We start from the raw sequence: 88,370 nt of genomic DNA on the forward strand, positions 1-88,370 counted from the left end.
TTACTAAGCGCCTTTTTGTTTATTTAGTTCTTTTATTTAGTCTTCGTGTTTGCTTTGCGTGCTCACTAAGCTCAGTTAAACCTAATTGGTCGTAACTTTTTTCCATCATTTCAAGCGCGGGATCTAAGTAACTGCTTTGTGAGTAGTGTTCAACAACAAACTTACCTCTATTAGCAGCAGCTAAATAAGCTTCACGCTCATAATAGTAAGTGGCTACTTTTAATTCATAACGTGCCATACGGTTTAAAAGCCATACTAAACGACGCTTAGCTTCAGGCGCGTAATCACTTTTCGGAAAGCGTTTTACTAGTGTCGATAAATCGGTAAATGCAACACGTGTACGGTTAGCATCACGGTCGGCTCTATCTACACCAAAGTACTCTTGGAACGCATTTTTATCTGCTTTAATGTTTACTAAACCACGCATGTAATACATGTAATCTAGGTCTTTATGGTTTGGATTTAAGCGGATAAAGCGGTCAATGGTTGCAAGTGCTTGTTCAGTATTACCTGATTGGTAATGTGCATACACTAAGTCCATTTGTACTTGTTTAGAGAATGGGCCAAACGGGTAGCGAGAATCTATTGCACTCAAAAGTTCAATTGCGCGAGCATATAAACCAGAATCTAGTGTTTCTTTTGCATCTTCATATAAAGCGTGTGCAGATTTATTCGGTACACGTTGAATGTCTTCTTGGTCTGGAGCAGACGAACAAGCGCCTAAACTAAGTACAGAAACTGAAAAAACAATGGCAAATGCACGTTTCCCTATTTTATTTATCATTTTATTTGTTACCTTCGATGTCTTCGGCTAGGCCAAGTCGGTAAAACCGAGTAAACTATGCGTATTATATTATGCTTTTATTAAAAGCGATTCTAACCCAGTCGAGCAAAGCTTGCACTGGTAAATTGGGTAAAGTTACTAATGTCAGAGCAAATTTCTCTTCAAGCCGACGTTCCAACCGAATTAGGTGGTAAACGTCTAGACCAAGTATTAGCACAATTGTTCCCTGATTATTCACGTTCTCGTATAAAAACGTGGATATTGGATGATAAAATCACCGTAGACGGTGAAATTTTCAACACTCCACGCGAAAAGCTACTAGGTGGTGAAGTTGTAAGTGTTGAAACAACAATTGAAGCACCACGCGAATACGAAGCACAAGATATCAAATTAAACATTGTTTATGAAGACGATGATATTTTGGTAATTAATAAACCAATGGGCCTAGTGGTTCACCCTGGTGCGGGTAATCCTAATGGAACAGTGCTAAACGCATTACTACATTACTACCCTGAAATAATTAACGTACCACGCGCGGGTATTGTGCATCGTTTAGATAAAGACACGACCGGTTTAATGGTTGTAGCTAAAACGATTCCAGCACAAACGCATTTAGTAACAGCGCTACAAAAGCGTGAAAACTTCACGCGTGAATATGAAGCACTGTGTAATGGTACTATGACCGCAGGTGGTATGGTTGAAAAAGCAATTGGCCGCCATCCGACTCAGCGTACGCATATGGCAGTACATGAACTGGGTAAACCGGCAATTACACATTACCGTGTTGCTGAGAAATTCCGTGCTCATACTCGTTTACGTTTGCGCTTAGAAACAGGTCGTACTCACCAGATTCGTGTGCATATGGCACATTTAAATCACCCGCTAATTGGCGATCAATCTTATGGCGGCCGTCCGCGTCCACCTAAAGGCGCAACACCTGAGTTGTTTGAGTTACTTCGTAGCTTTAGACGCCAAGCACTACATGCTGTAAAATTGAGTATTGCGCACCCAATCACGGGTGAAATGATGACATGGCAAGCACCTATCCCAGATGATATGGTTGCTATGACACTCGCATTACGTGAAGATACCAAAGCTAATCCTGATATCGATAGATAATGCACTTATTGTCAGCGACATGGCAAAACCTTCATAAAGTGGGAACGTTAAGTACTACTTGTGGAGGTGGTGTTTCAAAAATCCCATTTAAAAGTTTTAATTTGGGATTCCATGTTGGTGATAATCAAAATCATGTATCAAAAAATCGCTCATTATTAACAAATCTCCTACCTAAACCTGCCGTGTGGCTAAATCAAGTTCATAGCTCTAATGTTGTTATTGTTGATGAACATTTTGATTTTGATGAGTTACACGATGCTGATGCGCTTTATACTCAGTTATTAAATCAGCCTTTGGCTATAATGACCGCCGATTGTTTACCTATTTTATTAGTCAGTGATGATGAAAAAGAAGTTGCAGCTATACATGGTGGCTGGCGAGGGCTTGAGCAGGGAATTATTAAAAATACCTTGGAATGTTTTAGCTCAAAGTGTGAAAATATAAATGCGTGGCTAGGGCCTGCAATTGGGCCAACTCGATTTGAGGTTGGGGCTGAAGTGTTTGAGTTATTTCAAAAAAGGTCCCCTTTATTTATTCACGCATTTACACCACAAGCTAATGGTAAATATCTTGCTGATATCTATGGTATTGCGCGTACTTTACTTACCCAGCAAGGCGTTAAAAATATTACGGGTGGCGACTACTGCACAGTCTCTCAAAGTGACTTATTTTTTTCTTATCGACGAGATGGACAAACTGGACGCATGGCTAGTTTGATCTGGCGCAAGTAATTCACATCTTTAATCATTATATTTCCCCCCTACACCTTGAACAAACACCTAAACATACCCATTAATTAAGCAATTAGATTATTTAATAGGTAACACCATGCGTTTAGATAGATTTACAAGTAAATTTCAATCTGCGCTTTCTGATGCGCAATCGCTAGCCCTTGGTCGCGATCATCAATTTATTGAACCCGTACATTTAATGTATTCATTGCTAAAGCAAAGTGGCTCTAGTGTACGTGCATTATTTGCACAAACGGGTGTCAGCGCTGACGAACTCAACACCAAGCTTTCACAAGAAATAGAAAAATTATTTAAAGTAGAAGGTGTAGGTGGCGACGTCCAGCTATCAAACAATATGGCATCACTTATTAATCTATGTGATAAGTACGCGCAAAAACGCAAAGACAAATATATTTCAAGTGAATTATTTGTACTGGCGGCATGCGATGATAAAGGTCCACTTGGCGATATATTTAGGTCGTTAAATATTACCTCGACTAAAATTGAAACTGCAATTAAAGCGATTCGCGGCGGTCAAAAAGTTGATGACCCAAATGCCGAAGAAACACGTCAAGCGCTTGAAAAATTCACGATTGATCTAACTGAGCGAGCAGAGCAAGGTAAGCTTGACCCCGTTATTGGTCGCGATGACGAAATTCGCCGCACGATTCAGGTACTACAACGTCGTACTAAAAATAATCCTGTATTAATCGGTGAACCAGGTGTTGGTAAAACAGCAATCGCTGAGGGGTTAGCACAGCGTATTATTAATGGTGAAGTACCCGAAGGATTAAAAAATAAGCGCGTACTATCGCTTGATTTAGGGGCGTTAGTTGCGGGTGCTAAATACCGTGGCGAATTTGAAGAACGTTTAAAATCAGTATTAAACGAATTGGCTAAAGAAGAAGGCCAGGTCATTTTATTTATTGATGAAATACATACTATTGTGGGTGCGGGCAAAAGTGACGGCGCCATGGATGCAGGCAATATGTTAAAGCCAGCATTAGCACGCGGTGAATTACACTGCGTTGGCGCAACCACGCTTGATGAATATCGTAAATACATAGAAAAAGACGCAGCTCTTGAGCGTCGATTCCAAAAGGTACTTATTGAAGAGCCATCTGTTGAAGATACCATTGCAATATTGCGTGGTTTAAAAGAGCGATATGAGTTACATCATTCAGTAGAAATTACTGACCCCGCGATTGTTGCTGCGGCGCAGTTATCTCATCGTTATATTAGTGACCGTCAATTACCTGATAAAGCGATTGATTTAATAGACGAAGCAGGCTCTTCAATTCGATTACAAATTGATTCAAAACCAGAATCGTTAGATAAGCTTGAACGCCGTATTATTCAATTAAAACTTGAAGATAACGCGCTAGCGAAAGAAAAAGACGAAGCAAGTCAAAAACGCCGAGCTGAAATGCAAGAGTTGATCACCGATCTTGATGGGCAATACCGTGAGCTAGACGAGATATGGAATGCCGAAAAAGCATCACTTCAAGGCACGCAAGTAATTAAAGCCGAGCTTGAACAGGCAAGATTAGATTTAGATGTAGCGCGAAGAGCAAGTGATTTACAGCGTATGTCAGAGCTGCAATATGGACGAATTCCTGAGCTTGAGCGCAAGCTCGATTTAGCCTCACAAGCCGAAATGCAAGAAATGACCCTGCTTAAAAACCAAGTAGGTGAGGATGAAATTGCTGAAATACTGTCTCGTTGGACAGGTATTCCTGTGGCAAGAATGCTACAAGGTGAGCGTGAAAAGCTACTGCAAATGGAAGATAAGTTACACAGTAAAGTAATAGGGCAAGATGAGGCGGTTGTTGCTGTTTCTAACGCAATACGACGCTCACGTGCAGGGCTTGCAGATCCTAATCGTCCTATTGGTTCTTTCTTATTTTTAGGCCCAACAGGTGTGGGTAAAACAGAGCTGACAAAAGCACTGGCTGGTTTTATGTTTGATACCGAAGATGCCATGGTGCGTATCGACATGTCTGAGTTTATGGAAAAACATTCAGTTGCACGTTTAGTAGGGGCTCCTCCAGGTTACGTGGGTTACGAAGAGGGCGGTTATTTAACTGAGGCAGTACGCCGTAAACCTTACTCAGTGATATTGCTTGATGAAATAGAAAAGGCACATCCTGATGTGTTTAATATTTTACTGCAAGTATTAGATGATGGCCGATTAACTGACGGGCAAGGTAGAACCGTTGATTTTAAAAATACCGTTATTATCATGACCTCAAATTTAGGCTCAGATATTATCCAAGAGCAAGCGGGTAATAATGACTATACGACCCTTAAAGCTAAAGTAATGGAAGTATTAATTAATGAGTTTAGGCCTGAATTTATTAACCGTATAGACGAGACTGTCGTGTTCCACCCTTTAGCAAACGAGCATATAAAAGAAATAGCTGATATTCAGTTAATGAAATTACGTGAGCGTTTAACAGAGATGGGGTATCTGCTTGAAATAAGCGATGCTGCTCTTGAGCGAATTGCAGCAAGTGGGTTTGATCCTGTGTACGGTGCACGTCCGCTTAAGCGTGCTATTCAACAAACGATTGAAAACCCGCTGGCACAAAAGTTACTCAATGGAGACTACTTACCAGGTTGCGTGATCGTTATTGATGCAAATGACGACTCTCTGGTATTTTCCAAGCGTTAATTGTAAATAATTAAACTCAAAAGCCGCTAAAATAGCGGCTTTTTAACGTTTTTTTAACGTTTTTAAACTTTTAAACTTTTAAACTTTTAAACTTTAAAAGTTAGTAATAAATCGTTCACCCTACGTGAACCTTCAACAAGTTCAGCTGCTCCTTTTGCCACATTAAAGCTTAAGCTTAAGTTGTTATCTCCAAAGTCTTTAATTTGCGAAACATTATTACTAATATCATTACTAACCATTTGTTGCTCTTCTGCAGCAGATGATATTTGTATTGCTAAATGAGATATTTCACTGATTTGGATAAAAATCCCCTCTAATTCAACTTGGGTTTTATCGGTTGTCAGCACACAATTATCGGCTTGTGCTTTAGTGCTTTGCATTACTTTAGACCAGCTAAATAAAGTATCTTGTATTTCTTTAATAGAACTGTGGATTTGTGTTGTAGCATTTTGAGTACGTGACGAAAGGGTCCTTACCTCGTCGGCGACTACAGCAAAGCCTCGACCATGTTCTCCTGCTCTAGCTGCTTCAATCGCTGCATTAAGGGCAAGTAAGTTAGTTTGATCGGCAATTCCCTCTATTTCACTCATTACCTTACCAATCTTATCTGCTTCAGAGGCTAAGCTGGTGGCTGTGGTTGCAGCCTTTTCTACTTGAAAAGCTAAATCAGATACCATTTTACTATTATCTGCAATATGGTCTTTTATTTCAGAGCAACTTTGGTGGGTGTTATTCACTTTATCAGCTGTTTGAGCGGTATTTACTGATATTTCACCAATGGTAGAACTCATTTGAGTCATCGCTGATGCAATTTGTTCTAAACGCTCACCTTGCGAAGAAATGCCTTTTTCAGTAAGCGTTGATTGTTTATCTAGATCAGTCGCGATGCCATTAAAGCTTAATGTAGAGTCTTTCATACGGCCAAGAACCGTGCGCAATTTTGCGCTTAGCATTTGCTCTCTATAATCACTTACGCTATGCGGTGTGTGGCCGCTGTAAATATAGCGAGAGATTGAATCGGCTTTTGCTTTTTGTTCGCGCAATATTTTAGGGGTAACAATCAGTTCGTCATAATTTAGCGTAATAACTAAGGCGCACATCAATAGGCTAATTACAGCTAAAGAGATTGATCCCGTAACAGCAATAAAAATCAGCCAAAGTAATAGGCATATAAAAGTAATGCCTTGTCTTATTGTGGTGTGTTCTCGCAGATTAAATGATGACTTATTGGTATTTATTTTGTTGTAAAGAGCGTGTGCACGTTGCTTAAGTTGAGAGCTTGCTTTGGTTCTTACTGATTGATAACCAACAAGTCGGCTATGCTCAAAAATAGGGGTTACAAAGGCATCTACCCAATAATAACGGCCATCTTTACAACGGTTTTTAACCATACCGCGCCACGAGTGTTCTTGTTTTAATGTTGCCCACATTTCTTTAAAGGCCGCTTTTGGCATATCAGGGTGACGAACAATATTATGATGCTGACCGATAAGCTCTTGTGCGCTATAACCTGCTACAGAGCAAAACTCTTGATTGACGTATGTTATTACACCTTTGAGGTCGGTAGTAGAAACAAGCTCTTGTGACTCATCAAAGTATACTTCTTCATTTTTTAAGCTTTTATCATTGTGCATTATGTTTATTATCATCCTTTATTGTTGCTGTCATTATATTGGTTACACACTACAAAGCAAAAAATAGCGTCTTTCCTTTTATGCTCATAAGACAAATAATTGTTTTTATTGATCTAGATCAAATTTAAATATCGAGTAGCTAAATTGAACTCATTTTAAATAAGTTCCGGTCTATTATTTTGGGCTTATATTTTGCGTATTTAATTTATACTTAAATACGCATTTAAAGCATTTGTATAATGCCCAGAGCAATGGCAATATTACGACTTAATATAATGATGTTGGTCATATTAAGCGCATGTATAGAGTGGGTAAATAATTATTAACTTAGAGAAATTATATTGTTCTTAGCAATTTATACCAGTTGCATTAAATAAGTGATCTATTATAGCGCTAAGAAAATAGCACAATAACAAGGCAAAAATTATGACATGTAGTTGTTCTATATGAATAATTTTTAACGCAGTGAGTGCGCTATTTAATGCGATAGAATGATCATATTTTCAATAAAATTGGTATTAATCTTGAGTCTAAGTAATTAGCCCCCATAACCTTATGATTAAGCCACGTGGCCCGAGGAAAGATTTTTTGACAACACATGATTTAGCTAACGCACTTGAAGCGTTATCAGTAAATGAGCACCAACATGCAGTTAAAGGCATTAAACGTGGCATAGAGCGAGAGTCGCTAAGAATACAAGATAATGGTGTTATATCACCTCAAGGTCACCCAAAAGGTGTGGGCAGTGCGTTAACTAACGGCCATATTACAACTGATTTTTCTGAGTCTTTACTTGAATTTATTACTCCAGTTAGTGAATCGTCAACGCAAACGCTTAAGCAATTAAAAGACCTTCAAAAGTTCACTCTAGAAAAAATGGGCGATGAACTACTTTGGCCCATTAGTATGCCGTGTTTTATTGAGCACCAAGACGATATAGTGCTAGCTCAATTTGGTAGTTCAAATACTGGTCAAATGAAAACACTATACCGTGAAGGATTAAAAAATCGCTACGGTAGTATGATGCAAGCAATTGCGGGTGTTCACTTTAATATTTCATTCCCAGATACGCTTTGGCAGTCACTTCATTCGTTACAACAAAGTAATGCAAGCCTTCAAGATTTTATTTCAGAAGGTTACTTATCCCTTATTCGTAACTTTAAACGCGAACTATGGCTAATAAGTTACATGTTTGGCGCATCGCCAGCATTGTGTAACTCATTTTTGCAAGGTCGAAAAACCGACTTACCATTTAAAAAACTAGGTAAAGGCACGCTTTACTTAGAAGTTGGTACAGCACTGCGTTTAGGTAATTTAGGTTATACAAATAGCGCTCAGTCGTCACTACGCGTAATGTATAACTCGTTAGATGAATATGTAGCGGGCCTTAAAAAAGCAATCAACACACCATCAGAAATTTATGGTGATCTTGATGACTACAAGAGTGAAAACCCCAAGCAGTTAAATAAAAATATTCTGCAGATTGAAAACGAATTTTACTCGCCAATTCGTCCTAAGCGTAATGCGAAAAGTGGCGAAACGCCAACGGATGCATTGCTTCGAGCAGGTATTGAATACGTAGAAATTCGCGCATTAGACGTTAACCCGTTTAGCGAAGTTGGTATTGATATTGAGCAAATTCACTTTTTAGATGTGTTTTTAACGTATTGTTTATTAAAAGATTCAGCTCCAATGGATTGGAAAGAACAAGCACGTAGTACTGAAAATCTCGACACAGTAGTAAACCAAGGTCGAGAAGAAGGGCTAATGCTTAACTTTAATAACACACAGCGTAGCCTTCAGTCGTGGGGCGATGAAATATTTACCCAGCTTACTGATGTCGCTAAATGGATGGATAATGCTTATGGTGTTAACTATTACTCAGATACTATAAAGCGCATGGCAACGTGGATACATAATCCAGAGCTTACTTACTCTGGACGTTACGTGTCACAATTGAAAGAGTCTGGTTTAGACAACGGCCACTTTGCACTAGCATTGGCTAGTAAATATAAGCAAAGCCACGCAGACACTGACTACAGCGAGTTTTTAAAGCCTTGGCTGGAACAACAAGTTGTAGAGTCTAACGAAGCACAAGCTGCAATTGAGCAAGCAGATACCCAGTCATTTACCGCGTTTTTAGATGCGTATTTTGACGGTAAATAACCTTGGTATTTAGCAAAATTTAAGCAAAAAAACGCAGCCTAAGTTGGCTGCGTAAATATATTCAGGGATGAATTAATGCTGTACTGCTGCATTCATTGAGTCAGACCCACACTTTTTAAAAAAGTTCTGTGAGATCTTAGAAAAATGAAAACAAATGCAATTATCCTATCTCTCGCCATTACTTTAGCCGGTTGTGCTACAGCGCCTCCAAAGCAACCTAACGATTTATGTAAAATTTTTGAAGAAAAGCCAGATTGGTATTTCGACGCAAAAGATGCACAAGAAAAATGGGGTTCTCCCAAGCATGTACTCATGAGTATGATGTACCAAGAAAGCTCATTTAAGCATGATGCCGCTCCGCCTATGGAGTACTTCTTATGGATAATTCCTACCGGTCGCGCAAGTGATGCCTATGGTTACTCGCAAGCTAAAACACCAACATGGTCTGATTATATTCGTGAAACAGGCAACAACGGTGCTGATAGAGACGACTTTGACGATGCAATCGACTTTATGGCGTGGTTTGTTTATAAAACCCATAAAGTAAATAAAATATCTAAATGGGATGCTTACGCACAATACCTTAATTATCATGAAGGCTGGGGTGGTTATAAGCGTGGCACGTACAAAAAGAAAAAGTGGCTAATGGGTGTTGCGAACAAAGTTAAGCACAGAGCGAGCCGCTATGGCGCTCAATTAAAACACTGCGAAGAAGAGCTTGATAAAGGTTGGTTTGAACGTCTTATATTTGGCTAGATAGTTATTAATGGATATAAAAAAGGAGCCAATTGGCTCCTTTTTTATTTAGCGAGAACGCTTATTCGGCAGTATCTTCACTTGTTTTATCATATTTTCTTTTACTTCGAGTACTTCAATAGGATATCCCGCGATACGCAAACTAATATTTGCATCAGGAATATTCTCCAAGTATTCAACAATTAAACCACTCAGAGTTTTAGGTCCATCGAGCGGAAAATCCCAACCCATTTCTTTATTTAAATCGCGTACGTTAGCGCCGCCATCCACAATACATGAGCCATCAGTTTGTGTTTCTACTTCTTCGCTCGGCGTACGAGTTTGCGTAGTTGTAAAATCGCCAACAACTTCTTCTAAAATATCTTCTAGGGTCACTAGGCCTTGGATGTCGCCATACTCATCTACCACTAAGCCTATGCGTTCTTTAGATTGCTGAAACTTTAATAGCTGAGTATTTAGTGATGTTCCTTCAGGGATAAAGTAAATTTCACGTACAGCTCGTAGCAAAGATGGTTTATCAAATTGCTCTTTTGTAAGTAAACGAAGCGCATCACGTGAGTGAATAAAACCTACTGCATCATCTATATTATCGCGATACAACAACACACGAGTATGTTGTGCATGGGTAAGCTGGCGACTAATTAGTTTCCAATCGTCATTTATATCAATGGCCACAATTTCGTTTCGTGGGATCATAATATCTTCAACGGTTACTTGTTCTAAATCTAAAATTGAAGTCAGCATACTTTGATGACGAGCAGGAATAAGTGCGCCTGACTCATTGAGTACTGTTTTTAATTCTTCTTTACTCATGCTGTGTTCGTCGATTTGAGCAGCACTAATACCAAATAACCGCAGTATACCGTTTGTCATCCAGTTAATAACCACGACAAAAGGAAACATTATTTTAAGTAGCCCTTTTAAAATAATAGAGCTTGGAAAGGCAACTTTTTCAGGATAAAGAGCAGCAAGGGTTTTAGGGGTTACTTCAGCAAATATAAGCACGACTAAAGTTAACACACCTGTAGCTATTGCAATACCGAGGTCACCATAAAGACGAATACCTATAATGGTTGCAACTTGGGCTGCTGCAATATTAACAAGGTTATTACCGATTAAGATTAAACCGATGAGCCTATCTGGACGGCTAAGTAATTTACTGACTCGTTTAGCTGCACGATGATCCTCTTTAGCGAGGTGTCGCAGGCGTATACGATTGATTGACATAATTCCGGTTTCTGAACCAGAAAAATAAGCAGAAAAAAGCACCAAAAAACCTAAAATGATAAATAGGGTACTTGTCGATATGTCGTCCAACGATGGATCCTTTTCTTATAAATCAATGCGTATTAAGCTAGAGTGAGCAAGCAGAGTCAAGTTAAAACTTATTTAGTATCACTTCTTGTATGAAACGGCTGCCAAAATAAGCGAGTGTGAGGACAAATGCAGCGACCATGATTGTAATAACCACCGGTTTACCGCGCCAACCCTTTTTCATATGCCCGATAGCTACAACGGTAAAAATAGCCCACGCAACTAACGATAATATTGTTTTATGAATGAACTCTTTAGCGAACATTCCATCAAGAAATACAAACCCTGAAAGTAATGCAAATGTGAGTAATATAGTGCCTAAATTAAGAAGTTGGTAAAGCTGGCGCTCCACAACCATTAAAGGCGGAAGATGGCTATGCACAATTGCTAAATCTTTACGTTTTAAACGTTTATCAATAAAGTAAAACTGTACACCATATAAAGTGGCGATAATTAAAATACAGTAGGCTAACAAAGATAAAGAGATGTGCGTTACTAAACCCACCTCAATATTAATACTTTGCAATAAAATATGATGAGGAATAAATAAACTGGCAATGGTTAGTAAGGCACCAAAACCATAAACAACGGGCAACAATAAAGTTGCAGGGAATTTTAGCGAGACAGCCGTCACCGAGACCACAATCACCCAGCACGTCAAAAGAGCGACGTTTACGATACTTAAATCTTGACCGTCGGCTCTAAAAACAGAGTTAACTAATAGCAGCATGTGCGCCACTATAGCAACCGTGCTTAAAATAACGGTTACTTTTTGGCTAGGGCCTTGTTGATGAAACAGCCGTGAAAGCACGTGAGACGTTGCTAACACATAAAATAAACTGGCAATAATAGTTAAACTAATAATCAGCATTGTGCTTGGGCCACTTAATTTGAGACAAAATAATCCTTGTTGTTATACAGCCATTGTATTTTATAGCAAAGCAAATGCATAGACCTTAAAAAAAGAAACTCATCAAGGTGCACTTGAACACTATATTGTAAGACGCCATATACGGTATACTACTTTTAATTGAAACTTAATAAGTCAATCTAGGTTAATTGAAAAATCAAATTAATCATAAATATAAATGGATTGATATAAACGTCTTATCGGAACCGTTACATGTTTGAGAACCTCCAAGAACGATTAGGTAAAACCTTAAAAAATATCAGTGGCCGTGGCCGTCTGACGGAAGACAACATAAAAGACACACTTCGCGAAGTGCGTATGGCATTTTTAGAAGCCGATGTGGCATTGCCTGTTGTTCGCGACTTTGTAAAACAAGTTAAAGAACGCGCAGTTGGGGTTGAAGTTACAAAAAGCTTAAGCCCAGGCCAAGTATTTATAAAAATAGTGCGTGAAGAACTAGAAAAAGCAATGGGCGAGGCTAATGAAGAGCTAAGTCTAAATGCGCAACCGCCAGCCGTTGTAATGGTAGCGGGTCTACAAGGTGCGGGTAAAACCACCAGTGTAGCTAAACTTGCTAAGTTTTTAAAAGAGCGAAAAAAGAAATCAGTACTTGTAGTAAGTGCCGATGTTTATCGCCCTGCGGCGATTAAACAGCTAGAAACGCTTGCAGCAGAAGTTGATGTTGATTTCTTCCCAAGTGATATTTCGCAAAAGCCAGTTGATATTGCAACCGCTGCAATTTCTCATGCTAAAAAGAAATTTATAGATGTAGTACTTGTTGATACTGCAGGTCGTCTACATGTTGATAGCAACATGATGGATGAAATTAAAGATCTTCACAAAGCAATCAATCCAATTGAAACCTTGTTCGTTGTTGATGCAATGACAGGTCAAGATGCGGCGAATACAGCTAAAGCATTCGACGAAGCATTACCACTTACCGGTGTTATATTAACAAAAACTGATGGTGATGCGCGTGGTGGTGCTGCTTTATCTATTCGTCACATCACTGGCAAGCCTATTAAGTTTATGGGTGTGGGTGAGCGCACTGACGCACTTGAACCTTTCCACCCAGACCGTATAGCGTCGCGTATTTTAGGCATGGGTGACGTACTTTCATTAATCGAAGAAGTCGAGATGAAAGTAGATAAAGAGCAAGCTGCTAGAGTTGCTGAAAAAGTATTTAAAGGCGCAGGTTTTACTCTTGATGATTTTGCTGACCAATTAAAGCAAATGAAAAGCATGGGTGGCATGATGTCAATGCTTGATAAGCTCCCTGGTATGTCTAACTTACCAGATGCTGTTAAAGGTCAAATGGGTGATAAAACATTTATTCAAATGGAAGCTATTATTAGCTCTATGACTAAAAAAGAGCGTGCACGCCCAGAAATCATTAAAGGTTCGCGTAAAAAACGCATAGCAGCTGGCTCTGGTACACAAGTACAAGAGATTAATAAGTTGCTTAAGCAGTTTACGCAAATGCAAAAAATGATGAAAAAAATGAAAGGTAAAGGCGGTATGACTAAAATGATGCGCGGTATGAAAGGCATGTTACCACCTGGAATGATGGGCGGCGGCGGTCCTAAATTTTAAAAAGTACCATTAAGTTACTTTTTAAAATAATAGCGAATCATATTTAAAGGAGCAAATAGCTCCTTTTTTGTTGAATAAATTATGCATGTAATACACCTTTAACTCTTATTTGTCGTTGAGATCACGGTTTAACCTACTAAACTGCCTTTTTGGTTCACTTCTTACTTGCGTTATTGCCAAAAACTCGTACAATTCCCCAGCTCCCCATTCTGGGGAGTAAATCTTATTAATGAAAACAGTCAATCTTTATAGAGGACGGTATGGTAACTATTCGTTTGCAACGTGGTGGCGCTAAAAAACGCCCTTTCTATCAAATTGTGGTTGCGGATAGCCGTTTCTCGCGTGACGGTCGCTTCATCGAGAAAGTAGGCTTTTTTAACCCAATTGCTTCAGGTCAAGAAGAAAAAATTCGTTTAGATTTACCACGTGTTGAACACTGGGTAGGTCAGGGCGCATCTCTTTCAGATCGCGTAGCTAAGTTAGTAAAAGACGCTCGTAAAGCGGCTTAATAGGCGTAAGTGTAACCATGAGTCAAGAGAACACCTCATCAATAATTGTCGTAGGAAAGCTCGGTGCCCCATATGGTATAAAGGGCTGGCTTAAGGTACATTCATTTACTGATGATCCCGTAGGGATCTTCGATTTCAGCCCGTGGTTGATAGGGCAGCAAGGTAAATGGCAGTCCTTAGAAGTGGTCGACTGGCGTCGCCACAACAAAGGCTTTATCGCTAAATTTGCGCAGGTAAACGACCGAGACGAAGCAATGGCTTATACCCATGCTGAAATCTCAATGGATGCAGCGCATTTACCAGAACTCCCGCAAGGTGAGTTCTATTGGCGAGATCTCATTGGCATGTCTGTTGTAACCGATAAAGGTTATAGCTTAGGCATTGTTGATGACCTGATGGAGACAGGATCAAATGACGTACTGGTTGTTAAAGCAAACAGTAAAGACGCATTTGGTCAAGCTGAGCGTTTGATTCCTTTTTTAACTGATTCAGTTATTAAAGAAGTTAAATACGATGCAAGAGAAATTACCGTAGACTGGGATCCTGGTTTTTAATGACGCAAACTAGTTCATTATGGGTAGGGGTGATAAGCCTTTTTCCAGACATGTTTGACGCTATTACAGACCAAGGTGTTACCGGTCGCGCAGTAAAAAATGGCTTAATTGATTTTAACTGCTGGAATCCGCGAGACTACGCTTTAGATAAGCATAGAACCGTAGATGACCGTCCTTACGGGGGCGGACCTGGTATGTTAATGATGGTTGAGCCATTAAAAAAAGCGATTGCCGAAGCTAAAAAAGCAGCTGGTGATGGTGCTAAAGTAATTTATATGTCCCCGCAAGGGCGCAAACTTGATCAGCAAGGTGCTAGCGAACTCGCTAACTCTAAAAAACTGATTTTGATTGCCGGTCGCTATGAAGGTATAGATGAGAGAATAATAGAATCATATGTTGACGAAGAATGGTCAATTGGTGATTTTATTTTGAGTGGTGGTGAACTACCTGCCATGACATTAATTGACGCAGTAGCGCGATTAGTGCCAGGTGTGTTAGGTCATAACCAGTCAGCAGAACAAGATTCGTTTTCGGATGGCTTGTTAGATTGTCCACACTATACACGACCAGAAACATTGGACGACAAACAGGTTCCTGCTGTATTACTCAGTGGTAACCACCAAGAGATAGCAAAATGGCGGCTTATGCAGTCATTAGGCAGAACTTGGTTACGACGTCCTGACTTGTTGCATAACCTAGCTCTGACTGAGGAGCAAGCGGTATTACTCGCGAAATTTCAGCAAGAGTACCAAAAAGCTTGTGGCTAGAAGACAGTTACACCTAGGAAAGTGAGAAACATAATGGCAAAAGTAAACCAAAATATTATTAAAGCGCTTGAAGATGAGCAGCTTAAAACAGACGTACCTGCATTTGGCCCTGGTGATACAGTGGTTGTACAGGTAAAAGTAAAAGAAGGTGCTAAAGAGCGTCTACAGGCCTTTGAAGGTGTTGTAATCGCTAAGCGTAATCGTGGTCTTCACTCAGCATTCACAGTTCGTAAAATCTCGAACGGTGAAGGCGTTGAGCGTGTATTCCAAACGCACAGCCCTCTTATTGATAGCGTAACAGTTAAGCGTCGCGGTGCAGTTCGCCGTGCTAAGCTTTACTATCTACGTGAGCGTTCTGGTAAATCTGCACGTATTAGAGAAAAACTTAACTAATACGCGCTGTTTATCAACGCAAAAAAACGGGTTGCATCCTTCGGGTTGCAACCCGTTTTGGTTTTAGAATATTATTTCTCAATTCTCAATTCTCAATTCTCAATTCCTCATTAGTAAAATTTCCGCTTTAGCCTTTTCTCAGTTAGCTGATCCTGTTAGTATTTATCGTATTGATTAGTTTACTTTTATGTAAATTTATATTTACGTTATTTGGTTTTTTAAGGTGGGACGAACGTGGCTGACATAAGTGATTTAGCACAGCTAAGAGAAGGTATAGATGAATGCGATGCACAACTTGTTGCCTTACTCGCTAAACGTAATGGTATTACGCAAAAAATTGGTGAGATAAAACAACAAACAGGCGCACCTTTACATGCACCTGCCCGTGAAGCAGAGCTATTAGCGGCAAGACGACAAGAAGCAATAAATCAAAATGTAAGCCCAGATCTCGTTGAAGATATACTTAGACGCATGATGCGAGAAGCCTATCAAAACCAACAAGCAAAACTTGCATGCGCAGCGCCAGAGCTTTCGCCAATTGTAATTGTGGGTGGTCAAGGCGCCATGGGCCAGTTATTTGCACAGCAGTTTATTCGCTCAGGTTACGAAGTTAAAATTTTAGATAAAGATCAGCAAAACGATGCGAAAAGTATTTTAAAAGGTGCCAAGCTGGTAATGATTAGCGTACCTATTAATGCATTGGACGTTGTCGTTGCTAAGTTACCTAAACTAGATGATGACTGTTTACTTGTAGATATTACATCGGTAAAGCAATCGCCTATTAAAGCACTAAAAGCTGCGCATAGTGGCCCTGTGGTTGGTTTACATCCTATGTTTGGGCCTGATATATCACACTGGGTAAAACAAACAGTCGTTGTATGTGAAGGACGAGAGCACCAAGCGGCAAAAGGCTTGCTACAACAGTTACAAGTATGGGGTTGTCAGCTTGTTGAGCTTGATGCTAAAAAGCATGATGAAGCAATGCAAATTATTCAGGTAATGCGCCATTTAACGACATTTGTGTACGGACAATTTCTAGCAAAACAAAGTCATACACTAGAAGAATTACGTAGCTGCTCGTCACCTATATATCAATTAGAACTGATGATGGTAGGGCGTTTATTTGCACAGTCGCCTGAGCTGTACTCAGATATTATGCTAGCACAATTCGATGATGTAGAAACCTTACTTGCACAGTACCAAGATACCTTTGCAAGTACATTAGCAAAATTAAAAGCGGGAGATAAAGCCGCGCTTATTGATTCTTTTGCTGAGGCGAAAGTTTACTTTTCTGACTCGACAGAACACTTTTTAACGCAAAGCCGAAGCTTATTAAATAAAGCGAATGATTCAAAAGTTTTAGATTAATATTTGTTATACCGTTTGCTTAAGTGGGGATTTAATTCGTTAAATTGCTAAAATATTTATGCAGACTGGTACTAGTTAACGAAAAAGGGCCGATATCGGCCCTTTTTGATTTGTAAAATTGCTTATTAAGTATTAACGCTTACTGCCTGTAGTGACTCGCTTTGGTAGCATCCTAAAATACGTACATATTGGGTGTGCTCTTTAAGTTCTTCTAGCGCTTCTTTTACTTGGCTTTCAGCTAAGTTTGCTTCTAGGTCAACATAAAAAACTTCTTCCCACGGATTGCCCGGAGTAGGGCGAGATTCAAGTTTTACTAAATTAATCTTATGCTGCTTAAAAATCATTAACGCATCGGCTAGTGAGCCCGCTTGTTGTTTTGTCGACATGATCAAACTAGTTTTAGTTGGAATTTGGTTAGACACTTGTAGAGGCTTACGTGCAACAACAATAAAGCGGCTATGGTTTTCGCTTTGATTAGCTAGGTTTGATTTAATAACCTCAAGCCCTACGTTTTTCCCCGCTTGTGCAGAGCCAATTGCAGCACTGTATGGAGTGTTCAGAGCTGATTGTAGCGCGCTTGATGTTGAGTCACATGTTTCGTGTTGTAAATCACCTAAGCCCTGTAAAAAACGGCTGCACTGCGCAAATGGTTGTGGGTGTGCAAATATTTTTGTTAGTTGACTAAGTTCAGTATCAGGGTTGGCGAGTAAGCAATGCTCTACACTGTGAGTTACTTCTCCAACAATAGACACTTGCGCGTGCTGTAATAAGTCAAACACCTCGTTAATACTGCCAGAGCTTGTGTTTTCAATGGGTAATAAACCAAAATCAGCTTGTCCGTTTTCTACTTTACCTGTTATTTCGTCAAACGATGTACAGCCAATTTCAACTAATTTCCCCGGGCGGCGGCTAAAATATTTATGGCATGCTAGTTGGCTATAAGAACCCTGACCACCTAAGTAAGTTACACGGTGTGTTTCACTAAGGGCATCTGGATTCAGGTTTTTTTGTAGCATTGCTTGTTGGTGTAAAACTGAGTCTTCCAAAATAGTTTGAAAAACATTATTCACGTAGTAAGCATCCAAACCTAGTGATTTACCATAACCAATCAGTTTCTCTAAAAGTGCGAGTTCACGTGCTTCATCGCGAATTGGCTTGTTGTTAGCAATTTTATACTCAACCACACCGTGGCTAATACGACGACGTTTAGCTAATAACACGAGTAAATCGGAGTCTATTTCATTTATATCGTGTCTTAGTGCATTTAATACATCATTTGTCATTTTGGTATCCTCATTCCAAAAGTAGGCTGTTATTACACAGCAAAAACAAAAAAGCCTCCCGGTTGGGAGGCTTTACTATTCGATTGATTTTATCTCACAAACAGGGAAGCCTCTTCTATATAAAGAAGCTAAAAAACGAAAAAAAAGTGCGAGAGATAAATATGTTCATGCAGTTAATGTATGGAGAGTTGCTACCAATGTCAATAAAGATCTAAATAAGCTTAGAGTACTATTTATTTCCCTATATTAGTTTTTATAGAAAGTTTACAAATAATTTATAAATATGAATGCGGATCTGGTATATTTCGTTAACTGGTTCAAATAATAACAATTATTAATAATTAAGGTTGACCCGTGGTTTACAGACGCCCTCCATCGCGTTTTGGATTGAATTCTTTAAGTGTAAAACTATCGCTACTCATATCTGCTATTTGCTTAATAGCTGGGGTATGTGCGGCTGCCTTAATGCTTAAATCTGAAGAGAAACAACTCGTTTTTGAAGAACACGAAGTTTTAAAAAGCTCGACAGATTTATTAGTGAAGCAATTTAATGAGCGCATTAAAACAAAAGTAAATATTGCTCAGCAAGCTAATAACGTAGTAACACAACAACTTTTTCAACCCAATTCACCAATTAATTTAAGCAATAAATCACAGTTACAATTTAATAGTGACGGTACGATTCGAAGTGCCTCTGCTGATGGTTTATCAGCAGCATTTTTACCACAGCAAAATTACTCTCCTTTTTATAAACGCCTATTTAATGATTCTGAGATGCTGTGGCGTATAATTTCTCCTACACTGGTACACGACTTTTTTAACTTTTATCTAATAACAGATGATGATTTTATTCGTGTTTCTCCCCCTAATTGGGCATTAAACGCACCTGCCGACTTTAGAGCAACGAATGGCTCAACTTATAAATCGATTAAAAGTACGCTTGAAACAGTAAGAGAACCAGCATGGTCAAAAGTCTATTACGATACAGTATGGCGCAAATGGGTTATTAGCTTACTAGTGCCAGTTTATGTCGATAATGAGTTTTTAGGTGTGACGGGGAGCGATATTTCCCTCAACAAACTTATTTCGTTTTTACCTGTTGGTGATAAAGAAAAACACCTACTTGTGTTTGATAGTAAAGGGCAATTGTTAGCACACCCAGACTTAAATCCGACCTTACTAGCCGACTATGGTAGTGATAATAAAGCACTCGCTACTAATGAATTTGTAAACCCAGCACTGCAGTCGATTATTGATGATGTAATTGCGGTGAAATTACCTGAATACGCAAATTCGTTTGAAAAAAATGACGAAGCTCATATTATCAATATTCGTAAGATTGATGACTTAGATTGGTACATAGGGGTATATAAAAAGCGTTCATCGACGTTATCTGCATTACAAGATTTAAAACTGAAGTTTTTTGGCCTCTTTATTTTATACGCAATATTAGTTGCCTTATTGCTGCATCAAGCGCTTTATCAACTAGTCCTTCGCCGTTTACATACTTTGGTTTATGCAGTTACAAGTTTTGGCAAAGGTCAATTAACTACAGAATTTCCACCAGAAAACAAAGATGAAATTGGCACGCTTAATGGCTCATTTAGAGACATGACGGTAGAAATTCGCAAACTTATCGATGGCTTAAACCAGAGAATTACAGAAAAAGAAATTGCTGAAAAAGCAGCTAACCGTTTATCTAAAGCGGTAGCATTCTCGGGCACTGGCGTTGTGATCACCGATGAGAATTTTGTAATTGAATACGTAAATCCAAAAATGCTCGAAATGACAGGCTACCCAGAAAGTCATTTTAATAGAGCACCATTACTTAATATTATTGCCTCAGAAATGTCTATTTTAGTTGAAGATATAGACATAGATTTACGCAGCCGTAATTACTGGCGCGGTGATACATTAATTCAAGGCTTGAATAAAGAGCCAATTTGGGTGTCTTTAAGTGTTTCGCCAATTCGTGAAGAGGGCGGTGAAATAACCAGCTATGTAGCATCTGCACAAGACATTTCTTTTGTAAAAGAAAGCCAGCGTAAAATGGAGCAGCTTGCTTACTTTGACACCCTTACTGGCCTTGCCAACAGAACGTTTTTTAGAATGCAATTGCGTAAATCAATGGCATTAGCAGAACGCGGGCATTATGCATTTGCTTTGTTTTACTTTGATTTAGACGAATTTAAACGTATTAACGATACATTAGGCCACGATGCCGGCGATCAATTATTAATTGAAGTGGCAAACAGACTTAAAAAACGTTTACGAGCCGAGGACACCATAGCGCGCTTAGGTGGTGATGAATTTGCAGTATTACTCAGTGGTATAGAAAGCCAAGCTCACGCGACTGATGTTGCCAATACAATTCAAAAAACACTGAATGTGCCTATAAAACTAGGTAGTAATGAAGTTATTGTGAGCGCGAGTATTGGTATTACAATGGCTCCGTACGATAGCCTAGAAGAAGATCAGTTATTAAAACATGCTGACTTAGCAATGTATGAGGCAAAAGCAAAAGGGCGTAATACATTCCATTTTTATAGCCAAGAATTGAACGCAGCTGCTAATGAGCGTTTATTTATTGAAAATGAGCTACGTATAGGACTAAAAGAAAAACAGTTTGTAGTTTACTACCAACCTCAAGTTGATAGTCGTACTCATCAGGTCATTGGCTATGAAGCGTTATTAAGATGGTTCCACCCAACTGAAGGCGCAATCCCTCCAGATAAATTTATTCCTATTGCAGAAGCGACAGGCCTTATAGTTGAATTAGGCGAATGGGTGCTTCAAGAGTCTTGTGATTTTGCCGTAAGATTAACAAAGCAAGGCTTAGAAAATAATATATCGATAAACTTATCGGCTCGCCAGTTCAAAGACTCAAGCTTAGTCTCAACACTGAGTAAAATGATAATTAGGACGGGTGTTTCGGCTAAGCGCCTTCACTTAGAGCTGACTGAAAGTATGCTAATGGGAAATGTAGAAGCTGCAATTACACAACTCCACGAGCTTAAAGCCTTAGGTATATCTATTTCTATTGATGATTTTGGTACTGGCTATTCGTCACTCAGTTACTTAAAACGATTCCCGGTTGATATATTGAAAATTGACCGTTCATTTGTAAAAGATATCCCTGAGGATACAAATGATATGGAAATCACTGCCGCTATTATTGCCATGGCGCAAAAGTTAAAGCTAGACGTGGTCGCAGAAGGGGTTGAGACAATAGAGCAGATGCAGTTTTTACAAAATAATAATTGCTTCATTGTACAAGGCTATTATTTTAGTAAACCAATTGCTGAGCACGAACTGCCAAAATTGTATGAAAGGTTAAATGAACTCTCAAATAGCGAAGTAAGTAGTTAATAAAATTGCGGGTTAACCACCCGCAATTTTAACTTTAAATTTTAACGCTTCTAAAATGGCTTTTAGTTTATCGCGGTCATCACCTTGCACTTCAATAATGCCTTCTTTTACTGCGCCGCCTTGGCCCATTTTGCTTTTTATAGTTTTAGCTAACTTTTTTAAATCATGATCTTTTGGATCAATGCCTACAACTAACATTACGCCTTTGCCTTTACGTCCTTTTGTTTGACGCTCAATGCGAATAAAACCATCTTTAAAAAGCTTAGCTTCTAACTCTTTTTCTGGTTTTGGCTGGTCAATGCGACCCGTACTTGTTGAATATACTAAGTGACTATCACTCATACCTTACCTTTATGGATAAAAATTAATTAAATATTGGCGTAAATGATAGCAAATTTGAAGTTGTGTGTTTTTCTTTTTGCTAAATACTTTTAACAGGTTATATTTAGTTCAAAGGAAATATTATTGGAGTTTAATATGAGTTTAACTAAGAATGAATCAGTCGATGGCACTACATTAACAATACAAATCAAAGGTAAATTTGACTTTAATTTAGTGCAATCTTTTCGCCAAGCTTATGCTCAAATGAGCGAAAAAACAGTAAAGGTTATTATCGATTTAAGAGAGACTGACTACATGGATAGCTCAGCACTTGGCATGTTACTTAACATGAAAAAAACAATTGATAGCCAAGTGAAAACTATTGAAATAAGCAATTGCCAACCTCAGCTTAGAAAAATTCTACAAATTTCACGTTTTGATAAAAAGTTTGATATTAGCTAATGATACATGTGTTAATTGTGGATGATCAGGCGCTCAATCGCATTTTACTAAGTAAAATGCTTGAGCAAGAGGGTTATAAAATATCAGTGGCTTATAACGGGCTAGATGCACTTAATGTACTTAAAAGAGAGCAAATAGACGTTGTTTTACTTGATGTTTTAATGCCTGTAATGGATGGTTTTGAAGCTGCTGAAAAAATAAAGCAGCAGTATAGTGAAGTTTACTTACCGATTATTTTTATAACCTCCTTAGAAGATCAAGCAAGTTTTGAGCGCTGCCTCGAAGTGGGTGGCGATGACTTTATTCATAAACCATTTGAAAAAGTTATTCTGCATGCAAAAATTAAAGCACATATTCGCACCAGAGAGCTGAGTAAAAAAGCAAACCAACAAAAGAAACTACTTGAATATCATCATAATCAAATTGAACGTGAACACGAAATAATTGAGCATATTTTTAATAACTCATTAGAAAACCAAGGTAAGTTTAAAGAGTATTTAGATTTTAATTTATCACCGGCCTCTATGTTTAACGGCGATATGTTTTTAGTAGCGCAAAGCCCAATCGGTAATTTGTATTGCATGTTGGGAGATTTTACGGGCCATGGCCTTGCTGCAGCTATTGGTGCATTACCAACTTCTCGTGTGTTTTATACTATGGTACAAAAAGGCATGGCGGTTAACGATATTGCCTGTGAGCTAAATACACTACTGTACAACCTACTACCTGGGCATATGTTTTGTGCTGCAACCATTATAGAGCTTAGTGCATCAGGTAAAAGTGTTTCTGCATGGATGGGCGGCTTACCCGATGCCTACCTAATAGATAAAGACGGTAATGTAAAACAAACATTAGAATCGCAGCATATGGCGCTGGGGATTTTAGATGAACAAGAATTTGAATATGAAGTTATTCATTTTGAAACAAATAGTAATACACGCCTAGTATTAGCAACCGACGGTATTATAGAAACGGCAAACAAAGAGGATATATTTTTTGGGGAAGAGCGTTTTTTACAAACCTTAAAAAGTAAATCGATGATTAGTAGTGAAGACATAGTTGCTAATGTTACTAAGTTTGCAGATGGTACTAAGCAGCAAGACGATTTAAGCATTGTTTTACTAAACTGCCTGCCTTTAATTCCTGAGGAACAAGAGCTAGAAGCATTTTCTACTTTAGCTTTTAATTTGTCTTTGAGCTTAAACTCAGAGCAAATAAAAAAAACAGACCCCGTTTACGACGTCGTTAATATTTTAAGCAGTGTTGAGGGGCTAAATACTCATCGTTCTAATATATTTTTACTGTTGTCTGAGGCTTACAACAATGCGCTTGATCATGGTGTATTAGGCCTTAACTCAGAAATTAAAAAACAAGAGGACGGCTTTTTTCGATATTACGAGTTGAGAGAGGCAGCCCTTGCTAAACTTACAGATGCCATGATTATTATTGATATGCGCTATTGCCCCGACACGCTCAGTTTATATTTTATTATTTGTGATTCAGGTCGAGGGTTTAGTAGTAAGCACGATGAGTTGGCAAAGGCTAATAACGAATTTGGCAGAGGGGTGTCTTTATTAGAAGAAATAGCCGAAAAAGTCACTTATAACGCCAGTGGTAACCAAGTTGAAATGTGCTACAAGTTGAGCTAGCTCTGTAAAAATATCCATGCTATTATTCTCGAAACTTTAGATGTATGGATGGCCAAATGATTTCTTCTTACTTAAAACAAGCACAACTTAGTGCTAATCCAGCTTTGATTTCAACAGAGCTTGAAAAGCTTGATCTACATTTAGCAAACACTGCTTTGCCTGATGTGTGTTGGGAGTATCAAATACCAGAGCTTGGCGAGGGCGGTGCATGTAGTTTATTTGGTTACTTACAAGATGAGCCATTCAAATTAACTGACTATATTAAAAATGATGAGCAAACACAGTTTAAGCTGGCTACTTTACAAAGTATTGTAAGCTACATTGAGCAGCAAACAGGCGTTGATTGGTATGGTATTTATCAATCAACTAATACCCCCGAAGGTAATCAACTATTAAAATTGGCTTATCATGGTGCGCCTAGTCGTCCGTTGTTTCCTTTAACGCAAGCATTTGCGGCTGGCAGTAACAACGTACAGGTTGCGCTATCTCACAAGGGCCGCATTATTAATAACGTTGAGGCGTATTTATCACAAGGTGGTGAATACTACACATGCGATCCTAAAGTTAAATCAGAAACCTGCCTACCTTTATTTAATGCACAAAATGAATGTGTTGGTATTGTAGATGCAGAAGCCTTTAAAAATGATTTTTTTGATGAAAAGACGCTTGCCGTTTTAATTGCATGTTGTATTAAAATTCCTCACTTTCTAGTGTAAATAACGCTAGTCAATATGATGTGCTTTTATGTTAAGCTTAGCTTAACAGCTAACCCCTAAATAACGATAAGAGATAGCCAATGTTCTCAGTATTAAAACCATTACCAACAGATCCTATTCTTGGCCTTATGGCGGCCTATAAACAAGATACAAACCCTAATAAAATTGATTTAGGTGTAGGTGTCTACAAAGATGAGCAAGGCAATACACCGGTTCTTAAAGCGGTTAAAAAAGCTGAAGCGTTTCGTCTTGAAAACGAAATGAGCAAATCTTACATTGGTTTAGCGGGTAATTTAGATTACTGCCAAAAAATGGAGCAGTTACTATTAGGTGAGCATCAAGTATTACTAGCTAACCGCGTACGTACCGCGCAAGCTCCTGGTGGTACGGGTGCACTTCGTGTTGCAGCTGAATTTATTAAACGTTGTAATACAGACGCGACTGTTTGGGTAACTAACCCAACATGGGCTAACCATATTAGCTTGTTTGAAGCTGCAGGCTTAACAGTAAAAGAATACCCATATTACGATTACGAAAATAAAGATTTATTGTTTGATGAAATGATCAACACACTTAAACAAGTGCCTAAAGGTGATGTGGTTTTACTGCATGCATGTTGTCATAACCCAAGCGGTATGGATTTAAACGAAACACAGTGGAACACGGTTGCCGAACTGGCAAAAGAAGTTGGCTTTACACCACTTGTTGATATTGCGTACCAAGGCTTTGGTGCCTCACTTGAAGACGATGCACGTGGCTTACGTATTTTAGCCGATGCAGTGGAAGAGCTAATTATTTGTTCTTCATGTTCTAAAAACTTTGGCTTATACCGCGAGCGTATTGGTGCATGTTCACTAATTGCAAAAGACAGCGCAACAGCAGATATTTCAAACTCTGTAATGCTAAGCGTTGTACGTAGTATTTACTCAATGCCGCCAGCGCATGGTGCTGACATTGTTAATACTATTTTAAGCAGTACAGAGCTTACACAATTGTGGCACTCTGAGCTTGATGAAATGCGTAGTCGTATAAATGGCTTACGTAGCTTAATTAAAGAAAGCTTAGCAACTAAAGATATTGCTCAAGACTTCTCATTTATTGAACGCCAAAACGGTATGTTTTCTTTCTTAGGTATTAATAAAGAGCAAATTGCTCGCCTACAAAAAGAATACGGCATTTACATTGTTGGCTCTAGCCGCGTAAATGTTGCAGGTGTTAGTCATTCAAATATTGAATACTTTTCAAATGCTGTAGCTGACGTTTGTAAATAAACGTATTTAATATAAAAAACCGCACATCATTACTAATGATGTGCGGTTTTTTATTATCTAAATTTAAACAATTAGCAGCAACCTTTAACCGATAGCAGGAATAAGCCCCGCCATTTGCATAAACTGCGCAGCAATAATCGTTATGCCACATATAGCTGCTATACCAAGCCCAACATTCCCACTTTTAACTTGGTAACCTGTTTTATTTGATGTTGTACGCTGTTTATAAACCATTGCTACAGGCAAGAATATTGCCAGTACAACAAGTGCTATTGCTGCGTAACCTAAGGCCATAATAAAGCCTTGAGGATAAAACAATGCAAAGCCAAGCGGCGGAATAAACGTAATTAAAGCCGTTTTAATTCGGTCTGTTTTATTGTCACCCTTTTTAAATGCATCAGCAAAAAAATCAAATAACCCTAAACTCACCCCTAAAAATGATGTCGCAAGTGCTAAATCAGCAAATAACTTAACGGCCGTTGCCACACTTGGGTTATGCGCAATACTTGCCACGCTAGATACAAACCCATTAAGACCTTGGCTGTTGAGTAAATCAGCTTGGCTCATAATACCTTGGCTAAGTAGTTGCCAAAAAATATAAATAACTAAAGGTAGGGCGGCTCCAGCAATCATTACTTTGCGCAGTACTTTTATTTCAACACCAACATATTTAACAATAGAGGGGATAGAACCATGAAAGCCAAACGAAGTAAATATAACCGGTATAGCTGAAAGGATTAATCCTTGCTCTACAGGCATCTCTAATAAGTGCTTACCCTGCACATAAGGGGTAAGCATGTAAAACAAGCTAGCTAATACAATAATTTTTATTGTAAATAACACTCTATTTAGTTTATCTACCTTGCTAGTACCTAGCGTTACCACACTTGCAATAATAACAGCGAGGATTACAGAGCCAAACTGTGGGGCTATATCTACATCAAAGCCTATATTTATACGCGCTTGGAGTTGTGCACCACCACCTGCAATATAAGCAGCGCATAAAGCGTAAAATAAAAAAACCATCGAAAAATTTGCGATGTATTGTCCGCGCTTTCCAAGCCATAATTTAGCCAATGTATTTAACGTTGCATCGCGTGGTGCGTATTGGTGTAGCTCTAACATGAGTAGTGCGGTGTAGGTCATTAGTAACCAGCTAGCAATTATTAATGCAAGTGCAGTACTAAACCCAAGCCCGGCAGATGCAATTGGCAATGCCAACATACCTGCACCAATAGTGGTGCCTGCAACAATTAACATGCTTCCAGTTGTTTTATTTTTAAGCACTTAATTACCTTAATTATTATTAATATTGATGCACCATATAACTAGTTGCTCAAATCTCAAATAGTTTTGTAATAAAAGAGCGGTATTAAAATGTAACTTACAATTTACAACTGTATTTATTAAGGACTTTAGTGTTTAAAAAGTACTAAAACACAGTAGTGAGCGTATAATTTATTCTTTGTTTTATTGATTCATATAAAGCGTAGGGATGGCACGTGCCAGTTAAAGTATCTTATTTTTTAATGGTTCTTATATGGTCCACTACACCACTGGGTATAGTGTGGAGTAGTGAAACTGTATCGCCAACACTTGCAGTGTTAATGCGAATGCTGGTGGGGCTATTGTTAGGCGGCTTAATTGTTGCCATTACAAATATTAGAGTGCCTTGGAGCAAAAATGCATGCTTACTTTATTTTTATTCGAGTATAGGTATTTTTGGCGGTATGTTGTTGAGCTATATGGCAGCTAAAACAGTCCCTTCTGGTATTATTTCGCTTATGTTTGGCCTTGCACCTATTTTGTCGGGGTTGCTTGCTCAGCAATTATTAAATGAACCTAAATTTAGCCCGATTAAATTAGTTGCGTTAGCGTGCGCCTTAATTGGCTTATATTTTGTTAGTTATAACCAAGTACAAAACTCGCAAACTCAAGGGCTTGGGTTGCTTTATGTGTTTATGGCTGTCTGCTTTTTTAGTTTAAGTGGTGTGATGATCAAGCGTGTACAGATTGCGATTCACCCTATGGCAACAACATTTGGTGCCTTAGTTTTTGTAACCCCACTCTTTTTTATTGCTTGGTGGTTATTAGATGGTGAGTTGCATATACAAAACTGGAGTGCAAAATCATTGTGGGCTATTGGTTATCTAGGAATATTTGGATCTTTAGTAGGGGCTTTGGCGTATTTTCATGTGCTGCAAAACCTAAATGCAAGCACGGTATCACTTACTACACTTATAACTCCTAGCTTTGCGTTAGGTTTGGGAGCTTGGCTAAATAATGAGTCATTAAGCCAAGAACTAATAATTGGTGCGGTTATTATTTTAATTAGTCTAGGTTTTTTCCAATTTGGTGATAAGTTTTTAAAGCGAAAGAAAGTAAACACAAATTAGCTTTACTACATTTTTTCAATTTAGTGATAAGTTTTAAAGCGAAAGAAAGTAAGCGCAAATTAGCTTTACTACATTTTTTCAATTTGAATAATTAAACGACGGTTTTTGTCTCGGCTTAAAATGTTATCGTTATTATCAACAAAGCGTTTTTCGCCTAAACCGGTGGTTTGTACTTTTGTTTCATCAACACCCAAGCTCACCATATAATCTTTTATAGTTTTGGCGCGCTTGCGCGATAAATCTAAGTTATTCCAGCGTCCGCCATAACTATCGGTGTATGAGTCAATACTAATGGACTCTATGCTTGCATCATTTTTTAAATACTCAGCAATCTTATCAAGACGTTGTTGCGAGGATTTAGTTAATTTACTGCTGTTAGATTGATAGTTCATTACAGTAAACGAAATATCTTCAAAGCTGTAAGGGAGTAGCTCATCACGGCATTGTAAAAAAGCCCAGTAAGCTTGTTTAAAGTTTACGCTCGATATACCAACGGCAATTTTATCGGCACTGTTTTGCCAGTCTTGATAATAAAAAGTAGGGTAGTAGCCTTTTTCAAGCTCGGTAAGCATTTCCCATGCGGTTTTATTGCCTAGCTCGCCATCAAACTTTTTAAGTAATTTCATATTTGCAATATCACGAGCGGGCAATCCTGCACGCCATGTAGGTGGCACTGCTTTTAAACCTGCAATTGCGTAGTTATCTGGGCGTACAACCATATCTAAATTAAATGTTAAGTTTTTATTTTTACTTGCTGAAGCTTTAAATATAGCTTCACCGTAATAAGGAACCTCATGATTTAATTGGCATTGTAAGCGCGTTGTTTTAACGACTTCCCAGTTGGAGTTGTCTTGGGTTGCTGTGTATTGGCGCATAGCAGCTTGCGAGTGAGTACTGCAAAGCACTGCACTTATACTAAGGCTAATAAATAACAACTTATACTTCATGGTGCTCTCCAGCTATCCGGGAATGCCAATAATTTGGCAAATTAACGACTGCAATGATTAGTTTGTTCTCTATATAACTAACTTATAAGTTAAAGCAAGTTATGTGCCTACAATTTTAAAGCAATAAATACTTAAATCCCCTAGCCTAGGGGGCATCAATTTTGACATAATAGTCAGCTTACACGTATAAACAAAGAAGACTATGGCAAATACTGAGCAAACACCTTTCGCAAAACGCTTTCGTGGATTTTTTCCTGTTGTTATTGATGTTGAAACTGCAGGTTTTAACAAAGAAACAGATGCCTTGTTAGAAATAGCAGCCTCTGTTTTAAAAATGGATGACGAAGGACTGCTCAGCATAGATCATACTGTTCATTTTCATGTTCAGCCATTCGAAGGCGCTAATATAGAACAAGCAGCCATCGACTTTAACGGTATAGACCCGTTTTCACCATTACGTGGCGCAGTACCTGAAGATGAAGTCATTAAAGAAATATGTAAAGTAGTACGCAAAGCGCAAAAGGCTGCTGGGTGCCAACGCTCAGTTATTGTGGCGCATAATGCCGCATTCGATCATGGCTTTTTAAATGCAGCAATAGAGCGTAATAACATTAAGCGTACGCCATTTCACCCGTTCGTAAGCTTTGATACAACATCTTTAGCGGGTTTAGCGTTAGGGCAAACTGTATTAGCAAAAGCATGTAGAGCGGCTGGTATAGAGTTTGATAACAGCCAAGCGCACTCAGCACTTTACGACACAGAACGTACAGCCGAGCTTTATTGTTTAATAGTAAACCGCTGGCAGCAATTAGGTGGTTGGCCATTAGCGCCAACCGACGATTGTGACGCTGACGCTGAAGTTGAAACTGAAAATGACGAAGAAACTAAAACGTCTGAGTAATTTTACCCTCAGTTAGCTTAACTAGGTGGGGCGGGTAAATACGCGAAAATTGTTTAGAATCTTTCGCTATTTTAAGCTCCACACCAGGGTGCATTAATTCATTTACTTTTAAACGACTACTGGCAAGTAATTGCACTATTTTTTGCTTAATAAGTAGTTTTTGACGATGAATATGCGCAGAGCGTATTTTTATATGCTTTTCATTTTCAGTTATCTTATTCATGAATTGCTGACGCTGAGCAGCCCCCGCAATTTTACTCGCTTTTTCACGAGCCTGTTGTAAAGCGGTTACTTTAGTCGCAAGTACTTTTTCAAAATCGGTTATTTGTGTTTGCTTTTGGCGAAGCTCAAACCAGAGTTGTGCTAAAAATACGCGTGTTTTAGTACCGGCTGGCGCGCCTAGCTCACCCGTTTCAATGCGCATAGCATCTAAAATATTACCGCCAATAATTTTACCTCGCGGATCATTTGCTTTGCCTACACGTATTAATCGCCTAGCACTTAAATCACAATGTAGAGCTTGGCGTTCAATAAATAAATCTTGTTCGGATTTAATGTTGCAGTACTGGGCATAACCAATCAAAATAGTTCGCTGAGCGGTTATACAGCACGTAAATGCTTCCTCGCCTTCACGTTTTCGGCCAATTGCGCCAAGCATAATGGTTACCGCACTTTTACTTTCAACAGTTCCTGATTCCACAAAACCAAGTACCGTAATATCACCGTTGGCTTTTACACGCATGCCGTCTTTAATATCGCCAGTAATAATTACGCTACCATCAAAATCAACATGGCCTGTACTTACATCTACGTTATCAAAGCATAAAACATCATCTACACGCATACCACGGGGTAGGGCAACGGGCACACCTTTGCAGTCGGCAATAAGCATATTAGGATTATTAGGATCTACTTTTGTACCTTCGAAAGGCTGGAGTTGGTGATCTTTACCTGGTTTTGCACTAATTGAATCGCCAAATACCGTATAGCCTTCTTCTCCAGGTGTAGCTGCAATACGCTGCATTAAGGGAGTGCCAGGTTTTACGGTGATAATAGCGCCAAGGTTTTTCATATCAACCTTACCGCCTTCTTTAGCTTGTGGGCTGAGTACTCGGTCTTGAGCTGTTGAGCATAAACGCACAAATTTAGCATCGCTGCCTTCTTTTGGATTGCGCCCATGTGCAATTATGGCACTGTAAGAGCTTCCTGCTGGTTGCTCAAACTGTTGGCCCAAAAAGGTATCAAGCGCACGAGGACTTATTCCTTTTTTAACAGCTGCATCAGCAAGTGCTTTTTGCGCGCCTTCCATAGACAAAAGTGCGCCACCTTTAGCGGTAGTTAATGTTGCTTCTGCGACCATATTTTTTTCATCAATATTAATGACAAGCGACGCATCTACAGCTTTAGCAACGACAAGCGATACTTCCTGATAATTTTTAGTTGGTGCAAAAAGCTTTCCAATATTGGCAATGACAGCTTCGTACTCACTAAACTCAGATTGCTCTAGCATTTGCGTTAACTGAGTACTTGTAACAGGAAAACCACTATCAATAGGGTGACTTTCTAAAGAGACAAACCCTGTACTTTTATCAAATGAAAAAACCGACATTTATTAATTCCCTACTCTATGCCTGTTATTATTTTTATTTTTTACAACTAAAGGTTTAGAAATAGCAAAAACCTTAACTCCTCATTTGAACACAGGTTAAACACATTGTTAAGTAAATGTTTATATAGGCTTGCATAAACTAAATTTTGGTTACTTAACACGCGATTGGCACATACAATTAAAATAAAGCGTTACTAGGCCTTGAGTATCAGTACTTTACTCAGTTATACTGTTTGCACGCTCTGAATTGAGTTACTAATTCAGGGGCTGATTAGGATTCGACGGAATTCAAGAAGCCCAAGGTGCATGTCGAGGTGCGGTTTGCCTCGTTAAACAGCCGCAACCTAAAGTAATCGCAAACGACGATAACTACTCTCTAGCAGCTTAGGCTGGCTAGCGCTCCTTCCATGTATTCTTGTGGACTGGATTTTGGAGTGTCACCCTAACACCTGATCGCGACGGAAACCCTGGCCGGGGTTGAAGCGCTAAAACTAAGCGGCCTCGCCTTTATTTACCGTGTTTGTCCGGGACTTAAAGGTTAATTAAATGACAATACTAAACATGTAGTACCGACGGTCGAGGCTTTTCGGACGGGGGTTCAAATCCCCCCAGCTCCACCAATAAAGGTTTTTGAACTCGTTATTCGAAAACCATAAGAAACCCGCAAATTTGTTAATCCAAATTTGCGGGTTTTTTTATGGAATTTATAAAGTGAAAATAAAGTTTAAGAAATTCTAATTGCACGTAGCTTCATTTTTATTGCAATTACAAGCAGGCTAAATAATGACAGCATACTTATTAACAACGTTAGGTTAAGTATAGGGTTACTTGGCTCATAGGTAGCGACAGGAGAGTTGTTTATAGTTTGCGAGTTTTGATGTTGCCTAATATAGCTTTGGCTGATCCAATCTACCGCGTTTATCCATTGTACTTTGGCGGGGTCAGTATTGTTTAGCATCCCTATTGCGTGCTTATCGTTATCTAAGCTTTTTGAAAGTTGTATCAGTTGCTGCCAAAATTCATTTTTAGGGCCTAGGTCGTCTATCTCTTGCAGGTGCTGTTGTAATTTGTCACCCCCCATCGTTTTTATATCAGCTTGCCCGGTAGTTTGCGCGTAGCTATTTATTAGCGATGAAAAGCGTCTAAAGTACTCATTACTTTTTTGCTGTGTAGGATTAGCTGTTCGCTCGTTTGTTACTTTTTGTGCTGGTTGATTTAGGCTATTTTGATCAATCAAATATTGTTTATAATTTTGGTAACTTAAGTTGTTTGTAGTTGTGTTATTTGTAGTTGTGTTATTTAGAATGCCAAAGTTGTTTTTCAGTGCATTAACACTGATCACTACGCCTATTAAGGTAATAATACAAAGTGCGCTATAGCAAAAGTACAATGCGCTTTTTAAAGTGTTACGCAGTAGTTTATATTTATTATAACTTTGCTTAATAGCTGCAGCTGTATTTGGGGCTTTGCCCGTATCTAGGCGTTCACTTTGTATTGAGATACTTTTGCCTTCAGTACTTTCACTAATGTGTTTATCTGTATTTTTACTGTGCTCAGTGAGTGCTATTTGATTATTTTGAGATTGAGAGATTACAGTAATTAGTTGAGGTTCTACTTTAGTAATCAAACCTAGCTTTTTAAGTGAGGATTCTGTTTTAACAGCATCAATACTCGATAAGTCTTTTTTTAAAGCGTAAGCTTTTCCATCAAATAACTGAACAACAATATTATGAGGAATATTAAGAAGTTGGCTGAGTTGTTCTTGGGCAGAGGTAAGGTCAGTATTTTGATATAACTGACCATTAAAAACAATTTTAAATGTGGCGCTCACGTTGGTACCTTGCTTGTGTAATTCCATTTTTGGAATTTTATTTTTATTATTTGATACACAAAGTTAATTTAACAGATAAAGGTGATGCTTTCTAATAATTTGTAATTAAAAAAGCCTTAACAAACAGCGTTAAGGCTTTGGCGTGTAGCTGTTATTTTACTTTATAGTTTAGCGAGTGATTTAACTGATTGCTTTTGAGCACTTGCTGGTTGGGTTGCTTTGTCTATTAATGTTTCAAGTGGCTTATTTCGAACGCACATAAGTACTTTGTTCATCGCTTGGCATGTGCCTGTCGCTTTTTTATCATGGCTTGTGTAGCTGCAATCTTCATTAATGGCTTTTGCTTCACATGCTTCCCAAGGCGCATTTGAACCGTGGCCTGCATGACTTAGGGCTGAGCATGAAGTAGCAAGTAAAAAGCCAGTTGTTAGTGCTTTTATTACGTTAAATATTTTCATTAGTATCTCAGTTAATTATTTAGCCAGAATGCGACTTATCTTGCGGTAGCACCTTTAAAGCAACCAATAAACATGTTTTCAGATACATCGGCTGCGTGGTAGTGGTAACCGCGTGTATCGTCGGTGTGGCCTCTACATTCGTCTAAATCAGTGGGTTCTAATCCATCTTCGTTTAGCATGCCAAATATACCAAATCCATCGAGTGCATAACCCATCATGGCGGCATGACCGTCTGATTGAATTTGTGTTTGGCTACAACCTGCTTCACCGTGGTAGTGATAGCCTGCTACTAAGTTAATATGGCCAGCGCAATCATCAAAGGCTGCAATAGTGTATGCGCCTAAAATAGCCTCAACAGGCGCGGGTGCAGCAAGTACAACACCATTGAGAGCAACACCTACATTGGCGTTACCAATACTGCTATTTTGAGTGGTTGCAACAGGCGTTATTGGAATTAAAAATGATTCTGATATACCGCCATCAACATAATCAATAGAGCATTCTACGCAGTGGTTTTGGTATTGTTCTTCTACGTTTGGACGTGCAGCGCCATCACACGATTCTTGTGTGTCGGTTACATTTACAAGGCCTGTACCTTCGTCGTATAGCTGCCAATGACTATCGTTATATAATGTAGGTAGATTTAAAATAAAGTCTCCGGTTATATCGTAAACCTCACCGGTGCCATCAAACCAAATACCGGCTTCGTCAGCTGTTGAGGTGATATTTTGAGGGCAAAATACACCAATCTCGTAATTTGAAGGCGCACCGGCAATATCAATTTTGTAGCATGAGGCTTCATCGCCATTACTTAGCGTACATGTTTGAGTGGTAATTGATGAAATGAGCGCATCGCTTTCAAAGTTAAAAGGGTCGACTTCTACAACAAAATCGGTTGAAGTATCTGTTGTAGTTCCCTCATCGGTGGTTGTTTCAGTTACAACTGTACTTTCAGCATCGCTACCGTTACAGGCAGCTAAACCCAGTGCAAGTATACACACTGCAAGCGGTGTCAAAATTGGTGTGTTAAATCTTCTCATCAAAAATATCCGGTAATGAAGTTGAATGTATAATATTTGTTAAATGTGCAAACAAAGTGCAAAAACAACGCAACATAGTACATAGCACGAGATAGAAGCTGATAAAGTTGCTATAAATGTGTTTAGTACCTTTTTTACTATTTAAATACTGCGACTTAAAAGTACTTAAATAGGCAGTGGAGTTTTATGGATTTTTTATTTCCCGACAGCATGTCTTTATTTTTGTTTTTATTGTTAATGATCACCGCTGGCTTTACTTCTTTTATATCTGCTGCATTTGGTGCTGGTGGCGGATTAATGCTGCTTGTTGTTATGGCGTCGTTTATGCCAATGGCAGTTGTTGTGCCTGTGCATGGTTTAGTACAGCTTGGCTCTAATGCAAATAGGTTTTTACTCAGCTTTAAGCATATTGATAAAAGCATGTTTGTATATTTTGCGTTAGGCGGCTTAGTAGGGGCGGGGTTATCAAGTTTTGTTATTGATGATATATCGCTTGATGCTATGAAGTTAGTGGTCGCTATTTTTGTTATTTATTTACTGTGGGGTAAAACGCCACCTATAAAATTAACCTCTAAGGTGTGGCGTATGGTCGCCGGTGGAATAACTACTTTTATTTCTATGTTTGTGGGGGCAAGTGGTCCATTAGTTGGTAGCTGTTTATATATAAATAATTACGAAAAGTTAAAATTTACGGCAACGTTTTCGAGCATTATGAGTGTGCAGCATTTATTAAAAGCGATAATTTATGGCGCTGTTGGTTTTAGTTTTTGGCAATGGATACCGCTTGTAATTGCCATGGTAATAAGTGGCGCTGTAGGAACTTGGTTCGGAATTAAATTACTTAAAAAGATGTCTGGGGATAAATTTAAGCATATTTTTAGGATAGTTTTAACGTTATTAACGCTACAACTTGGTTGGCAAGGTATAAAAATATTACTCCACTAATTTGCTTAGTGGAGTAAATTTAATTTTATTAAACATAAATTATTTAAGAGGATTAAATAATTCATTGCGCCAAAAAGTTACGGATATAGAGCGACTACACTGTAATTTTTTGCCTTATCGATGAATTACATATTCTTTGTAATAATTGTTCATACGTTTAATTAAATTGGTATTAAAGCTTATTTAACAGCGGCTTTAATTGGCTTGTCGCCATCAAACAACTTAAAAATGCGGTTACTAATAAATGAGTTGGTCGCAATATGTAATAATGCATTAGCTACGTTTTCGCGGCTAATTTTAGCTTCTGAACGATCACTTGGTTGCTGCGTCGTTACTTGCATTGAAGCACTATCGTCAGTCAATGTACCAGGGCGAACAATGGTATAATTTAAACCACTGTTTATTAGGTGCTCGTCAGCCATGTGCTTAGCAACCAAGTAAGGTTTTAAATCACCTTGAATCGAATCTGGATCGTCAGCACCAATTGAACTGACCATAATAAAGTGGTTAACACCGTGCTCTTTAGCGAATGTAGCTGCTTTTGTTGCAGCCCATAAATCAATGAGTACAGTTTTATCATCGCCTGTACTTCCACCAGAACCAGCAGCAAAAATCACTTGGTCACAGCCTTTCATTGCATCACCAAAATCGCCTTCAAGATCTTGCTCAACAATAGTTAAAAAAGAGCTGTTTAAATCGCTTAACTTATTTTTGTCACGCACTAATGCCACAACATTTTGCTCATTTTCTAAAAGTAGCTCAGTTGTCATTTTACCTATTTGTCCGCTTGCGCCAATAATTAGGGTCTTACTCATAATTAACTCCTTCCAATAAATAGTAAAAGTAATGTGCTTACAAACAGACCTTGGGGTAGGGGATTATTTTTAAAGGGTAAAAAAGAGTTTAAATGAGCTAATTTCAAAAAATACTTTAATTAAAATTCAATACTTAACTGAGCATTAAAATTAGCTGCTTTTGGCGTGTTTTTTAGAACTTTTTATTCAACCATTATACTCACTTCGGTCACATAACTACGGCGGTATAGACTAATACGGACTTTATGTTCTTGGTAATTATAAAACAAAGTGCGATATGTACTATTGCCATTTGTTTTTGAAGGTACCCCTAATTTTTGCTGATAAAAGCGAGTGATATCAGAAATTGAATCGGTTAAATAACCAGTACGTACCATTGGGTATTCGCTTGCTACGTCCATCGTTGTAACAAACTCTTCAGGAAGTGGGATTTCAGTGACGTTTTGGCTGAGTACGTTAAACGATAGAGTGCATAGCAACACTATTAAAAATGCTAAAGTTTTCATTAGAGTCCTTTGAGTAATAAATTCCTTTTATTGGTACTTATTTTACCTCAATAAGCACCAATGTCATTTAAATTTTATTACGAATTAAGTCTCGCACTATAAACCGGGCAGGGTGAATAGCTTGGCTTACACGTTCGCTTAATGGACGGGGTTCGTTATTTAAACAACTTACGAGGTGGTCTGCACTTAGCGGTGCGCTGCATAAAGCGCGTGCACCAAAACCGGTAAAAATATGCAGGCCTTGTTGTGGTTTATTAAGTTGCTCATATTGGTAGCGTTTACCTAAGCGTAGATTAGCAAAGGCCATTATGTAATCACTTTGTTCGCACCATTGCCCTGCCATTGGTAGGTGATCTATAAATGTGCAGCGAACAGCCGCTTTTGCCGAGGTTATATTGCCAAGGGTAGAGGCAAATTCACTTTGTTGGTAAAAGCTAAGTAGTTGCTCTTGGTTTAATTGGTTGTCGAGCGCTGTAACTTGGCGGCTTTTAGTGTTTTTTTCAAATGTGGCACCCATACAGTGATGATCTAAATAAGCCGGGGTAAAATACCCTTTATGGCATAGCACTGTTTTAAGTTTGCGTGATTGCTCACTTGCCTCAATATGTGAAACCTGACCACGCACGCCTACTATAGGTAGCGCTTTTGTTTGTTCAAATGCATCGCTGTGCTCGCCTGCACAAATAATTACATCGCTAAAAGGGCCTAGCTGCTCATCATTCGTTAATAAAAACCAACCGCTATCAGTTTTTTTAAGCTGCTTTATATTGCAGTTAAATAGGCTTTTAAATGGGTTTATGCTATTTGCAGCGCTTAGCATAGCGTTTACTAATTGCGGCGGGTTAACCCAGCCGCCTTGTTCAAAAAACACGCCTGAATAACCTGTCGTTACGCCGGCTATTTCATTACCTTGCTCTGCGGTTACGTTACGCATTAGCTGGGTTGGCCACAGTTGCTTTTGTGCTAAGTTTTCGTGCTTATCAGCTAGAGGTTTTTTCACTGCGTGTTGTAATACGCCGCACCAATCGTAATCAAAATTAAAACCACTGCTAAGTAAGTTGTTATATAGGCGTTTTGCGTATAAAAAGCTATGTGCAAACAATTCACTGTGTGGCGAGTTTTTAGCTTGTAGGTGAGGGTAAATAGCACCTTGCACATTGTGCGATGCCCCCATTGCAGGCTTTTCATCTTGGCAGAATAATTGGCTGGTTATGCCTCGTTTAGCCAAGCTGTATAAAATACAGCTACTGGCAATACCACCGCCAATGACCGCTACATTTTTTAAAGTACTGCTATCTTGATTAAAATAAGCGGGGGTTGATTGAGCGTTATTAACATGTTTAAGTTGGCCAGTAAGCATATCTTCTTTTTGATTAAAATTTTTGGCTTTTTTAGTGCTAAAGCCAGCCTCTATTAATCCTCGTTGAACAAAGTCAGCGGCAGTAAAAGTCGATAAGGTTGCATTAGCTCTTGATATATCAGCCATGGAGTTAAATAAACTTTGCTGCCACATATCAGGATTTTTACTTGGCTCAGGCCCATTTAAATACCAAGCATCAACAATTCCTGTTTGCGGGTAGCTCATTGCTTGTATTGATTCAAGCGCATCACCAAAGTATAAATCGAGAACAACATTGCCATTATTAAATTCGAGCCGGTGGCATCCTTCTAAATTAATTGGGTAGTTTACTGTTAATTGCTCACTAAAATAACTTAAGGTAGGCCAAGCGGTTAATGCTTGTTTTAAGTCTGTTAATGTTAAGGGATTCTTTTCAAACGAAATATAGTGTAGGCGTTTTACGCTTTTTTCACATTCATTTTGAACTTGCATCCGCTCAAGGTGGTCTTTAAAGCGTTGCCACGTATTTAAAAAGTTTAAACCGGTGCCAAAACCGGTTTCGGCAATAACAAAATGTGATTGGTCATGATTTTGTAATCGTACATCTATATTATTTTGCTCATAGTACACATAATGCGATTGAGCTAAGCCATCGTCATTAGAAAAATAAATATCACCGGAGTCATTAGTCAAAGGTGTACCTAAATTATTAATGTGACTATGTGCGTTCTTAATCATAATTTTTTAAATTTATAGATATATTTTTAATTATTTTACGGGTTTTCTTTGTAATAGTCTGGCGTTATTTATAAGCTAGCAGTTCAGAGTACAAGTGTACGCTAGAAAGCTGACCACTTAGGTGATTAAATTCGCGTAAAATAGAATGCAATTAAGTATTAAGCTAAGGGAATTACCCATGAGAAGAGCTGTAATTACAGGTATCGGTGTTGTATCAAGCATTGGTAACAACAAAGAAGAAGTATTAGAATCGTTAAAAACGGGCAAAAGCGGCATCGCTTTTAACCAAGAATTTGCCGATTATAAGTTACGTAGTAACGTATCGGGTAAAATTGATATTGACGTTAAAGCACATGTTGACCGCAAAGCAATGCGCTTTATGGGGGATGCTGCTGCATATTCTTATATTTCGATGACTCAAGCAATTGAAGACTCAGGTTTGTCTGACGACCAAGTATCAAATGAGCGCACGGGTATTATTGTTGGCTCTGGCGGTGGTTCGTCTAAATGGCAGGTAGAAGCTGCTGATATTTTACGTGAAAAAGGCGTAAAACGTGTAGGGCCTTATATGGTTCCACGTACTATGGCGAGCACTACATCTGCTTGTTTAGCAACACCCTTTAAAATTAAAGGTGTTAACTATTCAATTAGCTCTGCATGTGCAACATCTGCGCATTGTATTGGTAATGCAGTAGAACAAATTCAATTAGGTAAGCAAGATGTTGTTTTTGCTGGTGGCGGTGAAGAACTACACTGGACATTGGCAATGGAATTTGACGCTATGGGCGCACTTTCTACTAAGTACAACGAAACACCAGAAAAAGCGTCTCGTACATACGATGCAAACCGCGATGGTTTTGTTATATCTGGCGGCGGCGGTATTGTTGTAGTTGAAGAACTTGAACATGCACTTGCACGTGGCGCGCACATTTACGCTGAAATTGTTGGTTACGGTGCAACATCAGATGGCTACGACATGGTTGCTCCATCTGGCGAAGGTGCAGCACGTTGTATGCGCCAAGCTATGCAAGATGTAGACAGTATTGATTACCTAAACACGCATGGTACATCTACACCTGTAGGCGACGTTAAAGAGCTTGGTGCGATTCAAGAAGTGTTTGGTGGTAAGTCACCAATGATCAGCGCAACTAAAGCAATGACGGGTCATGCCCTCGGTGCTGCAGGTGTTCACGAAGCTATCTTCTCATTATTGATGCTAGAGCACAGCTTTGTAGCGCCTTCAATTAATATTGATGAGCTAGATGAGCAAGCGGCAGGTTTAGATATTATTACTGAACGTCGTGATGTTGAGTTAAATACTGTAATGTCTAATAGCTTTGGCTTTGGTGGCACAAACGCGACTTTAGTTATGAGTAAGTACAAAGGTTAATTTGAGCTTATAAGCCCTAAATATGTAAACACATGTCAGGGCTAAACTGCTTAAAACAAAAAAGGAAAGCCGAGGCTTTCCTTTTTTATTATCGAAAGTTAAATTAACCTTCGTTATGTTCTTTACGCGCTTGCTCAATTTCGTCAGCAATTTCTTGCGCTTTCTGCTTAGTTTTTTCAGTTAACTCGCCAGCAGCTTCTTTGCTTTTAATCCATGCATCAACCGCAATCTCTTTGCCGTCGTCGTACATGTCTAAGCCCATTGTTTTACTTTGCTCTAATAGCTCGTTTAAAGACTCATCATTTTTAAGATCGTTAGTTGTCTCTTTAACGTCGTTCCATGCATCACCAAGCTTTTCTTGCATTTGTGCGCTTTTATCTTTTGCATCTTCTTTTACTTCGTTGGCATCTTCACAACCAGTTAATGTAATTAAAGTGCCTAATAAAGCTAAACCTGCTAATTTATTCATGTGCTATCTCCTTTAGAGACTGATAATTAATTCGAGGCAGACTATACAACAATGAAAATGAACGCCCCCGTAACAAAACGATTAAATTTTAAATTAATGAGTAAGCACGATTGGCCTCAATTATTTGAACTCGACCAAGACCCCGCCGTAATGCAGTATTTAACGCGAGGTGTACCTACCTCTTTAGAGCAAATAAAAAATGAGGGAGTGCCTCGTATGCTCGCATATCGAAATGATCTAAAAGGCTGGGGGCTGTGGAGTATCACTATAAAGCAAACCAATACATTTATAGGTTGGGTATTAATAAGGCCTATGGGCTTTTTTACTGATGCACCAAACTACAGTGATATTGAAATAGGCTGGCGCTTTAAGCAAGCAAGTTGGGGGCATGGTTATGCAACCGAGGCGGCTTTAGCATTATGTGATGAACTCATTAAGCAAGATGACGTTAAGGCGATAAGCGCAACTGCACTAAAAGATAATACGGCCTCTATAACAATAATGAAAAAGTTAGGCCTGCAATTTATAAAAAATTATAAACATACAGATGAGCAAGGCGACTTACCCGCGGTACTTTATTCAAAAAACGTTTGAAGATGATTAAATATCAACAGCATAAAGATTGACCTGCCCTTAAATGACGTGCATTAATATGGGCAACAAAAATAATAAATTAAGGATGTTGTATGGGATTGTTTTTTTCACCACGTAAATTAATCGTCAAAAGTGTACTGGTTTTACAGTTCACTACTTTTAGTGTTTTGGCGCAGCCTTTAGCGCAAAGCGCGGTCGCAATGCCTGACTCGTTCAGTGCCGATGCTGCTAAAAGTATATTAGAGCAAGGCGGTAATGCTGTTGATGCGGCTATTACGGCACAATTTGTACTTGCAGTGACGCTTCCTGAAGCCGGAAATATTGGCGGCGGGGGATTTATGCTTATTCAAAAAGATGGCAAAGGCGATTTTATAGATTATCGCGAAACAGCGCCAACAGCGGCTCATCGTGATATGTATTTAGATGAGCAAGGTAATGTTATTGCAAACAAATCAATATATGGCATTCACGCAAGCGGTGTACCTGGCAGTGTAGCGGGTATGTGGCTTGCCCATCAAAAGCATGGCACTTTAAAGTGGGAAGCACTAGTACAGCCTGCTGTAACGTTGGCTGAGCAAGGGTTTGTAGTTCCGCCTAAGTTAGCAATAGGTGTTAGCCATTATATAGCCCATCTAAAAGAGCAAAAAATAAATGTAAACTTTGAAAAATATTTTGCTGATGTAAAAGCCAATAAAGTCTTTAAGCAACCAGAGTTAGCGGCAACGCTAAAGCGTATTCGTGATAACGGCCAAGATGGATTTTATAAAGGCGAAACTGCAAATATTATTGCTAAATTTATGCATCTGCATGGTGGTATTATTAATCAAGATGATTTAAAAAATTATACCGCTAAATCACGTACACCCATTAAAGCAAGTTGGAATGGTTATGAAGTACTTACTTCGCCACCGCCGAGTTCAGGTGGTATTGCTATTTTACAGTGGCTCAAAATGTATGAGTTACAAAAACCAGATGCAGGCTTAGCGCATAACTCGACTCAGTATGTGCACTTACTTTCTGAAATAGGTAAACGTGTATTTGCAGATAGAGCAGAGTATTTAGGCGACCCTGATTTTTTTGATGTTCCAGTAAACGCGTTAACTAATATTAACTACCTCAAAGAGCGCAGTAATGGCATTTCGTTAACCGCTATCTCGACTACCGAAAATATTAAACCGGGCCTTAAAGAAAGTGAGCAAACTACGCACTTTTCAATCGTTGATAAAATGGGTAACGCTGTCGCAAATACCACCACAATAAACTTAGGGTTTGGTAGCGGTGTCGTTGTTGAAGGTGCAGGGTTTATTTTAAATGATGAAATGGACGACTTTAGTGCCAAACCAGGCGTTATGAATGTGTTTGGTGCAATAGGCGGTAAAGCTAACGAAATACAGCCGCACAAGCGTATGCTTAGCTCTATGACGCCTACAATACTCCTTAAAGACAACACCGTTAAAATGGTGACAGGCTCGCCTGGTGGCACAACCATTATTAGCTCTGTGTACGAATCTATTTTAAATGCGGTAGAGTTTGATATGACTGCAGAGCAGGTTGTAAATAGCCCTCGTTTTCATCATCAATTGTGGCCTAAAAATATAATTAGAACACACATAGGTTTAACCGATAGCGTAAAAGCAGAGCTTACAAAAATGGGTTACACCATAGACGAGAGACACTTTGGTGACTTACACGTTATTATTAATAAAAATGGTCAATTAGATGCCGCTTCTGAAGCATCAGGGCGCGGTAAATCAATTGTTTTTTAAATAAAAAAACACCGCGCTAAAAAGCGCGGTGTTTAAAATAATAAAAGCTTATTGAGTATCAATTAAATCTTCAACACCCACTATTAGCCATGGAGCATCGTCTGAAATTAGACGCTCTAAGTGCCAAATTTCTAAAATAGGCTGTTCTTTTTTATCGCCTAAATCACGGTACTTACCTTTAAAGCGAACGCTAGCCTGCCACGATTGCGCGTTTGTATCTGCGCGCACAAGTTCGGCATCAATAAACATCACTTCTGTTTCTACGCTTTGTATAGCTTCACGTTCAGCTTTAAATTCGGCAACAAGTGCAGGGCTTAAGTATTCAGCCATTGTGGTGTAATCGGCATTATTCCATGCAGTTTGTAGCGTATGGTAATGACTACGGGCACCTTGCAAAAAGCCATTAACGTCAAAGTTAGGTGGTAAATTAAAAGGCACACTTTCACCTTGTGGCGCGCTGTTAGCAAAGCCTGTACTCATTGGCTGCTCGATTGGTGCTTGCTTAAAAGCATTTTGCTGAGCACTTGTACTTGCACTGGCAAGTTGTGGGGCACGATTAGCACGTAAAAAGCCTGTTACTAGCTTAAATAAAATAAATAGTCCGCCAGCTAATAAAATCATTTCTAATAGCTGAAAACCTTCAAACTCGTCGCCTAACATTGCTGCAATTAAGCCACCAGCTAAAAGACCACCCAAAACGCCAGCCATAATGCCTTTTTTATTTGATGTGGCTTTAGGTGCTGCTGTTGGGGTTGTTGTATCTGCTTGTTGTTTTTGCGCTGTTTGTTGTGTTGCAGGTGTTTGTCCACGTTTACTACTGCCAAACTTTTTACGTGCGTGTGCATCAAAACTGGCAGTACATAATAATGCCAATAATGAAAAAATAACGATGATGTTCTTCATGAAATTCCCTAATTAAAATCGAGCCGCGATTATAATTTACTTTCTTAAGGAGTTTAATTAATTACTTTAAAAATCAGAGGTTTTGAGTATAAAAGAAAAGGTTTATTGGTGGGTACATAATCAAAAAACCGCTTAGTAGGGACTAAGCGGTAAATTTGTTTATTTTAAAGCCAACGAATAGCGCCAGTAACGCGTTCGTTATAAGTATTTAGAGGTGCTCCAACACTTGCCACTAAAATAGTATCTGCTTGTGAGCCTCGGTTAATATGACCTTCAAAGCGCTCATCGCGGAAATTATCATCGCCAAAACCAAATGATTTATTTTCAGAAGGTACTATAAATACCGTCATAGGACCAAAGTCAGACTCAAATATCAAATGTAGCCCTTTTTCGCCTTTAAAATCACAAAACATAGCGTAAGTTACATCACCAGGAAGCTCATCAAGATGACCACCTAATACTGCAAGCTTGTCGTTAACGCTTTGTAGGCTAATGGGCTCTTTTTTATCAAGCGCACTAATTTCGTAGTACACATGGGCAAGCGCATGCTCACCCGCTTCGTGTGCAATATTTTGCTCTGTACTAAAAAAGAAGGCACTAATAGCCACTACAAAAGATGCAGCTAATGCAAGATGCACGCGGTCAAGCTTAAAACGCGAGCGGGCGTCAACTACATTTTTTCCTGTTGCTTGCTCTTCTTGTAGTGCTTTTTCTTTTAACGATGTGTTTAAAAGAATGCGGTCTGCAAGATTTTCAGGCACAGGTATATCTAAAGAGTCTTGAATAAATTTATCAAAATCTTTCATATCATTAATAAAACTTTGTCGCTCTGGGTTATTGTTAGCAAACTCCATGAGCTCCTTGTCAATGTCGTTTGGCTGCGCAATAGTGCGGCGACGAAACTCAAGTTCATCCATTATTTTGATGCCCCTTTAAGTTGTTCATCATCACGGCTTAAAGCCTCTTTAAGTTGATTTCGGGCACGGTATAAACGAGTCATTACCGTGTTTTTATTTAAATTAAGTATGCCAGCGATCTCTTCACCAGAGCAGCCCATTACAACTTGTAGTAATAATGGCTCTCGGTATTCATCAGATAGCAGGGCAATCTGGCGTTGGATAACCGTTTGCTCCATTTCATCATCTAATGGGTGGCTGGTTTCATCAACAAGCGTATCGTTTTCTACGTCGCTGTAATCAAACTGTTTACGTTCAAATCGGCGCGCATTTTCTCTTCGTAATATAGTAAGCAGCCAAGGTTTAGCTGCCTTTTGATCAAGTAAAGAGTCGAGAGAACGCCACGCGCGTAAAAACGTTTCTTGTACTAAATCATCTGCTATGTGCGGATCACGGCATAACCAATAAGCAAAGCGATAAAGCTCTTTATTGTAAACGTGGACCAAGGCTTCATAACGCTTTTGTTTCTCTGCCATATCGATTAAGACCTGATTGTTTGATTTTTTCTTTCCAAGCATAAGCACTTTTTTAATTAAAAATTATTATTTATTGCAAAAAAAGACCTGAGTATCGTAGTTATTAATCATAAAGGTCTTTTAATACAGCTTGTTGCGACTTTGATGATTGAGTTTGATAGTTCTCAAGAATTTTAATAATAGCATTAAGATCCGTGTTTGCGCCTTTATTACTATAAAGTTGTGCCTGCAATTGGCTAATGAGGCCATTAAGCTCGCTGCTCTTTACGCTATAGCAAAGCTCATCAATAGCGCCAACATTTTTGTGAGTCACCTTTACAGAAAAACTATTTAATGCGGTGTAAAAAGCTTTCACATCGTGTGTTTTAGCGAGCGTTTTAAGCTCATTTAAGCTCGGCTGAGAAATATCCCGGTTGTTTGGTTGTAATTTCTCAGTCGTATTTTTAGTAGAACGGGTCATTAAGTAAAAAATTACAGTACCAATCCATAAAATATACCCTAAAGCGGCAACAACTATTAACCAAAGAGGAGTATCACTTTTAGTTTCAATACGTTGTGTGCCTGCCGCTTCATTCGAAATATTTTCAATAGCAGGTAAATTGTTTGGGTTTGATTGTGGGTTTGCCACGGCGGTATTAGGTGCGGTACTACTTGGCGTTACCGTTATAGTGCGCTTTGGCAATGTAGCTACGCTAATACGGTTCATTTTAGTATTAAACCAAGGCAGCTGTATTTCAGGTAAAGTGTAAGTACCTGGTTTTTGCGGCAGTAATGCATACGATGCAGTTTGCTGCGATACAACGCGTCCGTCACGTACTGCATTGTTATTTTCTTTTTTATCAGGGTAGCTGCGTATGCCATCAATGGTAGGCATAGAGATTTCAGGTAATTGCTCTTTTGTAACACCAAGCGCGGTAAGTGTAATAGTACGTGTTATAGGCGTACCTACTTCTACGGTGTTGTCGTTAGGTTGCCATTCTTCATCAAGACTAACTAGCTCGCTTGGTAACCACGCACCTTTATAGTCACTCGGAATTGGTTTGATTTCTACTTGCTGATCGTCGCCAAGAGCTGATACTTCTAATTGACGATAATTTTGTTGTACTCGTCCTTGAAAAGCGGGGCCTGCAATAGTGTACGCACCGCTTTTTTGTGGCTGAATCAAATACTCGCGAGTAATAACAAGGTAGCGTTTACCATCAACAAGCTCATAGCTTTCAGTTTGTTTACCCAATTGGGTTAGCTGAGCATCTTCCATATTTGGTGTGCTTAAGCTGCCATCAAGCAGCTCTTTCGCAAGGTAGAGCTTAATAGTGTAAACACCGGCTTCTTGCACAAATAATGAATTACTTGAGAGCGACGTTTTTAAAAATATTTCGTTATTTTTATCTGCATCAACTGAGCGTTTTGCCACTTTTAATTTAATAGGCTGTGAGGTTAACCCTGCAACGCTAAATGCAGGAATAGTGTAATCGCCCTCTGAACGGGTCATTAATTTAACTGACCACGTGGTTTGTTTATTAATGCTGCCATTAATAATGTTGGTACGAGAGCTTAAGCTTGTTGGGCCTACCACAAAGTCTTTTAACAGCGATGAGGTGTCTGGTTGCTCGCCTTTAACTGTATCGTCTACGGATATATTAAGCATAAAAAATTCACCCGCTAAAACAGGGTTTTTATCTACGCTGGCTTCTAATTTGGTGGCAGCCCACGAAGGCATCGCACTTAATAGCAATAAACAGCAAAATAATCGCATTACCATGATTTTTCGACTCCTGTAGGGCGACGTTTATATTGTCTTTTTTGGGCTTCTAATTGCATTTTATTCCGTAATAAAATAGCCGGATCGTCCGGGACTTTTCTAAGTAGTTGATTAAGCTGTTGTGCTTTTTCTTTTTCTTCATTAGTGAGCTCACTTGCTTGGGCTTGCATAGCTTGTTGTTGAGCATTTTGTTTTTGCTCATCAGTAGCAGGTTGCTCACTCATTGTTTGTGGCTTACTTTGTTGCTGCTCGTCTTGAGGCTGGTCAGCGTCTTTATTTTGCCCTTGCTCACTTTGTGGCTGAGCTTGCATATCAGGTTCATTTTGCTTGTCTGATTGCTCGCCAGGCTCACCTTGTTGATCTTTTGATGGTTCAGACTCTTTATCTGATTCTTTATCAGATTTTTCATCGCTGGGGCTTTGACTTTCGTTTTCGCCTTTTTCAGAATCGCTTTTATCACCATTTTGTTGCTTATCCTGTTTTGACTCATCAGAATTTTGCCCTTGGTTTTGCTCATCTTTTTTCTGGCTATCATCTTGGTCTTGAGAGTCGTCGCCGTCGCTTTGCTGATCTTGCTGATCTTGTTGCTCTTGTTGATTGAGTAATTGTTCAACTAAAGCTTGGTTGTCAGTTGCTTGTGTAAAGTCGTCTTGTAAGGTTTGGGCTTGTTTGTAGGCTTCAATGGCGTCCTCAAGCTTGCCAGCTTTGGCAAGGGCATTACCGTAGTTGTATAAACCGGTAGCCGACTTATCATTACTAAACTCATTAAGTGCAGCATCAAAATTACCTTGCTGGTAAAGCGCCGCGCCTTTTAACTCACTCGATTGCGCCTGTGTTGCTGCATCGTATTCTTTATTTTTGTAAGCCTCTAATGCACGTTGATCTGCATTTTGCAAAAGAGTAGGAAGCTCTACGGCATACGCATTTTGCTGCGGTAAAAAGCTAAAGGCTAAAAAAGCCCCCAGCAAGGCAGCGCGTCTAAATAAATACAAGCCAAATGGCAGTAATAACAAGAGTCCGTATATACCTGCATCTATTCGCCAAAGTGCGTGGCTTTGTTTTTCGTCTTTCAATAATTCACTCTGTGCATTTGGGGCAAACGTATTTATGTCGTTATTACTAGGCTGGTAACTAGCAAATTTACCACCACTGCTCGATGCTAAATTTTTAAGCTGACTGGCATTGAGAGTAGGTACTACAATTTGGCCGTATCTGTCTTTCAAAAAACCACCTTCAGGTAACTTAATTGGAGCGCCTTGAGCGGTACCCACGCCATATATATTTAATCTATATTGGGTGTTACTGGTAAAGCTACTCACGTCGCTTTGTTCTTGCTGGTCAATACCGTCGGTCACTAAAATAATGTCGCCATCAATATAACCCGCTTGCGTTAATAGCTCTTTGGCCATATCAAGACCGGCTAAAACGTTTGAGCCTTTGTCTGGCATTATTTCAGGGCTTAAGCTTGGAATTAAATTACTAAGTGTTGTGGCGTCGTTTGTTAGTGGCGATATTATATAGGCCGTGCCTGCGTAAGCTACAAGCGCGGTATCACCTTCTTTAAATAGCTCAATCATATCAAGCGCTTTAAAGCGTGATTGCATTAAACGATTTGGTAAAATATCAGTGCTGTACATTGAGTACGACATATCCATAACAATTACACGGGCACTTTTACTTTGAAATACAGGAACTTGTTTTTTCTCAAAGCTAGGCCCAGCACTAAATAAAATGCCAAGGCTGCAAAACAAAGCAACTAACCAAAGTGGCTGGCTGGCTTTAGTGTTTGCTTCGCTCATTATAAATTGTGCTAAATGCGGTGCAATTAGCTGCTCACTAGTCGTTTTTTTATGCTTAATTAAGGCAACAAAAAATAATGCCACAGCAGGTATGAGTAACCATAAAAGAGCAGGGCGAATAAATTCAAAATCCATTAGTTTGGCTCCTTTAATGCACGCAGTGTACTAAGCATTACTTTTAAGCTAATAAGTAAAATGGCAATAAGTAACGGGTAGTAAAATAATGAGCTTTGTGGGCGAAATGTTTGTTCATCAGCGCTAATAGGTTCAAGTTTATCAAGCTCTGCGTAAATTTGTTGAAGGCCTGCTACATCTTTGGCTCTAAAGTATAATCCGCCAGTTTGCTCGGCAATCTTTTTGAGTAAGCTTTCATCTAAATTACTGCCACTAGAGCTACCCATATTAAAGAGGCTAAAGCCGCGCGGATTATCTGAGCCAACGCCAATGGTGTACACTTTAATACCTTCTTCGCGGGCTAGCAGTAGTGCATCTTCTGGGTTTAAATTACCAGCGGTATTTTGTCCGTCGGTTAATAGCACCACAATACGGTTACTTTCATCTTTATTGGCAAAGCGTTTTACCGAAAGACCCAATGCATCACCAATGGCTGTTGCGCGTCCCACTAAACCAATTTGCGCTTCACTGAGCATTTTACTTACTGTTTTAACGTCGCGCGTGAGGGGGGTTTGTAAAAACGCGGTATCGCCAAATAATATCAGCCCAAGCCTGTCGCCTTGACGCTGCTCTATAAAATCACTGAGTACGGCTTTTACCATGGTAAGGCGGTCAACATATTGGCCATTGTAAGCCATGTCTTGTTCGGTCATCGAGCCTGATAAGTCGACTGCTAACATTATATCGCGCCCTTCATTTGGTAATGAGATTGGCTCATCTAACCATGTTGGATTGGCAGCGGCAGTAACAAGTAATAACCAAATTATCCATTCGAAAGGATTTAAACGTCGTGCGTGTGGCTCAATGCTTTGGCTGGTTAAATTGTGCTTTGCAAAACTGGGTATACGTAAACGCGTACTGGCATTACTTGCCGCGGGTTTTAATAGTAAAAGTAATAAAGGCAAGGGCAGTAATAAAAATAACCATGGCCAGCTAAATTCAAACATTTACTGACTCCTTTATTTTAAATTGCTTAATACCTTGGCGAAATTTTTCGCACAGTGTTGTATCTTTTTGGCTGGGGTTATACAAGCTTAGTATTTCTTGTTCTGTAAAGCTCAAACCGGTAAGCGTATTAAGTGTTGTGCACCATTTAGAGGTAGATTGCGCAGCAAGGCGCTTGTCGTAATATTCAATCACTAAACGTTTTAAAATAATATGCAGTTGCTGAGGATTTTGCTCACTTTGGCTTAATTGTATTGCGTAGCGTTTAGGCTTTTTAAATTTATGTTTTTTGTAAAATATATAAATAGCTGCGCACAGTGCTAAAAACAGTAGTGCAATAATAACCCACCAAGCAGGGGCGAGTGGCCACCAATTAACTTGGCTTGGCGCTATTATATCGTGCAGGCCATCGAGTGGATTGGTTTGCATGGTTATTTTCTCACTAATTGCAGCTCAAGCGGTGTTGCTGCATTGAATGATATTAAATTAAGACCCGATTTAGTTAAGCGATTAAAGCGCGTACTAAATGCTTGCTCAGCATTTTTAGCAAAGCGTTCTCTAAAGCTGTTATCCATTAATGGTAGGGCAAAGTCTTGACCATTTGCATTAACAGTAACGGCTTGCTTAAACGCAGGTAACTGATGCTCAAATGGATCGCTTATATGGCAACCAATCAGCTCGCAGTGGCGGCTTAATATTTCGAGTTGCTTAAAGCTAGCATCATCCAGAGCATTAAAATCAGACACCAAATACACTAAGCTGCCTGGTTTTGCTAAATGATTAAGGCGCTTTAGGTTATCGCTAAAGTTGTTAGGGGCTGTTTTATCAATATTGTTGAGCGCTTGCTGGTGGTTGTCGCATAAATTATGACAAAGCTTAAGGACTGCTTTTTCACGGGCGCTGGGCTTTAGCTCCAAATGCGAGTGCTGATTAAACACAATACCGCCAATTCTATCGCCGCGCTGACACGCCGACCATGCAACAAGAGCGCTTATATGCGCAGCTTGCACCGACTTTAATAGTAACTTTGAACCAAACAGCATTGAGTTAGAAAAATCAGTAAATACAAACACAGGGCGCTCTTTTTCTTCTTGAAAGAGCTTTGTGTGAGTCTCGCCGGTACGCGCAGTAACTCGCCAATCAATAGAGCGAATATCGTCACCTTGCTGATAATGTCGCACTTCGGCAAATTCCATTCCTCGGCCTTTGTGCGGTGCAAGGTATTGCCCTGTTAAGGTATTTTTTATTTTTACCTTAGGGGCAAGTTCAAGCAATTGCGCTTTGGCTTTGTAATACATCAGCTCTTTGAGTGCTAAATTAACACCGTGGCTATGGCTCTGTTTGAGCCATGCTTGGGATTCTAATTGTTTTTGCATAACTTATGGTACGGCTACAAGTTCAACTATACGGCTTATTACTTGATCTTTAGTAATGCCATCGGCTTGGGCTTCGTAACTTAAAATAATGCGATGACGCAGTACGTTATGCACAACAGCTTGAATGTCATCAGGTGCTACAAAGTCACGGCCTTGAAGCCATGCATGAGCACGAGCACATTTATCAAGTGCTATTGTTGCACGCGGACTTGCACCAAATTCAATCCAGCTACCTAGTTGCGCATCTAATTTAGCGCCTTCACGGGTGGCAATAATAAGTTGTACTAAATATTGCTCAAGCGGCTCTGCTAAATAAAGGCCTAATATTTCTTTACGAGCTGCAAATAAATCGCTTTGACTAATTTTTTGCATTACTGGTTGTTGCTCGTTAAGCGCTTCGCCACGTGTTAAACGTAGTATATCAAGCTCATGCTCTGCGCCAGGGTAGCCAATACTTAGGTGCAGTAAAAAGCGATCCAGCTGGGCTTCTGGTAACGGGTAAGTCCCTTCTTGCTCTAGCGGGTTTTGTGTTGCCATAACTAAAAATAGTTCGCTAAGCGGATAAGTGTTTTTACCAACGGTCACTTGGCGCTCTGCCATGGCTTCTAATAGTGCTGATTGCACTTTGGCTGGTGCACGGTTAATTTCGTCAGCTAAAATTAGGTTGTGAAAAAGAGGGCCTTTTTCAAATACAAACTCGCTAGTTTGTTGGCGGTAAATATCGGTACCTGTTACATCAGCCGGTAATAAGTCTGGCGTAAACTGTACGCGCTGAAACGATCCTTCAATACCTTTAGCAAGTGCATTAACTGCACGTGTTTTTGCAAGCCCAGGAGGGCCTTCTACTAATAAGTGACCATCAGCTAAAATAGCAATAAGTAGCGCTTGTGTAAGCTCTGGCTGGCCAATGATTTGTGTATCTAAGTACGTTTTTAATTGTGAAAATGCGTTAGCTGCCATAATAAGTGGACTGTCCTCGTCAGCTGGGTTTGTACCTAATAGTGTTAGGTGATAAATACTGACCTATTTATAAGGTTTATAATTGGGTAACTCAAGAGTTAGACTGTATTTTTTAAAATAGTTCGTTATTTATTAACGATTTTTAGCGTACCACAAAACTTTGTAAATGCGTCTAAAAAAGCCTATTGTGATAGTCGTAATTAAACACTATTTATATAAATTTGTGTTTATCTATTGGCTTTAGTACACGGGTTGTTTAGAATCGAGGAAAACAAACAGGTCAGACCTGTCAGCGGGAGAGCATAAATGTCTGAGCAAAACATACTAAAAACACCAAAGGGCGACCGTATTGCCATAGTTAGCGGCTTACGTACACCTTTTGCAAAGCAAGCAACAGCGTTTCACCATGTACCTGCACTTGATATGGGTAAATTGGTGGTTAACGAAATGCTTGAACGATTAAATTTCAACAAGTCAGAAATTGATCAACTTGTATTTGGTCAAGTAGTACAAATGCCAGAAGCGCCAAATATTGCACGTGAAATTGTATTGGGCACAGGTATGCCGGTATCGGTTGATGCATATTCTGTATCGCGCGCATGTGCTACCAGCTTTCAGGCTATTGCTAATGTAGCTGAGTCTATTATGGCGGGATCTGTAAGTGTAGGTATTGCAGGTGGCGCAGATTCGTCATCAGTACTGCCAATTGGTGTTAGTAAAAAGCTAGCAGGCAGCTTAGTTGATTTAAATAAAGCGCGTACGCTTGGTCAACGCTTAAAAATATTTTCAAAACTGCGTTTAAAAGATTTATTACCAGTGCCTCCTGCTGTTGCAGAGTACTCAACAGGCCTTTCAATGGGGCAAACTGCTGAGCAAATGGCTAAAACACATAATATTAGCCGTGAAGATCAAGATGCGTTAGCGCATCGTTCTCACTCACTTGCAACGCAAGCATGGGCTGATGGAAAGTTAAAAGATGAAGTAATGACGGCGCATTTACCGCCATATAAAAGCTTTATTTCAGAAGATAACAACATTCGTAAAAACTCAACGGTTGAAGGCTACGCCAAGCTTAAACCTGTTTTTGACCGTCAGCACGGTACTGTTACCGCGGCAAATGCAACACCATTAACTGATGGTGCAGCGGCCGTACTTATGATGAGCGAAAGCAAAGCAAAAGCACTGGGCTACGAAATACTAGGTTACGTACGTAGCTTTGCATTTTCGGCAATTGGCGTAGAAAAAGACATGTTAATGGGCCCAGCTCATTCAACGCCTATTGCACTAGATAGAGCGGGTATTACGCTTGCTGATTTAGATTTAATTGAAATGCACGAAGCGTTTGCATCGCAAACACTTGCCAATATGAAAATGTTTGCTTCAGACAAATTTGCACAAGAGCATTTAGGTCGCAGCAAAGCAATTGGCGAAATTAACATGGATAAGTTTAACGTTAACGGCGGCTCTTTAGCATATGGTCACCCATTTGCAGCGACAGGTGCACGCTTAATTACGCAAAGCTTACACGAGCTTAAACGTCGTGGTGGCGGTTTAGCATTAACAACAGCGTGTGCTGCTGGTGGTTTAGGTGCAGCCTTTGTATTGGAGAGCGCGTAATGACAGATTCAGTATTTAATTTAGCGGTAGATGAAAACAAAATTGCCGTAGTAACGATTGATGTGCCGGGTGAGAAAATGAATACCCTGCGCAGCAGTTTTGCCGATGATTTAAAAGCATTACTAGAAGACGCTAAGTCGCAAAATGTAAAAGGCATGGTATTTATAAGCGGAAAAAGCGATAACTTTATTGCTGGCGCCGATGTGAAAATGCTCGATAGTGTTCAAAAGCGTGAAGATGCTTTAGCTATTAGCGAGCTATGTCATCAAGCGTTTTTTGATATGACAAAACTGCCATACACAACAGTAAGTGCGATTCATGGCGCTGCATTAGGTGGTGGTTTAGAGTTTGCTTTAGCATGTGATTACCGTGTTGGTACCGACAGTGATTTAACAAAAATTGGCTTACCAGAAGTACAACTTGGTTTACTTCCTGGTGGCGGCGGCACCCAGCGCTTAACTAAAATTGTTGGTATTCAAAAAGCACTAGAGTGGATGCTAACAGGTAAACAAATTCTCCCTACGCAAGCTAAAAAAGCAGGCGTGCTTGATGATTGTGTACCGCACAGTGTGCTGTTAAAAGTTGCAAAAGAATTTGCGACTAAGAAAAAGCCACAAGCAAAAGAGCCAAAGCTCGACAATATTAGTAAATTACTAGAGTCAAACCCGTTTGGTCGTAACTTTATCTTTAAAAAAGCAAAAGAAAACGTACTTAAAAAAACGGGCGGGCACTACCCAGCACCACTCGCTATTATTAAAGCAGTGCGAGCTAGTGTAGAGCTTGATGAGCTAAAAGCGTATAAAACAGAAGCTGAAAGCTTTGCTACACTTGTAATGAGTGACGAATCTAAAGCGCTTCGCGGTATTTTCTTTGCAACCACTGAAATGAAAAAAGAGTGGCGCAATGATGACGCACCCGCAATAAGCAAAACTGCTGTTTTAGGTGGTGGACTAATGGGCGCAGGCATTGCGCACGTAAGTGCTGTTAAAGCTAAAGTACCGGTACGTATTAAAGATGTAGCAGAGCAGGGCATTAGTAATGCAATGAGCTACACCTATAAAATTTTAGATAAGCGTCTTAAGCGTCGTATTATGTCTAAAGCTGATGTGCAGTTAACAATGAACCGTATTACAGGTACAACTGACTACAGTGGCTTTAAACACATTGATTTAGTAATAGAAGCGGTGTTTGAAGATCTTGCACTTAAGCAAGGTATGGTTGCAGACGTAGAGCAGCAATGCCAAGTAAATACAATTTTTGCAAGTAACACGTCATCATTACCAATATCGCAAATTGCAGCGCAGGCAGCACGTCCTGAAAATGTAATTGGCTTGCATTACTTTTCACCAGTGGAAAAAATGCCATTAGTGGAAATTATTCCACACGAAGGTACATCTCAAGAAACAATTGCCCGCGTTGTTAACTTTGCACGTAAGCAAGGCAAAACGCCAATTGTTGTAAAAGACATGGCCGGTTTTTACGTCAACCGTATTTTAGCGCCTTACTTAAACGAAGCTGCTAATTTGATGCTTGCAGGCGAGCCAATTGAAAAGATTGATGCAGCGCTTGTTGAGTTTGGTTTTCCGGTAGGCCCGCTGGCTCTACTTGATGAAGTAGGTATTGATATTGGCTCTAAAATTGCCCCAATTCTTGAAAAAGAATTAGGCGAGCGTTTTAAAGGCCCTGATGCATTTATGCGTATGATTGATTCAAAACGCCTTGGCCGTAAATCGGGTCGTGGTTTTTATGAATACGATAAAAAAGGCAAAAAGGTTGATGAGTCAGTTTACGAACTATTGGGTGTTACCCCGGCTCCACGTTTAAACAAGAGCGAAATTGCTAAGCGTTGTGTATCGCAAATGCTTAACGAAGCAGTACGCTGTTTAGATGATGGCATTATTGCCAGCCCACGTGATGGCGACATCGGTGCAATATTTGGTATTGGTTTTCCACCATTTTTAGGTGGCCCGTTTAGCTATATGGATAAATTAGGCGCGAGTAAAATAAGCTCTGATATGTCTACATTAGCTAACAGCGATGCTAACTTTGCACCATGTGAATCACTGGTAACAATGGCAAGCTCTGGTGCTACTTTTTATAACGCAACACATGTTGAGGTTGTAGCTCCTGAAGTACAAAGCACTGAGTCACAAGAGCAAAGTGTAACTGAGCCTGAAGTTACCAAAGAGATTGAAACGAAAGAATAAAGTTTCTGCTATCTAAAAAAACCGCATTTAAATGCGGTTTTTTTATAGTTTTTATAAATAAATGAGGAGCTTAATGACATTATTTACACAAAGATTGAGCATGTACCAAATGGAAGAATCTGATTGGCCTCTTTTTCTAGCGCTTCATCGCGATCCTCAAGTCCTTAAGTATTGTTTTGATATGCCAATGGAGTCACTGGTAAGAAACCGCTTTGAGATACGCTTGCCTAAGTGGAATGCTAAATCACGTCATCCCCTGTGTTTACTCATTATTAATAATCAAACAAAACAACCTGTGGGTGTTACAGGCTTTGCCTATGACGGAAAAACCGCAGAGCTTGGTTATTTATTATTGCCAGAGTATTTTAATAAAGGCTACGCGACAGAATCCCTAAGAGCTGTGATTGACTGGGCTTGGAAAGAATGTGGTATTAGGCAGTTTAAAGCTGTCGTAACGCGTGGCAATATTGGTTCTGAAAAGGTGCTTGGTAAGTGCGGTTTAACCCATACCGATACACTTTTTAAAGTGCATACAATAGGCGAAAAGTTATATGACGATTTAATTTATACGCTTAAGGTGTAGGGTTTTAATGGGCTAGTAGCCTAGCCCAAAAAGTGTTTACAAGTGAAGTGAAATAGCTTTTCGGTCTTTTTCTGGCATGTTTTCTACGACTAAATTAAATGAGTTATCAATCATTCTCTCAATTTCACCTTGTGGAATTGTGCCGTCTAAAATTACAGTGTTCCATAAGCGTTTATTCATATGGTAACCAGGGATCACTGCCGGGAAAATATCACGCAATGATATTGCTTCATCAGGATCGCACTTTAAGTTAAGCCACCAAATAACCTCACCATCATCATTAGTTTGACCGTCATTGCCAATAGCAAGAGTCGCAAACATTTTATGATTCACTTTATATACATCAACCTCTTGCGCAAATGGTTTTGTAACCTGAACAAGTGGTTTTTTAACTAAATACTCATGTACTTTTTTCTGGTCCATGATCCATTCCTTGAAGTCATACTCGGTAAAGCTACCATAGCAGTTTTTTTCACATTTGATTATATGTATTTTAGTATAAATTAAAATTTTACAAGCTAATACAACATGTAGCGTAAAACCAACGTAATTTTAGTTGAACAAAATCCAGTTCGTGGTATGTTTCTGGCAATCAAAAAAATAATAGGAATTCACACATGCCAAAGGCGAGTGATGTTAAAAAAGGTACTGCTATTGACTTCAATGGCCGCGTTTTAGTTGTAAAAGATATTGTGCGCTCTGTGCCGCAAGGTCGTGCTGGTGGTAGTTTATACCGTATGCGTTTATACGATGTGGTAACCGGTGGTAAAGTTGACGAAACATTCAAAGACAGTGACATGCTAACGCTGGCTGATTTAACACGCCGTGAAGTAATGCTATCGTACATTGATGGTGACGAGTATGTGTTCATGGATAATGAAGATTACACGCCTTATAACTTAAGCAAAGATGCTATTAGCGAAGAAATTTTATTTGTTAATGAAGAAACACAAGGCGTACACGTAATTGTTATTGATGGCGCGCCAGTAGGGCTTGATTTACCGTCAAGTGTTGAACTTGTTGTTGAAGAAACAGACCCATCTATCAAAGGTGCATCTGCGAGTGCTCGTTCAAAACCTGCACGTATGTCTACTGGCTTAAATATTTCTGTGCCAGAGCATATTTCAACAGGTGACCGTATCCGTATTAATACTGTTGAACACAAATTTATGGGTCGTGCTGAAAAGTAACTTGCAATACCAACCTGCATAAATCCTTGATCAATTTAACGAATTAAATTGCACTATAACGTCGTTAAAAGTTTTTTATTTACGACTGCATGGATGCAGGAGGTAGAGCAATGCAGGGAGCAATTGCCGAGAACAACTAGATATAAAAACTTTTGCCTAGGGCCTGTTTATCTTTCGAGGTTAAATTTGCAGCAGTGTGTTTGGTATTTAGGCAAGGCAGAGCCTATGTAGTGTGGTTATTCCCCATAAATAGGCGATAACGTGGAATAAATGCCAAACATGCGCTGCCCGAAGGGTTCTGCCTAGGGGCAATTTACTCTTTGTTGCTCGGTTTTTACTTAGCCCACTAGGTTACAAACCTCACGCCGCGATTAAATAGCCCCTAGGTTGAACAAATTTTAATCCTGAAAGGTCAACAGGCCCTAGTTCTAGCGTAATTTTCTTAACGTTAAATAGACCCCATATATAAGCAGATTGGTATAAATTATAATTTTAAAAGCCGAATCTGTGTTTAACAGCTTCGGCTTTTTTGTGCACGCGGGGGATTTGTTGCTTTAAATTTAATCACGTTAGCGTTAGAATAAGCGCCGTATTTTTGAGCAACTTTAAAGGGTAATTTTGTTTATAGTTTTACTAAGCAGTGCATTTATAGCTTTAATGTATTTAGAAGCCATTAAAAAAGGTATGCCAATTAAGCGATGGCTTATTTTAGGCGGTTTACTTGGGCCTGTGGCCTGGTGCTTGTTTAATCTACATTATCGTCGTGCTTTAGTAAGAAATGTAGGTATAAATGCGTGCATATGGCGCCCTTAATTTATCGACGCCACATTTTTATTTTTTCTAATTAAGCTTGGGGCTGCTTTAGTTTGTTGCTGCTTTAAAAATTCAGTAAATTCACTTTTTGATAGTGGCTTAGAATAGTAATAACCTTGTACTGTTTCGCAATTAAGCTTTTTAAGTATATCAATTTGATGAGCTTGTTCTACACCTTCAGCAACTACATGCAAATCAAGGTTATGCGCAATAGTGACTATTGAGTCGACCATATTACGCCCACGTTCGTTGGTCATGTCATCTATAAATGCTTTATCTACTTTAAGTGTATTAAGCGGAAATTGCTTTAAATACGCTAATGATGAATAACCAGTACCAAAATCATCCATTGCTAAATGAATACCTCGGGCACTTAACGAACGCATAATTGCAATGGCTTCTTTAGGGTCGTCCATTACAGTACCTTCTGTTATTTCAAGCTCTAAAAAGTAAGAAGGTAATTCGTTTTTTTGCAAAATAACGTCAATACGAGAAGTTAAATCGGGGAGGCTAAATTGCTTTGCCGATAAGTTGACAGCTACTCGGCCGCTAAATAAACCACTATCTAGCCATTCTTTTACGTCTCTGCAGGCTTTGTTTAATACCACTTCACCAATTTCAATTATTTGGCCCGTTTCCTCGGCTATGGGTATAAACACGCCTGGGCTAATAATGCCTTTTTTGGGTGTAATAAAGCGTACTAATGCTTCCATTCCGGTTAGCTTGCCTGTGCGAATATTCATTTTTGGTTGGTAGTACACTTCAAAATGATCTTCTTTTAAACCAAAGCGCATAAGGTTTTCTATTTGCAGTCGTTTAACGGCTTGGCGGTTCATCGTGTCGTTAAAAAATAGGTAGCTGTTACCTTTCTTTTTAGCATGATACATCGCGGTATCTGCATTTTTTAGGAGCAGTTCAGGCGTATTACCGTCTTCTGGAAATAATACAATGCCTACACTTGAGGTGATTGCCAGTTCGTGGCCAGCCATTTTAAATGGTGTAGCAATGGCTGCTAAAAACTGTTTTGCCATACGTGTAATTACATGTATGTCGTTAGTGTCAGACATTACAAGAGCAAACTCATCGCCGCCTAATCGATAAAATACATCATTTTCGCGGGTTAGTTTATTTAAGCGCATTGCTAATTTAGCTAATAAGCTGTCACCTAGTTGATGCCCTAACGAGTCATTTATTTTTTTAAAGTTATCTAAATCGAATACAAGCAAGGCGTGATGCGAGTTGAGCTTTACTAGCTTTTGCAAATCAGTAAAAAATAAATTTCGGTTAGGCAGACTAGTTGTGCGATCTCGATTCGATAAGTTATGTAACTGCGATTCGGCTTTTTTACGCTCTGTTAAATCTGAATAAACAACGACATAATTAGTTATTTGATTTTGATCGTTTTTAATTTCATCTATCGATATTTCTATAGGCAATAAAACACGCTCACTATTACGAAGCTTCACTTCTTGTTGGATATGTTCGCGCTCTTTTACTATTTCAATAATTCTGTTTGTGTAGCTTGGCTCATACCCAGATAGGTTGAAATCTTTTCCTAAGTATTGCTCGCGTACGCCACCAAACAAGGTTAAAAAACTCGGGTTTATATCGACCAGTTTAAAGTTTTTATCGTAAATTGCTAAGGCGTCAGTGAGCGACTCAACACATTTAGCAAAAAGGTTTAAGCGTTCTTCCGTTGATTTTAACTGTGATATATCGCGAACGGTACCTGTCATTCTAAGGGGTGATAAGTTGGCGTCTTTTTCAATTATTTTTCCGCGATCGAGTACCCAATGCCAACGACCAAATGTATCTTTGATTCGGTAGGTGGCTTCAAAAAAAGCAGACTGCTCTGCAAAGTGTACTTTTAACAAGTGCTCAACGTTATTAATATCATGAGGATGAATAAGGCCTTTGTTTGGCGGAAACCCCATTAAGGTAGTCGAATCCATTAAGTACTTATCGTTAATACGAATAACTTCGCCTGTTTTTATGTTCCAGTCCCAAAGTGTATCGCCGCTACCTTCTACAGTACTTTTAAGGCGTTTTTCCGAAAGGCGGAGTTGGCGGCGTGAGCGTCTAAGTTTGTGGATTACAAATAACAGGTAGGGCAAAGCAAGCGCTATAATGGCGCTTGCTAGTATAAGTATATTGTCGGAGTTGTAATTAAATGATGACTCAAAGGCAAAAAGCTCAAATGAGTAAGCAAGTACTACAAGCATGCTTAGTTTTATTATTATTTTTATCATTTTTTTATTACTTCTAATTTACAAATGATAATTTAAAACAAGCTAAACCTAGTGTCAAAGAGATTGAGAGTAAACGGGCATATTTTGAGATTTACTGACTTTTGCCGAGCTTAAAAGCTCATATCTTGGTCTATTATCATCAAATAGGCTTAGTGCATAAACTTTTAGTTCTTTTAGTGTTAGCGCATTTAAGGCATCTAAAAGTCGTTGTTGCATATGAAATTCATGATCTCTGTTACCAATAGCAAGCCATAACCGTTGTGAGCGCAGGCGCAGGTTTTTATCTTTTTCTGCAATATGAGTACTAAGACCGTGTTTTTGCTGTTGCCAATCGTTTTCATCAAGTGCATCAATATTATCAAGGTAGTTTTTAATAAAGCTGTTATGACGATGCAATAAAGTTTTTGCATCAAACTTAGGTGACTGCACATAAAATGCTATACCAGCACGCGTATTAAATGGTGCATAACCTGCGCCTACTAAGTAGCCTAGCTGTTGTGTTGTTCGTAATTCGTTAAAGTAATCTTGGTTAATTAAATGATTTAACGCCATCATTTTTACTTTTTCGGCCACGCAATCCGTTTGCGCTTGATAGTAAATAACCATTGCATGGTCGTTACAAGGAAGCTCTAGCTCGTAGCGAGTTACTTTTTTAATTTCAAAAAGAGGGCGTCTTAAATCTTCAATTATTGTTGCGTTTTTTAAGTGATTTGCGACCTTTTTTTGAAAGGCTATTGCATCACTTTGCTGCCAGTTACCATGTAAAAATGATTCAACATGTAGTGCTTTAAAAAAGTCTGTTCTGAACTCATTAAATTGCTGAAAACAGGTGTTTTTTAATGCCGATGCAAGCTCCCCAGGTTGTGGGTTCCAAGGCATTATTTTTGCGCCTAAAATGCTAAATAACTCACTGACTGGTTTGTTTTGGTTGCTATTGCGCCAATGCCTTACAAGCTGTTTTTTATATTCAGCAAAGCGTTTTGCACAGATCTCTACATTAAATAAAGCATCTATTAATTGATCAACAAGCTCTAACTGGCTAGATGAAAGCCCCGCGGTATGTAGAGTTAATCCACCTTGATGCGAGGTTAAGTGGTAGCTAAGTCCCGCAAGTTCTGCTGGATAAAATTGCTCGCCCACACTATCCATAAATAAATCTGTAAATAAGCGGGTGAGTGCCATATGTTTTACATCTTTTACGGCAAAATCAGAATCCATGGCCAAATAAAAATGGCCTTTAGCAACACGAAATGTGTTGTCTTGTTTAAACCAAAAGTCAAAACCGGGTTCTTTTACTAATAACTCGGGTTTTGTTTGTGGTTTTACGACATCAAATAACACCACTTCTTTTGTTAAATAAGGATTAGCTGTAGGTAGCAGCATTTCGCTCAACGGCTTATTTATCTCGCTAAGGGCATCAAGCCAACTAGGTGAAATATGTTCTACTTTATATGGTGTGTTGTACCATGCCGTTTTATGTTCAGGCTCTACATCTGGATGTATAAGTACGATGCGCATATTATGTGGCGTTAACCACTGCATGGCCATTTCGTGGGTCGCTTTTTTAAAGCCTTCCATTAAATAGTCGCCTTGCACGTAGTTTGCTTCATCGTAATGCTGCATATTAATGCTTAAATTACTGACCCAATCAATCAGGCGTGACTTTTCTTGGTTATCGAATGCTATTTGTAATAGATTTTTTTTATCTTGGTATAAGCGTGGCAATTTTTCGGTGTTATCGTTAATTAAACAAATGTATTCAAACACCATTTCAATAATGTCTTCAAAGTATTCAATACCCTCATCGGTAAGCGCTAAGCTAATATTAAAATCTTTGAAGTTACTGCCATTAATACCACCGCCAGCAGAAAGTGCATTGATCCAGCCTTGTTCTTTTAAAATAGAATAAAGAGAACCCGCGCCTTCATAGCCAAGTAAGTGGGCAATAAAACTTACTGTTTTATGGCGATAAAAGTCGTCAATATTAGGCATAGCAAAACTTATAATAAGTTTTTGCATATGCTTATGTGGCTCAATATGGAGTATTTTTCCTATGTCTTGTTTACGATAAAGTGGCTCACTGATCTCTGGCTTTTTAAGGTTTTTGTTGCCGTTAATTGCGCCAAAGTAAGTTTGAGTCCAGCTTTGTAGTGTGTCTAGTGTTTCGTTTGCGCAAATAACTAAGGTCATCCACTGAGCTTGGTACTGGCTATTAAAAAAGTCACGAAGCTCATCACTAATACAGCGCTCTCTGTCAGCTAAGGTTTGTAGGTTTCCTACAGAAAATTTAGCAAATGGATGAGCTGGATTTACCGTTTCTTTATGGGCTTGATAAATACGGCGACCGTCGTCTTTTATTTTTAGTTTAAACTCGGCTTCAATTGCGTTGCGTTCTTTTTCTGTTTCGGCTGAATTTAAAAGTGGCGCAATAAAAAAGCGGCTAAATTGGGTAAGTGCTTGTTCAAATTCTTGATTGTTAATATCAAAAAAGTAACAGGTATGCTCAGTGCCGGTCCACGCATTGGTGTTGCCGCCAGCTTGCGAAACAAAATTATTAAAACTGCCTGAATCTGGGTATTGGTCAGTGCCTAAAAAAAGCATGTGCTCTAAAAAGTGTGCTAGGCCTTGCCTATCAAGAGGGTCGTCAAAATGTCCGGCGTTAACTGCCATTGATGCTGCCGCTTTTGTAGAATCTTTATCTTGCACTAATAGTACTTTTAGACCATTGTCCAGTGTAAAGGCGCGGTATGCTCTGTTATCATTGCGGCTGATATTCAAATGATGCTCCTGAAACTAAACGTTTACTTGTTAACAACAGATGATGGCTTCAGGAAAGCGAAGTACAGCTTAAAGATTTACCTGAATCTCATGAAAGAACTATTTTAGAAATAAATAGATTTATATTGTTAATATAGCTGACAAACGGGCAAACTGGCTACTGTTTTATATTCTTTAATCGGTTGATTTTTTATGAAAACAATCCTAATAATGCGCCACGGCGAAGCAACACCCATGCAGGCTGATGATGCAGGTAGAAATTTAACCCAAGCAGGGCATGATGAAGCTGAAAAAATGGGCCTTTGGCTCAGTAAAGCACACTACCCTGATGCACTGTTAGTTAGTCCTTACATTCGAGCACAGCAAACAGCTGCAGGTGTGGCTAAAAATAACGTATTTAAATTTAGCGAAACCACGTCTGATATAATTCCCGAAGGCAAACCTCAAATTGCTGCTGACTACATCGAAACACTTATTGCTACTCACCCCCAATGCAATACCTGGCTTGTTGTATCACATATGCCTATTGTAAGTTATTTAGTGGACCAGTTAAGCCCTGGCAATATGCCCATTTTTAATACGGGTGCTGTTGCTGTTATTAGTTACGATGAGCAAACCCAGCGTAGTAGTTATTTAAGTATAAATGCCCCAGAAAACGTTTAAATATAAATAATTGAGTAAAGTAAAATGACAATAGAACGTTTACAAACAGGTGCGCGCATGAGCCGCATTGTAAAACATAACGGCACTGTGTATTTATGTGGGCAGGTATGCGCCGACGCGCAAAAAGATATCAAAGAACAAACTCAAACTATGCTTGATAAAGTAGAGGCATTGCTTGATGAAGCGGGAAGTTCAAAAGAACATATGCTTAGCGCGACTATTTATGTAAAGAGCATGGAATACTTTGCTGATATGAATGCAGTATGGGATGCGTGGGTAACCGAGGGTTATGCACCAGCACGTGCCTGCGTAGAAGCTAAAATGGCACGTGATGCACTGCTTGTTGAAATTTCAGTCGTTGCAGCTTTAAAAGAATAATAGCTTTAATGACTTGCTCCCCCGTTGTACTCATCACTGGCTCTAGTCGAGGTATTGGCGCAGCTACCGCATTATATTTTGCAAAGCACGGTTATAATGTTTGCATTAATTATAAAGCAGATTTAGCTAGTGCAATATTGGTGGCAGAAAAAGTAAAGCAATTAGGCGTTGAGGCTGAAGTAATTCAAGGTGACGTGTCACTAGAGGCTGACGTTTTAGCTTTATTTATGCATATAGATAAAGTCTTTGGTCAACTTGATGTACTAATAAATAACGCCGGTATTTTAAAACCACAAATGCCTTTGTTAGAAATGAGTGTTGAGCGCATAAACGAAGTTTTGACTACAAATATTACCAGTGCTTTTTTATGTAGTCGTGAAGCAATAAAGCGAATGGGAAATGGCGGTAGTATTGTTAATGTATCATCGGGGGCCGCTAAAACAGGCTCTCCTAATGAGTACATTGATTATGCAGCATCTAAAGGTGCAATGGACACATTTACTATTGGCTTGGCCAAAGAGGTGGCAGGTAAAGGTATTCGTGTTAACTCGGTTAGACCTGGGCTTATTTACACTGATATGCATAGTGATGGCGGCGAAAAAAATCGAGTCGATCGTCTTAAAAGTAAATTACCCCTTGGCAGAGGCGGTACACCCGAAGAAGTTGCTGCAGCAATTTACTTTTTAGCTTCGGAGCACGCTTCTTTTACAACGGGTAGTTTTGTTGATGTAGCCGGCGGTTTGTAAGCTAAAGTAATACAGCTAGCCAAAACGTAAAGCTAATAACACTTAATATAGTAGAAAGTACGACAGCCCCAGCAAGAGTAGCTTCATGCTGCTTTATTTGACTCGCAATAAGATAAGCATTTACGCCAACAGGGGATGCGCTCAAAAGCACTAATACATTGAGTATTTGCGTGTCTAGTTTAAATACATAAGTGCCTACCAATAAAACTAGCGCAGGCAATAAAAATATTTTTAAAATTGATGCTATTAACGCGGGTTGCCAATTTGCTGATATTTTATAAAAAGCTAAGTTTGCACCAAGTACAAATAGCGCACAGGCAATTGCTGGTTTAGCTAATAGCTCCAAACTATTTGCTAAGTCGGTGAACAGTGTTACTCCTAATATGTTTAATATAAGCCCGCATCCAATACTCAGTACTATTGGATTTAACACCATACTTTTCCCAAAATGCGACCACGAAAATTTATCGCTACTGCCTTTAGCGCCTATTAAAAAAGTAAGTGCAAATAACAATGTGCTATGAAAAGTAATGATCATAAACGCAATGGCTATCATCTCTTTGCCAAGCGATGCAATAACAATAGGAATACCCACTAACACCATATTTGAATAGCTAGAAGCAAGTCCAAAGACGCCGTGTTGTTGGTAATTTTTTAAATACTTTTTATTTAAATAAAAGCGGTCAATTAAAATACCCACCCCAAATACACTCAGAACCGGTATGTAAAAACTCAAAAATGCAAAAAGGCTAATGCTTTGCTGTAAGTTAATTTGCGACATATTTAACAATAAAAAAGCAGGCAAACTAATATAAAAAGTAAATTTACTTAAGCCTGCAATATGCTGCTTTTCGAAAAATTTTAATCGGCAACAGCTGTAACCAAACGCCACAATAAAAATGAGCGGAAAAATAATTGAAAAAATATGCACGTAGTTACATCCTAGTAATAGCTATAGTTAGCGTCTAAATTCATCACTTTGCGGTAAATTAATTAGTATGAGTACAGCGCCTCTACCACCATATTCGAGAGGGGCTTGGTGCATCGCTATTACGTCAGGGTGCTGTACTAAGTACTGGGGCACTTTGTGCTTTAGTACGCCGCCGCCAATACCGTGCACTACACACGCACAATAGTAATGCTGCTTTTTACATTCGTGAATGAGTCCAGCGAGTTCGTCTTTAGCAAGTTCTTTATTTAAGCCATGTAAATCTAGCGTCAAATCGGGTGCAAAGTCACCACGGCGAAGCTGTTTAGCTAGGAAAGTATCTTGGCCTGGTTTTACATATTTAACCGTGCCGTGGGTGTCTATATCGGGAATATAAACGTCTGAGAAGAAAAATTCAGATTGAGCCTGCTTTTTTTGCTGGGCAAATTGCTTAGCTTGTGACACCTTAGGCTTTGTATCAAAACGATGAGTATCTTGTTTAAATACTTTGGCGCCTGTGATCGTTTGACGAAATAAGCTTATGTCGTCATTGCTTAGGGACGAATGTGATGGAGTGTCTTTTTTCATAACTATTACCTAAACAAAAAAACGTAAAAACGCAGCGCAAAAGGCGGTACAATACTTAAATGAGGGGCAATTGTAATTTGCCCAGCGCAGATAGGCAATGCAATCGTCTTAAAGACTCAAAACAGTCAGTAAGCTAATACAGGTAAAAATATATGAGCGATTTACAAATAGAAGAAGCAACACTCGAAGAAGCCGTTGCAGAACTGTCAACTTTACATGACTGGTTACGTTGGACTACAAGCCAATTTGCAAGTAGTAGTATATTTTTTGGACACGGTACAGATAACGCATGGGATGAAGCTGTAAGCTTATTACTGCCTGCGCTTAGCTTGCCTGTTGATGCGCCAAAAGAATTAATGCACGCGCGTTTAACAAGCACAGAAAAAAACCGACTTGCGGGTCTTATTGCAGAACGTATTAACGACTGCACACCAGTACCTTACTTAACAAACATTGCATGGTTTGCGGGTATGCCATTTTATGTGGATGAACGTGTACTTATACCTCGCTCACCGTTTGCTGAGCTTATCAGCAACCGCTTTACACCCTGGCTTGAAGAGCCACAATCGGTAAACCGTATATTAGATTTATGTACGGGTTCGGGTTGTATCGCAATTGCACTTGCGCAAGCTTTTGAGCAGGCACAAGTTGATGCGGTAGATATATCGTATGAAGCGCTTGAAGTGACAGATATTAACATTAACGATTACATGTTGAGTGATCGCGTGTTACCGATTCAGTCTGATGTATTTAGCGGTGTACCAGGTCAAAAATACGACCTAATAGTAGCAAACCCACCGTATGTTGATGCAGAAGATATGGCTGACTTACCACGCGAATTTCATCATGAGCCAGAGCTTGGGCTTGCATCAGGCCACGATGGTTTAGATGTAACCCGTACTATATTGAGCGAAGCGAGTGAACATCTAACTGATAACGGTTTGTTATTTGTAGAAGTTGGTAACTCTATGGTACATATGGATGCACTGTATCCGGGCGCGCCGTTTGAGTGGATTGAATTTGAACAAGGCGGCTTAGGTGTATTTGTAATTAGCAAAAAGCAGCTAGACGAGTATTTTGCAAAATAAGTAAAAAAATGAATAGCCAAGCCCTGTGCTTGGCTATTGGTAGTCATTAGGAATGAGGAAAGTTAATGGCAGGTAATAGCATTGGGCAGTTATTTAAAGTGTCCACCTTTGGTGAGAGCCACGGCGTTGCATTAGGCGGCGTTGTTGATGGTACTCCCGCTGGTCTTGAAATCACAGAGGCCGACTTACAAATTGATTTAGATCGCCGAAAACCAGGCCAAAGCCGTTATACAACGCAGCGCCGTGAAAGCGATCAAATAAAAATATTAGCAGGCGTTTTTGAAGGTAAAACCACAGGTACCAGCATTGGTTTATTGATTGAAAACACCGATCAACGCTCGCAAGATTACGGCAAAATTAAAGATGTATTTCGCCCAGGTCATGGCGATTACACGTATTGGCATAAGTACGGCTTGCGCGATTATCGCGGTGGCGGTCGTTCATCTGCACGCGAAACCGCGATACGCGTAGCGGCAGGTGCTATTGCTAAAAAATACTTAAAGCAATTTCATGGTATTGAAGTTAAAGCATGTTTAAGTCAGCTTGGCCCTATTAAGGCGGAAACGTTTGACTGGGATGAAGTGGAAAATAACTTATTCTTCTTCCCTGATGCAAGTAAGCTTGAAGCGCTTGACGAATATATGCGTGACCTTAAAAAGCAAGGTGACTCAGTTGGCGCTAAAGTAAAAGTAGTGGCAAGCAATGTACCTGTTGGTCTTGGAGAGCCAGTATTTGACCGTCTTGACGCCGAACTTGCACATTCATTAATGAGTATTAACGCTGTTAAAGGCGTTGAAATTGGTGATGGCTTTGATGTAGTTGAGCAAAAAGGCTCAGAGCATCGCGACGAGCTAACCCCTGAGGGTTTTACATCAAATCATGCAGGTGGCGTACTTGCGGGGATTTCGACAGGGCAAGATATTATTGCTTCTATTGCGCTAAAACCAACGTCGAGCATTACCATCCCAGGTAACAGTATTAATACAAGTAACGAAGCGGTAGAGATGATCACTAAAGGTCGTCACGATCCGTGTGTGGGCATTCGTGCAATTCCTATTGCTGAGGCAATGATGGCTATTACCTTAATGGATCACTTACTGCGTCAACGCGGACAAAATCCGCATGTAAATCACGAACACGGGCCAATTAACGGCTCAGTGTAAGTGTTTATAATTATAAAAACGCGGATTACCGCGTTTTTTTATGTCTGTAATTTAGTTAAGAGCCTTTCAGGAGTTGTTCAAGTAAGCCCTATATACTGCAAGAAGGAGGGTAGTAATCATGAACGATAATATTAATGAACACTCACAAATAAAAGCCCAAGCTGCAATAGCCCGCTTAGAACGTTTCAGTAAGTTAACGGATAGCAGCATTGGTATTCCTTTTACTAAATTTAATATAGGCCTAGAGGCTGTGATTGGTTTAATTCCCGTTATAGGTGATGCCGCAGGGCTAATTTTATCAAGCTATGTGCTGATAGAAGCGCAGCGTTTAGGTGTGAGTAAACGTATAAAGACTAAGATGATTATCAATATGCTCATAGACTTTGTGGGCGGTTTAGTGCCATTTTTTGGTGATATTTTTGATGCCTTTTTTAAAGCTAACACGCGTAATACACAACTATTAAAAAAGCATTTAAACAAGCATTTAAACAAGCAGTTGAGTGAGTAATTAATAGCTTTAAGTAACCGTTAGCAAAGAGACTTTAAACAAAATGTTGTTGGTTGTTTAATCACCTAGTAAGGTAGGAGCGTCTATTCACTTTGGTATTTACAATATGCAATTATTCATCGGTAATAAAAACTACTCCAGCTGGTCATTACGCGCATGGTATTTAATGAGTAAATTTGATGTTGAGTTTAGTGAAACCCAGCTGGTACTCGACACCCCTGATTTTTACAATGAACTAAAAAAGACCTTTGCTGTGCAAAAAGTTCCAGCGTTAATTGATGGCGATTTACAGGTATGGGATTCACTAGCAATTTGTGAATATATTAACGATGCTTACTTATCAGGCGCTGCATGGCCAAAATATATTACCCAAAGAGCTAAAGCGCGTGCGCTAAGCGCTGAAATGCATTCAGGCTTTATGGCGCTGCGCAGCGAAATGCCAATGAATATAAGAGCTACCCGTAAAGTAGACCTATCGAGCGAAGCATTAAAAGACATAGCCCGTATAGACGAGATATTTGCACAGCAACAAGATGTGTTTCCAAATGAGTGGTTTTTTGGTGATTTTAGTATTGCTGATGCTATGTACGTACCTATTGTATTGCGTTTAAAAACGTATCAAATTACGTTATCGCCAGAGGCGCAACAATATTGTGACTTTGTTATGCGTTGCCCCGTATTGCAAGCATGGATCACTCAGGCATTAACCGAAACCGATATTGTAGAGTGTGATGAAGCAGGAACGCCTGTATAATTATTGTTTTTCATATGGCATGTTCTATGCCTTAAAATCATAAGTTTAAACTAGGCAGCTCATGTATCTAAATCACCCAAGGTATGGCAACACCAATAACTACCAATACCCCAGTGACAATAGAGGCGATAGAGAATGCGCACTGGCGTTACTCGAGCCTTAAATACTTCCCTAATACGGTAATATTGGCTGATATAAAAAAGCAAAACTATGCCATTTATCCTCGGGCACTTTATGTTGATATTGAAGAGAAGTGCGGGACTTGCTCTAAGGCATTTATTTTTTTTGCTCAAGAGCAGCAATATTGGTTTGAAACATTAAGATTTTGGGTCGATTCACACTGTACTCATTGCTTTGAATGCCGTAGACATGCCAGATATATACTAACTCTACGTAAACGGTACGATATGTTAACTAGCTTAGCCAATAAAACCTCAGGTGAAAAAACACAGCGTAAAGAACTTGCCAATACTCTTTACTGTTTAGGTATTATTAAAAATATCAATAAAGTGAAAGATTAGTCCGCTTATATTTTACTATCACGCCTTATTTTTACTTTAGTTGTAAAAGCCCGTACAATTCGTCTCGTTTTTACTGCGCAAAATAGCGCTGCAACCGAGAAAAATTAGCCTAATTTTATGCATCAAATAGCTGATCTAATTTCAATTTTTGAACGCACTTTTTATCAAAGTCATAATACATGTCTGATAAAAGGCGATTTTGAACCTGTGTATTTACCAGCAACAGAGCAGGTGCCATATCACCAAGTTGTATTTGCGCATGGTTTTTATGCCAGTGCATTACATGAAATAGCACACTGGCTGGTGACCGGTGATGCTCGTCGGTTATTAGAAGATTACGGCTATTGGTACTGCCCAGACGGGCGCGACAAACAAAAACAAGCTGAGTTTGAAAACGTAGAAGTAAAGCCTCAGGCTATAGAGTGGTTATTAAGCACCGCAGCAGGGTTTAATTTTAATGTGTCGGTGGATAACTTAAACGGCGAGCAAACATGTCGGTTTGATTTTCAGCAGCGAGTACATGTGCGCGTATTATCGTTAATCGAAAATGGCTTTAACTCTCGTACAGAGTCACTTTTAAAAGCACTCTCTGATTTTTATAATACACAGTGGCCATTAACAGCGCAGCAATTTAATTGGCAACATCCGAAGGAGCTTTGTAATGGCGTTTAAATTAGGTTTAATTGTAAACCCAGTAGCGGGTTTAGGCGGCACAGTTGCTTTAAAAGGTAGTGATGGCGCACACACAGCCGCTAAAGCAATCGAATTAGGTGCAGAACCAAAAGCAAATAGCCGCACAAAAGCAGCGCTTGAAGTGCTATTGCCTTATAAAGAACGCTTAATCATTTACACCGTTAACGGTGACATGGGTGAGCAAACAGCAAAAGCCTTGGGCTTTAATGTAGAGGTTGTATACAACTCTGAAGTAGTAACAACCTCAGATGACACAGAACAAGCAGCAAAAGTACTTAAAGACTTTGGTGTTGATTTAGTTTTATTTGCTGGAGGCGATGGTACAGCGCGTAATATTTGCCATGCAATAGAGGATACCGTTCCGGTACTTGGTATTCCTGCAGGCTGTAAAATTCATTCTGGTGTATACGCCATTACACCAAAAGCTGCAGGGCGCGTAGTCGAAATGCTGGTTAAGGGGGAGTTAGTTACCTTAGCTGATGCAGATGTAATGGATATAGATGAAGATGCCTTTAGACAAGGCACAGTAAAAGCAAAGCGCTACGGTGAAATGCAAACACCCAGCGAAGTACGTTATATGCAAGCTGTTAAAAATGGCGGTAAAGAAACCGACGAATTAGTACTAGCTGATATTGCTGCGCATGTTGTATCGCAAATGGATGAAGATACATTTTATATTATGGGTAGCGGCTCAACCGTTGAAGCCATAATGGAAGAAATGGGACTTGAGAATACGTTGCTTGGCGTTGATTTAATAAAAGATCAAACCTTAGTTGCTCAAGATTTAACGGCGAAGCAATTACTTGAGCTTACACATGATCAAAGTACTAAGTTAGTCATTACGCTCATTGGCGGGCAAGGGCATATATTTGGCCGTGGTAACCAGCAATTGAGCCCTGCGCTTATACGCGCAATTGGCAAAGAAAATATTATTGTAGTAGCAACTAAAACAAAACTACAAGCGCTTAATGGTCGCCCCCTTATTTGTGATACAGGCGATGGCGAATTAGATGATGAATTAACGGGTTATATTAAAGTAACCACCGGATTTAACGACCATATTATGTATGCAGTAGGGCACCAAAACCTTGAAAATACAGGTGCTTTACAAAACCAGGAGATTAATAAATGAGTTTAGTGAACTATATCGATGCAGCCCAGCAGTACTTCGATGATTTAGTAATAAAAGCAACTGACGATGAGTTATTTGCAGGCGGCTATTTACGAGGTCATTTTGATCTTGCAGTTGGTTATGCCGAAGTAGAAAAGCTGACAATCAGTATAGATGAACTAAACGAAACTGTAGAGCAAAGCTTAGTTAAAGCATATCGCAACGGCGAGCTTAACGAAGAAGACAAGACATTAGTTGCACGCTTGTGGGAAGAAGTTAAAGCCCTCGCTTAAAAGTAAGTGATACAAAAAACACGATTTGTTTATCACTATCGTGTTTTTTTGTGTCCAAAACTTTTAAAGCAGATTTTTATGTTAATTTACTGTTTTGTTTTTATGCGATATTGTTACTAAAAATAAATTTTAGGAACAATAAAAATGAATAATAATCAAGACGCTTTACCTTCAGGGGTTGTTGCGCGTTTTTTAAATTTTGTTGAGCGGGTTGGCAATAAGCTTCCAGATCCAGCCGTAATATTTCTGTTTGCAATGTTATTAATTTGGTTTTTGTCGTGGTGGTTTTCAGGTGTAAGCTTTGATGCAATAGACCCACGTACCGGTGAAGCGATTATTATTAATAATATGCTGGCAAGTGATTCGCTCGCTACTTTTTTATCCTCTATGGTAAAAACCTTTACTGGCTTTGCTCCCTTAGGTGTCGTTTTAGTAGCTATGTTAGGTGTAGGTGTTGCAGAGCATTCGGGCTTTATTAATACCGGTCTTAAGTTAATGCTTAAAGTTACTCCTAAAAAGCTATTAACGCCTTCAATCATTTTAGTGGCTATTGTGAGCCATACCGCTACTGACGCAGGTTATGTATTAGTTATTCCACTTGCCGGTGTTATATTTTATGCTGCAGGACGCCATCCGCTTGCGGGTATTGCAGCTGCATTTGCAGGAGTCAGTGGTGGTTTTGGGGCTAACTTTATTCCATCAGGGATTGATCCATTACTACAAAGCTTTACCCAAAGTGCGGCGCAAATAATTAATCCTGCAATAACAATTAACCCGTTAAATAACTGGGCATTTGCTTCAGCATCTAGCTTATTTATTGTGGCATTAGGCTGGTACATTACCGATAAAATTATTGAACCACGTTTACAAAAAACAGCAGTTGATGGTGCTAAAGAGGATTTACCTGTATTTGAAGATGCACGTAGTGATGAAAAACGTGCCTTTTATATAGCCAGTACCGTGATGATTGCAGGACTTGCGTTATTAGCATTTGTCTCTGCTCCAGACGATTCTGCAATGCGCAGTAGTGACGGATCCCTTACTAATTTTAGCTCTCCTTTAATGCAATCAATTGTACCACTAATATTTTTACTTTTTTGGCTACCTGGCACAGTATATGGTTTTACGGTAGGTACCTTTAAAACTTCAAAAGATATGATTGATGCAATGAGTAAAGCGATGAGCGGCATGGCATATTATATCGTTATGGCGTTTTTTTGTTCGCTATTTATTGCTGCATTTAGTAAATCAAATTTAGGTGCATTACTCGCAATCGAAGGTGCGCAGTTATTAAAGGCGATGGAATTGCCAAGTGCAGTAACGGTTGTGGGCATTATCTTTTTAACTGGCTTTGTTAACTTGTTTGTAGGTTCAAGTTCAGCAAAATGGGCATTACTTGGCCCTATTTTTGTACCGATGTTAATGCAACTTGGCATTTCACCAGACTTAACTCAAGCCGCTTATCGTGTAGGTGACTCAAGTTCTAATATTATTACACCGTTAATGCCTTATTTCCCATTAGTGGTGGTGTACTGTCAAAAGTATGTGAAAGGCACCGGTATAGGTACTTTAATTGCTATTATGCTACCGTACTCAATCGCCTTTATGATTGGCTGGAGTATCTTTTTATTAGGTTACTGGGCACTTGGTATTCCACTAGGGCTTGATGCTAGCTACGTTTACCCAGCTTTGCCTTAACCTAAACCTTGATTTATGAACCTCACTCACTTGAGTGAGGTTTTTAAATAAAAGTCCTGTAATGTAAAAGTAAGTCTAAGTTACTTTTCTAAATCTCTCACTATATAGCCAAATAAGTTGGCCTCACCAACAATATACACATAATCGTTTTTGTTGTTTATTATTGTAGACTTAGCGTCGTACCACCTAAAATCATGAATTTTATTCGTTTTAGGGTCTTTGAAGTATAAATGAGTACAACTATCTTCATACTCGGTGCCACATTTTTGTACATCGGTCAGTATATATTCCTTATACCAATAGCCGCCTTGCGTGTAGTAAGCCCATAATTTAATGGGATCAGAGATAAAAATATAGAGTATTCCATAGATTAATAAAGGGGATAATGGGTACATGAAAATGGATGCCAATTTCATTTTTGTATCTGAAAAATTGTATTTAAGTGATTCTCTATATTTACTGCAGCGTTTGTATTTATTGAATATAAGTATATTTAAATAGATAAATAGTGCGCAACAGATAATAGGGACGGCTATAAAGAAAACAACGTCGTATAGCTCATTTGAGATGAATGGTGGATCTGTAAAGTCCATTAAAATAGGAATAGTGATGCATAATAAAATGGAGAGTATTATTGCTACAAAGAGCAAGTTGTCGTAAATCTTTTTCAATTTTTAATTCATCCGTGAACTATAGCCTTTGTTTAGTTTACAGAATTTTTGTTATTTTAAAAATCAGAGGAATATATTTTTAGGAATTAAGTAACCCGAACTCAGGCTAAAAAAACTATCTCAAGCTGCTATTGAATTGACGCGAAGGTTTACTTTGTATTCACTGTGGCAGCAGCTTAAAAAAAAAAAAACCTTGTCACTTTCGTGGCAAGGTTTTTTTATTAAAGAGTCGTTGCTTATTTAGCTGTGAAGCTTACTGGGCGACGTTCTTTACGAGGGCCAGTACGCTTATCACCGCGTTGGCTATCGTCTTTATCTTTACTAAAGGTGCGCTTTTTGTCACCAGCTGGACGCTCAGAGCGTTCTGCACGTGGCTCAGCAGGGCCTTGATCTTGTGTAATTGTTAAGCCCATAGGACGTTTACAAATAAACACTTTTTGGAAATGATCAAGTACATCTTTAGGCATGTTTTGCGGTAATTGAACCGTACTGTGATTGTCGTGTAAACGAATATCACCAATAAACTTGCTTGAGATGTCAGCTTCGTTAGCGATAGCGCCAACAATGTTCTTAACCTGAACACCGTGTTCACGACCTACTTCGATACGGTAAGTATCCATAGGGCCTGCATCACGGCTGTTACGTTCGCGAGGTTTACGCTCAGCGCGTTCACCACCACGTTCGCCGCCACGTTCGTTACGACGTCCACGGTCACCACCGCGATCATTGCGGTCGTTACTACGTGGGTTGCGATCGTTACGCTCGTTACGTTCACGAGGTTGAATCTTAACTTCTTCAACTTTAATTGGAGACTGTTGCTGTGCTAAACACAGTAACGCACCCGCTAAGCTTTCAAGAGGAAGTTCAAGTTTTTCAGCCATGTTAGTAGCTATCTCGTTAAAGAATGTAATATCTTTGTTTTCAAGCGCAATAGTTAATTTTGCTTGTAACGCTTCAATACGTTTTTCTTCAACGATTTTTGCAGTTGGTAATTCAACTTGTGCAATTTCAGACTTCGTATGACGAATGATATTTTTAAGTAAATAACGTTCGTTATGTTTTACGAATAAAATTGCTTTACCAGTACGACCAGCACGACCTGTACGGCCGATACGGTGAACGTAGGCTTCAGAATCTTGTGGTATATCGTAGTTGATAACTAAGCTTAAGCGGTCAACATCTAGACCACGAGCAGCAACGTCTGTTGCAATAACAACATTTAGCATGCCGCTTTTTAAGCGTTCTACAGTGCGTTCACGTGCTTGCTGGTTCATATCACCATTAAGTGGAGCAGCAGAGAAACCTTCGCGCTCTAATAACTCAGCAAGTTGTACTGTATCGTTACGCGTACGTACGAAAACAATAGCACCTTCATACTGTTCAGCTTCTAAGAAGCGAACAATAGCTTTATTTTTATGTACGCTTGCATTCCAAAACACTTGCTCAACAGATGATACTGTAGAGTTACGCGCAGAAATATGAACCTGTTCAGGATTGTTCATATACTTGCTGCTGATGTTTTGAATTTGCTTAGGCATAGTCGCAGAGAAAAGACATGTTTGCTTTTCGCGCGGTGTTTTTTCCATGATGCTTTCTACATCATCGATAAAGCCCATACGTAACATTTCATCGGCTTCATCAAGTACAAGTGCTTGTAGAGCATCAAACTTGATAGTGCCACGGTTAATGTGATCGATTAAACGACCTGGAGTTGCAACAATAACCTGAGCGCCACGACGAAGTGCGCTTAATTGGATACTGTAGCTTTGGCCACCATATAGTGCCAATACTTCAATACCACGCACATGTTTAGCATATTGTTCGAATGCCTCAGCAACTTGGATCGCAAGCTCACGTGTTGGTGTGAGTACAAGGATCTGTGGCTGTTTCACAGACGGGTCAATATTATTTAGTAATGGCAGTGCAAATGCTGCGGTTTTACCTGTACCCGTTTGAGCTAGTCCCAGTACGTCCTTTCTTTCTAGCAATAACGGTATACATTGAGCTTGGATTTCAGATGGTGTCTTGTAACCCAACTCTTCAACTGCCTTCAAAATTGCAGGAGAAAGATTTAGAGATTCAAACGTGACTGGTTCTGACATTAATACGCCTCAACGAATTTAAAGAGGCGCGCATTATATAGGATTCGCGAGGCAAATGCTTGTATAAATTGAAACTAATTTGTATGTGTTTGATGTTGGTCGAAATTTAACCAGCTCAATATAGGGTTTATTAAACTGGTTAACATATTTAATACAAAGCTTATTTATACAAGCCTAGGTTTTCTTTTGCATAAGCTTCAAATTCTGTAAATCCACCAATGTGATTTTGGTCTACAAAAATTTGTGGAACAGTAGGGCAAGGCTTACCCGCTGACTTTTCAAGGTCGGCTTTACTAATGCCTTCTTTAATTATGTCGATGTAACGAAATTTAAAGTCATCACGTTCATTTGATAATTGCTCAGCAACATCTTTCGCACGAACACAAAATGGACAGCCTTCACGGCCAAAAATTACGGTTAACATAGCTTTCTCCTCAATTTGATTAATATCAGTTTAAATGAATGGAAAATTATTTAAAGAGAAAAAAATCGATTGCACCATTCTAATAAAAGCATAAATCATATTATGCATAGCAATATGATTTGCAAAATGCGAATGAAAAACCAGAGCCCTGTTTGTCTAATACTTAAGTCTATGAATGCAAGTATGTTTACAAGAATTAATTTATGGCACATAACTTGATGATGTAGAGCTATACATTGGGTTAACGAGAATGCTTTATGAATATTAATAGTCACGTTTTAGAAATTATCCAAGGGGTAATAGGTAAATATTGTGAAACCCAAAGTCAAAAATTCTCTATTACCTTAATCAACAAGTTGCAATGTAACTACGTTTGTTTGCAAATTCCGCCAGAGCAAATGATTGCACAATGCGAGGCGTTTCTTACTCCGGCGCTAGCAGCAGTAAAGCAGTGCTTTTTATTGACGCTCGAAGCAAATATTCAGGGAGTTAGTATTCACTATCAGATTGATGATTCTGAACAAGTAAACACGTTGGATTTTCACGGGCTCTTAGCAACTAAAGAGTCTGTTAGTTTAGCGCTTGATGTTAGACAAAATGTAGACGTTTTAACTGATTGCGAAGCGTTACTCAAAAGCTGTTTAAAAATGTCAGCTAATACTCACGATCGTTTTGGTTTAAATTTTAAATTATTTAATAGCACGCTTAGAGAGTCTGCACAGCTAGAGGATTTACGCCATCTTAGTGGTAACGCATTAATTGATAAATTAAATAGTGACAGCTTAAATACACACATAAAGTTGTGCTCTATTAACGACATTTACGAGCTGAGCCAAGCTCATAAACTATCTAAAAAAATATTAGGCTGGCCATTTTTTGATACCGACTTAATTACTATTTTAACAACATTTCACATACAAACACGTTTATCGGTATTAGTAGCAGACGACAGCTTACCGAGCCAAATTGCTACAAAAGTAATGCTTGAAATGCTGGGCTGCTTAGTAACGTGTGCAGAAAATGGTGCCAGTGCATTAACACTTGCTCAAAATGAACCATTTGACTTGCTACTTTTAGATGAGCGTATGCCAGGAATGTTTGGTAGCGATGTGGCGCAGCAATTAGTTAGGCAAAATACACCTAATAACAATACTCCTAAAGTTATTTTAACGGGGTTAACAGGCGATGAGCAAATAGCTGAGTTGTTTGATAAAGGAATTACTCACTATTTACAGAAGCCAGTGACAAAAGCGGTACTTGAGAAATTTATTAAACCTTGGCAGTTAGCCTCTTAAATTGATTAATAAGGAGAGAGTTATGGATGATTTCTCTAAGACAGCACCTATTTTAATTGGTTTTCAAAACAATTACTTTTTGCCAAAAGGCATTTTGTATGACGAGGTTGAAGAGTCATCAAGAATTACTGGCGTGGGGGAAAATACACTCTATTTATTGACCTTCTGCGCAGAGCAATTTGCTTTAGTTATTAATACACCCATTCACTTTACGCAAAACTATAGCGAGCTTAAAAATCCGATTGGTATATTAAAAGTCATTGCGGTGGGGGCATTTAAAGCAGGTTCGTACGGTGCTCAAACCATTAAGCAGCTAGACCTTTTTAGTAATATTATAGAGGTGGTATTTGGGAAAAGAAGTTTAAATGCTTTTACACATATAGGTTTAGCCGAAAACATCAAAAAACATGGGGCCACTAATATAATTTTAGCGGGTACTGTGTCTTCTATCTGTATTGATTCAACTGCGCGCACTGCTGTTGCACGTGGTTCTAATGCCACTATTTTAAGTGACTGCACACCGAGACGCACTTCTTTTGAACAAGCATTCTACCGTGAAAAGGTTTCCCTTCTTTATGCACGAGTTTGTCAGAGTAATACTTTTATAAAGTATTGGAGAGATCATGAATAATAATGATGAGCTACAAGTTCAAATCCAATATGCACTAGTTGAAAAACTTTCCAATAGTAATCGACGTCAAGCAAAGCTATTAGCTATTTTAGATGAGTGTATTTTTGAGTGTGATAAACATTTGAATTTTACTTATATTAATGAAGCTTGGGAGAAGAAGTTAGGTTACTCAACCGATTCATTAATTGGCTCCAATATTACTAAGTTAATGAATTGCGATGATATTATGCATTTTGTCGCATACAGCTGTTGTTTACTAGAAGGGAAGCAGGCTCCCAGTGTAGAAATACAAATTAAAAGCAGCATCGGGCTCATGAACTGGTTTGAGTTAAGGTTAGTTTATGATGAAAAAAGCGGCTTTATAGGCTCGTTCTATGACATTCAACGTCATAAAGATTCTCAATTATTGCTCACACAACAACAAAAATATGTAAAACGCTTATCGCTTGTTGCGAGCCATACAAATAACTTAGTAATAATTACAGATAAATTTGGCGTAATTGAGTGGGTTAACAATAGTTTTGAAGTACTTACAGGTTACACCTGTGATGAGGTTATAGGCACTAGCCCTGGTCAATTACTGCAAGGGCCAAAAACATGTGAAAAAAGCCGTAAGGTTATGTCTCACGCTGTAAAAAATGGGCTTCCTTTTCAAGTTGAAACCACAAATTACGATAAAAATGGTAACGTTTATTGGGTTGCTATTGATGCAAATCCAGTGCGAGATGATGAAGGTAAAGTAAAGCATTTTATCGCTATAGAAACTAATATTACGCAGCGAGTTAAAGCTGAACAAGCAATGGCAGAGATAGAATATAACTATCACTCTGTCGTAGATAATATTCCTGATATTGTTTTACGCCTTGATACATTTGGCAACCTATTATTTATAAATCAAGCATGGCAACGCGTCTTACACAGCAATGTAGATGAGAGCCTTGGCTTACCTATAATTAAGTTTATAGCAAAAGAAGATGTAGAAAAAATTAGTAGCACTTTGCTTGATTATAAACATGGTAAGCGTGATATACGTCGCTTTGATATACGTTTGATTAATGCACAAGGGATAAATAATTGGGTTGAAATGACACTTACTCCCATTGTGGGTGGCTACGAAAGCGATTTGTTATCTATTGCCGCAACACTTGTTGATATACAAGAACGTATTGAAAGCGAGCAAATATTGCTTGAAGCTAAACATCAGGCAGAAACATTAGCTGAGTCTAAAAGCCGATTTATGGCAAATATTAGCCATGAAATTCGCACGCCATTAAATGCCGTTATTAGCTCTGCAGATATTTTGCATCATACCGGTTTAACTTCTGAGCAAATGCGTTACACACAAATGATTAAAACAAGCTCTGATGCATTACTGAGTGTATTGGATGATGTATTAACGTATTCGCGTTTTGAAGCACAAGCTATAACACTCGATAATCAGCCATTTAGTATTGATACGTGTATTGAAGAAGCAATAGATATAATTTCCCAAAGCGCTTTGCAAAAAGGGCTTGAGGTTGTTTTTGATTTTTATCCAGATGTCCCCGCTCAAGTAATTGGTGATCATGCACGTATAAGGCAAATAGCCATTAATTTATTAGCCAATGCGATTAAGTTTACTCAGCAAGGCGTAATAACGGTGACCGTTAGATGTACTTACATTGGAGCCAATAATTTAAATCTTCATTTATCAGTAAAAGACACTGGAATGGGAATCGCAAAAAATAAAATAGAAAGTATGTTTATGCCTTTTATTCAATCAGATAATTCAATTACCCGAAAACATGGTGGTAGTGGCTTAGGCCTTGCTATATGTAAGCAAATTTGTGATGTAGTAGGGGGAGATATTTCGGTTAACTCTGAGCTCAATAAAGGGAGTGAGTTTATCGTTAATTACCCGTTACAAATAGACACAACCGACTCAATATTGCGAGAGGGGTTTGCAGCACGAAGTAAAAAGCCAAGAGTATGGATTGTAGGACATAACCAAATTTTAAAAACCGCGTTGGAGCACACACTCACTCGGTTTTCTATCGCTTTTGAGCACTATGAAATATGCCCAGATATCCCTGAGTATGATAGTTTTCCTGATGCAATTGTATTAACTGATCCTCCAATGCTAGCCCAAACACGCGAGTGTATAAATACATATAACTCCCTTAATTCACCATGTTTACTTATCTTAGACTTACTAGGTGAAAGCTTATTACCGCAAAATCTTAACGACAGAGAGCTTAGGTTAAATGGCCCTTTTAAAGTATCGCATGTACCGCGAGCAATTAGTTTATTGGAAGAGCAGTTATTTCATTTAGATATTATATTTACTAATCGTGAACAAATAGAAGCCTTAGAAAGCTCTTCAGGGTTAACTCAGTTGAATGGGACCAATGTATTGATTGCTGAAGATAATACTAATAATCAAATAGTAATAAGACAGTTTTTAGAGCAAAAAGGTTGTCGGGTATATGTTGCTAGCGATGGGCAGGAGGCAATAACCAAGGCTAAAAACAATAAACTTGATATTATTTTTATGGATATCCAGATGCCAATACTAGATGGGATCTCTGCAACTAAAGCAATCAGAAAGTTAGGTATAGTCACCCCTATAATAGCGCTCACAGCAAATGCAATTCATGGTGATAAAGAGCGATTTATTGAAGTGGGGATGAATGATTATTTAGCTAAACCAATTGTAAGTGAAACACTTTATTTATTGCTTGATAAATATGCACCAAAGCAGGCTATTGAATCTAAGCATCTAAAGCTTACTCGTTTAGCGCAAGTGTGGGAAAAGCTGAGCTGAGCAATTGAAGAGCAATATAAAAAGTGGGTTTGTGTTGCATAAAACTTGATAAACGAAGAAATTAACCTAGTATTTTAGGAGTAAGTTAAATTTATTTTTTAGTATTTAATGAGTGTTTTTATTATAGTTTTTCAATTTGATTCGCAAATTGCAATTCAAAATAAAAATACAACGTTACGAATTATTTTTGGATTCTAAATTACATTTTTAATTTTTTTAATGCTTTGATTTTGTTATTTATTTTATCTTTCGTTTGTTTTTGTTTAGTTGGCACGGCTTTCGCAACATATTAAATATCAAATCAAGACAATTTAGTTAAATTTTAAGGGGTGCAAAATGCAAACAAACACAAAAGCTAAACAACAGCCTAAAGGTAACAATTGGGTACTTACACCTGAAATCATGGTTTTGTCTATTTTGCTTGTTGCCACTTTAATAATAGGTATTACAGTTTTACGAGGTAGCGATTCGATTGAACCGTTGGCAGATATACAGCCAATTACTTTTACACAAGCTGATGTTGAAAACGCACAGTTGATGAGTAATACATTTGACTCGCAAAATACTAACTATGCACAACATGTAACTGCTCCTAAAAACGAAAATAACGACACTCTTTCAAACTAGAGACTTTTGCGCAGGTAACTATTTATAGTTGCCTGCGTTTTTTTATGTTCCTACCACCGTTTTAACTTTCTATCCCTCCCTATAAAATTAGCTATATGCTTTTAAATTTAGATTGTGCTTAACCTAAACAGGGTTTTATCAAAGCTTTCTCTTTTCTCACCTACAATTGCTAACACTAGCTTTAGTAGCAGCTATTAACTGGCTTATCTGTGCTTTATAGGCTCGATTAAGCGCTCATTTGCCAATTTAGGTGCATAGCAAACTGAATTGCAAAATGCGAATAAAGTGGGAGAACTAAAATCTTTTAACCTTCCAATTTAACCGTCTGAATCCATTGGTTTTTATTTCTATTTTTCCACATTTAAAATGGCCTGTAAATTGCTACTCATTATAATAAGTCACTAAGAGTGAAAAACGGAGCAAAATCATGAGTGCGTTTAAATACCTAGAATCGGAAAGCCCAGTCAATCTCGCAAGATGGCATGAGTTAGAAAGAATCATGTCTGATTCAATGCAAAATAATTATTTTAAAATGGTTTATCAACCGCTTGTATCATTAGGAACGGGAAAGTTGGTCGGCTTTGAGTCGCTAGTAAGGTGCCAATCACCGCGCTTTGGTATTGTAGGCCCTGATGAGTTTATCCCGCATGTAGAGCAATCGGGAATGATTTTAGAATTAGGTGACTGGATTTTTGAGCAATGTTTGTCTGATTTAAAACAGATGCGACATTTTGGTATGACAGATATTGCTGTTTCTTTAAATATTTCACCGGTACAAATTTTAGATGGTGATGTGTTTTCAAAAGTAATGGCTTTGCTAGAAAAGCACCAAATACCACCACAAGCCATTAAAGTTGAATTAACGGAAACAGCGCTCATTCATAGTCCTGATAAAATAGCTAAGGCGTTTGAAAACTTCCATAAAGAAGGCGTAAAGGTGTGGATTGATGATTTTGGCACTGGGTACGCGTCTTTAGGTCTACTTCGTCAATTTGATATCGATGGTTTAAAAATTGATCGCAGTTTTGTAAGTGGTATTGCAACTAATAACGAAGACTTTACGTTATGTAGCGCAATTATTGCGATGGCTCAACGATTGGGCTTACAAACTGTAGCAGAAGGCATTGAAGAGAATGAGCAATTACAAATATTAGAACAACTTGGTTGTGATATTGCTCAGGGGTACTTGCTCGATAAGCCGCAAACATTAACAAAAAGTATTGATACCTGGGCTCTGTAATTGTTTATATTCATTTTGATTTGCAAAATGCAAAAAACAAATTACTCTTAAACTACAATTCTTATATTTTATTAGTGTACGAAGCTTTAACTTACACAAAGGTTATCTATGCCTATATCAGAGCAGTTTATCGATAAAAGTATTACGGAGCTAAATGTTTTAATTCAACTTGAAAAGGATGTTGGAATAAGCGTTTTAGCTCGATTAGTAAACTTATTTATCGATGAATTAGTTACTATGGCTAACCAATTAGATACGGCAATTAATAATGCAGATATTATAAAAATTAGAGAAATAATGCATGTTTTGAAAAACTCGGCTGCCTTATATGGAGCCGCTCCTTTAGCTGCATTGGCAACACAGTTACACGATTCACCACCACCAACCACAGAAGAAAATTTGCATGCAGCGCTTGTTATTAAGCATAACTTGGATAAAACCCGAGATGCATATCAAATAATGAGTAAGAGTATAGCTATCTAGGAGAAAGCCGTGTCAGATATAATGGGTAAAGGCCTTGTTTATATCGTTGAAGATAGCATCGCAAGTGGTGCTTTGTACGCCAGTCAGCTAGAGCAAGTAGGTTTTGAATGTAAGCATTTCGCAGATGGATATTCTGCTTTGGTCGGTATTAAAGAAAAAATGCCTGCGGTGATAGTACAAGATGTATGCTTGCCTGATATAAGTGGGCTTGAAGTTTTACAATTTGTAAATAAACAAAAAAATCCTGCTAATGTAGTCATGATCACCTCAAATAGTTCTATTGATATTGCAGTGGAAGCTATGCGTTTAGGTGGCTTCGATTTTTTAGAAAAACCCTTCACAAGTCAGCGACTTATTAGCTCAGTAGAAAGTGCGTTAACACCCAAAGAGCAAGCTAAAGTACAACCTTTGGTTCAAAGCAGTGATAAAAGCCAAGATTTTGTTGGTGAATCTCTCGCAATGAAAACCGTTTTTAGATTGCTAGATAGCGCAGCTAGAAGCAAAGCATGCGTATTTATTACAGGTGAAAGTGGAACCGGTAAAGAAGTATGCGCACAAACCCTTCATGATTCGAGCCCTCGCAGCCAAGGCCCTTTTATTGCTATAAACTGTGCTGCGATCCCTGCTGAGTTATTTGAATCAGAATTTTTTGGGCATGTTAAAGGGGCATTTAGTGGCGCTTTAAGCGATCGTAAAGGCGCAGTTGAAGTGGCCAACGGCGGTACGTTATTTCTAGATGAACTATGTGAAATGGAGCTTAACTTACAAGCTAAGTTATTGCGCTTTTTACAAACTGGCATATTTAGCAAGGTTGGTAGCAGCGAAGTATTACACAGCGATGTCCGCTTGGTATGTGCAACCAACAGAAATCCAATAATAGAGGTAGCAGAGGGGCGCTTTAGAGAAGATTTATATTATCGTTTAAATGTTATCCCCGTAAAGCTCCCGCCTTTAAGGGAGCGCGGAAACGATATTTTGCTGCTCGCTGAGTATATTTTAAAACAAAAAAGCGATAGCAACGCTAAACATTTTATTGGCTTTTCTGATGAAGTTAAGGCGCTTTTTTGTAATTACGATTGGCCAGGAAATATACGCGAACTGCAAAATGTAATTGAAAATACAGTCGTTATTAATGATGGCGATGTAATAGAAAGAGATATGCTACCAAATTCATTTGGTCTAGGCGCTGTAAAACACTCAAGCTCAACTAAGTCAATTCACAATACAAACGATCAGAGTGTTCAATTATCTCCTATGTCGGTTCACGATATAGAACCATTATGGCAAGTTGAAAAAAGGGCTATTGAAAACGCAATCAAAAGCTGCGAAGACAACATTCCTCTTGCTGCTGCTTATTTAGGGGTAAGTGCATCTACCATTTATAGAAAAATAAAGGGATGGTCTTAAAGCTTTAATAGATTTTAATTGCAATTTTAGGTTGAATTAATAAAAGTTACCCTAAACTCTATGTGTAAGAGCAAAATTAATTTTTAATCTGAAATAGTAAAAGGAGATCGCAATGAGTAACACTAGTTTAAAACCTGCGGATATTATGCCATCACTAGTAGTGAGTGATGTTGATGAGAAAAAGGTAGATTTAGTTGACAGAATAAGTGACTCTCCGTGGAAAATGATTGTTGTTTATCGAGGCCAGCACTGCCCTAAATGTACTGCGCAACTCAACGAGCTTGCTAAAGTTCATAAAGACTTTAAAGAGGCTGGAGTTGAAGTGGTTGCAGTAAGTGGTGATAGCCATGAGCAGCTTAATAAACATCTTGAAAAAATAGATATTAACTTCCCAATTTACTATGGTTTAACAATCGAACAAATGACTGATTTAGGGCTACATATTAGCGAGCCTCGCAGTGGTGCAGAAACTGATCATCCATTTGCTGAACCAGGAATTTATGTGCTTAATGAAAAAAATCAGCTTCAAATGGTCGATATATCAAACAGCCCGTTTGTTCGTCCTGATTTAGAGCAACTGCTAGGTGGGATTAAGTTTTCAAGAGAAAACGACTATCCAATCCGGGGCACATTTATTAAATAGTATTCATTTTACATGGTTTCAAAAAAGGCACTCTTCA

General features: G+C 38.9%; 80 protein-coding genes, 1 other RNA gene and 1 other annotated feature. Of the genes, 48 read left to right on the top strand and 33 right to left on the bottom strand.

All coding sequences use genetic code 11. The annotated features are described in order from the left end of the window. Positions 1 to 19: 19 nt before the first annotated feature. Positions 20 to 784, bottom strand: a complete 765-nt coding sequence (locus CXF64_RS06305; protein ID WP_007581382.1) for an outer membrane protein assembly factor BamD — start codon at positions 782 to 784, stop codon at positions 20 to 22. 141 nt (positions 785 to 925) lie between these two features. Between CXF64_RS06305 and rluD the strand changes: the two genes are divergently transcribed. The 3 genes from rluD (at position 926) to clpB (ending at position 5,308) form a co-directional block, all read left to right on the top strand. Further along, the gene (gene rluD / locus CXF64_RS06310) at positions 926 to 1,903 is read left to right on the top strand and encodes a 23S rRNA pseudouridine(1911/1915/1917) synthase RluD (protein ID WP_007581384.1); all 978 of its coding nucleotides are present in this window, start codon (positions 926 to 928) and stop codon (positions 1,901 to 1,903) included. Continuing rightward, positions 1,903 to 2,634 (top strand): peptidoglycan editing factor PgeF, encoded by a 732-nt coding sequence (gene pgeF / locus CXF64_RS06315; protein WP_101216602.1) that lies wholly within the window; start codon positions 1,903 to 1,905, stop codon positions 2,632 to 2,634. The genes rluD and pgeF overlap by 1 nt, the downstream gene beginning before the upstream one ends. Positions 2,635 to 2,731: 97 nt before the next feature. Further along, positions 2,732 to 5,308: an ATP-dependent chaperone ClpB gene (gene clpB / locus CXF64_RS06320; RefSeq protein WP_024593582.1), complete on the top strand. Its 2,577-nt coding sequence runs from the start codon at positions 2,732 to 2,734 to the stop codon at positions 5,306 to 5,308. A gap of 86 nt (positions 5,309 to 5,394) precedes the next feature. On the opposite strand, the gene CXF64_RS06325 is transcribed toward clpB, so the two are convergent. Beyond that, positions 5,395 to 6,942, bottom strand: coding sequence for a methyl-accepting chemotaxis protein (locus CXF64_RS06325; RefSeq protein ID WP_101216603.1), 1,548 nt, complete (start codon positions 6,940 to 6,942; stop codon positions 5,395 to 5,397). Positions 6,943 to 7,530: 588 nt separating this feature from the next. Between CXF64_RS06325 and gshA the strand changes: the two genes are divergently transcribed. After that, positions 7,531 to 9,108 (top strand): glutamate--cysteine ligase, encoded by a 1,578-nt coding sequence (gene gshA / locus CXF64_RS06330; protein WP_024589412.1) that lies wholly within the window; start codon positions 7,531 to 7,533, stop codon positions 9,106 to 9,108. 144 nt (positions 9,109 to 9,252) lie between these two features. Beyond that, the gene (locus CXF64_RS06335; protein WP_101216604.1) at positions 9,253 to 9,864 is read left to right on the top strand and encodes a transglycosylase SLT domain-containing protein; all 612 of its coding nucleotides are present in this window, start codon (positions 9,253 to 9,255) and stop codon (positions 9,862 to 9,864) included. A gap of 48 nt (positions 9,865 to 9,912) precedes the next feature. On the opposite strand, the gene CXF64_RS06340 is transcribed toward CXF64_RS06335, so the two are convergent. Continuing rightward, a complete protein-coding gene (locus CXF64_RS06340; protein WP_007581396.1) occupies positions 9,913 to 11,181 on the bottom strand; it encodes an HlyC/CorC family transporter in 1,269 nt (422 codons plus the stop codon). A gap of 61 nt (positions 11,182 to 11,242) precedes the next feature. After that, positions 11,243 to 12,049, bottom strand: coding sequence for a cytochrome C assembly family protein (locus CXF64_RS06345; RefSeq protein ID WP_024589411.1), 807 nt, complete (start codon positions 12,047 to 12,049; stop codon positions 11,243 to 11,245). A 252-nt stretch (positions 12,050 to 12,301) separates the two neighbouring features. Here CXF64_RS06345 and ffh point away from each other — a divergent pair, with 252 nt between their 5' ends. From ffh to tyrA, 6 genes are all read left to right on the top strand, one after another. Further along, positions 12,302 to 13,681 carry a signal recognition particle protein gene (gene ffh / locus CXF64_RS06350; protein WP_007581399.1) on the top strand — a complete coding sequence of 460 codons (1,380 nt, stop codon included), beginning with the start codon at positions 12,302 to 12,304 and terminating at the stop codon, positions 13,679 to 13,681. Positions 13,682 to 13,941: 260 nt separating this feature from the next. Continuing rightward, positions 13,942 to 14,190, top strand: a complete 249-nt coding sequence (gene rpsP, locus CXF64_RS06355; protein WP_002962192.1) for a 30S ribosomal protein S16 — start codon at positions 13,942 to 13,944, stop codon at positions 14,188 to 14,190. A 17-nt stretch (positions 14,191 to 14,207) separates the two neighbouring features. Further along, a complete protein-coding gene (gene rimM / locus CXF64_RS06360; protein WP_010554631.1) occupies positions 14,208 to 14,744 on the top strand; it encodes a ribosome maturation factor RimM in 537 nt (178 codons plus the stop codon). Next, complete coding sequence (gene trmD, locus CXF64_RS06365) at positions 14,744 to 15,511, top strand: tRNA (guanosine(37)-N1)-methyltransferase TrmD (RefSeq protein WP_007581405.1); 768 nt, start codon at positions 14,744 to 14,746, stop codon at positions 15,509 to 15,511. The genes rimM and trmD overlap by 1 nt, the downstream gene beginning before the upstream one ends. Before the next feature lie 33 nt (positions 15,512 to 15,544). Next, on the top strand, positions 15,545 to 15,904 hold the full coding sequence (gene rplS / locus CXF64_RS06370; RefSeq protein WP_007581406.1) for a 50S ribosomal protein L19: 360 nt from the start codon (positions 15,545 to 15,547) through the stop codon (positions 15,902 to 15,904). Positions 15,905 to 16,138: 234 nt separating this feature from the next. Continuing rightward, positions 16,139 to 17,272 carry a bifunctional chorismate mutase/prephenate dehydrogenase gene (gene tyrA / locus CXF64_RS06375; protein WP_101164063.1) on the top strand — a complete coding sequence of 378 codons (1,134 nt, stop codon included), beginning with the start codon at positions 16,139 to 16,141 and terminating at the stop codon, positions 17,270 to 17,272. A 125-nt stretch (positions 17,273 to 17,397) separates the two neighbouring features. On the opposite strand, the gene CXF64_RS06380 is transcribed toward tyrA, so the two are convergent. Further along, positions 17,398 to 18,555, bottom strand: coding sequence for a chorismate mutase (locus CXF64_RS06380; protein ID WP_007581410.1), 1,158 nt, complete (start codon positions 18,553 to 18,555; stop codon positions 17,398 to 17,400). A 44-nt stretch (positions 18,556 to 18,599) separates the two neighbouring features. Next, positions 18,600 to 18,717: a sequence feature (Phe leader region), on the bottom strand. 192 nt (positions 18,718 to 18,909) lie between these two features. Between CXF64_RS06380 and CXF64_RS06385 the strand changes: the two genes are divergently transcribed. Further along, on the top strand, positions 18,910 to 21,924 hold the full coding sequence (locus tag CXF64_RS06385; protein WP_021032079.1) for a bifunctional diguanylate cyclase/phosphodiesterase: 3,015 nt from the start codon (positions 18,910 to 18,912) through the stop codon (positions 21,922 to 21,924). Between the two features lie 12 nt (positions 21,925 to 21,936). Here the strand turns inward: CXF64_RS06385 and CXF64_RS06390 are convergent, their stop codons facing one another. Further along, positions 21,937 to 22,266, bottom strand: coding sequence for a translation initiation factor (locus CXF64_RS06390; protein ID WP_007581414.1), 330 nt, complete (start codon positions 22,264 to 22,266; stop codon positions 21,937 to 21,939). A gap of 135 nt (positions 22,267 to 22,401) precedes the next feature. On the opposite strand from CXF64_RS06390, the gene CXF64_RS06395 reads away from it, so the two are divergent. From CXF64_RS06395 to CXF64_RS06410, 4 genes are all read left to right on the top strand, one after another. Then, positions 22,402 to 22,707, top strand: coding sequence for an STAS domain-containing protein (locus tag CXF64_RS06395; protein WP_002962948.1), 306 nt, complete (start codon positions 22,402 to 22,404; stop codon positions 22,705 to 22,707). Next, complete coding sequence (locus CXF64_RS06400) at positions 22,707 to 24,356, top strand: SpoIIE family protein phosphatase (protein WP_101216605.1); 1,650 nt, start codon at positions 22,707 to 22,709, stop codon at positions 24,354 to 24,356. The genes CXF64_RS06395 and CXF64_RS06400 overlap by 1 nt, the downstream gene beginning before the upstream one ends. Positions 24,357 to 24,412: 56 nt before the next feature. After that, positions 24,413 to 25,072 (top strand): GAF domain-containing protein, encoded by a 660-nt coding sequence (locus CXF64_RS06405; protein ID WP_024593588.1) that lies wholly within the window; start codon positions 24,413 to 24,415, stop codon positions 25,070 to 25,072. An 80-nt stretch (positions 25,073 to 25,152) separates the two neighbouring features. Continuing rightward, positions 25,153 to 26,343 carry an amino acid aminotransferase gene (locus CXF64_RS06410; RefSeq protein ID WP_024593589.1) on the top strand — a complete coding sequence of 397 codons (1,191 nt, stop codon included), beginning with the start codon at positions 25,153 to 25,155 and terminating at the stop codon, positions 26,341 to 26,343. Positions 26,344 to 26,427: 84 nt separating this feature from the next. Here CXF64_RS06410 and CXF64_RS06415 read toward each other — a convergent pair whose 3' ends face one another. Then, positions 26,428 to 27,630 carry an aromatic amino acid transport family protein gene (locus tag CXF64_RS06415; protein ID WP_024608927.1) on the bottom strand — a complete coding sequence of 401 codons (1,203 nt, stop codon included), beginning with the start codon at positions 27,628 to 27,630 and terminating at the stop codon, positions 26,428 to 26,430. 215 nt (positions 27,631 to 27,845) lie between these two features. Here CXF64_RS06415 and CXF64_RS06420 point away from each other — a divergent pair, with 215 nt between their 5' ends. Next, a complete protein-coding gene (locus CXF64_RS06420; RefSeq protein WP_101216606.1) occupies positions 27,846 to 28,739 on the top strand; it encodes a DMT family transporter in 894 nt (297 codons plus the stop codon). A gap of 68 nt (positions 28,740 to 28,807) precedes the next feature. On the opposite strand, the gene CXF64_RS06425 is transcribed toward CXF64_RS06420, so the two are convergent. After that, positions 28,808 to 29,686 (bottom strand): flagellar protein MotY, encoded by an 879-nt coding sequence (locus CXF64_RS06425; RefSeq protein ID WP_024589405.1) that lies wholly within the window; start codon positions 29,684 to 29,686, stop codon positions 28,808 to 28,810. A gap of 202 nt (positions 29,687 to 29,888) precedes the next feature. On the opposite strand from CXF64_RS06425, the gene rnt reads away from it, so the two are divergent. Continuing rightward, complete coding sequence (gene rnt / locus CXF64_RS06430) at positions 29,889 to 30,587, top strand: ribonuclease T (protein ID WP_101216607.1); 699 nt, start codon at positions 29,889 to 29,891, stop codon at positions 30,585 to 30,587. Here the strand turns inward: rnt and CXF64_RS06435 are convergent. Further along, positions 30,571 to 32,196, bottom strand: coding sequence for a DUF342 domain-containing protein (locus CXF64_RS06435; RefSeq protein WP_101216608.1), 1,626 nt, complete (start codon positions 32,194 to 32,196; stop codon positions 30,571 to 30,573). The genes rnt and CXF64_RS06435 overlap by 17 nt on opposite strands. Positions 32,197 to 32,459: 263 nt before the next feature. Between CXF64_RS06435 and ssrA the strand changes: the two genes are divergently transcribed. Continuing rightward, positions 32,460 to 32,816, top strand: a transfer-messenger RNA (tmRNA) gene (gene ssrA, locus CXF64_RS06440). Positions 32,817 to 32,920: 104 nt separating this feature from the next. Here the strand turns inward: ssrA and CXF64_RS06445 are convergent. From CXF64_RS06445 to CXF64_RS06455, 3 genes are all read right to left on the bottom strand, one after another. Continuing rightward, positions 32,921 to 34,027, bottom strand: a complete 1,107-nt coding sequence (locus tag CXF64_RS06445) for a hypothetical protein (RefSeq protein WP_232783789.1) — start codon at positions 34,025 to 34,027, stop codon at positions 32,921 to 32,923. 161 nt (positions 34,028 to 34,188) lie between these two features. Further along, positions 34,189 to 34,485: a hypothetical protein gene (locus CXF64_RS06450; protein ID WP_076925481.1), complete on the bottom strand. Its 297-nt coding sequence runs from the start codon at positions 34,483 to 34,485 to the stop codon at positions 34,189 to 34,191. A 35-nt stretch (positions 34,486 to 34,520) separates the two neighbouring features. Beyond that, complete coding sequence (locus CXF64_RS06455) at positions 34,521 to 35,525, bottom strand: YHYH protein (RefSeq protein ID WP_024591658.1); 1,005 nt, start codon at positions 35,523 to 35,525, stop codon at positions 34,521 to 34,523. 186 nt (positions 35,526 to 35,711) lie between these two features. On the opposite strand from CXF64_RS06455, the gene CXF64_RS06460 reads away from it, so the two are divergent. Continuing rightward, entirely contained in the window at positions 35,712 to 36,470 is a 759-nt protein-coding gene (locus CXF64_RS06460) for a sulfite exporter TauE/SafE family protein (RefSeq protein ID WP_101216610.1), read from the top strand. 179 nt (positions 36,471 to 36,649) lie between these two features. On the opposite strand, the gene CXF64_RS06465 is transcribed toward CXF64_RS06460, so the two are convergent. The 3 genes from CXF64_RS06465 to mnmC form a co-directional block, all read right to left on the bottom strand. Beyond that, the gene (locus tag CXF64_RS06465; RefSeq protein ID WP_007581997.1) at positions 36,650 to 37,285 is read right to left on the bottom strand and encodes an NAD(P)-binding oxidoreductase; all 636 of its coding nucleotides are present in this window, start codon (positions 37,283 to 37,285) and stop codon (positions 36,650 to 36,652) included. A gap of 182 nt (positions 37,286 to 37,467) precedes the next feature. Further along, positions 37,468 to 37,791, bottom strand: a complete 324-nt coding sequence (locus CXF64_RS06470) for a hypothetical protein (RefSeq protein WP_101216611.1) — start codon at positions 37,789 to 37,791, stop codon at positions 37,468 to 37,470. A 67-nt stretch (positions 37,792 to 37,858) separates the two neighbouring features. After that, entirely contained in the window at positions 37,859 to 39,868 is a 2,010-nt protein-coding gene (gene mnmC, locus CXF64_RS06475) for a bifunctional tRNA (5-methylaminomethyl-2-thiouridine)(34)-methyltransferase MnmD/FAD-dependent 5-carboxymethylaminomethyl-2-thiouridine(34) oxidoreductase MnmC (protein WP_101216612.1), read from the bottom strand. A gap of 178 nt (positions 39,869 to 40,046) precedes the next feature. Here mnmC and fabB point away from each other — a divergent pair, with 178 nt between their 5' ends. Next, on the top strand, positions 40,047 to 41,258 hold the full coding sequence (fabB, locus tag CXF64_RS06480) for a beta-ketoacyl-ACP synthase I (protein ID WP_007582000.1): 1,212 nt from the start codon (positions 40,047 to 40,049) through the stop codon (positions 41,256 to 41,258). A gap of 103 nt (positions 41,259 to 41,361) precedes the next feature. Here the strand turns inward: fabB and CXF64_RS06485 are convergent, their stop codons facing one another. Further along, positions 41,362 to 41,727: a hypothetical protein gene (locus tag CXF64_RS06485; protein WP_008169794.1), complete on the bottom strand. Its 366-nt coding sequence runs from the start codon at positions 41,725 to 41,727 to the stop codon at positions 41,362 to 41,364. Positions 41,728 to 41,778: 51 nt separating this feature from the next. On the opposite strand from CXF64_RS06485, the gene CXF64_RS06490 reads away from it, so the two are divergent. Both CXF64_RS06490 and ggt read left to right on the top strand, forming a co-directional pair. Further along, on the top strand, positions 41,779 to 42,321 hold the full coding sequence (locus tag CXF64_RS06490; RefSeq protein WP_101216613.1) for a GNAT family N-acetyltransferase: 543 nt from the start codon (positions 41,779 to 41,781) through the stop codon (positions 42,319 to 42,321). Positions 42,322 to 42,413: 92 nt separating this feature from the next. Continuing rightward, positions 42,414 to 44,087 (top strand): gamma-glutamyltransferase, encoded by a 1,674-nt coding sequence (gene ggt / locus CXF64_RS06495; RefSeq protein ID WP_101216614.1) that lies wholly within the window; start codon positions 42,414 to 42,416, stop codon positions 44,085 to 44,087. A gap of 48 nt (positions 44,088 to 44,135) precedes the next feature. Here the strand turns inward: ggt and CXF64_RS06500 are convergent, their stop codons facing one another. From CXF64_RS06500 to CXF64_RS06540, 9 genes are all read right to left on the bottom strand, one after another. Beyond that, positions 44,136 to 44,990: a Tim44 domain-containing protein gene (locus CXF64_RS06500; RefSeq protein WP_101216615.1), complete on the bottom strand. Its 855-nt coding sequence runs from the start codon at positions 44,988 to 44,990 to the stop codon at positions 44,136 to 44,138. 164 nt (positions 44,991 to 45,154) lie between these two features. Beyond that, a complete protein-coding gene (locus CXF64_RS06505) occupies positions 45,155 to 45,907 on the bottom strand; it encodes a DUF3379 family protein (protein WP_024608912.1) in 753 nt (250 codons plus the stop codon). Continuing rightward, positions 45,907 to 46,464 (bottom strand): sigma-70 family RNA polymerase sigma factor, encoded by a 558-nt coding sequence (locus CXF64_RS06510; protein WP_101216616.1) that lies wholly within the window; start codon positions 46,462 to 46,464, stop codon positions 45,907 to 45,909. The genes CXF64_RS06505 and CXF64_RS06510 overlap by 1 nt, the downstream gene beginning before the upstream one ends. A gap of 61 nt (positions 46,465 to 46,525) precedes the next feature. Continuing rightward, on the bottom strand, positions 46,526 to 48,184 hold the full coding sequence (locus CXF64_RS06515) for a BatD family protein (RefSeq protein WP_101216617.1): 1,659 nt from the start codon (positions 48,182 to 48,184) through the stop codon (positions 46,526 to 46,528). Beyond that, complete coding sequence (locus CXF64_RS06520; RefSeq protein ID WP_101216618.1) at positions 48,178 to 50,118, bottom strand: VWA domain-containing protein; 1,941 nt, start codon at positions 50,116 to 50,118, stop codon at positions 48,178 to 48,180. Before CXF64_RS06520 ends, CXF64_RS06515 begins: the two co-directional genes overlap by 7 nt. Then, positions 50,118 to 51,104: a vWA domain-containing protein gene (locus tag CXF64_RS06525; protein ID WP_101216619.1), complete on the bottom strand. Its 987-nt coding sequence runs from the start codon at positions 51,102 to 51,104 to the stop codon at positions 50,118 to 50,120. Before CXF64_RS06525 ends, CXF64_RS06520 begins: the two co-directional genes overlap by 1 nt. Continuing rightward, on the bottom strand, positions 51,097 to 51,531 hold the full coding sequence (locus CXF64_RS06530; RefSeq protein WP_004335624.1) for a DUF4381 domain-containing protein: 435 nt from the start codon (positions 51,529 to 51,531) through the stop codon (positions 51,097 to 51,099). The genes CXF64_RS06525 and CXF64_RS06530 overlap by 8 nt, the downstream gene beginning before the upstream one ends. Before the next feature lie 2 nt (positions 51,532 to 51,533). After that, a complete protein-coding gene (locus tag CXF64_RS06535; protein WP_010554656.1) occupies positions 51,534 to 52,478 on the bottom strand; it encodes a DUF58 domain-containing protein in 945 nt (314 codons plus the stop codon). A 3-nt stretch (positions 52,479 to 52,481) separates the two neighbouring features. Then, positions 52,482 to 53,438, bottom strand: a complete 957-nt coding sequence (locus CXF64_RS06540; protein ID WP_004335627.1) for an AAA family ATPase — start codon at positions 53,436 to 53,438, stop codon at positions 52,482 to 52,484. 306 nt (positions 53,439 to 53,744) lie between these two features. On the opposite strand from CXF64_RS06540, the gene fadI reads away from it, so the two are divergent. The 3 genes from fadI (at position 53,745) to CXF64_RS06555 (ending at position 57,845) form a co-directional block, all read left to right on the top strand. After that, positions 53,745 to 55,055, top strand: coding sequence for an acetyl-CoA C-acyltransferase FadI (fadI, locus tag CXF64_RS06545; RefSeq protein ID WP_004335629.1), 1,311 nt, complete (start codon positions 53,745 to 53,747; stop codon positions 55,053 to 55,055). Next, positions 55,055 to 57,262: a fatty acid oxidation complex subunit alpha FadJ gene (fadJ, locus tag CXF64_RS06550; RefSeq protein ID WP_101216620.1), complete on the top strand. Its 2,208-nt coding sequence runs from the start codon at positions 55,055 to 55,057 to the stop codon at positions 57,260 to 57,262. Before fadI ends, fadJ begins: the two co-directional genes overlap by 1 nt. 73 nt (positions 57,263 to 57,335) lie before the next feature. Next, positions 57,336 to 57,845, top strand: coding sequence for a GNAT family N-acetyltransferase (locus tag CXF64_RS06555; RefSeq protein ID WP_101216621.1), 510 nt, complete (start codon positions 57,336 to 57,338; stop codon positions 57,843 to 57,845). Positions 57,846 to 57,881: 36 nt separating this feature from the next. On the opposite strand, the gene CXF64_RS06560 is transcribed toward CXF64_RS06555, so the two are convergent. After that, positions 57,882 to 58,268, bottom strand: coding sequence for an MmcQ/YjbR family DNA-binding protein (locus CXF64_RS06560; protein ID WP_007580596.1), 387 nt, complete (start codon positions 58,266 to 58,268; stop codon positions 57,882 to 57,884). A 194-nt stretch (positions 58,269 to 58,462) separates the two neighbouring features. On the opposite strand from CXF64_RS06560, the gene efpL reads away from it, so the two are divergent. Both efpL and CXF64_RS20935 read left to right on the top strand, forming a co-directional pair. Beyond that, positions 58,463 to 59,035, top strand: a complete 573-nt coding sequence (efpL, locus tag CXF64_RS06565; RefSeq protein WP_007580599.1) for an elongation factor P-like protein EfpL — start codon at positions 58,463 to 58,465, stop codon at positions 59,033 to 59,035. 618 nt (positions 59,036 to 59,653) lie between these two features. Continuing rightward, positions 59,654 to 59,848: a hypothetical protein gene (locus tag CXF64_RS20935; protein WP_007580601.1), complete on the top strand. Its 195-nt coding sequence runs from the start codon at positions 59,654 to 59,656 to the stop codon at positions 59,846 to 59,848. Here the strand turns inward: CXF64_RS20935 and CXF64_RS06575 are convergent. Further along, the gene (locus tag CXF64_RS06575) at positions 59,845 to 62,097 is read right to left on the bottom strand and encodes a sensor domain-containing protein (protein ID WP_007580604.1); all 2,253 of its coding nucleotides are present in this window, start codon (positions 62,095 to 62,097) and stop codon (positions 59,845 to 59,847) included. The two genes, CXF64_RS20935 and CXF64_RS06575, sit on opposite strands and share 4 nt — an antisense overlap. Positions 62,098 to 62,151: 54 nt before the next feature. Then, positions 62,152 to 64,875 (bottom strand): insulinase family protein, encoded by a 2,724-nt coding sequence (locus CXF64_RS06580; protein ID WP_101216622.1) that lies wholly within the window; start codon positions 64,873 to 64,875, stop codon positions 62,152 to 62,154. A gap of 192 nt (positions 64,876 to 65,067) precedes the next feature. Here CXF64_RS06580 and sixA point away from each other — a divergent pair, with 192 nt between their 5' ends. From sixA to CXF64_RS06595, 3 genes are read left to right on the top strand one after another with little or no spacing between them, the layout of a single operon-like run. Next, positions 65,068 to 65,538 (top strand): phosphohistidine phosphatase SixA, encoded by a 471-nt coding sequence (gene sixA, locus CXF64_RS06585; protein ID WP_024608902.1) that lies wholly within the window; start codon positions 65,068 to 65,070, stop codon positions 65,536 to 65,538. Between the two features lie 24 nt (positions 65,539 to 65,562). Beyond that, positions 65,563 to 65,916, top strand: coding sequence for a RidA family protein (locus CXF64_RS06590; protein ID WP_024591642.1), 354 nt, complete (start codon positions 65,563 to 65,565; stop codon positions 65,914 to 65,916). Positions 65,917 to 65,924: 8 nt separating this feature from the next. Beyond that, complete coding sequence (locus tag CXF64_RS06595) at positions 65,925 to 66,662, top strand: SDR family oxidoreductase (protein WP_101216623.1); 738 nt, start codon at positions 65,925 to 65,927, stop codon at positions 66,660 to 66,662. Between the two features lies 1 nt (position 66,663). Here CXF64_RS06595 and CXF64_RS06600 read toward each other — a convergent pair whose 3' ends face one another. Together CXF64_RS06600 and smrB are read right to left on the bottom strand one after the other, a co-directional pair. Then, a complete protein-coding gene (locus tag CXF64_RS06600) occupies positions 66,664 to 67,593 on the bottom strand; it encodes an AEC family transporter (RefSeq protein WP_024608899.1) in 930 nt (309 codons plus the stop codon). Between the two features lie 27 nt (positions 67,594 to 67,620). Next, a complete protein-coding gene (smrB, locus tag CXF64_RS06605) occupies positions 67,621 to 68,178 on the bottom strand; it encodes an endonuclease SmrB (protein WP_007377742.1) in 558 nt (185 codons plus the stop codon). A 152-nt stretch (positions 68,179 to 68,330) separates the two neighbouring features. Here smrB and prmB point away from each other — a divergent pair, with 152 nt between their 5' ends. The 9 genes from prmB to CXF64_RS06650 all read left to right on the top strand — a co-directional run bounded on the left by prmB (position 68,331) and on the right by CXF64_RS06650 (position 76,007). After that, positions 68,331 to 69,266 (top strand): 50S ribosomal protein L3 N(5)-glutamine methyltransferase, encoded by a 936-nt coding sequence (gene prmB, locus CXF64_RS06610; RefSeq protein ID WP_007377743.1) that lies wholly within the window; start codon positions 68,331 to 68,333, stop codon positions 69,264 to 69,266. Positions 69,267 to 69,331: 65 nt separating this feature from the next. Then, positions 69,332 to 70,429, top strand: coding sequence for a chorismate synthase (gene aroC / locus CXF64_RS06615; RefSeq protein ID WP_008138551.1), 1,098 nt, complete (start codon positions 69,332 to 69,334; stop codon positions 70,427 to 70,429). Positions 70,430 to 70,547: 118 nt separating this feature from the next. Then, complete coding sequence (locus CXF64_RS06620) at positions 70,548 to 70,937, top strand: DUF4112 domain-containing protein (RefSeq protein ID WP_101216624.1); 390 nt, start codon at positions 70,548 to 70,550, stop codon at positions 70,935 to 70,937. Between the two features lie 106 nt (positions 70,938 to 71,043). Beyond that, the gene (locus CXF64_RS06625; RefSeq protein WP_039489255.1) at positions 71,044 to 71,691 is read left to right on the top strand and encodes a glutathione S-transferase family protein; all 648 of its coding nucleotides are present in this window, start codon (positions 71,044 to 71,046) and stop codon (positions 71,689 to 71,691) included. An 83-nt stretch (positions 71,692 to 71,774) separates the two neighbouring features. Continuing rightward, a complete protein-coding gene (locus CXF64_RS06630; RefSeq protein WP_232783791.1) occupies positions 71,775 to 72,212 on the top strand; it encodes a zinc-ribbon domain containing protein in 438 nt (145 codons plus the stop codon). Between the two features lie 117 nt (positions 72,213 to 72,329). Further along, positions 72,330 to 72,884, top strand: a complete 555-nt coding sequence (locus CXF64_RS06635) for an elongation factor P hydroxylase (RefSeq protein ID WP_101216625.1) — start codon at positions 72,330 to 72,332, stop codon at positions 72,882 to 72,884. Next, a complete protein-coding gene (locus tag CXF64_RS06640; protein WP_101216626.1) occupies positions 72,874 to 74,037 on the top strand; it encodes an ATP-NAD kinase family protein in 1,164 nt (387 codons plus the stop codon). Before CXF64_RS06635 ends, CXF64_RS06640 begins: the two co-directional genes overlap by 11 nt. Further along, on the top strand, positions 74,034 to 74,309 hold the full coding sequence (locus CXF64_RS06645) for a YfcL family protein (RefSeq protein WP_002962183.1): 276 nt from the start codon (positions 74,034 to 74,036) through the stop codon (positions 74,307 to 74,309). The genes CXF64_RS06640 and CXF64_RS06645 overlap by 4 nt, the downstream gene beginning before the upstream one ends. A 144-nt stretch (positions 74,310 to 74,453) precedes the next feature. Further along, on the top strand, positions 74,454 to 76,007 hold the full coding sequence (locus CXF64_RS06650; RefSeq protein WP_101216627.1) for an AbgT family transporter: 1,554 nt from the start codon (positions 74,454 to 74,456) through the stop codon (positions 76,005 to 76,007). 80 nt (positions 76,008 to 76,087) lie between these two features. Here CXF64_RS06650 and CXF64_RS20940 read toward each other — a convergent pair whose 3' ends face one another. The 3 genes from CXF64_RS20940 to CXF64_RS06665 form a co-directional block, all read right to left on the bottom strand. Then, positions 76,088 to 76,402, bottom strand: coding sequence for a hypothetical protein (locus CXF64_RS20940; protein ID WP_232783792.1), 315 nt, complete (start codon positions 76,400 to 76,402; stop codon positions 76,088 to 76,090). 512 nt (positions 76,403 to 76,914) lie between these two features. After that, complete coding sequence (locus CXF64_RS06660) at positions 76,915 to 78,780, bottom strand: DEAD/DEAH box helicase (RefSeq protein WP_007585469.1); 1,866 nt, start codon at positions 78,778 to 78,780, stop codon at positions 76,915 to 76,917. Positions 78,781 to 78,940: 160 nt separating this feature from the next. After that, positions 78,941 to 79,204: a GrxA family glutaredoxin gene (locus CXF64_RS06665; protein ID WP_007585470.1), complete on the bottom strand. Its 264-nt coding sequence runs from the start codon at positions 79,202 to 79,204 to the stop codon at positions 78,941 to 78,943. 257 nt (positions 79,205 to 79,461) lie between these two features. Here CXF64_RS06665 and CXF64_RS06670 point away from each other — a divergent pair, with 257 nt between their 5' ends. The 8 genes from CXF64_RS06670 (at position 79,462) to CXF64_RS06705 (ending at position 88,333) form a co-directional block, all read left to right on the top strand. Continuing rightward, positions 79,462 to 80,499: a response regulator gene (locus CXF64_RS06670; protein WP_101216629.1), complete on the top strand. Its 1,038-nt coding sequence runs from the start codon at positions 79,462 to 79,464 to the stop codon at positions 80,497 to 80,499. A 22-nt stretch (positions 80,500 to 80,521) separates the two neighbouring features. Beyond that, on the top strand, positions 80,522 to 81,130 hold the full coding sequence (locus CXF64_RS06675) for an isochorismatase family cysteine hydrolase (protein WP_101216630.1): 609 nt from the start codon (positions 80,522 to 80,524) through the stop codon (positions 81,128 to 81,130). After that, the gene (locus CXF64_RS06680) at positions 81,123 to 83,933 is read left to right on the top strand and encodes a PAS domain-containing hybrid sensor histidine kinase/response regulator (RefSeq protein WP_101216631.1); all 2,811 of its coding nucleotides are present in this window, start codon (positions 81,123 to 81,125) and stop codon (positions 83,931 to 83,933) included. The genes CXF64_RS06675 and CXF64_RS06680 overlap by 8 nt, the downstream gene beginning before the upstream one ends. A gap of 336 nt (positions 83,934 to 84,269) precedes the next feature. After that, on the top strand, positions 84,270 to 84,560 hold the full coding sequence (locus CXF64_RS06685) for a hypothetical protein (protein WP_024591629.1): 291 nt from the start codon (positions 84,270 to 84,272) through the stop codon (positions 84,558 to 84,560). 427 nt (positions 84,561 to 84,987) lie between these two features. After that, positions 84,988 to 85,800, top strand: a complete 813-nt coding sequence (locus CXF64_RS06690) for a putative bifunctional diguanylate cyclase/phosphodiesterase (RefSeq protein WP_231388455.1) — start codon at positions 84,988 to 84,990, stop codon at positions 85,798 to 85,800. Positions 85,801 to 85,908: 108 nt separating this feature from the next. Then, entirely contained in the window at positions 85,909 to 86,283 is a 375-nt protein-coding gene (locus CXF64_RS06695) for an Hpt domain-containing protein (RefSeq protein ID WP_101216632.1), read from the top strand. Between the two features lie 9 nt (positions 86,284 to 86,292). Beyond that, positions 86,293 to 87,690, top strand: coding sequence for a sigma-54-dependent transcriptional regulator (locus tag CXF64_RS06700; RefSeq protein ID WP_007585492.1), 1,398 nt, complete (start codon positions 86,293 to 86,295; stop codon positions 87,688 to 87,690). A 112-nt stretch (positions 87,691 to 87,802) separates the two neighbouring features. Then, entirely contained in the window at positions 87,803 to 88,333 is a 531-nt protein-coding gene (locus CXF64_RS06705) for a peroxiredoxin-like family protein (RefSeq protein WP_007585494.1), read from the top strand. The last annotated feature ends 37 nt before the right edge of the window (positions 88,334 to 88,370 follow it).

Source organism: Pseudoalteromonas sp. GutCa3 (assembly GCF_002836155.1).
In the GTDB taxonomy this organism is placed as follows: domain Bacteria; phylum Pseudomonadota; class Gammaproteobacteria; order Enterobacterales; family Alteromonadaceae; genus Pseudoalteromonas; species Pseudoalteromonas arctica.

Bases quoted from the DNA above. Each gene is read 5' to 3' on its own strand.
- aroC (WP_008138551.1), top strand. From the start codon at position 69,332: ATGGCAGGTAATAGCATTGGGCAGTTATTTAAAGTGTCCACCTTTGGT.
- fadI (WP_004335629.1), top strand. From the start codon at position 53,745: ATGTCTGAGCAAAACATACTAAAAACACCAAAGGGCGACCGTATTGCC.
- ffh (WP_007581399.1), top strand. From the start codon at position 12,302: ATGTTTGAGAACCTCCAAGAACGATTAGGTAAAACCTTAAAAAATATC.
- rplS (WP_007581406.1), top strand. From the start codon at position 15,545: ATGGCAAAAGTAAACCAAAATATTATTAAAGCGCTTGAAGATGAGCAG.
- CXF64_RS06435 (WP_101216608.1), bottom strand. From the start codon at position 32,196: ATGTCGGTTTTTTCATTTGATAAAAGTACAGGGTTTGTCTCTTTAGAA.
- CXF64_RS06455 (WP_024591658.1), bottom strand. From the start codon at position 35,525: ATGAGAAGATTTAACACACCAATTTTGACACCGCTTGCAGTGTGTATA.
- CXF64_RS06410 (WP_024593589.1), top strand. From the start codon at position 25,153: ATGTTCTCAGTATTAAAACCATTACCAACAGATCCTATTCTTGGCCTT.
- CXF64_RS06525 (WP_101216619.1), bottom strand. From the start codon at position 51,104: ATGTTTGAATTTAGCTGGCCATGGTTATTTTTATTACTGCCCTTGCCT.
- CXF64_RS06395 (WP_002962948.1), top strand. From the start codon at position 22,402: ATGAGTTTAACTAAGAATGAATCAGTCGATGGCACTACATTAACAATA.
- CXF64_RS06575 (WP_007580604.1), bottom strand. From the start codon at position 62,097: ATGATAAAAATAATAATAAAACTAAGCATGCTTGTAGTACTTGCTTAC.
- fadJ (WP_101216620.1), top strand. From the start codon at position 55,055: ATGACAGATTCAGTATTTAATTTAGCGGTAGATGAAAACAAAATTGCC.
- CXF64_RS06380 (WP_007581410.1), bottom strand. From the start codon at position 18,555: ATGACAAATGATGTATTAAATGCACTAAGACACGATATAAATGAAATA.
- CXF64_RS06460 (WP_101216610.1), top strand. From the start codon at position 35,712: ATGGATTTTTTATTTCCCGACAGCATGTCTTTATTTTTGTTTTTATTG.
- pgeF (WP_101216602.1), top strand. From the start codon at position 1,903: ATGCACTTATTGTCAGCGACATGGCAAAACCTTCATAAAGTGGGAACG.
- rnt (WP_101216607.1), top strand. From the start codon at position 29,889: ATGGCAAATACTGAGCAAACACCTTTCGCAAAACGCTTTCGTGGATTT.
- CXF64_RS06640 (WP_101216626.1), top strand. From the start codon at position 72,874: ATGGCGTTTAAATTAGGTTTAATTGTAAACCCAGTAGCGGGTTTAGGC.
- CXF64_RS06555 (WP_101216621.1), top strand. From the start codon at position 57,336: ATGACATTATTTACACAAAGATTGAGCATGTACCAAATGGAAGAATCT.
- rpsP (WP_002962192.1), top strand. From the start codon at position 13,942: ATGGTAACTATTCGTTTGCAACGTGGTGGCGCTAAAAAACGCCCTTTC.
- CXF64_RS06465 (WP_007581997.1), bottom strand. From the start codon at position 37,285: ATGAGTAAGACCCTAATTATTGGCGCAAGCGGACAAATAGGTAAAATG.
- rimM (WP_010554631.1), top strand. From the start codon at position 14,208: ATGAGTCAAGAGAACACCTCATCAATAATTGTCGTAGGAAAGCTCGGT.
- CXF64_RS06470 (WP_101216611.1), bottom strand. From the start codon at position 37,791: ATGAAAACTTTAGCATTTTTAATAGTGTTGCTATGCACTCTATCGTTT.
- CXF64_RS06680 (WP_101216631.1), top strand. From the start codon at position 81,123: ATGAATAATAATGATGAGCTACAAGTTCAAATCCAATATGCACTAGTT.
- CXF64_RS06675 (WP_101216630.1), top strand. From the start codon at position 80,522: ATGGATGATTTCTCTAAGACAGCACCTATTTTAATTGGTTTTCAAAAC.
- CXF64_RS06630 (WP_232783791.1), top strand. From the start codon at position 71,775: ATGGCAACACCAATAACTACCAATACCCCAGTGACAATAGAGGCGATA.
- CXF64_RS06520 (WP_101216618.1), bottom strand. From the start codon at position 50,118: ATGGATTTTGAATTTATTCGCCCTGCTCTTTTATGGTTACTCATACCT.
- sixA (WP_024608902.1), top strand. From the start codon at position 65,068: ATGAAAACAATCCTAATAATGCGCCACGGCGAAGCAACACCCATGCAG.
- CXF64_RS06490 (WP_101216613.1), top strand. From the start codon at position 41,779: ATGAAAATGAACGCCCCCGTAACAAAACGATTAAATTTTAAATTAATG.
- CXF64_RS06665 (WP_007585470.1), bottom strand. From the start codon at position 79,204: ATGTTAACCGTAATTTTTGGCCGTGAAGGCTGTCCATTTTGTGTTCGT.
- CXF64_RS06625 (WP_039489255.1), top strand. From the start codon at position 71,044: ATGCAATTATTCATCGGTAATAAAAACTACTCCAGCTGGTCATTACGC.
- CXF64_RS06390 (WP_007581414.1), bottom strand. From the start codon at position 22,266: ATGAGTGATAGTCACTTAGTATATTCAACAAGTACGGGTCGCATTGAC.
- CXF64_RS06305 (WP_007581382.1), bottom strand. From the start codon at position 784: ATGATAAATAAAATAGGGAAACGTGCATTTGCCATTGTTTTTTCAGTT.
- CXF64_RS06620 (WP_101216624.1), top strand. From the start codon at position 70,548: ATGAACGATAATATTAATGAACACTCACAAATAAAAGCCCAAGCTGCA.
- clpB (WP_024593582.1), top strand. From the start codon at position 2,732: ATGCGTTTAGATAGATTTACAAGTAAATTTCAATCTGCGCTTTCTGAT.
- CXF64_RS06335 (WP_101216604.1), top strand. From the start codon at position 9,253: ATGAAAACAAATGCAATTATCCTATCTCTCGCCATTACTTTAGCCGGT.
- CXF64_RS06595 (WP_101216623.1), top strand. From the start codon at position 65,925: ATGACTTGCTCCCCCGTTGTACTCATCACTGGCTCTAGTCGAGGTATT.
- prmB (WP_007377743.1), top strand. From the start codon at position 68,331: ATGAGCGATTTACAAATAGAAGAAGCAACACTCGAAGAAGCCGTTGCA.
- CXF64_RS06485 (WP_008169794.1), bottom strand. From the start codon at position 41,727: ATGAATAAATTAGCAGGTTTAGCTTTATTAGGCACTTTAATTACATTA.
- CXF64_RS06685 (WP_024591629.1), top strand. From the start codon at position 84,270: ATGCAAACAAACACAAAAGCTAAACAACAGCCTAAAGGTAACAATTGG.
- CXF64_RS06695 (WP_101216632.1), top strand. From the start codon at position 85,909: ATGCCTATATCAGAGCAGTTTATCGATAAAAGTATTACGGAGCTAAAT.
- CXF64_RS06540 (WP_004335627.1), bottom strand. From the start codon at position 53,438: ATGGCAGCTAACGCATTTTCACAATTAAAAACGTACTTAGATACACAA.
- CXF64_RS06650 (WP_101216627.1), top strand. From the start codon at position 74,454: ATGAATAATAATCAAGACGCTTTACCTTCAGGGGTTGTTGCGCGTTTT.
- rluD (WP_007581384.1), top strand. From the start codon at position 926: ATGTCAGAGCAAATTTCTCTTCAAGCCGACGTTCCAACCGAATTAGGT.
- CXF64_RS06705 (WP_007585494.1), top strand. From the start codon at position 87,803: ATGAGTAACACTAGTTTAAAACCTGCGGATATTATGCCATCACTAGTA.
- CXF64_RS06660 (WP_007585469.1), bottom strand. From the start codon at position 78,780: ATGTCAGAACCAGTCACGTTTGAATCTCTAAATCTTTCTCCTGCAATT.
- CXF64_RS06530 (WP_004335624.1), bottom strand. From the start codon at position 51,531: ATGCAAACCAATCCACTCGATGGCCTGCACGATATAATAGCGCCAAGC.
- CXF64_RS06400 (WP_101216605.1), top strand. From the start codon at position 22,707: ATGATACATGTGTTAATTGTGGATGATCAGGCGCTCAATCGCATTTTA.
- CXF64_RS06590 (WP_024591642.1), top strand. From the start codon at position 65,563: ATGACAATAGAACGTTTACAAACAGGTGCGCGCATGAGCCGCATTGTA.
- trmD (WP_007581405.1), top strand. From the start codon at position 14,744: ATGACGCAAACTAGTTCATTATGGGTAGGGGTGATAAGCCTTTTTCCA.
- CXF64_RS06560 (WP_007580596.1), bottom strand. From the start codon at position 58,268: ATGGACCAGAAAAAAGTACATGAGTATTTAGTTAAAAAACCACTTGTT.
- CXF64_RS06515 (WP_101216617.1), bottom strand. From the start codon at position 48,184: ATGGTAATGCGATTATTTTGCTGTTTATTGCTATTAAGTGCGATGCCT.
- fabB (WP_007582000.1), top strand. From the start codon at position 40,047: ATGAGAAGAGCTGTAATTACAGGTATCGGTGTTGTATCAAGCATTGGT.
- CXF64_RS06425 (WP_024589405.1), bottom strand. From the start codon at position 29,686: ATGAAGTATAAGTTGTTATTTATTAGCCTTAGTATAAGTGCAGTGCTT.
- CXF64_RS06325 (WP_101216603.1), bottom strand. From the start codon at position 6,942: ATGCACAATGATAAAAGCTTAAAAAATGAAGAAGTATACTTTGATGAG.
- CXF64_RS06670 (WP_101216629.1), top strand. From the start codon at position 79,462: ATGAATATTAATAGTCACGTTTTAGAAATTATCCAAGGGGTAATAGGT.
- CXF64_RS06645 (WP_002962183.1), top strand. From the start codon at position 74,034: ATGAGTTTAGTGAACTATATCGATGCAGCCCAGCAGTACTTCGATGAT.
- efpL (WP_007580599.1), top strand. From the start codon at position 58,463: ATGCCAAAGGCGAGTGATGTTAAAAAAGGTACTGCTATTGACTTCAAT.
- mnmC (WP_101216612.1), bottom strand. From the start codon at position 39,868: ATGATTAAGAACGCACATAGTCACATTAATAATTTAGGTACACCTTTG.
- CXF64_RS06345 (WP_024589411.1), bottom strand. From the start codon at position 12,049: ATGCTGATTATTAGTTTAACTATTATTGCCAGTTTATTTTATGTGTTA.
- CXF64_RS20940 (WP_232783792.1), bottom strand. From the start codon at position 76,402: ATGTACCCATTATCCCCTTTATTAATCTATGGAATACTCTATATTTTT.
- smrB (WP_007377742.1), bottom strand. From the start codon at position 68,178: ATGAAAAAAGACACTCCATCACATTCGTCCCTAAGCAATGACGACATA.
- CXF64_RS06405 (WP_024593588.1), top strand. From the start codon at position 24,413: ATGATTTCTTCTTACTTAAAACAAGCACAACTTAGTGCTAATCCAGCT.
- CXF64_RS06535 (WP_010554656.1), bottom strand. From the start codon at position 52,478: ATGCAAAAACAATTAGAATCCCAAGCATGGCTCAAACAGAGCCATAGC.
- CXF64_RS06635 (WP_101216625.1), top strand. From the start codon at position 72,330: ATGCATCAAATAGCTGATCTAATTTCAATTTTTGAACGCACTTTTTAT.
- ggt (WP_101216614.1), top strand. From the start codon at position 42,414: ATGGGATTGTTTTTTTCACCACGTAAATTAATCGTCAAAAGTGTACTG.
- CXF64_RS06505 (WP_024608912.1), bottom strand. From the start codon at position 45,907: ATGGATGAACTTGAGTTTCGTCGCCGCACTATTGCGCAGCCAAACGAC.
- CXF64_RS06510 (WP_101216616.1), bottom strand. From the start codon at position 46,464: ATGCTTGGAAAGAAAAAATCAAACAATCAGGTCTTAATCGATATGGCA.
- CXF64_RS06450 (WP_076925481.1), bottom strand. From the start codon at position 34,485: ATGAAAATATTTAACGTAATAAAAGCACTAACAACTGGCTTTTTACTT.
- CXF64_RS06500 (WP_101216615.1), bottom strand. From the start codon at position 44,990: ATGAAGAACATCATCGTTATTTTTTCATTATTGGCATTATTATGTACT.
- CXF64_RS06690 (WP_231388455.1), top strand. From the start codon at position 84,988: ATGAGTGCGTTTAAATACCTAGAATCGGAAAGCCCAGTCAATCTCGCA.